Here is a 115,343-nt window from a genome sequence, read left to right as displayed (position 1 = left end):
TTGGCATTGTAACCGACGATATGTTCGGAATGGGCAAAGCTGCAGCAACAAGTATTCAACAAGCATTTGGTGAGAACGCCAAAATAGGCATGATTTTTCACGATGCAAAGTACTTTATTACCAATAATCGCGATAGCGCATTTCGTAAACAAGTTTCCACCTTAGCGGGTCATAACATTGTTGTCGAAAAAGGCTTTGTTAAAGAGCATGAAACAAGTGCAATCGCCGCGGCAATGATTTTGCAACATCCTGATCTGGATGTGATTTATGTATCTTGGGATGCCGCAGCAGAAGGTGTTATTGAGGCACTGCGTTCATTTGGTAATCGCGATATTAAAGTAGTAACACACGACCTTGGCGTTAATAATTTGCTCGATATGGCGATGCAGCGCAACATGCTCGCAACCATATCCGATAGGCCTTATGTTATTGGCGCAACGATGGCTAAGTTAGGTGCATTAGCAACATTAGACCTACCTGCACCGCACTTTACTTTGGTGCCATATGATGCTGTTACGAAAGACAATATTGCTGATATTTGGCAACAAGCATTTAAAGCGCCATTGCCTAAAATGCTTGACCTTGCACTAAAACAATAAGGAAAAATAATGAGTGCCAGTGACTTAACTACCATAGAGACAAAATCGCGCATTGCCGAATTTGTCGTTAAATACGCCTTTAAGCGCGAACTATTTATTTACTATATTTTCGTCGCCGTGTTATTGCTTTTTGCCGTTGTACTGCATGACACCGCATTTTTTAGTTTGACTAATTTTATGAATATTATTCGTCAAACAGCGCCTATTACCGTGATGGCTGTTGGCTTAACATTTGCGCTCGCTGTGGGTCATATCGATTTATCTATTGGCGCCGTGGTGGCCTTATCAGCATTGGTCGGTGCGGTTTTGTTGCAGTATACCGGGATACCATTGGCGGTACTTGGCGCAATGTGCGTAGGCTTGTTTGTCGGTTTAATAAATGGCTTTTTAATTGAGCGATTACAGGTTTCTTCGTTATTAATCACACTTGGCACAATGGGTGTTATCACAGGGCTTGCGCGTCAGTTCACTAATTTAGAATCGGTACCCATTATTAATAGTAGCTTTACCGGATTTTTTGGCGCAGGCGAATTATTTGGCATTCCATCGTTATTAGTATGGACGGTTGTTATTGCTGCGATTGGTTATGTGGCATTAACCAAACTGGCCTTTGGCAGACACCTTTTGGCGGTTGGCGGCAGCCCTGAAGCGGCGCTTGCTATGGGGATTAAGGTAACGCGCATTCGTATTTATGCCTTAGTCATTTCATCTATGGCAGCAGCGCTTGCAGGGCTTTTATATGCGGGTCGCTTACATGGCGCGCGCTATACATTAGGCGAGGCAGATTTGCTTACCGTGATTGCTGCAGTTGCCATTGGTGGCACGAGTTTATTTGGCGGGCGCGCGTGTATTATTGGCGCGGTGCTTGGTTCATGGTTAATGGGCTTAATTAATAACGGTTTGATTTTATCTGGCTTTTCGACCAATGAACAGATGATAGCTCGAGGCCTAATATTAATTGTTGCCGTAGCAATTGGTGTTAAGGAGATTAAAAATGGTTAGAACAGCATTAGATCAAGTTGCACTGGAATTAAAAGACATTAAAAAGAGCTTTGGTGCAGTAACTGCGTTAAAAAATGTCAGCTTTAAAATCAACAAAGGTGAAGTGGTGGGTTTGTTAGGTGATAACGGCGCGGGTAAATCAACATTGGTGCGCTGCATATCAGGCATTCATGCGCCCGACAGCGGCAGTATTTTGGTGAATGATAAAACCGTACACATAACCAACCCAGAGCAAGCGCGTGATGCGGGAATTGAAACGGTGTTTCAAGACCTCGCCATGGTGCCAGAGTTTAATATTGCCGATAACCTATTCTTGAACCGTGAAATAAAGCATAAAAACCCGCTATTACGTGCCTTTGGTTGGCTTGATAAAAAAGCCATGGAAAAGCGCGCTAAAAAAGCAATTAATCGCTTAAACAGCCGTATTCCAAGCTTTCAGGCGCAAATTCAATCACTTTCTGGGGGGCAACGACAAGCGGTTGCTATTGCCAGAGCGGTCAATTGGGGCGCGGACATTGTGATTATGGATGAACCGACTGCGGCCCTAGGTGTTGAGCAAAGTGCTCAGGTAAATGAATTAATAAATGTGATTAGCTCGCAAGGGGTGGCAGTGCTTCTGATCAGCCACAATATGCAGCATGTGATTGATACTTGTGATAGGGCAGTAGTGCTATATCAAGGACAATCTGTTGCCGATGTATCTGTTTGTGATGTTACGAAAGAAGACTTAGTCAGTTTAATCACGGGCGCAAAAACAGCACTCGACGTTACTACGTCCAAGGTTGCTTAACGGATTTTGGCTTTTGCGCGATTGCTAGCGCTAAGCCAAATAGCAAAAGTTTCACTTAACCAATGTTTTTACTTTTATGTTAATTCATAAAAGCGGTCTCTTGCGGCCTAAATTTGGAGAAATCATGAATAATAACAGTAAAGTAACTCAGTTAATTAGCACTATGACGTTAGCTGAAAAAGTTGGGCAGCTTTTTGTATTGGCATTTGCTGGGCCCGATATTGATTATGCGAAACAGTTGGTGAAATCACATCATGTGGGTGGTTTTTATATTACCGATGACAACGCTGCCACACCTAAAGATGCGAAAACATTAGCTGACGAACTGCAACACCAAGCCCAGTTACGTGCGTGCGATGCCCCCTTATTGCTGTGTGTTGACCAAGAAGGTTCGTGGGGTATTTTAGCCAAGCACACCGATTTAGGGCCGGGAAATTTGGCTCTAGGCAAAGCCAATAAAGCAGAGCTAACTGAGCAAATGTATCGGGTATTTGCTGAGCAAATGCATGAAATTGGTTACAACACACTGCTATCGCCTTGCTCTGACGTTAACACCAATCCAAATAACCCGATTATTGGTTTGCGTTCATTTGGAGAAACGCCTAAGCAGGTCGCAACGCATATTGCAGCAGCAGTTAGGGGTATTAAACGCGGTGGCAATTTGGCAACGGCAAAGCACTTTCCAGGTCATGGCGACACGCATAGTGATTCCCATCAATGTTTGCCAACCGTCGACAAAACGTTGAGCGAATTGCAACAGGGTGATTTGTTACCGTTTCAAGCGGCAATTGATGCCGGTGTATCGCTGATTATGACAAGTCATATTCGCTTCCCACAGCTTGACGATACTTACCCTGCAACATTGTCATCAAAAATCTTAACCAATTTGCTACAGCAACAAATGGGCTTTAATGGACTGATCATAACCGACAGTATGAATATGTGGGCAATGCGTAAAAACTACCAACCTGCTGAAGCCGCGATTTTAGCGTTAAAAGCAGGTGCGCATTTAGTGATGCTAAGCGAAGAGCACTATGAAAACAGTGCAACTGATTATAAAGCGCTGCAACTTGCTACGTTAAATGGGGTGATCCACGCAGTAGAATCAGGGCAACTTGATGAAGCAGTGATAAACGAACGGTTACACCATGTGTTGTCGTTTAAATACGACAAGCTTAATGTTGCAAAAACGCCGGATCACTTAACTGCAGACGATATTGAAGCGTTAATTGAAACGACGGTTAGTAGTAGCGTTTCGGTGTTGCGTAATGAGGTGGGGAATTGGCCACTTACTGGTCGTGAGTTTACTCTCACCTTTGCCGCGCATCCGAAAAAATATGACAGCTTAGTAAATAGTCGAGGTATTGGGCCAAACGATCCCCGATCTGCAAAAGATACAATTATTCAGGGCCTACAACAGCGCACAAGTAAAGTTAACTTATTACCTTTTGATGAGTTTTTAACGTTACTTGAAGGTTGTGATGAGACAATTTCAACACCGCTTGTAATTGTTACCGAAGATTATCCGTTACCTGGACAAAGCTTTGATGTATCGGAGCAAAAGCAATTAGTACAACGCGCGCTAAAACGCTTTGACAAGCAAGTTGTGGTGATTGCTATGCGCTCAGATTACGAACTAACGGACTATGCGGAACTGGCGACTTACATTTGTGCTTACTCAAGCCGTGTCTGTGCCGCAAAATACATTGCGTCACTTTTATAGAAATTAAACAAAAAGAATGAGAATTGCTTGACAATTAGTCAAAATGATTTAATGAATAATTAATCAAAATAATTTACTAATGCAAATAAACTAAAGTGGCAATTGCATGCGTCTGGGGAGAAGGCAGTGCTTTGACGGAGCGAGTTGACTGAGAATGCAAAGATATTTCAGTTGGTTAGCGGCAGTGAGACCACATAACATTTGAAAACTTATAAATAATAAGGACAACAAGATGAAGACTAACCAACCTGTTGCGGTAACACTAAAAGCAACACGCCTGTCATTGTGTATTGGTGCAGCGCTTTGTGCCATGACCTTTAATTTGTCAGCGCAAGAAAGCAAACAACTGGCTGAAAATGACAACATTGAGACCATTGAAGTGCGTGGTATTCGCAGAAGTTTAACCAAAGCACTCAATACAAAGCGCTTTGCCAACGCTGTTGTCGACTCAATTTCAGCTGAAGATATTGGTAAGTTTCCCGATAAAAACATCGGTGATGCACTACAACGTATTCCTGGTGTGACAGTTGTTAGAACATTTGGTGAAGTGAACGGAGTAACCATTCGTGGTACGGCGCCTGAGCACAGTATGGTGCTATTAAACGGTCAAAATGTAGCAAGCGTTGGTTGGTTTGACTTGGGCGGTATGAACCGCAGCTTTAACTTTGAAATGCTCGCGTCGGAGCAGATTGCTGGCATGGATGTGTATAAATCCGTTGAATCTAATATTAATGAAGGCGCGATGGGCGGTACGGTTAATCTTAAAACCCGTAAACCGCTCGATATGGATGCTGGGACCGTATTTGCGTCGGCTGAAGGCATGTATCACAACAATGCTGAAGACTGGTCGCCTGCGTATTCAGCGTTAGGCAGTTGGAAGAATGAAAGCGAAACGTTTGGTGTGTTACTCGCGTATTCCAATGAAGAGTCAAAGGTATACCGCGAAACCTTGTCGAATTTTGGCCCCGCTGGAAACGCCACGTTTACTGATTCTATTGGCGTAGAGCGTAGCTCTTATGGCGCTATGGCATCTATTTTATTCGATGAAGACCGCGAGCGTGCAAGCTCTCAACTGACATTGCAATACGCGCCAAGCGATAATTTATCGTTTAACTTAAATTATAATTTATTTGAATTGAAGAACGATCACGTCAATTCAGCGATGTTTGCCATTGTTGGTTTTGGCCAAATGCAAGGTGATTCGGTAGTTGAAAATGCAAACGGCATTGTTACTCAAGCAACATCGCTTGCATCAGGTGCTGGACTTGCACCACTTTTTAACAATGCGGTATTGCGAAAACCTGATATGCAAACCGATGCGCTTAACTTTACCGTTGAATATGAGGCGGATACATGGTCTGCTGATTTTGTAATTGGTAAATCGGATGCTAAAGGTGAAACGTTGCAGTCGAGTACGTGGTGGGGGGATATCACCAACACCGAAAATTCAAGTTTTAGCTTTGATGTCGCTGGTCCACTGGAACTCATCCCAACGAATCCAGCCTATCTTGATTCACACAGTAACTTTGATCTATTTCAAGAGTTTACATATATCAATTACATTCGTGAAAACGAAATTGATTACGCCCAGGCTGATTTTACTTTCTTGTTAGAGAGCGACTTAGTAACGTCAATTCAAGCGGGTTTAAAATATCAACAACAAGCGTTTTCATCACAAGGTAATTACCAAGATCTTGACCTTGCAGCGGCAATAGCTGAGGGTCTTTCGTTAGCTGATTTTAATGGCGGTTTTGTATCTGGCCTACACTCAGCAGAAGGGCGCGCGGGAAGTATGTCGTCGTTTCCAGTAGCGAGTCGCGATATTTGGCGTTATGCCGAGGCAAACAAGCCTAGTAGCATTTCTGTACGTGACGCATTTTCAATAGAAGAAGACATTACCGCGGCCTATGTTAAAGCTAATTTTTCAGGTGAAGGCTTTCGCGGTAACGTAGGCTTGCGTATCGTCGATACCGATATTCTTTCAGTTGGCGAAATTAACGGCGTAGCGGGTGAAGTTGAAAAGTCTTATACCAATTACTTGCCAAGTGTGAATGTGGCAATGGACCTATCAGATGACCTTATTTTCCGTGTTGCAGCAGGCTCGACGGTGTCGCGTCCTGACTATGACGATATGAAAGTAGCAGACATTATCTCTGAAAGTTTTCAAACAGCTAATGTGGGCAGTCCTGAATTAAACCCATACAAATCAGACCAATACGATATGGGCTTAGAGTATTATTTTAATCCGTCATCGATTGTTGGTGCGACTTTCTTTATAAAAAATATTAGTGATTACATAGAGCAAACCACAGCAAAAGAGAACTATGCTGGGTGTGGTCCTGAATGTTTAGTGACACGTTCTCGTAACGTAGGCACCGCTGATGTGCAAGGTATTGAATTACAATACCAACACGACTTTGGTAATGGTTTTGGTGCTCAGTTTAATTACACGTATACCGACAGTGCACGTACCAACTCAGCCGGCGAAGAAGTACCAATTGAAGAAGTGTCTAAAAACTCATTTAACTTATCAGGTTACTTTGAAAACGAAATGTTTAGTGTACGTTTAGCTTATAACTACCGTGATGACTGGGTCCGTCAGTACAATGGTAGTAGCTTAGACAGCCTAAATGATGCGTATGATCAATTAGATGCATCGGTTATTTGGCATGTTACAGAAAATGTAGATATGTCATTTGAAGCGGTGAACTTGCTCAACGAAGCATTGGTATTGCGTCAACCTAAGGCGGGCAATATTGTTCACAGTGTCGATGAATTCGGTACCCGTTACTTTGTTGGCGCCAGCATTCGCTTTTAAATAAAAGATTTGAGGCTAATGTGCCTCAAACCGCTATATTCTAAGTTGTTGAATGCAAAAGTATTACCAATACCACATCAGCAACGTTTATCCGTCTAACACAGATGGGCCGAATTATGTTGTTTAGATTAGTGGCTCGTGTTCCCCTAAGGCAAGCTGCCCAGTTTGCCTTATCTTTATCTCACAATTATCACCATTTCAAAATGTAAATAAAAAGTTAAATTAATAAGTAAATTATATTGACTAAATTTTAGTCAAGCGTTAGTGTGAATTATGTTAGACCATTAGATTTAGCGCAGTTCTGGTTTAACCAAGACAATGCGATTGTTTAAGCATACTTAAATTTAACTTTTGCAAAATTAGCAACTTGTAAACAATTTTAAGAAGGACACCCTAATGCGTCACGCTAAAATGACTACTTGCGCACTGGCTGTATTAATTAGCTGTAATGTTAATGCAGGTACTGGTATTCAAGACTTTTTAGATTCATTGCGAAACTTTGAATCGGGTATAAACCCAAATCTCGCCGATTTTTATCTCGAAAACCTCAACAATCCTGTTTATAACTATGCACGGGTAAGTGCACCCGGTCGTATGGTGCGTGATTGCTCAACTGGTAGCATGATCCCCGAGCCAACGACCATCAATGAGTTTTTCACTAAATTGGGGGTCGACCATTTTTACAACGCGCAAACCCCTAACGACCCAGAAATGTTTAAGAGCATGCAGTACAACTCAATGAATGCGTGGGGCTTTGTTGGTTATCAGCTAGGTGAAGCAGTATTAATTGATGCAGGGTATTACAGTCCAAAAGTGGTTACCGTAGACGGTGTTGAATACGACAGTTTTTATGTCTTTGTTGATGATTCGACGTGGATTGGTTGCGAAACTGAAGCGTTAGTCGAAATCGTCGGCTCTGGTGGCAATAAAATCTTAGCAACGGATGTTAATAACTGGCAAGGCACATTCGTTGGCAAAAACGGTGTTAACTCATTTGCTGACTTAATTAAGCCAGAAAAACAAGAATTGGTTATTCGCGATGCCATGCATTTTAATTACGGTGTGATGACGCAATTGTTAAGTGATGCCAATATGACATGGGCAGAAGCACTTACAAAAAGCTGGCCGGATGTTGATGACAATGGCAATCCAGTGCAAGTGCAAGCGACTATGTCGGGGTTGTTAGCCGCAGCACATTTACGCGGTGCGTGGGGCACAGCACGTTTATTAACAAAGGATGAAATTACGTGTGACGAATTAGGCACTTGCATCACTAAATATGTACATAAATTTGGTGGTTATAATACCATTTTCGATACGCCTTTTGACGATGTAATTGAAGGCTCAAGCTACGCAGAAACATTATCCGCTGGCTGGGGTAATGATCTTGTAATATTAGGTGGCGGAGTGGATACGCTTGCGTTACATCAAAATGACAGCGCTATCACTACAGTGCGCGGTTTCACCCTTGCAGAAGATTTTATTGTGCTAAGAGATTGGACAGCAACTGCGCCATTGGCAAATTTACAGATAGCTGATGTCGCTGCAGGTGCAGAGCTTAGCTTTGCTAATCAACGTGTGGTGATTGAAGGTGTGAGCGCCGCTGAAATTAGCGCAAATCCAAGTGCTGTGATTGCAGAATCAAAAATTTATGAAATTGCTTGGTCGGGTTCGCAAACGGTTAATAACTTTAATCCACGCTTAGATAAAATTCGGGGCACTGCAGGGATTGGTTTTAAACATTTAAAAGCGTACGAAACGGATAATGCGCTGGTGGTTGGCGTGCAAGCAGCAGATGGCGGCATTTATAGCTCGGTTGAGTTAGTGGGGTTAACCATCGCCGATTTATCGCCAGATATGTTTGATAATGTAACCGGTGGGTATGACCGTTTAGGCTTTATTGTTCCACTTAATAGCCAAAACTGGGGCTGGAACATGACCTTGTCGGTTAACAGTTTTGATGCAGCAAAAACTGTGATTAGTATGCCACTGTTTAACTACAGTTTTTCGATGCTAGTGTTAACGCAAGAGGGGGCGGATACGGTCATTACACTTGATGCAGCGGCGTCGCAAGGCGATCAAAAACGACTAGTGCTCAAAAATACCGATGTCACAACACTAAGTGCAGCAAACTTTTCATTTGTTAATGGTAGTTTTAGTGACGCGACAATCGATATTCCAGTGTATTACACGGTAACAGCGGCAGTGGTGGGTAATGGTGGCAGTATTTCACCACTACCTAATGCAAATGGCGAGCTAAGAGCAAAAAGTAACACTGACTTCACACTTAATTTTGTTGCAGACAGTGGTTATCGCGTGGCAAACATTACAGTTGATGGGGTAACGGTCAACGCAGCAAATGCTTATACCTTTAATGCTATCAGTAGTAATCACACTATTTCTGTGAGCTTTGAACAAGGGGTTTCTTGTCCAAATGCATGGCTTTCGTCAGAGGTTTACACGGGCGGTATGCAAGTCACTTATCAAGGCAAAATATTCGAGGCCAAATGGTGGTCGCAAAATAATGTGCCGACTGCGGGTGATCCGTGGAAGTTTATAAGTGACTGCCAGTAAAAACGAAATTACTTAGGCTCAGCTAGAGTTGTTGGCTCGCAAGTTGAGGTGCATGGACATTTTTAAAGCGACTAACTTAAACTCAGGTTAAATTAGTGTGATGTGATAGGGCATCACACAATTTTTACCCTCATTACTTTTACGCTATCGCTAAGTGCACATTCGGACGTGCAATAAATTAAGGTTATAGTTAAGCCAAATCGAAATAATTAACCTATTTACCTCCTCCTGTATGAATGCACCCAGAAGCATCTTTGTAAATATCAACTAATATAAAGGTTGGGTTAATAGGTTACTGTTTGAGATAACTCTATGGGCATTAAATACAAAATACTACTGATATTGCTGCTACTTGGGTTTGTTACTCACACTATAATTACGTCTGTTTATTATTTTAACTCTCAGCGGTTAGTGAAAAATCTTGCAACTTATCATTTGTTGTCTATTGCAAATATTCAGTATCAACGCATGAGTTCGTTTATTGACAGTAACTTTGAAAAACTAAATTTGGTTAAAAGTCGCACCCAGCTCCGTATTTCGTTGTCTAACTATTTAACCAATAAAGATGCGCAAGAGTTGAAACTGGTGCAACGCATTATTACGGATGCGATCGCGCAAACATCATCAATTAAAGATATTTTTATTCTAGATATCGATGGCAAAGTGTTGACTGCGAGTAACCCGGCCAAGCAATACCTAGATTTTTCTAACAAGCCCTTTTACTTACAAGGAAAACAAAGTCGTGCGGTTGACGTATTGCTCGGTGAGCGAGAAAGCGATGTGCCTGCTATTGTGTTCGCAGCTCCATTAATTTTAACAGGCGAAACAATAGGCGTTGTAGTTATGTCGGTAGACACTCACAGCTTAAATGAATTTTTACGTGATTACACAGGGCTTGGAAAAACAGGCGAGGTGATTATGGCGACGCGTTCTGCGGATAAAAATATCTTGTTTTTTACACCGCTTCGCTTCGAAAGCCATCCGCAGTTATTTGAAAAATCTAGCAGTGCAGCAATATTTATGGACCGTAAGTATAGAGATAAAAGCGATCAGCTAATAATGACAGAAGATTATCGCAACAAGCCTGTATTTGCGGTAAGTCGACAGATGGATGAATTAGATATCGCGATTATTGTAAAAATGGATCAGCAAGAAGTGCGGGGTCTCAATGATGAGCTGCAGCAATTGATTATTTATCTCATTATATTACTTGTTTTTGTTGTGTTGCTAGCATCACTTTTTTTGGCGAAAAAAATTACTCAGCCAGTGTTATCAATTACCGAGGTTGCCGTAATGATAAGTGAAGGGGATCTAGCTAAACGGATAGAGTTTTTTTCAGATGATGAGTTGGGAAAGCTAGCACAAGCTTTAAACAAAATGGCGGACAGACTCATTAACAGCAATTTAATTTTAGAGCAAAAAGTAAAAGCAAAAACCTCTGAATTACAAGATGCAAACACCCAGCTGCAAAAAATAGCGCAAACTGATGTTTTAACTGGGCTTAAAAATCGTCGATATTTTGATAACTACGTAAATACAGAATGGGTTCGAAGCGCGAGAGCAGGCATAGAGGTTTCAGTATTGTTAATCGATATAGACTTTTTTAAATCGGTTAACGATAGTCAAGGGCATAACGTGGGAGATGAGTATTTAATTAAAGTTGCACAGACATTAAATGAGCGAATAAGTCGTACTGGGGACCTTGTTGCACGATATGGTGGAGAGGAATTCGCGGCTCTGCTTATAGGAGCAAATAAAGAACAAGCAACAACAGTAGCCAACGAAATATGTAAGATGGTCGAAGCTTTAGCCCTTCCTAATGCGCTTTCTAAAGTCAGTAAATATGTTACTGTTAGTATTGGTTTATGTGCAACAAGTTCAACAAGCAAAGTAGATTATATAAGTTGTTTAAAGGCTGCTGATGAACAGCTATACAAAGCAAAACATGCGGGTAGAAATCAAGTTTGCGCTACTTCTATTGATAATACAATTGCCGATTGATTTGATTAAGATAAAAACTGACATGTGAAAAATTGAAAGTTACCGTTTTGATAACTGTGTCTAACCTGATACTAAGTAGACAATTAATAAGGTTTATTTTTTGTTGAGGATATTCCTAAAAACTTGTTAGCAAATACTTTAATAATGCGTTTAACTCTAACAATATAAAGTTAAAACGCATTAGTTTTATTTTTTATTTACGCTTGATTAAGCAAAAATGCTTCTTACCACGCTGAATTAGCCAATGATTATCAGTCAATGGTAAACCTAATTGGATATCGTCTGATGTTATTTTTGATCCATTTACACTAATCGCTTTATCTTTAATTAGCTCTTTTGCAACACGCTTTGATTTAGCTAACTTTGATTCCACCAGCAATTCGATAATGTCTTGCTGAGAGCTTTCGATACTTGGAAGGCCATCTAACTCAAGTTGTTTTAGATCACTATAACTCAGTTTGGCTATGTTACCTGTGAAGAGGGCTCTTGAAATACGCTCAGCGCTGAGTACTCCAAGGTCGCCGTGAACAAAGCGGGTCATATGTTGCGCAAGAATTTTTTGTGCCTTAGGTTTATTGTTACAGGCTTTATCCTTAACCGCTATCAGGTCGATTTCATCACAGGACAAAAAAGTATAGAACCTAAGTAAGTTGTAAACATCAGAATCGTCCACGGATAACCAGAACCGGTAAAACATGTATGGAGATGTTTTGTTCGGATCAAGCCATATTGTACCGGATTCTGTTTTTCCAAATTTAGTACCGTCAGATTTAGTTATTAACGGTAGAGTGAAACCAAACGCTTGTTTGTCATTTAGACGGCGTGTCAGGTCAATACCACTTACAATATTACCCCATTGATCATTTCCTCCAATTTGTATACTACAACCATACTTTCTATTAAGAACCGTAAAATCAAAGGACTGAAGCAACCCGTAACTAAATTCTGTAAAGGAAATACCTTGGTCAGGTCTTAGCAGTCGTTGCTTAACAGATTCGCGCTTGAGCATATTGTTGAGTGAGAAATGTTTACCTACCTCACGGAAAAATCAATGACATTAACTTCTTTCATCCAATCTTCATTATTGAGGATGAGCATGGGCTTAGTTAGATGGGGCGTAAGTACACACTCAATTTGAGTCATGAGTTCTTGGGCCCAATCACTTACTACTTCTTTCGCATTCAAACTGCGTTCTATAGTTTTGAAACTTGGGTCGCCAATCATGCCTGTTGCACCACCAACAAGAGCAATTACTCGATGTCCGGCATCTTGAAAACGTTTGAGTAAAACGAGTGGAACTAAATGCCCGATATGTAGACTACTTGCGGTGGCATCAAAACCGCAATAAACAGTTTGTGACTGGCTAAGATGCTTCTGTATTTGCGCCAAATCGCTAGCTTGAGTAATTAATCCGCGTGTTTGTAGTTCCTGTAAAAGTGTCATCTATAACGTCTTATTTTTATAAATTAGTGATGTACAGATTACGAATTCAAGCTTAAACGCGATATATCCCTAAAGGGATAATGGCTCAATTTAGTGGATAATAATGTGATTGAGAAAGATTTGGAAAAGTTCACTGAGAGATGTCACTCTAAGTTGCGCGTAGATACGTTTACGGTGGTTTTTTACCGTTCCTTCGGCAATGCCTAATTGTTTTGCTATCTCTTTAGTATCAAGCCCTTGTAAGATTAAACGGGCAATTTGCTTTTCTCTAGTTGAAAGTAAATCTTTGCCAAAAGAGTGTAGGGCTTCTCGTATAAACTCTCGTCTATTGTCTGTGTAAGACTCAGGTATAATGACTTGCTCAGCAAGCAAGAATTCAGTTTGTTTCCAATGTTGCTTACATAGAGATTGAATGATTGTAAAGTACGACTCTAACGTCTTGACGTTTAACAACGAAAATGAACTTCCTGCATGAATGCGACCTAAAAAGATAACGACCCAGCGTGTTGCTTCAACATTAATGAGAATACTTAGCTCATCTTTCCAGCCTGTTTGTAGGTAAAATTTATTGCTGTATGTTTGAAATCCCAGCTCCCATTTAACAACGTCTTTTAATGCAAAAACACCTTGTTGTTTGTTATTGCTGAACATTTTGTAGAAAGGAGTATCTTGAAAAGCGCGAGTGAGGTAATGATAGAAAAGTAACTCACGATTACTTTCAATTGAATCGTAAAGGTATATAGGGTGTTTTCCTTCACGTAGACCCAAAATTACGGCGCAGTCATAATCAATTATGGAACCGACTAGGTTCATTAGTTTAGATGCAAAACTCAGTGATTTAAGAGAGGAAATAGAGTCAGCAAGTAGATTATTAAATTCTGATTGAGGCATATCGCGTTTTATTAACAATAGGGCGTTTTAACATAGCGTATTTACCTAAATTGCTCAAAGCGGAGTAAGAATCGTTAATTATTAATAAACTTACATACTCAACTATTCTCTACTTAACCAAACCTTCATTGCTTAGCTATTTTTTGGCTCAAAATGAAGTGTTTTCGCCCAGATAAAATAAGTACTAAGAATAACACTAAAGAACTTAAATTTTTACTTGTTGTTCATTGTCACACTGTAAAAAAATATTATTTCATTAAATCTGCTATGATACTCATGTCTTGAATGCCAGCTTCTTTCATTGCTTCTTGTAATGCTCTAACTGCATCAAAACGAGCAATCTCAAGAGAGTTTAAATGGCTTTGATGGCCATCCAATGTTGCTTGTTTTACTTCTTCACTTTCATAATCTGCACTTTTGGCCTCAATTAGTGTTTGTTCTGCTACTTTGATTTGTTCAACGATGCGCTCAATTGCTTTGATCATTTGTTGAATATGTTCAGGTAATTCAGATTTTTTATCACTTTCAGGGTTATTACTTTCTTTTAATTTTTTAAATGCTTCTGTTGAGATTGATACCTGAACATCGCTATTTTCTTCGTCAGCTTGTTTGTTTTCAGCACTATCAATGTTGTTATCCGGATTTGTTTTTTGTGAGGTAGTAGTATGAATACTACTGATGCTAGAAATGCTCATTACTGTCCTTGGTTAATTAATAAAGCAAATAGATTTAGGCCATACGCGATAGATGTCGGCTGATTTTTAAATTAGTTAAGTATTTTTTATCTCCAAGGTAAACAACAGTACACTATTTTGTTTTTAATCCGTTTAATTTACAGATGATAGCATAGACGTTAGGCTGTTAAGAATCACACTCAAATAATTTGATTTTCAACTATAAAGAGCGGGTTTCATGTCAGAATTTACAATTCGTCCTATGTTGGCTGATGAGCTAAAAATCGCCATTGATTGGGCTGCAAGAGAAGGTTGGAACCCAGGTTTAAACGATGCTGAGCTGTTTTATTTGGCAGATCCCAATGGCTTTTTTGTTGGAGAGTTAAATGGTGAAATTGTCGCAGTTGGCAGTGCGGTCACTTATGATCACACGTATGCGTTTTGTGGCTTGTATATTGTTGCACCTGAGCATCGAGGTAAGGGTTATGGTTTAACTCTGACCAAACACCGCTTAACATATTGCGGCGATCGAAATGTTGGCATTGATGGTGTGCTGGAAAATGTCGAGATATACAAGCGCATCGGTTACGTGCCTTATTATCAGAATAAACGCTTTCAAAAATTAGCCAATGCGACAACTCGTTCGGCGCAGGTTGTTGATATTAAAAAAGAACATCTTCCTCATATTTTAACTTACGATAAGCCATGTTTTGGTGCTACGCGTGAGCAATTTCTAGCTGCGTGGTTATTACAACCTCAGGGTAAGTCTGTATGCTTTTTACAAAACGGTGAAATTAAAGGTTATGCAGTCAGGCGCAAGTGTCAGGAAGGTTATAAAGTAGGGCCGCTTTTTGCTGATTCGCCAGATATTGCATTATCGCTTTTTCAGGCGTTGCAGGTGGATATTCAAGGGGAACAGATTATTTTAGATGTGCCCGAAAACAACCCACAGGCAATCTCTTTAGCTGAATCGGAACGCATGGATGTAGTGTTTGCCACAATGCGCATGTATCAAAAAACAATACCCGCTACCGCACGTGATAAAATTTATGGCATTACCACCTTTGAGTTGGGTTAACATGCAAAAAACAAATAAGCCTTTTATGATGAAATGGTTGTTTGCTATTTAAATAGTATCGCTGGTCTATTTGGAAACTAATACCTTCATCCATAATCATTAGAGGGTTATCCCCAGAAAAGGTGTGTAAAGCTGTTTAAAAGTACTATTTTATCATTTAAATCATGGTGCTAGGTGAGCTAATACTTTTGTTATAAATAACTAAAAGTTACCCCTTTGTAGCAAATCGGTATATATTATTTGCGCCGCTTTAGGCTAGCGTAAACGTAAAGCGGCGCACACAGTCTATTTTAACGAAAGACTTCTACCAACGCGTGTTTCACTGCGCGCACGAATATAACGAGCATCGTTTACATCTTTGATGTGGTTAATTGCATGCCAAGTGCCTTGTTTATCTTGCACCTCAATTGCAAAGCCAGGGTAAGGCGTAAATGCATCTAGCTTGCCGTTATTAACCGCTGCTGCAACGGTTGGTACGCGATAAAATACTCCTTGCTTTTCTAACTTTGCAATTTCTTTTAAGCCAACCAACGCGGCGAAGCGCTGCCAATCAGTATCCCTTTCGGCTTGTTTTTGTGCCGTAAACACACCGCTTTGCTTATCATAGATACGCCCTTTTTCAGCGTAGCTAAGTTGCCAGTCGGCTTTGTGCCAAGCGCGTTCAGCTAGCGCCAATAAGCGCGGATAAAGCATGTATTCGGCTTGGTTATCTGAACGTAACATTTCGCTCCATAAATGGCCTTGCAAGCCTTTAAATTGAATACCTTGGTTTAGACGCGCTTGGTTATCATCAGCGCGATATGCGAGGTGCTCTTTGGTTTGCCAAATTTCTGCGTGAGCAGGTAAGTTTTCGGGCATAAAGCCAAACACTTTATAACCGTCAATGGCACGTGCCGCCCAATGATTGCCGCGCTCTTCAGGGTGGCTTTGGTAAGGGAAATCAAAGTAGGTAACTTCGGGTGTAGAAAGTACCATATCCCAGCCTAAATTGGCTTGCTGGTGTACTTCCTTGTAGCCACCCTCGGTGATCATCGACCAGCCGTTAGACTGTACCTTTGACGGCATATTCTGTGGATTAGTATCACCTAAACCATCATTCCAAGCCGCTACTTTTATCCCTTTGCTGGCGACTAATTGCGATACTTTTTCAATAAAGTAGCCGTTAAATGAGGTTAGCTCAGGTGTGCTGGCTTTAAGGGCGTTACATGCCGGGCTATTAAGCCACGCACCGGCCGTTTCGTCCGCACCAATATGATAAGTGGCAAGCTCTACACCAACTTCGTGGTGCATCGCGATAAGTTCATCAATCACTTTTTCAATAAAAGTATAAGTGCTTGGCAAACAAACATTGAGAGTGTTGTCGTTATAATGCTGAATTGATGAGTATTGGGTGGTGTCATTTGCTTCACTTAACCAGTACTGCTCGGCTTTTTGTTGCTCGCCCACTTGCATGTATTTTCTGTAACGCGCATCCATGGCTTTTACCGCAGCGCGTGAATGCCCTGGCATATCCAGCGATGGAATGACTTCAATATGGTTAAGCGCAGCAAATTTTAAAATCTCTTGGTAGTCTGCTTTGCTATAAAAGCCATTAACTGGGCTCGATTTGTCGATACCTGCGCCTAATTGTGGCAATAAACATTCGCTTTCAGTTAAGTCAAAACAGCGATATGCGCCGACCTCGGTCAGCTCTGGTAAGTCGTTAACGGCTAAGCGCCAACCTTCATCGTCGGCTAAATGGAGGTGCAATTTATTGAGTTTGTAGGCCGCCATTTGTGACAAGGTATCTAAGATAAACTGTTTACTACGGAAATTTCGTGCCACATCAATATGCAAACCTCTAAATTCAAAATGCGGTTCATCAACTATGGTAAGGCTTGGTACGCTTAAATTATCCAGGCTGACTAAGCCCGCAATCGACATTAGTGCGTAAAATGCACCGGTGTTGCTGCTCGCTGTGATGGTAATGGCATTGGGCGCTAGGGTTAACTGATAGGCCTCATTGGCGAGTGTATTATCAATGTTAAGTTGTGTTGGAATGCCTGTTTTGGAATGGCCAATACCGAACAGTTCAAGGCGTGTTAACGCCGCAGACAGCGCGTTATTGTTGGCAAGCTCAGGTGACAGGTTTAGCCCCTTGCTGAGCTTTACAAGATTATCGGCTGAATTAATGTTAAGGCGACTTGGTTTCGGGATTAAACTCACTGGCGCCGTGTTAAGGCTCGGTTTTAACTGCGTTTGATAGAGATATTGTGGCGACATCCACGGCGTTTGGTCTTGTTTGCTTACGCGTAACTGCGCAAGTGAGGTAAATGGCGCAAGGTAGGGCTGGCGCTCAAGACCGGTTTCAGGATCTATGCGAGTATGGGTGCTTTTAATCTTGCGTGCAGTTACCTTATCGCTCGCAGCTCTATCGCTAATAATGTAGTTTGGCATAAATTCGGAACGGGTAATTTGCGAATCTTTGCTGTAAAAATGGATCACCTCTGGGGTATTTTTAGTAAACCCTTTAAAGTGTTTTTTTGCGGAAATTTTGTGAACGTCGCCGTTGATATGGCTAATATCAAAGTGCGGTGATTCCACAGCATAAATTGGCATCAATTGGCTAAAAAATATGGCAAAGTTGGTGTCTTTAAGGTCACTTGGGTTGGTCAGTGTTAACTCAGATAAGTAACACTTTTTTTCATCGCCTGGGCAACTTTTGGGGCTGGCACTAATTAAGCGATAGTTAACATCAAGCTCGTTGGCAAGCGTATCGATGGTGTGTTGGTTGGCATTGACAAGCTTCGGTGTTACTACACATAAAACAGAAAGGGCTAATAACTTATTCACCTGTTGCTACCTCTTCTAAAAAAAGCTGATAAGCGCCAAACAGCGCAGTATTTGTATCTTGGGTGTAATGAATTTGCAGTGCGCTATAAACGCTTTGCGGCAGTTGCTTAAGTAATGCTTGCTGTAACGCATCAATAAACAGTGGGGCACTTTTGGCGATTGCACCGCCAAACACCACTTTTTCAGGGTTAAACGCTTGCACTACTTGTACTAGTGCGTGGCCTAAATGCTTACCTAGTTCGGCAAACACCGCCAGTGCGCGGTTATCACCTGCTTGTGCTTGCTGATAAGTGGCAGCGCCATCTAAACCTTGTTTTTTAAAGAACTGGCTTGAACAATAGTCTTCGATAATGCCGTCTAAATAGGGGAAACTACCAAACTCGCCAGCGGCAGATTGTTTGCCGGTATAAAGGCGGCCATTCAAGATTAAGCCCGCGCCAAGGCCTGTGCCTAAGGTGACACCGACTAAATTTTCATAACCCTGATAGGCTTCGCTCTTATAAATGCCATAGGTAAAACAATTGGCATCGTTATGCACTAAAACAGGCCGAGCAAAGCGCGCTTCAAGCAGCGTTTTAAGCGCCACATTTTGCCAGTGTTTAATATTGAGCACCTCAATAACAAAGCCGCTATCACTCTCGACTAAGCCTGGCACACCAATGCAAATGCCACGGCATGCCTTTGTTACAAAGGGGGCTAAATTATTAAATAAAAACGCGTTAAAGTCGTCTTTACTTAAGCTCGCATCAATTGGCAAGGTATGCGATTTAATAATCTTGCCATCTGCAATGTTTGCGATGGCAAGTTTAGTGCCGCCTAAGTCAACACAGGTAATAAACGGGGTATTGCAACTAGTCATTACTGCTCTCTTAATCTACTGCGATACGTTTTTTATTAAATTGAATGGTGTGATTTTTAATCAGCGGCTTAGCCCAAATACTAACGCTGAAAATAAAGCCCAGTGGAATAAACAACACTAACAGTGCTACACGTAAATCGTCTGAAAACTCTGCGATAAAGCCAATAATCGGCGATGCTAACGCACCACCTATAATGCCAGTACATAAAATACCAGACACTGCACTGTGACCGTTTGCAACCGAATTTAGCGCAAGTGAGAACAGTACAGACCACATAATTGATAAAAAGAAGCCTGCTGCTGGAAACGCCACAAGCGCAACTTGCTTGCTGCCAAAAATAGCGCAAGCAAGTGACGCTGCAGCACCCAGAGAAAACAGTTTTAGCACTAATTTAGCGTCGAGCACTTTTAACAGCACTAACCCTAATACACAGCCAATGGTTAAAAATAACCAAAACTGACTGACCACTTCAGTGCCTTGGGTATTGGGATCAAGTCCGTGGTAAGTCTCTAAAAAGACCGAAATCGAGTTCGCAATGCCTTGCTCTAAACCGACATAACAGGCAATTGCAATAAAAGACAGTAATACGGTTTTGTCTTTAAAAAGTGCTAACGAATCGGCAAGGTTGCTGTTCTGTTGTTGCTGAGGCTCGCGCGCGATTGGAGTAAAAAAAGTAATGGCCAACATCACTAAGCTAATAACCGCAAATAGCGCATACATAATTAGCCACGCTTTATTTGGTTCAGTGAAGGCCGCAAGTAGTTGCCCAGTTGGTGTACCATTTTCAATGTGGCTAACCAGAGTGCTGTACACTAATGGTGATAATGCCGCTGCTGCACCAAATAATAATTGAGCCGATACAGAATAAGCGGCAAAGTTTTGCTCGCCACCGGCGCGTCGAAGCAGCGGATTAATCGCTACTTGTAGTAGTGCCATCGCACTGCCAATGGTAAACAGCGCAAACATTGCCATAGCAAAATTAGGCAATAATACAAATAATATAGCGCCGAGTGCCGCCAACGCAAACGCCAGTAAAATAACAAATTTTTCCCCTTTTTTTTGTGCGATTAGTCCCGCTGGGATTGACATTAAGCCGTATGCGGCAAAAAAGGCAAAGGGGAAAAATCCAGCTAACATCAGACCAATTTGATAGCTTTCAATCAGTGCGGGAAAAATAGGGCCGAGTAGGTTTGAAACAAACGAAATCACAAAAAAGGTGATTAAGACTAAGAGCACGACGGGATAGGCTTTCATGATTATTTCCTGTTTATTATTGGCTTTATTCGTTTATTAGTATTTTTCGTTCGCCAAGAGCGTATGGGTGAGGCTGCGACAAAAATTAATTTTTGACGGGCAGACAAAAACAAGGGGATTGCCACAGCCTCGCGCTTACATGTCCTGTAAGGTGATTTCTTAGGGGGAAATACCGAGTAGACTGTAAACGTTATCTAGTGTGCCAAGATAAAGAAATAGATAGCGGTATTTTTCTATTTATTAATAATACTTTTCAATCAAGCTAACTGCAGTTTTCGATCGTTTCAGGCGTGATTTTGACTTTTGATGGAGCGTTAATTGAATGCGCCCATCACCGCTGAAATGTTGTAAGTTTTGAGAGTTTTTTGAGATAAGCGGATCTACTTATTGTAAATATCGAATCAAATTACTCCAAACAAAACAGGAGCTGAAGCCGGTATCACAGCATTTAGGTTATTTTAAACCACTTTAATAAGTAACCCGTTAATTTTATAGGTACATACTTGTTCGACTTTTAGCGAATAGTCTGAAATACAACTTAACGATAAAATTGAAAAGTATCGTTACTTGATAGAATAGTATCTTTTGTTATGCACGATTCTGTTGAAATGGTTTGTAGTAATTGAATTAAGTTAGTTATTAAATTATGCGTGCATTTTGCGAAAAGGTGATAACGCCTACCGATGCGTCATGGCGGTATCATAAATACCTGATGCCATATCTGCCGTTCAGTTGGCACTACCATCCTGAATATGAAATTTGCCTAACATTAAACAGTAAAGGTATGCGCCATATTGGCGATCATATTGAGGAATATGGTGAGCTAGATTTGGTTTTTGTCGGGCCTAATTTACCGCACACATGGCAATCTGAAGCAAACCAAGATGGCTCAGAGCAAATCGTGTATGTAGCGCAAATTCCCGTAAAATGGCTTGATAAGCTAGCGCGTGACCATAAAGAATTGCAAGGCTTACTGCCAATGTTAGCGCGTTCGCTAAAAGGCATTAAGTATTCAAAAGAATGCGCAATTGAAGCAAAAGCGTTATTTGAAGCTATGGATAATGCGGGGGCAACTCAGCGTTTGTTTTTATTACTCGATTTGCTAGATAAAATGCAGCACGACGTCGAACAAGTTACTTTATCAACCCCAATGTTCGCATTTGGTAAGCAGATGGAACAAGATAACGGCAAACTTAACCAAGTGATTGAGTTTATATACCAACACTACACAGATAATTTATACGCCGATCAACTTGCAGAACTGGCGCATATGTCAACCAACCACTTTCATCGCTATTTTAAACAGCGCACCGAATGCACGCTCACTGAGTTTATTAATCGTTTACGCATTGGTAAAGCGTGCAAGCTGTTGGTGACCAGTTCATCACCCATTTCGGTGATCAGCGACCAATGCGGTTTTAATAACGTGTCTAACTTTAATCGTCGTTTTCTAGCGTTTAAAGGATGTACGCCGCGTAAGTTTCGTCAACAACTCATTAACCACAACTTAATTAATTGAAATTGTTAGTTTTTGCAACAGCCCATGTATTTGAAAGATAAAAGGGCACGTGCGTGCCCTTTGGTTTGTTAACTTAGTGGAATAAGGCTGAATTACAGCCCATCGTTACTAAAAACCAGGGAAGGTGTGTAAATACAGGCACAGTTAAACCACTTCACCGAAATCACGAATTGTTAGCACATAAGGTGTTTAGCAATATAACTGCGCTAACTGAATTGGCATTATTTTAGACAAAAACACTGTATCAGATTGATATTTATTTTAAGTGAATTGATAATTATTCTCAATAGTGTTTATTGATCTGTAACAAATAAACTTCATCTACCGAGAAACTATTTATCGCTAACTAACAAAGCGTTATATTAAACAAAATTGTTTTTAAGACATTTCAATGATTGAATTTTGTAGTTATAAATTAGTGCCAGCTAGCTTTAACCCTTGGCGAGAAGAATTTTTAACCGTCGCAACGCATATTATGCAACGCCTTGATGATCCTCGTTTTACCTTTTTACATTTTGGCTCGTCATCATTTTATGTTGCCGGCAAGGGCATCATTGATATTTCTATTTTATATCAACCAGGTGAATTGGAATCGGCAGTCGAATACATCAAGCAGTTTGGCTTTGTTGACCAACACAGTAATAAGCCTTTTCCAGCAACACGCCCGCGTAAAGACATAGGCGTTAAATATAATGGTGAAGTGTTTAATGTGCATTTACATGTTATTGAACACAATAGCGAAGAGCATTTAAAACAAGTCGCTTACAAACAACATATGCTCGAAAATCCAGAAGATAGAGCTGCTTATGAAGCAAAAAAGAAAGCGGTACTAGCTGAAGGTAATACCGTTCAAGATGACTACGGCAAAGCAAAATCGCCTTTTGTGAAAGACGTATTGGCACGTTTAGCGTAAATCAGTCAGTTTTTATCTAACTGTTTTAAATTTTATTAGGAAGTTTCAGATAAAGAATGCCGGCAATGTAGCCTTGCCGGCATTAAGATCACTTTAATGGGAAACCAAAGTGAAAGCGTTAAACCGATAAGCGTATTTTTTTGTTTAAATATAAAATATGCGCTTATTAATGGTCGTGTTCGTGCTCTTCTTCTTCAAACGCGCCTAACCAAGTTAGGTTGCCAATACCATCTTCAAAGGTTGCAACTTCATCAACTGTTTGATGTTCTATATCAATTTGATACACGGTATTGCCGTACGCTAGGTAAACGTGATTATTTGCTTTATTTGCAATAAGCTTAGCGCTTTTTTCAGCATCTAGTTCCGTAATCGCGGCGAAACGTGCGACACTTTGCCACTGCGATTCTTGGTTATACACATTAATATAGCCAGCTTCGTCTAATACGACGATTGATTCTTCATCACCGCTAACACCGTACGCTAAGTAGCTAGTAATACCTTCAGCTTGCCATTGGAATGGGCTAATTTCATCTGTTGTTAAATCAACAGCAAATACGCCCCCGCGTGATAAGCCGATAATCGTGTTGTTTTCCTTGCTACCAATAAATTTACCAATGCGCACTCCGACTGGTAATTCTTCTGGGTTAGCGATTTTGCTAGACGTGAATAACTCACCTTCTTGTTTTACTTTTACAACGCCGTCATTACACGCAAACGCGATATAGTCTTCAGTTTGGAAACTACCGTGAAGATCAGGGCACGCGTGTTCAAATGTTTGTTCTTGGTGGAAGTGATCGTTATGTACTTCAAATAAACCAATTGTTTCAGGTAACGATGTTTCACTGTTTACATCACGAATAGTGGCAAGTACGAAGCCATCACGAATTTGTCCTGTACCGTGTTGATAGGTTTCATAATGGTGTTCAGCAACAATGCGGCTTTCAGTAATACTTTCGTCAGAAATAATTGCAAACCCGGCATCTGCAGATGCGTCTTTATCACCGTCAAAAAATACCAATGCTTGCTCACCAACAGGCACATAGTGCGTTGGTTTTACATCGAGTAATTCAAACGAGTTAGCAGATGGGGCATCTTCATGCAGATCATGATGATCGCCGTGTTCTTCTAAATAAATACCGCCATCAATAAATTCAACTAGGTTATCGTTACGCTGAATTGCTACCGCATAGCGACCATTAGGGCTGGCATAAAGTGCAGATACAGTGTTAGTAACAGAAAATGTGTTAATGACTTGATTGCTAGTTAAATCATAAATACTAACTTGATTCGAACCGGGAGAGTTGATCGCTAGGCGACCCGCAGGTAATTCAAGTTCTGGATGAGGCTCAGAAGGCTGATCTACAACCGGAGTATTGTCAATTACGGTGTGCTTGTCTGAACCGCAGGCGCTCAGTAGGGAAACCAAAATAGCACTTGCAAGCGCTTTACGTGTCATCTTTTTATCCTTGTAATGTTATATGGTAACGTTAGTTATTATGTTATACTATAACAATTAAATGCAAGTGTTATTTGGTATCAGACCTGAATAAGGAATAGTGCAACTGTCTAAATTTAATAGTAGAAGGGTATTTTAATAGTTATAGGGCGTAGTGATTACAGAGTTTAAGGCGAATTTTCTTATTACAATTTTAATGCAGAGAAAATTAAAGCCGAAATCAGTAATAATCGAGAGTAGTACTTCGTTATCCAAAACTGAATCTGTTTAATTCTTAATATGGCGAAATTGTACGTAATTTAAGGTACAAGAGAACTTGAACTAGACGATGTGCTTATGAAAAAAAGCCGGAATAACAGAGGTTTTTTAGCCTTAGAATAGTCTAGGTTTTCCTTTTAACTCGGTATTAAGTAATAGAGGTTTTGCTTAGCGGTTGCGCCCTTTGACCAAACAGTACATTAAAAAGTTAAAAAAAGGCGCTCATTTGAGCGCCAAACACGGAATCGTTAAAAGCGAAACTAGGCTTCGTTGCGCTTATAAAAAGCAATTATTGCCAGCGCAACAAAGGCTAAAATAAAGCAATAGTAAGAGCTGGTTGCAACATCCCAAGGCGTAATATGGAAAGTTGCGCCAAGTAATAGTGCTTGTGCACCGTATGGCAAACTGCCTTGCATTACACAGGCGAAAATATCGAGCAAACTTGCTGAGCGTTTAGCCGGAATATTGCCGTCTTCAGCAAGCTTTTTCGCAATTGGGCCTGCGACAATAATTGATACTGTATTGTTTGCAATACATAAATTAGAAGTAAGTACTAACGCAGCAATACCAAACTGGTCGGCTACTTTACGATTCCATTTAGCAACAACAGCAGTGCCTTTTTGAATTTTGTGAGCGATATAATCAAGGCCACCATTTACACGAATAAACTCAGACAGGCCGCCAATAAACATCGACAACAAGAAAATTTCTTGCATGCCTTTAAAGCCCTCGTAAATATCTTTAACAAATTGACCACCTTGGTAGTCACCAGTAAAGCCCATTAAACCGGCAAACACAATGCCACTAAACAGCACGACAAACACATTCAAGCCTGCGACTGCAAGCACCAAAATAAATGCATAAGGTAATACTAATAATAAGTCGTAATCCTTAACATCAATGATTTCAGGTTCAGGCGTTAAAAAGGCTAACAGTAATACAGTTAACGCAGCGGCGGGTACGGCAATTTTTAGGTTCTCGCGGAATTTATCTTTCATTTCACAGCCTTGCGTGCGCGTAGCGGCAATCGTGGTATCTGAAATAATTGATAAGTTGTCGCCAAACATTGCACCTGACACTACCGTACCGGCAACAAGCGCAGGATCAAGCCCCGTTTTGACTGAGAGTGCATAGGCAATTGGACCAATGGCGCCAATCGTACCCATTGATGTACCCATTGCCGTTGACACTACTGCTGAGATTAAAAATAAGCCTGGCAATAAAAACGCAGGAGGCACTAAATCAAGGCCTGCGTTTACTACAGCATCAACACCACCAGTCGCGCCTGCGACCGTTGAAAACGCACCAGCAAGCAGATAAATCAAACACATAGTGATGATATTGTTGTGGCCCGCCCCCTTTATAAAGGTGTCTACCGATTCGTTAATAGTTTTTTTATTGAGTAAAAATGCCAGTAAAATTGCAGGTAAAATCGCTACGGGCGCTGGCAATTGATAAAACGCATAATCAACGCCTTGCGACTGCAAATATAAACCCGCCCCTAAAAATAGGCCGACAAATGTAAGTAACGGCAGCAACGAGAGTTTTGCTGCGGTTTTGTTAATGTGCGTATCCATAAAAACCTCAAACGGAAACTTTGTAAGTTATTGCTAACAACCGGCAATAACCGAAATTTCTTCTTCTTATTCAGTTCTATTTGTTCCATGTTTTGTGCGTGAGCGCAAGTTTTAAGCGATATTGGCAAAAAAATAGAGTGAATAAAAATGGATGTGCGAATGTATAGATGTCTAGATGTTTTGTCAAATTGAACTTGTTATAATTGGCAAAGGAATAAAACTAATAGCTAAAAAATGCTAAGGTCGGCTTTCTTTAATGGGTAATATCAAACAAACTTTATCCGAGATTATGAAAGCGTCAGGTTTAACGCATTTAACCGAACAAAAGTAGAGAAAATTATGATAAACATCGCAGTGTTTGGGGCGAATGGCCGAATGGGCCGCGCACTTTGTGAAGCAAGCATCAACAATGAGTCAACAGAATTAGTATGTGCCGCTGTGCGCGCTAACAATGAATTACTTGGACAAGCCGTTAAGCATTTCATTAACCAAGGCGACAGCACAGTTACCTTTAGTGATGAAACGAGTGTAAGCGCTGACACTGACGTAATTATTGATTTCACACTACCTGAAGGCATGAAAAAACACTTAGCCTACGCGGTGGCACATAATATTCCAATGGTAATTGGCACGACCGGTTTAACCGCGGATGATATGGCGGAGCTTGAAACTGCTGCAAAATCAATCCCAATTGTTTTTTCTCGCAATTACTCAGTTGGAATCAATTTACTTGAGAACCTGGTTAAAACTGCGGCAAAAACCTTGGCAGACGATATTGATATCGAAATTTTCGAATTGCACCACAAACATAAAATTGATGCGCCGTCTGGCACGGCATTAATGATTGGCGAAGCCATTGCTGAGGCAAAAGGCTGGCAACACGATGAAGTCGCAGTTTTTGACCGCTCAAAAGATGAACAGGCGAAAAGTCAAAAAGAAATTGGCTATTCTGTGATGCGTGGCGGCGATATAGTTGGTGAACATACGGCTTATTTTGCGGCTGACGGCGAAAGACTCGAACTTACTCATAAAGCAAGCTCTCGAATGACCTTTGCTAAAGGCGCTGTAAGGGCTGCGGCTTGGTTACATAATAAACCAGTTGGACTTTATACTATGCAAGATGTGCTTGGTTTTAGGTAGATAACTGAATTTTTTGGCAGGTTAAAGTAAATTTTCTGTTAAACACGTTATTTTTAATTTTTTCTGATTTTTTATTAGACCTTTTTTCAGATTTCATCTAAAATACTTGGAATTTGCCAAAATTTTATAATCTAGCGCTTTCTCTAGGGCGTTAGGTCGATTGAACGGGTTGAATTTTACGCAAATTTTGCCCGTTTTTTACTGTTAGGAGGTCAACTTGTCTAAATCCGCTCTGTTAGTCCTTGAAGACGGCACGGTATTTCGCGGTACTGCCATTGGTGCTGAGGGTATCTCAGTTGGTGAAGTAGTTTTTAATACTTCAATGACTGGATATCAAGAAATTTTAACCGATCCATCTTACGCTGAACAAATTGTTACTTTAACTTACCCACATATCGGTAACACAGGTACCAATAGCGAAGATGAAGAAGCTTCAAAAATTTGGGCTAAAGGCCTAGTTATTCGCGACCTTCCGCTGCTTGCAAGCAACTTCCGTAATGAGCAATCGTTAGATGAGTATCTTAAATCACGCAACATCCTAGGTATTGCTGATATTGATACGCGTAAGCTAACTCGTATTTTACGTGACAAAGGCGCACAAAACGGCTGTATCATCGCAGGTGATGTTGATGAAGCAAAAGCACTTGAAGCGGCAAAAGCATTCCCAGGCCTTAAAGGTATGGACCTTGCTAAAGTAGTGTGTACAAAAGAACAGTACACTTGGAACGAAACAAGTTGGACGTTGGGCGAAGGGTTTAAAACTCTGAGCGATGAAGATGCAAAATTCCACGTTGTGGCATACGACTTCGGTGTAAAACGTAACATTTTACGTATGTTAGTTGACCGCGGTTGTAAGTTAACTGTTGTACCAGCACAAACCCCTGCTGCTGACGTACTTGCACTTAACCCTGATGGCATCTTCTTATCAAATGGCCCTGGTGACCCAGCGCCGTGTATTTATGCAATTGAAGCAATTAAAACTTTCCTTGAAACAGATACACCAATTTTTGGTATTTGTTTAGGTCATCAGTTACTTGCTCTTGCTTCAGGCGCGCAGACAGTAAAAATGAAATTTGGTCACCACGGTGGTAACCACCCGGTTAAAGACCTAGACCGCGATGTGGTAATGATCACTGCGCAAAACCACGGTTTCGCGGCAGACCAAGACACACTTCCTGAAAATTTACGTGCAACGCACGTTTCATTATTCGACGGCACATTACAAGGTATTCACCGCACTGATAAGCCAGCGTTTAGCTTCCAAGGTCACCCTGAAGCAAGCCCAGGTCCTCACGATGCAGCACCGTTATTTGACCATTTCATCGACTTAATGCAAGAACGTAAATAATTAGGACTGAGACTAAAATGCCAAAACGTAATGACATAAAAAGTATTTTAATTTTAGGTGCAGGTCCGATTGTTATCGGTCAGGCATGTGAATTCGATTATTCAGGCGCACAGGCGTGTAAAGCACTAAGAGAAGAAGGTTACCGCGTAATCTTAGTAAACTCTAACCCTGCTACTATCATGACTGACCCAGAAATGGCTGATGCAACTTACATCGAGCCAATTCACTGGGAAGTAGTTGAGCGCATCATCGAAAAAGAAAAGCCAGATGCAGTACTACCGACTATGGGTGGTCAAACTGCACTTAACTGTGCACTTGATTTAGATAAGCACGGCGTACTTGCAAAGCACGGCGTTGAGCTAATCGGTGCAACTGCAGATGCAATCGACAAAGCAGAAAACCGTGAGCGTTTTGATGCAGCGATGAAGGCGATTGGCCTTGAGTGTCCTCGCGCAGAAATCGCACACTCAATGGATGAAGCACGTGACACGCTAACGCGTATTGGCTTCCCATGTATTATTCGTCCTTCTTTCACTATGGGTGGTACCGGTGGTGGTGTTGCTTACAACATGGAAGAGTTCGAAGAGATCTGTACCCGTGGTCTTGACCTTTCACCTACAAGCGAACTTCTTATTGATGAAAGCTTACTAGGTTGGAAAGAATACGAGATGGAAGTTGTTCGTGACAAAAACGACAACTGTATCATCGTATGTTCTATCGAGAACTTCGACCCTATGGGTGTTCACACAGGTGATTCAATCACGGTAGCTCCAGCACAAACACTAACAGACAAAGAATACCAGCTAATGCGTAACGCATCGATGGCGGTTCTTCGTGAAATCGGTGTTGAAACAGGTGGTTCAAACGTACAGTTTGGTGTAAACCCAGCTGATGGCCGTATGGTTATCATCGAAATGAACCCACGTGTATCACGTTCATCTGCACTTGCATCAAAAGCAACAGGTTTCCCAATTGCAAAAATCGCTGCAAAATTAGCAGTAGGTTACACGCTAGACGAGCTTCAAAACGATATCACGGGTGGCGCAACACCTGCATCGTTCGAGCCGTCAATCGACTACGTTGTAACTAAGATCCCGCGTTTCAACTTCGAAAAATTCGCAGGTTCTAACGACCGTCTAACGACTCAGATGAAGTCTGTTGGTGAAGTTATGGCGATTGGCCGTAACCAACAAGAATCATTACACAAAGCACTTCGCGGCTTAGAAGTTGGCGCAACGGGTTTCAACCCAATCGTTGCGCTTGACGACCCGAACGCGAAAGAAAAAATCGTACGTGAATTACGTGAGCCAGGTGCAGAGCGTATTTGGTACGTTGCTGATGCAATGCGTCATGGTATGAGCGTTGAAGACGTATTCGAACTGACTAAGATTGACCGTTGGTACTTAGTACAAATCGAAGACATCATCAAAGACGAAGCAAAAATCGTTGAAGGCGGCATGGCTGGTCTTAACAAAGACTTCCTACGCAGCTTAAAGCGTAAAGGTTTTGCGGATGCGCGTATTGCTGAACTTCTTGGTGTTAGCGAAGCTGAAGTACGTAAAAAGCGTCACACGCTTGAAGTATTACCAGTTTACAAGCGCGTAGATACCTGTGCGGCAGAATTCAGCTCAGACACAGCTTACATGTATTCATCGTACGATGAAGAGTGTGAAGCGAACCCGTCTGATAAAGATAAGATCATGGTTATCGGCGGTGGCCCTAACCGTATCGGTCAAGGTATTGAATTCGATTACTGTTGTGTACACGCAGCCCTTGCAATGCGTGAAGACGGTTATGAAACGATTATGGTTAACTGTAACCCTGAAACGGTTTCTACTGACTACGACACATCAGATCGTTTATTCTTCGAGCCAATCACGCTAGAAGACGTATTAGAAATCGTACGTGTTGAAAAGCCAAAAGGCGTAATCGTGCAGTACGGTGGTCAAACACCACTTAAGCTTGCTCGTGAACTTGAAGCGAACGGTGTGCCAATCATTGGTACTTCGCCAGATGCAATCGACCGTGCAGAAGACCGTGAGCGCTTCCAACAAATGGTTGAGCGTTTAGACCTACTTCAGCCTGAAAACGCAACAGTGACTTCACTTGAAGAAGCGGTAGCTAAATCTGCTGAAATCGGCTTCCCACTAGTTGTGCGTCCTTCATATGTACTGGGTGGTCGTGCGATGGAAATCGTATACGACGAAGATGATTTACGTCGTTACATGACTGAAGCAGTACAAGCTTCAAATGAAGCGCCAGTATTACTTGACCGCTTCTTAGATGACGCAATCGAAATCGACGTAGATGCTATCTGTGACGGTGAGCAAGTGATCATCGGTGGTATCATGGAACACATCGAACAAGCAGGTGTTCACTCAGGTGACTCAGCATGTTCACTACCAGCATACTCACTAAGCCCTGAAATCCAAGACCGCATGCGTGACCAAGTAACTCGCATGGCATTAGAGCTTGGCGTTGTTGGCTTAATGAATACGCAGTTTGCTGTTAAAGATGGCGAAGTATACTTAATTGAAGTAAACCCACGTGCTGCACGTACTGTTCCTTTTGTGTCTAAAGCAACAGGTGTTGCACTTGCTAAAGTAGCGGCACGTTGTATGGCGGGTCAGTCTCTTGCAAGCCAAGGTGTAACGAAAGAAATCATTCCTCCATATTACAGCGTAAAAGAAGTTGTACTTCCGTTCGCTAAATTCCCTGGCGTTGACCCAATGCGTGGTCCTGAAATGCGTTCAACAGGTGAAGTTATGGGTGTAGGTGACACATTCGCTGACGCATTTGCTAAAGCACAGCTTGGTGCAGGTAACGTAATGCCTCGTGGTGGTCGTGCGTTACTATCCGTTCGTAACAGCGATAAAAAGCGTATTGTTGAATTAGCACGTACCATGCGTGATTTAGGCTTTGAGCTTGACGCAACTGGCGGCACAGCAAAAGCACTTGAAGATGCAGGCATTGAAGCGCGTCGTGTAAACAAAGTTTACGAAGGTCGTCCTCATATTCTTGACCGTATCAAGAATGGTGAGTACAGCTACATTGTAAACACCACTGAAGGTCGTCAAGCGATTGAAGACTCTAAAGTACTTCGTCGTGGTGCTCTGCAAGGTAAAGTAAACTACACAACAACGCTTAATGCCGCATTTGCTAACTGTAAAGCACATGCTGCTGATGACCGTTCAACGGTATCGTCGGTACAAGAGCTACACAAGCGTGTAAATTAATTGCCCCGTCTATATTTTTTGATATAGACTAAGACAATTAAAGTAGAAATGATAAAAAGCCCGGTTAATCCGGGCTTTTATTGTGAAAGAGTTCTAGGAAGAATAATGCAACAAACACCAATGACAGTACGTGGTGAACAATTACTGCGTGACGAGTTAAATGAATTAAAAACGGTACGCCGTCCTAAAATTGTCGCTGATATTGCAGAAGCGCGTGAACACGGTGACCTAAAAGAAAATGCTGAATACCACGCAGCGCGTGAAGAGCAAGGTTTTTGTGAAGGCCGTATTCAAGAGATTGAAGCAAAACTATCAACGGTTCAAATTATTGACGTTACTAAAATGCAAAATAACGGCAAAGTGATTTTCGGTGCAACCGTTACTATCGTTAACGTTGATACTGACGAAGAAACGACTTATCGCATCGTTGGTGATGATGAAGCAGACATTAAAAATAATCTGATTTCATTTAACTCACCAATTGCCCGTGGATTAATCGGTAAAGAAATCGATGATGCAGTAACAATCAAAACCCCAAATGGTGCGGTTGAGTACGAAATCACAGAAGTAGAATACATCTAACTTATAAAAGCTCGGTTATTACCGAGCTTTTTTGTTTTAGCGTTATGAAAATACATTTCCTGTTTTGCTTGCTACTTTTAACGCCATTTACGGCTGTTAAAGCCCAGTACACGCCCCAGTTTGATAATGAATGCACCCGCGCGTTTAACGATGCGGATTATATAAACGCGCGCTATAAATGTGCCGAATTAGCAGAAGATGATAACGCAGAAGCAAATTTTATCTTGGCAACCTTGTTCGCTAAAGGACAAGGGGTCGTTAAAAATAAACAAAAAGCATTCGAATATTTAACTCTTGCCGATGAACAGGGTCACGCGGAGGCAACGTTTAATCTCGCCCTTACGTATGAACTTGGAAAAGTTGTTGGCGTTGATGTTGAAAAGCGTAAACGCCTGGCGTTTGATTATTATTTAAAAGCAGCGCGTAATGGCTCGGTAAACGCGCAGCGTAAATTGGCGAGTCGCTATAGCAATGAGACGAGTGTTGTTTATCAACCGGAGAAAGCAGCCCAGTGGTTAACTGCGGCTGTTGAACAGGGTGATAATAAAGCCAAATTAGAATTAGGCGCGCTTTATATGAAAGGCGAGGGCGTTCCTAAAGATCAGGCTCGGGGTTTGGCACTTATCAAAGGATCTGCTGATGCAGGATATGATAAAGCGCAATTTATTTATGCCACACTGATTTTTAAAACTGAGCCACAAGCAAGCATTGGTTATTACCAAAGTGCCGCCAATCAAGGCAATGGTTTTGCAGCGCATAACTTGGCGTCGTTACACTTTAATGGCGAATACCTAGCGCAAGATAAAAACAAAGCCCATGAATACGCGCTAATGGCCCTTAAGCAAGGTGTACCTCAAGCGGAAATGTTCCTTATTAACGAGCACAGCAATCAATCTGCCGCAGCACATCAAGCCAGCACTCGTTCGCACGATGCATTAACCTTTGAGCCACCACAACCAAGTCAAAATTTAAGTGGGTTTGTTTTACAGTTTGGAAAATATGCAGAACGTGAAAATGCATTAAGAGTGGCGCAACAGCTTGATTGTAAGGTTGTTGAAATGGCAGGTTTTTATTACGCTATTAACTTTGATTTTGCGACATATGCTGCGGCTAAAAAACGCGCTCAGCAGTTAGTGCAAACGTATAATATTGCGATGCCTTATATACGTGTTGCAAGTGACTTTAATTTTGCAGCAAAATTCTAGGGTCTGTTGATCTTTCAAGTTCGTTTTTGCAGCAGTTTGATTGGGTTTTATACAAGGCAGAGGCTGCGTGGCATAGTTATTCTATGTGAGCCAGCCGATAACACAGTAGAAAAGCCAATCAAGCGCTGCCGAACGGTTCTTTTGAGCGCACTTTTCTCATTGTTGCTCGATATTCGCTTAGATTACTAGGCCACACATCGAGCGCCGCGATAAAAGCACGCTCAAACAGAACAAAAATAGAACAGCAAAGATCAACAGACCCTAGTTAAACAACGCGCACATATACCGTTTACTGTATCAACGCTCGAAGGAATTAATATGAGCCAACGAGATAACTTTCTTTATCTAACCATTGCGTTAACTTTGCTACTGTTTGGTACAGCCCTGTGTCACCAATTTTTCAGCAGTAAAATGCAACATATGATGCAATCGTGCACTATGTTTACCTTGGTGATTTCGGTGTGGGGCGTAGATTCAAGCAATCAGTTGTTTAAATATAAGATGTTGTTTCCGTTTGTGATTATCGCATTTTCTTGGCTGACTTTGTTTATTGATAGTGTGATGGGCGATAATGTCACATTGGGCTTAATGCTTGTTTTCTTTACATTTACCGCAATTAAAACGGCAAAGCAGGTACTGTTTTCAGGTGTTGTAGACGGCAACAAAATCCTTGGCGCAATTTGCCTCTATTTTATGATGGGTATTATTTGGGCGATTATTTATAGCCTTATCCATATTAACTTTATGCCAGCGTTTAATAACGTACCTTCGACCATCAAGTGGTTCGCGTTATTTCCAGAGTTTATTTATTTCTCTTTTGTTACGTTAACCACGCTGGGTTTTGGTGATATTGCCCCTAATATTCCAATTTCTAGGGTGTTTGTGTATTTTGAAGCAGTGGTAGGGCAGCTATACCTCACAATATTAGTTGCCAGTTTAGTTGGCTCAAGACTAAATATATTGCACCAAAATCACCTTTCGATGACAAAAAAACACGATAATGACGCTTAGTGTGCGTCGCTTACGCCCTGACATTGTATTACTTTGAGTGAACCTGCTTTTTCAGCGGCTAGTTCGGGGTGTAACTCTATTAGCTTTTGGTAAATCTCCGGTAAGGTCAGCTTAATGCGGTACATTTCGTCTAGGTGGCGCGCTTTTAGTTTTGCACCGTTGTTAATAAGCGCATCGACAACACTAATCCATTGATCTGATGCACGGTTTTCTTTTAAAAAATGTAACATTTTCAGTAGCGGATCCGGATGGCGCTCGCTGTGTTGCTGCACATAACCACGATTTACTAATTCGACGGTTAGGCTTGGATTGATAAACATCAAGTTATACACCACACTTTCGCCACGTTGATTTGGCTTATCGATATTGCCCATGCGATCAAGCATACGCAGTGCATCTTCGCTGTTAAGGCGCTGAATTACTGCAACGGCATTGGCATCTTTCGGGTAAAGCCCTTGCGTGACTAGCGCATCAATGATTGCGACACGTTGACTATGCATCGGCCTTGAATAAATTAATAAATACGCAAGTTCACGTTCGAACTCAGGCTTTTTAGCAAGGTATTCATGGATCAAAGTAAGATCTGCTCGTTTTACCTGCTCTGCATTATTTAGATTACTAAGGTCGATACCCGCCGCTAAAAACTGAGCTGATAATTCAGAAAATAACGCCAACATGCCAATCTCTTTAGCTTGTTCTGACAGCAAACGGTCGCAGCTCGGGTGGTCGTAATCAAGGGTCGATGCATCCACATACGTAACATTTATTTGGCTGTCGATTTCGGCCACATCGTAAAGCTGACAAACATTTTGTTCACTAAGACTCAGTTTTTCTTTTTCGATAATATTTGCGATACGGGTTTTTAATTCATCACTTTCAACAACTGGTTTTGCGCTAACTGTCGCACCTTTGATTATCTCGGCGAATTGCTTGTTGATACCGCCAATGCGCGCTAGCACAATAGACTTTGTTTCTTCGCTGTCTAATTGTTCAATCAGTAATAAACGAGATAGCACTTTATTGGCAACATCGGGCGCTAATCCGCTTAGCAAATAAGATAGTTGGTGTGACGTAATCAATTTATTTGGAACAGGGTTAAGTGAGTAGTAACTATCGTAAAGTAGCAGCAATTGATCAAAATCGGGCTTTGAGTTATCAATATTGATTGCTTGTAAAAATGCTTGTTGCAGTATATCGGCTGCGATATCAGGGTAACGCTCTGCTTGTTCGCGATAGCTTTCTATAAAGTTGTTTTTAATCGCGTGCTGACGCCATTTTAAAAAGTGTAAACGGTGTTTATTTTTCGCGTAATCATTAAAAGTTAATTCATTGAGGTATTGTTGGCTTTTACTCAGATTACTTTCGTTAAACGATGACACCAGTTTTAAATCGCGCTTAAAACGCTGTGCGGCGTCTTTTGATACTGTCGTTTCAAGTGCATTAATTATGGTTTGTGGGTTTTGCCCTTGTAGTTTCCAAGCGACAGCAAGCGTACTTAAATAACCTTTTTTGTCACGCTCAAATTTGGCGATGTAACGTGTTTGGTCTTTGCAATAACTATTTTTAGTTGAATCTTCCGCTATTGCGGTTTTTGTTTGTGTCTGTGCTTTTTCAGGGGCGCTTTTTACCTGTTCCAGTATTATTTCATCGGTAATCTGTGTGTTAGGTAAAGCGTGATCAATTTCTGGTGTAGGCAGTGAATAAAAGTTAGCAAACCATATAAGTGCGCCAAGTAGCACAACTATTAAGGTTATTACGCTGTACTTTTTTACCACATTCTCTTCCATAAATCGTTTATTTGAAGTCTGACTGGCGCTGTGCTTCTAAGTACAACTGTTAGTAGCACTTAGATGACTGCAGCTTTACCGACAGTATAAGGAATATTTTTATTATTTAAACTGTTATACCAATTCACTTAAGTAGCTAATCATCCTAGCGGGCTAAATATCATGCTAACTACGTTAGAATTTATCAATGTAGAACAACTACATAAGAAAAATTCCGCCTTGTTACCATTTCATTTATCCAGCGCTATCCCTGATCACATACTTAACAGAATTGGTATTATGAGCTGTTGAATGATCAAAATACGTTTAACAAAATTAGTATTTAGTAAATAAAAAGCCCACAACAGGTATGGGCTTTGGTTGGTTAGACAAGTAATCAGATTTTTACAGTAGCGTCGTCATCAATGTCTGATTGAGAAATTTCCTTTTTCTCTTTGTCTCGTCTAAAAAGACCTTTTATATCTTCAAGTGCAACGTATTGGCATGGGATCAGTACTAGGGTGATGACCGTAGCAAATAGCACACCAAATGCGAGCGATACCGCCATTGGCACTACAAGTTGTGCTTGTAAACTGGTTTCACTCAAAATTGGAATAAGACCAATAAATGTTGTTGCTGAAGTAAGTAAGATAGCGCGGAATCGTTTACAACCAGCGTCAACTACCGCATCTTTAATGGCAACACCTTGCTTACGAGCATTGTTAACAAAGTCCACCATAACCAGCGAGTCATTTACTACCACACCTGCTGCGGCAATAATACCGAACATCGACAGGGCACTCATGGTCATGCCAAGAACCATATGGCCGAACATTGCGCCAATGATGCCAAATGGAATAACTGACATAATTAACAGCGGCTGCGAGTAAGAGCGCAGTGGAATTGCCAGTAAGCTGTAAATCACCATTAATGAAATAATGAAGTTCTTAATTTGCTCCATCATTGAGTCCATTTCTTCTTGCACGCGACCCGTTAAATTGGTGCTAATACCTGGGAACTTCTCAAGTAATGTTGGGATGTACTCTTCACGAATATCTTCTGCGACTTTAAATGGTTCAACCTGCTCTGCATCAATGCTGGCCCATACATTAATTGTACGGCGCGCATTTTCACGGCGAATGCGGCTTACACCTTCAACCAATTTTACTTCAGCTACTTCTGATAGCAGTACCTCAGCACCTTGTGGCGTGATAATGCGTACATCGTGAATACGGCTGATTGCGTTACGTTCTTGCTCTGGGTAGCGGATCATTACGCGTACCTCTTCGCCGTCACGTAAAATACGTTGTGCTTCTAAGCCGTAAAAACTAAAGCTTACTTGAGACGCAACATCCGCTAAGGTTAAGCCTAAGCTGTAGGCAACTGGTTTCAGTTCAAACTGCACTTCATCGGTCGCTGTTTGCATTGAATCATTTACATCGCCCACGCCTTTAATGGTATTTAGATGTGTTTTTAACTCTGCAGCAGCTAAGCGCAGCTCTTCCATATCTTTGCCTTCAAGGCGGAAACTAATATCGCCGTCGTCACGTTGGTTACCACCAATGCTGTCGCGAATATTTAAGTTTTTAACCGCGGCAAAATCGGGCATTTTACTACGCCAGCGATCGGCAAGTTCAAAGGTATCCATCGGACGTAGTTCAGGATCAACTAGTTTTGCCATAATCTCAGCATTGGTACGGCCTTCTAAGCGTACTGAGATTGCTTCAATCATTTTTTGACCGTGCTCTTGTTCAATCAGCTTGTCTTCGTTCAGAATCAATTGCTCAATTTTCAACGCCGTATCAAGCGTTGTGCGCTCGGCAGTTGCTTGTTCCATCTCAATGTTGATATTAGCGAAATCGTGCGGCACTTTAGGGTTGGCAACAAATTTAACAAAGCCACCTGCAAATAGGCCTCCACTAATAATCATTAAACCAACGAAAGCGAAAATAACCGGGTAGCGGAACTCAATAAATTTAACAATCATTGGGCGGTAGCTATTATCAATAAAGCGTTTTAAACCACTATCTAACCCTTCACGCATACGGTGTAGTGGGTTTTTAGGGTTATGTGGCTTTAATTTCATTTTTGCTAAGTGGGCAGGCAAAATCAGCTTTGATTCAATCAGTGAAAAGATTAAGCATAAAATGATTACGCCACCAATGGACTTTGATACCGCAGCTTCTGGGCCGCTATCTAGCATCATTGGTAAGAATGCCGCAATGGTGGTGAGGACACCAAAGGTTGCAGGCACTGCCACACGTTTTACGCCACGAATAACGTTATCGGTTGAGTGGCCGTGTTTTTCAATTTCACTGTGTGCTGATTCCCCGATGACAATGGCGTCATCCACCACGATGCCGAGTACCAGAATAAAGGCAAATAGCGACATAATATTAATGGTGATATCAAGGCCGCCAAGTGGCATAACTAACAATGCACCTAAGAACGACACAGGTAATCCCATCATTACCCAAAACGCCAGTTTAATGCGAAGGAATAATGCTAAGCTCAGAATAACCAACAAGCCACCCCATGCCATATTTTCAATCATCATGTTTAAACGACCTTCAAGGTAATAGGTCATATCAACAAATGATTCTAACGTTACGCCTTCAGGCAGCTCTTTTGCTTTCTTTTCTAAGTAAGTGTTAATTGTTGCAGCAACTTTAGTGATGTCTTGATCTTCTGACGCACCAATAAAGAAGGTACGTGAGTTGTCGCCATTAAATTTAGAAAATTGAATGCCTTCTTGAAAGCCATCGTTAACTGTTGCAACGTCACCAAGTAAAATCTGGCTGCCATCGGCTAAGCTAACCAGCGGGAGTTTTTCAAACTCTTTGCCGCGATAGGCTTGGTTTTCAACACGCATTGAAATGTAGCCGTTTTCAGCACGAATTTGACCTGCCGACATATTAGCTGACGATGCACGCACAGCATTGGCAACATCTCTAAACGTTAGGCCGTATTCACGTAGTTTATCAGGGCTAATTTCTATGCCAATTTCATAGTTTAAGCCACTGTAGTACTCGGCGATATTAATGCCAGGTAATGCTAATAGTTCATCATGAATTTTGTAGCCTAAATCTTTTAGTTCGCGTTGCGAAAGCGGGCCATGTAGTGATAAAAACATCACTTCTTGACGGTACTTTTCTTTTGCAACGATAGGGCGTTCCATACCATCTGGGAAGGTTGAGATGGAGTCGATTTGCATCTTAACTTCATCGAGTACTTCTTTGGCATCGTAACTTTCGTCAATTCGGATCCACGATTGCGAGAAGCCGCGATTAGAGTAGGTGATAAGGCGCTCTATGCCTTGCATACCCTCTAATGCTTCTTCAATTTTCATGGTTATGCCTTCTTCTACCTCTTGGGCGGCAGCGCCAGGGTAGGCAACTTGAACTGACATCCAGTTAATTTCAAATTGCGGGAACATTTGTTTGCGAATGGTCATAGCGGTAAATAAACCACCGACCAAAATAATGATCATTAGCAGGTTTGCAGCAACAGGGTTGCGAGTAAACCATGCAATGATACCTTTATTTGTATCAATCATGGTTTAGTCCTCGTTTTTCATCGCTAATTCTGCAACAGGCTTTACAGGCTTGATATCGCTTGCAAGTGCTGCGTTGGCAAGTTTCATCCCTACTTTAGGGCGCTTAATATTAGACGCGATAATTTGCTCATTATCGCCTAAGTCGCCTTTAACAATTAAATCACGGCCTTCTTCACGTAGTACTTCAACACTGCGATATGCCAGCACGCCGTCTTCTAACACGGCAACTTTACCATCTTTAACGAGGTGTGACTTAACACGGCTTACGCCTTCCATAGATAAGCCTGAAATTGCCGCATTTACATAAGAACCATAACGCAGAGGTGTATTGTTAGAATCTAAACCATATGGGTCTTTAATTTCTGCGACTAAATAAGACATGCGGCTTTTATTATCCACTTGGCCTTCGCTACGTACAATTTTTGCTTGCCAATGGTGCAGTTTGCCTTGGTAATTTGTAACAAGATCAACTTCAGCGTTTAAACCGCCTTGCATTAAGAATTGTAGTTCTTTATCCGCTACGGGCAGGCGCACTTCGGCAAAATCGGTGCTACTTAATTCGCCGATTGGACTTCCTGAATTTACTACTGAGCCGAGGGCCACTGAGCGCGCGGTAATTATCGCATCGTAAGGCGCTTTGATGTAAGTACGCTCAAGGTTGCGTTTTGCACGTTTAACACCGGCTTCTGCCGCGCGGTAGCGCGCTACTTTTTCAGCGAGTTGTGGTTTACGTAAATAAAGTTCGGTTGGCACAAATTCGTTTTTGGCACTTTCTTTGATACGTTCCCATTCGGATTCGGCAACGCGTTTTTGTGCGCGTTCTAATTCAAGCGCTGCGCGCGCTTGTGCGAGACTTGCTTCTGCTTCTGTCAGCGCTGCTTCGTAATCGTTTGGATCGATACGGGCAATTACTTCGCCTTGCTTAACAAAACCACCTTTGACAAAGGCATCTGAAATTTCAGTTACTTGGCCAGTTACTTGTGCAGTAAGTGAGGTTTGATACTTAGGGTTAACTAATCCGTAAGAATTAACGTTTAGTGTGATGGTTTCAACACTGTTATCTTCAACGACAACAACTGGAATTGAATCTTTTTCTTCTTTTTTTTCCGGTGGCTTTTTCATTGCACCTAAACCTGCTGCAACGCCAACTGACCCTAGCAAAACAGCTAGGGTGATCCCGGTGAGTTTTAATTTACTCGCCATTGTAAATCCCTACATTTTTCTATTGATGACGAGGTTACTATAGAGAAGAGAATGTTTACGAAGATGAGCTAGATGTAACAAACTATGTGTGATTTTTGATAATGATTTTTAATACGCTTATAAGTGTATGAAATACCAAGTTTCTAAATGTTATCTAAAGGTAACCTAAAAACATATTTTGTTACACTTAAACAAGCAAATGTCCCTTGAAGTGATACTATCGCAAGGCTTGCGGGAATGTTTTATAATGTGAGCTGAGAAACAAAAGGGGTTTTAAACGTGGAGTGTCGATTAGGGTGTGGTGCGTGCTGCATTGCGCCAAGTATTTCATCATCAATACCGGGGATGCCAATGGGTAAACCTGCGGGTGTGCGTTGTGTGCAACTGGACGAAAATAACTTATGTCGATTATTTGGAGATAAAACCCGCCCTAAAGTTTGTTTAGACTTTAAGCCGACACATGATGTGTGTGGTGATACCAATGACGATGCAATGAAAATTATCAGTTATCTTGAAGGGGCAACTTAATCTCGCTTTCACCAATTGGACATGCCCTTAATAACAAAAAAGCCATCATTGATGGCTTTTTTGTGTCCGCTTACCCTACATTAATTCAGGTGGGAAGTTTGATAGAATTTCGGCGATCAGCTCGTTAGCTGCTTTTGTACGTTGTTCTGGCGATTGATTTTTAGTTAACTTACCGCCTTTTGCACCGCGCCAAACAAGGGCTTTTTCGTTGCGATCAATAACATCTAATACCAGCGTTCCTACTTCATATTCGCGAGTTGATGTATGGGTTTCCATTCCTACACCCCAGTAACCCCAGCGTGCGCTGTACGGGTAACCCATACCGGTATTGTATGAAATGGTGTCGGTACTAATTTTCTTTTCAACTGATGCGTGATAGTTAATCAGTACGTCAGCTGAGTCGGTTGATGTTTGGGTGAAGCCTTTCGCTTTTAATTCTCGTGCAACTGCTGCACGCACACGTTGTTCCATTAGCGGGCTAATTTGGTAATTAGTGGTGTTTTTAGCAAGATCGGCGTTATCAACAAAGGCAAATGTTTTATAGTTTGCAAAATTTGCTGTGCGGTCATAGTCCCAATCAGGGGTTTTTGCACAGGCAGCTAACAGTAACACGCCACATGCGATTAGTAGGTTTTTCATAATCAAGCTCCTTGGCCAGCTAACGAAGTTGTGTTTTGTTTAAGAAAGATAACATAGATTTTAGGAACTGTAATCTCTATGCTAATGGTAAGACTACAGTTTTTATCTTAATAGACAATGAATAGGGATAAAATGAATAACAATTGGACAAAACAGGCATTTGCTAAAATTGCCGCCGATTATACCCGCTCTGCGGATACCCATTTAATTCCATTTAATTTAACAGCATTTCCTCATATTGAGTTTTATTTAAAAGATGAAAGCACGCACCCAACAGGCTCACTAAAGCATCGTTTAGCACGCTCATTGTTTTTATATGCGCTTAGCAATGGTTGGATCAATGAAAATACACCGATTATTGAATCTTCAAGTGGTTCAACGGCGGTGTCTGAGGCATATTTCGCAAAATTACTCGGTTTACCCTTTATTGCAGTTATGGCAAAAACTACTGCGAAAGAGAAAATAAAGCAAATTGAGTTTTATGGTGGAAAATGCCATTTAGTTGAAAATACCACACAGATTTATGCCGAATCACAACGTTTAGCTGATGAGCTTGGTGGCCATTATATGGATCAATTTACTTATGCGGAGCGGGCAACCGATTGGCGTGGTAACAACAATATTGCTGAGAGTATTTTTTCGCAAATGGCTAAAGAGCCAAACCCTATTCCACGCTGGATAGTGATGAGTCCAGGTACCGGCGGTACATCGGCAACAATTGGTCGTTACGTGCGCTATCAAGGTGTTGATACACAATTGTTGGTAGTAGACCCAGATAACTCGGTATTTTATGACTTTTATAAACATGGTGATAACACGCTGACAAATCAAACGGGTAGTCGTATTGAAGGCATTGGTCGCCCGCGAGTAGAGCCCTCATTTGTTCCCGGTGTGATTGACGATATGTTAAAAGTGCCTGATGGACAAAGTATTGCGGCGATGATGTGGCTAACCAAGTTACTCGGTCGAAAAGTTGGCCCTTCAACAGGCACTAATCTTGTTGGCATGTTACACCTAGCAAAACAAATGCATCAAGCAGGGCAGTCGGGCTCTATCGTAAGTTTGATTTGTGATAGTGGCGAGCGTTATTTAAACACCTATTACGATAACGATTGGCAACAAGCGCACATTCCGATAGATGCTAACTATCAAAATTGGCTCAGTACCTTGGTTTAGTGCATTTTTTTGCAATTATGTTTTTAACTGTTCAAAATAAGCCGCTTATTGCGTGCTGAGAATAATAATGAACGATTCAATTTATACCATTATCCCGCCAATTGTGGCGATATTAGTTGCCATTTGGCGCAAAAGTGCAATTCAAGCCCTAGTGGTCGGGTTAGTACTTACATACTTTATGTCATCAAATTTTGCGCCATTAACAAGTGTCAGCGCGATGACTACAGGCGTGATTGATGTCGCAACATCCACCTATAACCAACGCATTATTATATTTAGTTTATTGATTGGTGCGGTGCTTGCGCTGGTAAATGCCAGTGGTGGTGTGGCTGGCTTTATTAATGCGCTGAATAAAAAGCATTGGGTTGATAACGATAGAAAAGCCGCGATGGTTCCGACTTTGATCGGGTCGTCCATCTTTACCGATACTAATTTAAGTATGTTTACCGCGGGTCTTGCGTCACAAAGTATTTTTGATAAATACAAATTATCGCGTGCGCGTCTTGCTTTTATTCTCGATTCTACCTGTTCGCCAATTAGTATTTTATTGTTGATTAATGGCTGGGGCGCATACATTTTAGGCTTGCTTGATGGATATAATTTATCGGATGAAGTGGGCGTTTTGATCAGCACCATAGGTTATAACTTTTATCCGATTATCGTTATTTGTGTGGTGTATTACACGGCGTTAAGCGGACGCGTGTTTGGCCCTTTAAAAGCGGCCAGCAGCAAGGTCGAATCAAAATTTGAACAAAATGATACGATTGGCAAAGCGCGATACCTTGTTATTCCGATGCTTGGCATTATTTTTATTACCTTGGGTTTACTCTATTACACAGGTGACGGAGACTTACGCCGCGGCAGTGGTTCGTTCTCGGTGCTTTGGGCTGTGGTGACGAGTTACCTTTTACTTGTGTTTATGTTGTTACTTGATAAGGTGTTTTCAATTAAACATCTGTTATCGCACAGCCTGAAAGGTATTAAAAACTTAGTGCCAGCGGTTGCGGTGTTAGTGTTGTCGTTTGCCTTTGGCGATGCGGTAAAAGCCTTTGGCACAGGCACTTATGTTAGCGGCCTTATGAGCTCTGAAGTATCAATGCTTTGGATTGCACCGTTACTGTTTATTACTGCAGGTATTATGGCATTTGCTACGGGCACTTCGTGGGGAACCTTTGCCATTTTATTCCCAATTGCCTTACCTATTGCATTACAAACAGGCATTGAACCGGCGTTTTTATTAGCAGCCGTTTTGGGCGGCGGGGTATTTGGCGATCACGCTTCACCAATTTCAGATTCGACTATAGTGGCGTCTATCGCCAGTGGGTGCGATCATATTGAGCACGTTAAAACCCAGTTACCGTATTGTTTGGTGATTGCTGCAATCAGTTTATTACTGTACGTTGTGGTAGGCAGTTTTATAATTTGATCTGGACTTGGTACAACAAATTATCAAGCGAGAAGGTTTAAACCAAAAAATCTATCTATGACAAATTGGTAGTTAACGTATTAAGCCAAGTTCAGGTTATTTAGTATTTTTAGCGAAGACACGGAGGCCGTATGCAACACGAAAAAATAAATTATCTTGAGTTTCCAGCCAGCGACTTATCACAGGTAAAAGCGTTTTTTAATGTGGTTTTTGCCTTTGAATTTACCGACTACGGGCCAGAATATACCGCGTTTAATAATGCCGGTATTGATGGTGGCTTTTATTTAAGTGACAACGCTATGACGGTAGCTAAAGGCTCAGCATTAGTGGTGTTTTACAGTGCAAATTTGGCTGAAACCCAAGACAAAATTACCGCAGCTGGCGGCAAAATTGTAATGGAAACATTTGAGTTTCCAGGTGGAAAACGTTTTCACTTTAGCGATCCTTGTGGCAACGAATTTGCTGTGTGGAGCGACAAATAACACACTAACTCCATAAATAACGAGGCATACTTAAATCAAATAAAGTGTGCCTCGTTTTTGTATCTTATTTATGGATGCGCCGCAGCGCCACCAAACTCGCTTGCTAGATGGTTGATAATAGCTACTGGATCGGTGATGTTACGCTTGTTTTCTAGAATAAGTACTGGCAACCACTGATTTTCTTCGCCAAGTAATTCAACCACTTGCTGTCTTGGTTTAGGAAAATCAATTCGGCGAATATCTAGGTGTTGTAGCCAATGCGGATTAAACTGCAGTGCACCTTCTATCATCGCACAATGAGAGCATACCCACATTTTTCCAGGTCCATCTTCAAATGGCATAGTTAAAATAAATAAAATTGGTTTCAATGTTTACTCCATTAAATCTGAACGTTTATAACCATTCAAGGTTATCGTAAGGGCGTAGTTTGAGTGCTTGCAGTCGCGTTTTTAACGAGCCAACATGCACTTCTAATTGGTGACCATCGGGGTCTAAAAAGTAAAGCGAGTCGCCTTCACTTTTATTATTCTTCCAAAGAGGAATATTGTGCTCTGCTATTCGCGCTTTAAAGTTATCAAAGTCCGCTTTAGCAATATCAAATGCAATGTGCGAATAGTCAGTTCGGGTTGAAGGGGTATCAACACTTAGGCAAAACCATAAATCGCCTACAGATAAGTATGCGCCGTGTTGCCATTTCACATGCCCTTTGAAACCGAGTACATCGATGTAAAATTCAAGGGAGCGAGCTAAATCGCTCACCGCAATAGTGATATGATTTAAGCCTAAAATCATTGTTGGGCAACCTATAACTGTTTTTGTATCAGCGATTTACTATAACAAAATGATTATTGGCTGGCGCTAGTTTTTTCATCAACAAAGCTTGCATTAGATGTTAAATCTTCACCTAAGTAGCCAGCTAACAAATTCATCATAGTTTTTGGGTTATCCCCTTTGGCAATATGCATCACTCCATCGCGCACTAAACACATATGATGCTTTATCTCTTCTGCGCGCTCGCCCAGTTTATTAGCGAAAGGCCCTGTGATGCCATTGGCAATCAGTGCGCCATAAAGGGTCGTTAATAACGCGACTGACATTTGCGGCCCGATGGTTTTTGGGTCGTCCATTGCAATTAGCATCGCAACTAAGCCAATTAATGTCCCTATCATGCCCATAGCAGGGGCAAGTTCGGTAAAACTGTTCATTACTTTAATGGCATCGTTGTTATTTTGGCGAGTATGCAAAATATCGCGATTCATTGTAAATTCAATGGCTTCAGGGTTATGACCATCGACCAGTAAGTTAATTGCTTTCGCCATAAACGGGTCGTTTATCGGTTTTTCTTCTAACCCTAAAAAGCCACTTTTACGGGCAACTTCGGCTAATTCAACGAGTTCATCCATGGTGTTAAAGAGATCGGGCGTGGTTTTAGAAAATACCCATTTAATGTGTTTTATCGCTGCAATAAATTTAGATAAGCGATAACTTAGCATTACCGCACCTAAGGTGCCGCCAAGTACAATGCAAATAGACGATAGATTTGCGTATGCCTCTGGTGCTGCGCCGCTGGCATAAATGCCAAAAATCAGTGCTAAAATGATGATTGAAAGGCCAAAGCCACTTGCTGAATCCATGGGTTTTCCTAAAAAGACTGAGAAGGTTGAAGTTCGACCGCGTTTCCTTGCGAAATTGCAATTTCAACGCGGCGATTTTTAGCTCTATTTTGTTGCGATGTGTTGGGCAGCAAAGGCTTGGTATCGGCGTAAGCCGCTATATGCAAGCGGTTACTGTTAAGATGACTTGAGCCAAGTAAGGTTTGCAGCACGGCATTCGCCCGCTTTGATGATAACTCCCAGTTATTGGCATGCAGTTCATTACTTACGTGCAAGTCATCACTGTGGCCAGACACGGAAATTTGCCCCGGAATACGCGCGAGTTGCTCAGCTATCGTCGTTAAAACGGGTTTGAATCGCGGTTGCAAAAAGCTTGAACCAGACGGAAAACTGCCGCGCTCGTTTAATCGAATAATCAGTTGCTGCCCGAGCATTTCAAGTTCAATTAGTTCGTTGTCAATTTCGCTTTTAAGTAAGTGCTCTAAGGTTTCTTTTAACTTTAGATTGATTTTAGCTACATCACTTTCAGCTTTTTGCGTTTGTAAGTCACGTTGTTCATTTTCAGTTGTAAGCTGTTGCACAGATTTTATTGGTGTGGGTTCTGGTTTTCCAGGCGAAAACTCGGTAGCGATAACCGACGTGCCTTTAGGTATATCCTGTAACATCACTTCTGATTGCACACCAAAGGCTTTTTTCATTGAGCCCGCAATGTGTTTAAACTTTTCGACATCCATCACTGAATAAGATAACAGCAATACAAAAAAGCACATCAGAAGCGACATTAAATCAGCAAACGTCGTCATCCAATTAGGCGCACCTTTGGCTTTTTCATCTACAAATTCGTGGTTTTCCATGACGATACTTCTTGCGTTATTTAACTGTTGGATTGCCAGACTTTGTTGTGTTCGACGTGTAAGCGTTTCGCAATAAAATAACAGCTTGGCAGCACTAAATAGAACACATTGAGCAACATACAAGCCAGTACAGGGCCGGTTTTCGTTGCCGCGTAATCGTGATTGCTAAGTAAATACATACCGTACAAGTAGGGCACACACACCATTAATAATGACGCTATGCAAAGTAGTCGTATTGATGCGGTTTTACTTAAATAACGAATAGCAAAGAGGGATGCTGTCGCCATCATCACAGCCGGAACATCAATAAACAGTTTTATAAACGACCAAATGCCATCATCGACACTTTTCATCACATATTCAGGTGTGCCTGACCAAAATGCCCCTTCGAGCAAGGCGAGGTGGATATTGCCATTTAACAGTGAGTGCCAAAAACCGTCACTAAAGCCGTCAACGTTATCCATGCTACTTAACCACATTACCAAGAGGGCAATAATTGTAAAAATGCTAAGTCCGATACTAAAAATAACGCCTTTAATAACATTCGCGTTAGTAACTAGGCGATGAAACGCCGTTTGACCTGAAAGATAGGTTTGATGCCAAAACCAGCAATTTGCAACCGATGGGTTTTGCGTTTGCAGTAGAAAATACTCTTCGTACAAGTCGCCTAATAGGGTATTTTGATGGTGTTTTGGTGTAAAGCGCGCAATTAGCCAAGCAGCGAACTTAGGTGGATTTACATTGTTTTTAGCCATGGTGTTCACCGTTTATACTTCAAAGGGCTGATTTGGCACGTGCTGCCAAAGGGTATCCATAGCATCTTTTGCCCGCTGTAACGCTTTTAATCCATCATTCGTTACTTTAAAAAAGCGCTTCGGGCGACCGCCGCGCTCAGGTGTTGCTTCTCCTAGTTTTGATGACACTAGGCCCTTTTTCTCTAGCCGTTCAAGGGTGGCGTAAAGTGCACCCAGAGCAACAGTGCGTTTAATTTGTTGGTCTAAAAGTTGACGAATAGCCGCGCCATAAGCGTTTTCTTTTAGTTGTAATAAGGCAAGCAAAACCATTTGTTCAAACTCACCTAGAAATTTATCACTTTTACCCACAAACCACCTATAGACACTATCAAGGCTTAATTTACTACAAAATAGTTTTTTAAACTAAAAGATGCAAATGGTTTTTACTATTTTGTAGTAAAAAATGGCAGGCAAGCTAAAAGCGTGGTTTTAAAAATAACGTCAAGTTTGGGTGAGTGCTTGAAAAAGTACTGTTAATTATCAAACGCTCAGCATAAAAAAACAGGTGCAATGCACCTGTTGAAGGGGAGGGTGTTTTAACCTCACACTAAAACGTAAGGGTTACGTTTTAATTAACCAAGCTGCGCCATAATGGTAGATAATTTGTCAGCGAATTCACTGTTGGTAATTTGACCTTTCTCTACATCAAAGTTATCGAAAAAGCTTGGTAGTGAAAAACTGCCTTTAACGTCCATCGCAAAGAAACCTGCAGAGCCTGTTGCGGCGCCTAACACACTTTGTGCGCCGCCAGGGCCTGGCGATGATGCCATTAATACAACTGGCTTATCTTGGTACACTTTCATATTAATGCGTGATGTCCAATCGAATAGGTTTTTATACGCTGCTGTGTAAGAGCCGTTATGCTCAGCAAATGAAATTACAACGGCATCTGCTTCACCAATTTTTTTGTAAAAGGTTTGTGCTTGCTCTGGAATGCCACCTTGTTGTTCACGATCTTGGCTGTAAATTGGCATTTCAAAGTCGTTTAAATCTAAAATCTCAACGTCTGCATCTACTAATGATGATGCGTATTGTACTAGTTGCTTGTTAATTGATTGGCTATTGTTTGTTGCTGCGAATGCTAATAATTTCATAATGCTCTCCGACACGAATTCTAATTAAGTAGTTACCTTGACTTGTTGAATATAAGGTTATATTAATTCCTTTACGATATTAATACTTATAAAATTAAAATACTGTTTCCATATGGCTAATAATATATTTGATGGTATTCCCATCTTTGTGCAAGTGGTAAAACTGGGTGGTTTTGGTGCAGCTGCTGAGGCGATGAATCATTCAAACTCTCATGTTAGTAAAGTAATCAGTAAGTTAGAAGAGCGTGTAGGCGTGCGCCTATTAAATCGAACCACACGCTCTATTTCACTCACGCCTGAGGGGCAAGTGTTTTTTAATCACTGCGAGCAGCTGGTGAATGATACTGAGCAGGCGCTGCAATCGATCTCACCAAGTGATGAAAAACCTAAAGGCAGTTTAAAAGTGAGCTGTCCGCTTGGCTTGAGTAAAGGGCTGTTACAGCCTGCATTGTCTGAATACTTATCGCTTTATCCCAATGTCAGTTTAGAGTGGAATATTAGCGATGAAAAAGTTGATTTAATTAATGAAGGCTACGACTTAGCTATTCGTGCAACGCCTGCACTGGATGATTCCACGTTAATTTGTAAACGACTGACTAGTGTTCCAACGTATACCGTTATCAGTAAAAAATATATTGAGCGTTATGGTAAACCTCATCACCCACGTGAGTTGTCTAATCATCACTGCATTTGTTATAGCAATTTAAAAAAGGCCGATAAATGGGACTTTATCGATAAAAATGGCAGTGAGTTTACCGTACCTGTGAAAGAACGTATTCGCAGTAATAACGGCCATATGGAATTGGCAATGGCGTTAGACGGTCATGGAATTGTGCGCCTGCCCGAATTTTTTTTAGCAGAGGCGTTGCAGAATGACGATATTGAAGTACTGTTTGCCGATTTTCCAACGACGGAAGTCCATGTGTATGCGGTATATCCGAGCCGTAAGCATTTATCGCCGAAAGTTAGAAAGTTTGTTGAGCTATTACAAAAAAAATTAACTTGAGAGACCGACAGTCGCTAATTTTTGATCTCAAATAATAATCGCTTAAACAATTTGTTCCCTTTTTGAATGAGATGCGGTTTACTGGTTTTAGTGAGTGCGAATTGATAAAGCGAGTTCACAAACTTAAGTAAAGGAGAGTACGTTATGAAATGGCATTGGATGATAGCAGGCGCTGTTGGGCTTACATTAACTGGCTGCTTTTCAGAAAAACTAACACAAAGTGAGGCAGTGTCAAAACCGCTTGTAGTAACAGCAGCCGATAGAATTTACTTTGGTGGTGACATATTAACTATGGAAGGTGATACGCCTCAATACGCAGAAGCAATCGCAACCCTTGGTGAAAAAATCATTTTTGTCGGTGATAAAAAAAGCGCTATGGCGCATAAGTTTGGTAAAACTGCACTGATTGATTTAAAAGGTAAGGCACTGTTACCGGGGTTTGTTGACCCGCATAGCCATGTTTATGGTGTAGGGCTTCAAGCCGTGGTGGCCAATGTTTTACCGCCGCCTGATGGAAAAGCAAATACAGTAGACAGCATTATTGAGATATTAAAAGCGGCTGACCAAGAGCAAACGCAACGCTTATTTATCGAGAAAACAGGTTGGATTTTAGGCTTTGGCTATGACGATGCAGAACTTGACCGCTATCCTACTAAAGAGGACCTGGACAAGGTAAGTACCGACAAGCCGGTGTTGATTGTGCATACTTCGGGCCATTTAAGTGTGGCAAATAGTAAGGCGCTCGAACTAAGCGGAATAAACGCAGAGTCACCTAACCCAGAGGGCGGTGTTATTCGCCGTATTGAAGGTAGCAAAGAGCCAAATGGTGTGCTTGAAGAAAACGCACACTTTGCAGTGTTATTTAGCCTCAATAAACTCATCGATCAAAGCTTGCAAGATACTATGTTAGAAGCGGCGCAAAAGATGTATGCGAAATTTGGCTACACCACCGCGCAAGAGGGCCGTGCAACCACTGATGGTTATCAAGCGCTTAAACGCGCATCAACTAAAGGGCAACTGCTAATAGATGTTGTTGCATATGCCGATATGCCCACAAGCAGTGACTTTATGACTTCGCCTTATAATGCACCAACGTACACAAATCATTTTCGCATAGGTGGTGTTAAGTTAAATTTTGATGGTTCACCACAAGGCAAAACAGCGTGGTTAACGCAGCCCTATTTTCACCCACCTCATGGGCAAAATAATGAGTATGTTGGCTACCCAACATTTAAAGATGATACAGCCTATAACTATGTCGAAACCGCGTTTAAGAATGATTGGCAGGTATTAACCCATGCCAATGGTGATGCGGCAATTGAACAATTTATTACTGCTGTAGAAAAAGCTAACAATAAACTTGGCAAAAAAGACCGTCGCCCGGTGCTAATTCATGGCCAAACAATACGACAAGATCAAGTAGCACGATTAAAAGATGCAGGTATTTTCCCAGCGCTTTTCCCAATGCATACCTTTTATTGGGGCGATTGGCATCGCGACTCGGTGTTAGGTCTTCCGCGAGCTGATTTTATTTCGCCAACCAAAGCAATACTTGATGCAGGAATGGTTTTTAGTAGCCACCATGATGCGCCTGTCGCATTGCCAAGCTCTTTTAGAGTATTGGATGCCACAGTAAATCGCACTACGCGAACCAATAAAGTACTTGGACCCGATCAGCGTGTAGATGCCTACACAGGTTTAAAATCAATGACGATTTGGCCTGCCTATCAGCACTTTGAAGAAAACAGTAAAGGTAGTTTAAAAGAGGGCAAACAGGCCGATTTAATTATTTTGAACAAGAACCCGCTTAAAGTTGCACCTGAAACGTTAAAAGATTTACAGGTGATTGAAACCATTAGTCGTGGTGACACCGTTTATCGTCGTAGCGAGTAAAACTCGCTTTTTATAGGTAATATAATATGGTTGAATCTAAAATTATTCGTTCAATAGTCAACCGTACTTACAATGTTTAAGGCGGATTATGAGTACGATGACTCACTTATGGCATAGTGAAATAAGACTAATTGAAGTTGAAAGATAAAATACGGTAACACACTATTTTAAAAAAAATTAATCAATGTAAGGAAACATTCCAATGACAAAAATATTAACAGTGCTGGCCTTTTCTGCTGCTTTTGCATCGTTTACTATAAGTGCAGACGCAAAAAAGCAAGATGAAAATACACAGTTTTGCTACGACGATAAACAACATAAATACTCGCAAGGTGCGGTGCTTAAAAGTGAAAGTGAGAAAGTATTACGCTGCGTGTATACCTACGATAAGCCGTCAGACACTAAAAAATTAGCGTGGGTGGAAATTGTAAAAGCAGACTCAAAATACTCATTGGCAATTAAGCAAGCCGATAAATAAATGCGTGTAAACACGTTAACAATCGAATCTAAGTTAATCTAGGCACAATAAAAAAGCACTTTGCGCCAAGCTAAGTGCTTTTTTAATTTAGAGAGTTTAGTGCCATATATAACCCCTTATGTGTTTAAGCTATGTGTTAAATTATTTAAACACGAGGTAGCTTGCGCCAATTAATGTTCCTGTTACCAGTGCTAATGTCATGCCCGCAGTAATCAGGCTTGCAACAACAAATGTAGTTAAACCTGCCGTAAATAATAAATCAAACGCATTTGAAGTGTTCATATCGCTATTCCTATTGTGTGTTAAGTAAAGCATTTATCGCTTTGGTTATTTAATAAGTCGTAGCAGGGCTTAAAAAGGTTTAAAAAGTTTTAGAAAAGAAATGGGCGTTAACTTAAGTAAGCGATTTTTTTATTGATTTTACTGAACCAAAACGGGGCGTAATGCGTTGATAACTTTTTATAATTTGAAAGGTTGAGATTTAAACTCAAAATTATTAAAAAAATTTTACCCCTTTTTGTATGGCGCTGCGTTTTATAGGTAACTCAATTAAAAAAGGGAAAGCCTATGTTATTGCAACTTGATACTTTCGAGCCACAAACTCCGATACTAAAACTAGCACTTTGCTTTATTGCTGCGTTGGCTGTGACATTTAGTTTGTTCGCGTTTATGCAGTTTTTAATTAAATCGCCAAATCGCATTGTTGATGCGCCCAAGCCAATTATTGATATTGCTTTATACCAAGCGCGCGAAATTTCAGAGGTTAAGCAGAAAACTAAAATTCAACCACCACCCAAATTAACGCAGCCTCCAAAACATGTTATGGAAGCGCCAGCAAATGTGTCGAGCAATGTTCCGTTAACATTTGCACCCAACTTAAATGTGTCTATTGGCAGTATGCCAAGCAGTGCGCCTAGCCTTATGTCGCAAAGTGGGCAGGCAAGCCCAATTGTGCGTGTGCCACCTAAGTATCCTGTAGGTGCAGCTCGCGATGGCATTGAGGGCTGGGTAAAGTTGACGTTTAGTATTGATAAAACCGGCCGTGTTATCGATGCGCAAGTAACTGCTGCTGAACCTAAACGTGTTTTTAATACAGCTGCACTAAAAGCGTTGAAACGCTGGAAGTATAAACCATCTATTGATAACGGGGTGGCATATATTCAGACAAACCAGTCAGTGTTGCTTGAATTTAAATTAGCGCAAGAATAAAGTGCTGTTATGTTTAGGGGTTGTTTTTGCGAATGTAAAAGACTTATTGTGTTGTTTTAAAAACCTTACGAGCGTATTTTTCATAAATACGCTTAACCCCTAACACAGCGTCTACGCAAAAGTTGGATCAACGAGCAAAAGGAGTCGTTATAGATGTTGTTAACTTTGACTACTTGGCTTAGTGCAGACCTCAGCGCAGAGGAAATCATGATGCGGTACCGTGATTCAGGGAAAAAGCGGTATTTAAATCAATTGGTAGATGCTTATTATGACGATTTATATCACTTTCTGGTAAGTCAGTCAGATCAAGTACTTGCGCAAGATATTAGTCAAAAAACATGGCTTAAAGTGATTGAAAAAAAAGCGTTATTTAAAACATCAGTTTCGTTTAAATCTTGGTTGTTTATGATTGCAAGGCGTTTACTGATTGATGAATTTCGCAGCCAAAATAAACTCACTCAGCTAGATGATGTGCAGCTAGTATGCGGCCAATCACAAGACGTGAGCGGCGATGACATGTTGGCGGTACTTGATAGTGCGCTTAACGCACTCAACTTTTACCAACGAGAAGCGTTTATTCTGCAAAAAGAAGGGTTTTCGGTTGATGAAATTGCACATATTACAGGGTGCGAGTTTGAGACAATAAAATCACGACTACGCTACGCAAAACAAAATTTACGCAATATGCTGAAAGGGCACGCAGATGAGTAATAAAGCAGACGAACTAATTGATTCGCTCTATAAAAAGCGCAAACAACAACTGCACTCAAGCGTAAAGCAGAGGCGTGAATTTAGTGATAACATTATTGCTAAGTCGATAAAAAAACCAAAATCTAAACTTTTTTACCGTCTTCAATTTGCTATGAGCATTGCTGCGTTAACGATGTTCGGATTTGTTGTGTTCAACCAAGTGCAGCGTGAGGCTACGCCTCAATATAGCCAGATTAATGAAGCGAATTACTATCAAGTGGCTGTAGTAGAACGTCAATCAGAAACACTAAGTTGGTTTATTACGACTCAAAAAAATGCGTTAGAAAATGACCGTAATGCGCAAATAGCGAACTTAAATCGACACTTTAACAACGCATCAGATAATACAAATATAATGACCGTTAAGGTGCTTAATACGCAATTAGATTGGCATTTAGAGAGCTGTGATGGTTCGACTTTAATAAAAATAAAACGTGAGGTTGTTGCTGAATTAATGGCGTCTTCGAATTTATTTGATAGTACGCACACGGGTCAGTGGTTAGCGTTGGTATTAGATGAGCAGGGTAGTCCTTATGCGCTGCGTAAAACAGGTAAAGCCAGTGTGTGTAGTTAAGGCGAAAATATGCGTTTTATTTATGTAATGGACCCAATGTGTGCCTGGTGTTACGGGTTTAAACCTGAGCTGGAAGCGTTTTTTGAAATGCATTCACATATCCATGTTGAATGGGTTATGGGCGGACTTGCCCCTGATAATAATCAACCCATGAGCGAGCAAATGCGCACGACAATTGCCGCCTATTGGCAGCAAATTGAAGCGAAAACACAGGTCACATTTAATCATGATTATTGGCACTGCAATACGCCGTATCGCTCAACCTATTTAGCGTGTCGCGCGGTGATTGTGGCGAATGATTTACTGGAGAATGGGGCTGAAAAAATGGTCAATGCAATTCAAACAGCGTATTACCAAAAGGCGCAAAACCCATCGTTAGAAAACACGTTAATTGAGTGTGCCGCAACAATTGGATTAAATAAAGATGAGTTTGTTCATAGCCTTAAGTCTGAGCAAACGCAAAAAACGCTTACACAACACCTTTATATTACAAAGCAGTTAAACGTAACCGGTTTTCCTGCCTTGTTTTACCTTGATGGACATAATCACGTTTACCCTTTGGCCCTTGGCTTTTGCACATTTAACGAATTAGCACAGCGATTTAACCGTATTTCACAATAATTGGCAGTATTTATGCGGCGTGTTTGGTGGCCGGATTTTAGAAAAGTGCTAAACGCATAGTTTTGTATTCAATAAGCTAAATAATACGGGCTCTCAATAACGAGTTACCCGTATTTATGAGCAAACCCCAATGGGTGCTGCTTGCTCAAAGCTAAGGTTTAATTATTAGAACTAAGCAGGGTTAACGCACCGCCTTCAATTACAAAAAGCTCATCAAACTGATCTTCATTAATGGTGACATCGTGATCGGTTAATAACTTTACAAGTTGTGGTGTGGTGTTGCTGTGCCCAACAATTACGGTATTGCCTTTTAATGTTTTTAGCTGTTTAACCAAGGCGGTTAACTGACGCGGGTTATAATGGGTTACCACAATGCCCAATTTTTGACTAAGCGGTTTTACGGTTTCTAAGGTGCGGTTGTAATTAGTGCTAAAAATGTGCTTAATTTTTTTGTCTTTTAACATGCTAACGAGGTGCTCTGCACGAGCTTTACCCGCCTCAGACAAGTTTGGATTAATACCATCACGCTTTTCAGCGTGGCGTAGTAAAAAGAGGGTATCAGGTGTTGCAAACACCGCTTGAGATAAAAATAATCCTACAATAAAAGCCAATAAACGCATGATAACTAAGCCCTTTACAACATACGTGAAACAATTTCTCTCACTTTAACTGAGCTTTGTACAAAAGCAAAGGGCGATTTAGTTAAAAATCGCCTCATTGGCAGGACTGTACTTTTGTAAAAAATCATCGTGGCTGGGCTGCGCTTCAGCGCATTTTTCAAGGGCATTTCTGCCAGCCGCTAGGCTTTTTGCAAGCATTTCGCTGTTAAGCGCATCTAAGGTAGGGTTGTATCCATTAGGCACTACTCCCATACCATCAAACACCGCATACCAGCTGGTGGGTTGGAATAGCTCTTCAACACCTGGGATCAATCCACCGCTTTGTTTAAAAAATTCGATGCGTGTGGCTAAACTTGCCGGAATTTGTTTTTGTTGCCAATCGCGCCAAAACGCTGAGTCGTCACGTTTAGTGGTGCAGTAGTGCAGCACTAAAAAGTCGCGAATTTCTTGATAATCACCACTAATGCGGCGGTTAAATTCATTTTGTAATACCGCATTTGGGGTTTTAGTCGGAAACATGCGCACAAACAGTGCCAGTGATTTAGAGACTAAATGAATTGCAGTGGATTCGAGCGGCTCTAAAAACCCCTGTGCAAGGCCAAGTGATAGGCAGTTTTTATTCCACACTTTATCGCGCACACCGGTAACAAATGGGATAACTCTTGGCTCGGTTAGCGGCTCGCCGTCAACATTATCAAGTAAGGTTTGAATCGCTTCTTCATCGGAGATGTACTTATCACAATATACATAACCATTACCTGTGCGGTGTTGCAGCGGAATATGCCAGCTCCAACCGGCTTTTTGCCCGCGCGAAACGGTATAGGGTTTGGTATTTCCTGTGAGTTTGGTTTGCACAGCAACTGCGCGGTTGCAGGGTAAATGCTCGGACCAATCTTGGTATTCGGTATTGAGTGCATTACCAATGAGTAAGCCCTTAAAGCCCGTACAATCAATAAAAAAATCACCCTTAATTGTCTCGCCTGATTTTAATGTGACAGACGCAATATTACCGTCGATGCTCTTACTAATTGACTCAACATGGCCAACGGTGCGCTTTACACCAATATTTTCAGAGAATTTGCGTAAGTATTGGCCTGCCAGCACAGCATCAAGGTGCAGTGCAAAGCGGGCGCCTGCAAGCGGTGTATTCATCGCTTGATGCGGTACAAAAAAACGATTCTTTTCTGATAATACCGCTTCTGGCGAATAGGCCATTAGTGGTGTGGTGTCGCCTTCTGCTTTTTGTTTAAGCCAACATTGGTAAAACTCGTGACCATCAATCTTTTGGCCAACCTCCCCAAAGGGATGAAAATAGCTATGTGATTCTTGATACCAGTTTTCAAACTGTATACCCCATTTAAAACTAGCTTGGGTGGCTTTTATAAATTCAACTAAATCAATGCCGAGGCTTTCTAGGGTATCAATAAGCGGCGGAATCGTGGCTTCGCCAACACCAATAATATTCACTTCGTCTGATTCAATCAGCTCAACTTGGGTGTTGCTGTCTTTAAAAATATTGCCAAGCGTTGCTGCAGCAAGCCAACCTGCGGTGCCGCCACCGACAATAACAAACTTTTCAATGGGATTGTGTGTTAACTGCATACCGCTTCCTGTTGCTTGATTGGTTGATAGCCACAGTGCTTTTCTAAAAATTCGCTGTGGGTAGGCGCATTGTTTACTTGGCTTGAAACCATTTCGCGCATTTTAGTTAAATGTTCGTTTAAGTAATTGAGCGGCATATTATCTGCGCTTGCTTGGTAGTTTTCGGGTAAAAAATTTAAACCGTGGTAAATAGCCAGCCAACTGTCGGGGCCAAACATTTCCCAAGGCAGGCGTTTCAACTCGCCGGTTTTAGCAAAGGTTAGCATTTTCTCTTCGAGTGATGCCGGAATTGCCATATCGCGGTAATACTGCCACATAGGGCTGTCGCTGCGGCCGTTTAACTTATAGTGCAAAATTATAAAGTCGCGCACGCGCTCATATTCTTGTGCATTCACATCATTAAATTTAGCGACATCGTGTGCTGAGTAGTGATTGCTCGTGAAAGTAAGTAAGAGTTTTTCGATTGCTGTTTCAACCAGTGCAATGCTGGTGCTCTCTAATGGTTCTAAAAAGCCAGAGCTTAAACCAATGGCGACACAGTTGTTATGCCATGCAGATTTTCGCCGCCCTGGGGTAAAACTAAATTTACGTGGTGGCTGTAAAATTTCGCCATCGATTGATGCAAGCAAACTTTGCTCTGCTTCGTCATGGGAAAGGTATTTGCTGCTGTAAACGTAGCCATTGCCAACGCGATGCTGAAGCGGTATACGCCATTGCCAGCCGCCTTTTTTCGCGATAGCGAGGGTACGGGTAATGGGTTCAGTCGTTGCGCTTGTTTGCACTGCGATAGCGCTGTCATTTAATAGCCAATGGCTCCAATTTTCATATTCAACAGCTTGGTTTTCACCAATTAACAGCGCCTTAAAGCCAGAACAATCAATAAATAAATCGGCGACGATGCTAGAGCCATCTTCAAATTGTAATTGGCTAATACTGCCATCAGGGTGATTTTCAATATTACTGATGGTGTTATCGATATGCTTAACGCCTTTATTGGTTGAATAATCAAACATCAGTTTTGCAAACAGGCTTGCGTCAAAATGCAGTGCCCAATCAAAAATTTCTAACTGGTTTTGAGGCTTTATTTTTGGCGGCACAAATTTGTTGTGCTTTGCCATTTGCACGCCAAGAGAATAGTCAGTTAAATCGCTGTGAGCACCTGCTTGTTCGGCGCGCAGCCAATAATGATGAAATGGGGTACTTGGTGTGCTTTGTCCGTAAATACCAAATGGGTGAATAAAGCGCGAGTTTTCACCTGCCCAACCTTGAAATTCAATACCAAGTTTGCAACTGCCTTTGGTGGCGTTTAGTACGTCAATATCACTAAGACCTAAGTTTTGATAAAAGCGGCGTAAAGTTGGAATAGTGGCTTCACCGACACCTATGGTGCCAAGTTTACTTGATTCGATTAGGGTTATTTTACAGTGTTTTAGCGGGGCGTGATTAGCAAGGGCTGCAGCTGTCATCCAGCCAGATGTACCGCCGCCAACGATGACGATGGAATTTATTGTTTTTGTATCTTCTGTCATGGTTCACACTCGTGCTTATACTTCAATACCAATTTGATTAAGTAACTTGATTAAGTAAATAGGCAATTAGTTAATCAAATGGGTATTTGCATTGTATCGTGATGAAACCAAAAGAAAAGACTGCCGCCAAATGACGGCAGTCTTGGGCAGAAAGTGTTAATTCAACCTAAATCCTAATAATTCTAAGGATTAAAATGTTGCCCTAACACCAAGGGTCCAACGCGATTCATACTCGTTACGGAACGCTTTTTGTGAAGAGAATTCAAGGTAAGTTTGTTGAACTTCTTCAGTTATGTTCGAACCGTGTAAGTAAATATCTAGATAATCAGTTGCGTGGTAGGTTGCACTGAAATCAAGTTGTGAATAGGTATCTTGGTACAGTGATTGTCCGCCAACTGCACTTGAGCCTTGTGTGATTAAGCGCGGGCTACGTGAGTTCCATGCTAAACGCGTTGAGAACTCTTCTTGCTCATACCAAAGCACAAAGTTGTATGTGTCTTTTGACATACCAACGAATGGTAAATCGTCGCCATTTACGTCTTTGTTTTGTTGCGAGCTATCACTGTATGTGTAGTTAGCATCGATACCGAAGTTATTAAGAATTGCGATATCTGTGTAGTCGCTCATTGCAGCACGAATACCCACTTCTAGACCGCTTACATCACCACCTTTACCTTGTACTTGCGTACTGAAAGGCCATGGACCACGGCTGATACCATCATCATCTGGCTCATCAATCCAAACAGTACCGCTTTCTGTGAAGCTTTCAATTTCGATGCGGTAAAGTGATAAGAACATCATTGACGCTTCGCCATTATACCACTCAGCTGATAGTGAGTAGTTATCTGAACGCCATGGGTTAAGTGCCGGGTTACCTGTTAGGTTACCATTTACTACGCGTAAACAGTCACATTCACCGTTAATTGCTTTACCAACCGTTTTACCACCGCCCCAACTTGCAAGGTCAAGTGCTTGCATGTTTTTAGCGTATGCACCACGTACAATAACGTCTTCTGTTACATCAGCTGACACGTTTAATGATGGTAGGTAATCCGTATAGCTGCGCTCTGTTACTACGTCGCCAATATCTGGACCTAGACCTGAGTGAGGTAAGTTCGAACCCGCAAGGTTTTGCTTCACGTATAGGTCAGTTTCAACCACTTTAACACCAAAGTTACCGCGGATCATTTCCCACTCAAAGTTGGCTTGTGCAAAATAGCTGAATTCGTTCAATTTAACATCGAAAGAAGCACCTGCGTTTTCAGTGCGCTGTACATTACCAAATGTGTCTAGGTGGAACTGACGTGGATCGCGGAAGTTACTCGGATCAATCGCCCACATTGTTGGAATGCCTTTTACACTACCGAAGTTAGAAATCTGGCTAACAGTGGTATGTGTATCAAGACGAGTAGGGTTAAGTAATGTGTAAGGCACCCAAGTACCCGCAGTTAAATCACCCACATCTTCTGTTAGGTATTCACCTGCTGCTGGGTTGCCTTCACAGGTATCAACAGTGTGATATTGGTCAACCGCTTTCCACTGTGCGATATCACAGCCATCACCAAATTCAGATGTGTATGTAAATTGGTCATGGTCCACTTTACGTTCCATAAAGCGCACACCAAAATCAACACTCGTGATGAATTCCATGTCGTCAAATTGATAGTTCCATTTCGTGCTGAATGTGTTGATTTCACCTTCGTCGTCTGTATTACCTTCAGACGAGAATGCACCAATGTGGTATGAATCTAAGCTGCCCATGTAATCAGCAACGCTCATTAAGCCTTGGCCGCCATTTACCAGTTGATCAAAACCACTAAATACTGGCGATTCACCACGTGCATCATAACGTAGTAGGAATGAATCATCTTCAATACCGCCTGGTGAGAATTGCGCGTAACAACCACCTTGGTCGCCCACAATGGTATCACCATCGCCACAGTATTCAGCCGGTGTAAACTGACCAGGACCAGTTACACGAGTCCCTTGATCAATACTCAGTAAATCACCTTCACCATAGCCGTGGCGCATGCTTGCATCCGCTTTAGCACGTGTAACACGAACTTGACCTGAAAGCGGGCCACCGTTATTAAAGTTAAGCTCTAAGTTTAAGTTAGTTGAGGTTTCGTAGTTATTGTTAACCTGAGTGAAGGTTTGTAAACGCCATGGTTGTAGGTAAAAATCATTTACCGCACCCCATGCATTGCCATCTTCATCAGTAAACGTGTCGCCTGTCCATCCTGATTCAGTGGGGAATGCATAGTCGTTAAATGAATACCAACGGTTGTTTTGTGATAAACCTTGGCGTTCGTTAAAACGCTCTTGATCGGTGTAGAATGCTTCGAACACAAGTTCAAAGCCTTCACTTAAATCCGCTTGAAAAGCAAACTGGAAACCTTGACGCTCACGTTTTTCTTGTTTGTTAAATGCAGCAAAACCTTGCGGTACAACGTGACGAATGTCGTTACCTTGAGGGTTTTGACCCCATGTGAAATTGTTATTTGCTGCTCCGATACCACCATTTTCAGAGGTATCGAAATAACCGTTGTAGTCTGTAGCTAGGGTTGCTTCTTGTGTTACCGCAGAGAATAAAACACCCCATTTATCAGCATTATAGCTGATTAGGCCGTTTAGATTTGGATCTGTTTCATCACTAATAGAGCCCTGTGTTACATCTGCGCTTACGTTTGTTGTCCAACCTTCGCTCATATCGAATGGACGGCGTGTTTTAAGGTCAATCGAACCTGAGATACCTGCAGCAGAACGCTTAGATTCACTTGTTTTATAAACATCAACACCCGAGAAAAGCTGTGCTGGTAAATCACCAAAATCAGCGCCTGATGAATCTATGGTCGTTGCACTTAAAAATACTTCGCCATTAAGTGTACTATCGACTTGAGGTAGACCACGGATTTGCACCGGACCACCTTCACCTGCAGTACGCTCAACCTGTACACCAGTGATTCGCTGTAGCGAGTCTGAAATTGTTACGTCGGGTAGTTTACCGATATCTTCTGATGCAATGCCATCAACCTGTGAAGGTGCAAAACGCTTTACGTTAATCGCTTTAACTGTACTGGCGCGAATACCTTTAACCTGAATAACTTCCATTTCGGCATCAGCTGATGATTTTTCTTCAGCGATAACGTTTTGTGCGAAACCGGCAGAGAGTGCTACCGCTATGGTTGAAGACAGCACGCTTCGTTTAAATGTTCTGTTGGACACAGTTTTCCCCTATTAGTGTTTAGTTCTATCAGAAAATAATTCCGAGAAACCTTATTGTTGTGATTACTTGTATAATTTGCTGACAGCGTTGTCATTGCTTGTCAAAAAAATAATAAAAGGGTCGTAACTTCGACAGTAATTAATGCGTTTTACAGCTCAATTCACGCAGCGCTAAACTCTTATCAACAGCCCAGTTTAGCTGATACTTGAAAGTTGACTCACCTAGTTCAGATGTAAATGTCTGTTCCTTTGTAATGTTAAAAAGTAACACATAAATATCTTGAACTTGTTACTTTTTAACATTAACATAATTAAAAAAGCAACACTTTGATAACAAATTTGTTTGAAATGCATCTAGATTGAATAGAATTGTATTAGTTGGGTGTTTCGCTGTTAGCAATTTGGTAACAAGTTTTATGAATGAAGTAATTAAAGGTGCGGGAAATCCACAATCTCTTGCACACGGTGGCTGGCATATATTGCGTGAAGAGGTGAGTTTTCCGGTTGCAGTATTATCACAATCGGCCATTAATAATAATGCAAAGTGGATGGGCGACTTTTGTCAAAAGGCTAAAGTGAACTTAGCCCCTCATGGCAAAACCACTATGGCGCCAGCGCTTTTTAAAATGCAGCTTGAGCACGGTGCCTGGGGTATTACCCTTGCAACGGTCGCGCAAGTACTTAACGCAGTAAATCACGGTGTTAAACGAATTATTTTGGCAAATCAATTGGTAGGAAAATACCACTTTGAACAAATAGCTAATTTACTTGAAAGCACCGATGTGGAATTTTACTGTTTTGTCGATTCGGTAGAAAACGCCAAGCAAATAGGCCGCTTTTTTGATGCGCGAAAAGTATCAATTAACATTCTTTTAGAAATTGGTGCACAAGGTGGCCGCTGTGGTTGGCGTGATGTGAATAATACCGATGCATTTCTAGCTGCATGTAAACAGCACCCAAGTTTAAAGCTCGCAGGAATTGGTTTTTATGAAGGGGTGATTGGCGGTAGTAATGCCCTTGAAAAAGTCACTATATTTGTTGATGAAATTTATCAACTCGCAAGCACACTTCGACAACAAAATGCGTTTGATTTAGATAAGCCCATTATTACTGGCGCAGGATCTGCTTGGTATGACATCGTAGCCAATACACTCGGCAAGCATAATCACCAAAAGAACTTTAATTTAGTGATTCGCCCAGGCTGTTACCTTATTCATGACACTGGCATTTATCAAGATGCACAAAATGCAGTAATGGCACGTAGTCAATTGGCTTGTGATGTGACAGGTGATTTAGCATCAAGCTTAACGGTGTGGGCGTATGTTGTATCGCGTCCCGAAGCAGGGCTTGCCATTGTCGGCTTAGGTAAACGTGATGTAGCATTTGACGCAGGTTTACCAAAGGCAGAATTAATCTATCATGTTGATAACCAAACGTTGCAAGCGGCTGATGCCTTAATTCAAACCGTTAAAATCATGGACCAACATGCCATGCTAACCTTGCCTGACAACTGCAATCTGAAAGTGGGTGACATGGTCTGTTTTTCGACGTCTCATCCGTGTTTAACGTTTGATAAATGGCGCCAGGTAGCAATCGCCGATGACGATTGGGTAATTCGCAAAACTATTTCAACCTTTTTTTAATTAGGAAGCAGTAACATATGGATATTATCAACAAAATAAAAGAAGGGTTAGGGCACTTTAGCCCAGCGGAAGATAAAGTTGCTCATCTAATTTTGAGTGATCTTGAATTTGCAGCGACTGCTTCAATTAATGAGCTGGCAGACAAAGCCAGTGTGAGTCACGCGAGTATTACGCGCCTTGCTAAAAGTTTAGGCTGTGAAAATGTGCGCGATCTAAAGTTTCAGATCACTCAGTCAGCAGCGATCGGTGAGCGCTTCACTAGTTCTGAACCGATTGAAAAGAAAGATATCTTTCATGTTTACTCATCTATTCAAGAAATTTTAGCAGTTAATGTCGGATTAATTAGCGAAGAAGCTGTCATGACCGCTGCAGAAGCTATTTGTGACACACGCCATTGCTTGATTTTTGGCGTGGGTGGCGGTAGCAGTATGCTGGCGATGGAATGTCAAAACCGCCTATTTCGGTTAGATGTGTTATGTAACGCCCACTCTGATCCTATGATGATGCGTATGACCGCATCAACCATCAACAAAAATGATGTGGTGCTGTGTTTATCGCTAAGTGGCGTATCGCCAGATGTGATTGCTGCTGCGCGTATCGCAAAAGAGTACGGTGCAAATATTATTGCCATTTGCCCGCTAGGTGAACTTGCTGATATTGCAGATGTGCATTTGCCGATTAAAACGCAAGAAAGTGATTATATTTTTAAACCAAGTGCTGCGCGTTATGCAATGATGGCCGCGATCGATATTTTATCAAGTGAAGTGGCAACTAAAAATCAGCGCCGCTCAAAAGAAAAATTACGCCGATTAAAAATTCAATTAGATCAGCATCGTAATCAAAATAGCGACGCGTCACCGGCGGACACTCGCTTTCCGCTAGGCGATTAAATATGAGTGATAATAACCACCCTACCACCGAGATTCGTAACGCGACTGTTTACACGGGCGAGCTAAATGAATGCTTTGTTGGCGATGTTGCCATAAGTGACGAGCGCATTATTGCGCTCGGTGATTGTTCTCACTTGTACTCAGAGCAAGTTATTGATGCAACAGGGTTAACATTAGCCCCAGGTTTTATCGATGTGCATACCCATGACGATTTAGAAGTGCTGCGTAATCCGCATATGCTGTGCAAAGTCAGTCAAGGTGTAACTACGGTGATTGCAGGCAACTGTGGTATTAGTAGTGTGCCCTATGCTGCAGATATTGAGCCAGTAGACCCGATTAATTTATTGGGCCAGAAAGCAGATTTTAAATATCCCAATTTAGCTGATTTTAGAATTGCTTTCGACGACATAAAGCCAAGCGTTAATCTTGCCCAATTAATTGGCCATACTAGCCTGCGTGCGCAAGTAATGAATGATTTATCAAAAGCTGCCTCAGAACAAGAAATTACCCAAATGCAGTCGTTACTGCGTACTCAGCTAGAAGAGGGGGCATTAGGGCTAAGTACTGGGCTTGCTTATCCGAATGCTAAAGCATCAAGTCGTGAAGAAGTGAATCGTCTTGCCAAATGTGTAACGCCGTTTGAAGGTGTGTATACCACGCATTTACGCACTGAATTTCAAGGCATTATTGATGCTATGGATGAAGCATTTGCAACCGCTAAACAAGCAAAGCTTCCGCTGATTATTTCCCACTTAAAATGCGCCGGCATTGATAATTGGGGACGTGCACAGGAAGTATTAGCGCATCTAGAAGATAAACGACAATCACAACTCGCTTGCTGCGATTGTTATCCGTATGCCGCGAGCTCAAGCACGCTTGATTTAAATCAGGTCACTGACAGTACCGAGATTTACATTACGTGGTCTGAAACCCATCCTGAAATGGCTGAAAAAAGTTTGCGTGATATAGCAAATAACTGGCAATTATCATTAATGGACGCTGCTAAAAAATTAATGCCTGCCGGTGCGGTTTATCACTGCATGTTTGAAGACGATGTAAAACAGTTTTTAAGCTATGAAAACAGTATGATTGGCTCGGATGGTTTGCCGTGCGATCCACACCCGCATCCGCGTTTATGGGGCACGTTCCCAAGAGTATTAGGGCATTACGCAAGAGAGCAGCAAACGCTGTCGCTGGCATTGGCTATTCATAAAATGACAGCGCTGCCATCATCGCAATTTAAGCTCAACAATCGCGGCAAAATTGCTAAAGGTTACTTTGCGGATTTAGTGTTATTTGATGCAAACACGATTATCGATAACGCCAGCTATCAAAACCCTCAAGCACAAGCTGACGGCATTAAGTGTGTATGGGTCAACGGCAAAGTAAGCTTTGTTGAGGGTCTTGATGATCTAAGCGTTACGCAATTTGGGCGAGCCGGGCGATTTTTATCACGCACTTAATATGAGCCCCAACTAAATAAGAATTTTGAAATGTTGAGAAAAGGTTCTCAATGCAGCATTTAAAAGAGGAAATTATGACAATTAGACGTATTGGCGCAGAAGGCGGCACAGGTACAGGTGGCCAACATTTACCTTTTTCACGCGCAGTAGAAGCGGGTGGTTGGTTAAAAGTATCGGGGCAAACCCCCATGCGCGATGGCGAAGTTGTTGAAGGCGGCATTATTGAGCAATCGCGTCTTGCCATACAAAACTGTATCGACATTATGACTGAGGCAGGATATGGCCTTGAAACAGTAACCCATGTATCGGTGGTATTAACGGACTCTCGTTATTTTCAGTCATTTAATAAAGTATTTGCAGAAGTATTTGGTGAGCACCCGCCTGCGCGCATTTGCATGGTGGCAGACCTGGTTGTTGACTGTAAAGTAGAAGTTGATGTGACCTGCTACAAAGATCAATAAGCGCTGACCTGACGCGCCATTAGAATAATAAAAAATAGGGGCACTTATGACATCACAACAAATGACGTTTCTGGCTGCATTTTTTGCCTATTTGCTTGCCATGATTGCAATTAGTTGGTTTGTTTCTCGCTGGCAAAAATCCGGTAGCGACTTTTTGTTAGCTGGGCGAAAAGTGCCTTTATTACTGACACTCGGCACCACGGTTGCAACTATGGTCGGCACCGGCTCTTCGATGGGGGCTGTGGGTTTTGCTTATCAAAATGCGTGGGCGGGGGCGCTCTACGGCATAGGTGGTGCGGTGGGAATACTGTTATTGGCATGGGTATTCGCACCTGTTCGCAAACAACAATTTGCCACCATGAGTGAAGAGCTTGCGAGCTATGTGGGCAATAACGCACTTGTAAAAAAAGTCCTCGCTGTGATTATTTATGCCGCGAGTATTGGCTGGTTAGGTGCGCATTTAATAGGTGGTGGTATGTATTTAGCATGGCTTGCGGGCATAGATGATACCACTGCAAAGCTAATTATCGGCATTGGCCTTGCCATTTATGTCACCCTAGGGGGCTATTCTGCAGTGGTGTGGACCGATGCCATTCAAGCGGTGATTTTATTTGTAGGCTTTTTATTAATGGCCTATTTTGCGATTGATTCTGTCGGTGGTTGGCAAGCGGTACAAAACAACCAACTGGTTAACGGTAGTGGTTTTTTGTCTTATCAGAATATCGGCCTTATTCCAGCAATCTCTATGTCATTTGCAGTATTGGTTGGGGTAATGGCAACCCCTTCATTTCGCCAGCGCATCTATTCAGGTGACAGTGTCAGCAGTATTCGCAAATCGTTTTTGATGTCGGGCGTACTTTATTTAGGGTTTTCATTAGTACCTGCAATTATCGGTATTTGCGCTTATTTGATTAAGGGGGATTTAGATAATCCTGAGTATGCTTTTCCGTATATTGCACTTAATACTCTACCACTTTTACTGGGCGGGCTTATTTTATTAGCGGGTGTATCGGCAACTCTTTCAAGCGCAAGTTCCGATGCTATCGCAGGGGTTAGCGTATTCGTCAGTGATATTTATGCTTGGCTTTTCAAAAAATCACTGAGTAAGCAACCTCTAACAGATAAACAACAACTTGTATTATCACGTATTGCCATGATTTTAACCGTGACGATCGCGCTTTCATTTGCCCTTTTATCTAATAATATCATCACCTATATCACTAAAATGATCTCGCTCGCACTGTGTGGCTTGTTTGTGATGGGGTTACTTGGTCGTTTTTGGCGAAAGTTAACATGGCAAGGCAGTATTGCCATTTTAGTGGCGAGTACTTTAACAGCAGCGCTAATAGGTTATAACCCCAAGTGGCTCGCATTTTTTGGTAACCCTTCAATACCGGCGGTATTAAGTGGCGCGTTTTTTGGCGTTGTTGTGAGCCTAGTTACACAAATAAAAACGCCATCAAAAATAGTGCAGAAACATAAAGTGGAGCTAATGTGATGCTGCAACCATTCAATTCCATTGTGTTTTTAGGCGAGTGTTTGATTGAGCATCGCGCTGATGGCGATGTGTTTTTTGGTGGCGATAGCTTTAATACCGCCTATTACCTGAGTCAGCTCATAGCTTCGCAGGGCGAAAAACCTATTCAAATTTATTACGCAACGGCAATTGGTACTGATAGCCAAAGTGAAATGCTAAAAGCGTTAATGACACAATCTGGAATTAAGCTTGATTTTATTGAGCGCCACCCAACAAAAACATTAGGGCAATACTGGGTTGATGTTTGTGATAGCGGCGAGCGCTCTTTTCGTTTTGATAGGCAAAATAGTGCGGCTAGGGATTATTTTTCTTTGTCTCGCAAACTACTTACTGCACTTGAAACAAAACAAGTGGATGCCATTTATCTGTCGGGTATAAGCCTCGCCATTTTAGATGAAAAGCAACGAGCTGTGCTTATAAATGCACTACACCAATTTAAAGCGAAGGGCGGCATCATTTATTTTGATAATAACTATCGCCCAGCGCTTTGGCAGTCGATATCGCCCATTCATGATTACTTTTCGTTAATGGCACTTGCCGACATCGCATTTTTAACCAATGAAGATGAATATGCCGTTTATGGCACGCAGTCGGTGAGCGATATAATTGACTTACACTTCAAAGGGAAAAGTTCTAGGCAAACCCTTGTTATTCGACAAGGTGCAGGGCCCTGTGTGATTCAAGAAGTTGGCAAAGACGCATTGCTTTATGTGGCAGCAGAGCAGCTAACCCAAAAGCAAGTTGTCGATACCTGCGCCGCGGGCGATTCGTTTGCCGCAGGTTTTTTAGCGGCAATGTTATTTGGGCGTGGTACACAAAGTGCCGCACATTTTGCGCATAAGGTAGCTGCTTCGGTAATTAAGCAGCATGGTGCGCTTATCCCAACTCATTTTCTTCCCAAACTTTCGAACCAGGAGTGTTTAGGTGTCGATACATTTTATTAATAAAGCATGTGTATTTTTAAAGCTGTGTAGTTTATTGCTGTTTAGCTCATTACTTTTTGCCGAAACCAGCTTAATGCCACAACCACAATCATTTGAGAGGCAAATGGGTGAAGTGCGCTTATCTAGTCAAATTGAATTCTCATTTGAAGGGTTTAGTGACAAGCGAAAAGAATTTCAAGCCAAGCGTTTAGAATTGCACTTAACACGTATAGCAAAGCATAAAATCACCTTAATAGAATTAGCAAATAACAAAAAGCGAAACCCAGATAACGCAACCCTGAAAGTCATTGTGCGCGACAAGGAAAGCGATTTGCTGGTGCCACAGCTCAATAACGACGAAAGTTACCAATTAGTGATTAACCAAGAAGGCATCACACTAAACGCTAATACCGTGTTTGGCGCGCAGCATGGTTTAACAACGCTAACACAAATTGCGGCAAACCATTTTGACAATCAACTGATACTACCTCATGCAATAATTACTGATTCGCCACGTTTTGCTTGGCGTGGGTTATTAATTGATAGTGCGAGACATTTCTTATCAACTGAGACAATTAAACGTCAGCTAAACACCATGGCTTCAGCCAAATTAAATGTGTTGCACTGGCATTTAACAGACGATCAAGGCTGGCGCATTGAAAGTAAACGCTTTGCAAAGCTTACGCAAAAGGCATCAGATGGCCTCTATTACAGCCAAAGTGAGGTAAAGGAAGTTATTGAGTATGCCGCTCTTTTAGGTATTCGAGTGGTGCCTGAATTTGGTATGCCGGGTCATGCTAGTGCCATTGCCGTTGCATACCCTGAGCTTATGGCAGAGGTAAAGCCCTATGAAATGGAGCGTCATTGGGGCGTATTTAAGCCGTTACTTGATATTTCAAAACCTGAGGTATATCAGTTTGTAGATAGTTTAATCGAAGAAATGACAGCTATTTTCCCTGATCAGTATTTACATATTGGCGGTGATGAAGTCGAACCCGAGCAGTGGTTAAATAATAAGCATGTTCAAGCGCTAATGGCCAAGCACTCCCTTAAAAATGGCCATGATTTGCAGAATTATTTTAATACCCAAATTCAACCTATTATTGCTAAACACCAGCGAATAATGATGGGTTGGGATGAGATTTTTCATCAAGATTTACCAAAAGATATTGTGGTGCAATCATGGCGCGGTCATGACTCATTAAATGAAGTCGCTAATAGCGGCCATTTAGGTATTTTATCGACAGGGTTTTATATTGATCAGCCGCAATACAGCGACTATCACTATCGCAATGATCCACTACGCAAATTGCCACTAGTTGATTTATCAAAACCGCAGGTATTGGCAAAGTCGTTTGTGATTGACCGCTTAAAAGGCAGCGATGTTAAAGGTGAGCTGGTTGTTTTAGGTGAGCAAGTTTTAATTAAACTTAATAATAACCACCATCAGTTGGCATTAGTTAATAAAACACCTAATCAAACAACAAATGCATTTATAGCCAAAATGGACAGTTGGATGGGGCCACTGACCTTTGAATTTGATTTAAATGGGGAGAATAGCGCTGTGATGATTGGTAATAGCCGTTACCCCGTTAAATTATCAACGCTTAACACGCCATCTCCCGTATCGCTATCTCAAGCATTAAAAAGCGCAAATGCAGCGAATATTTTAGGTGCTGAAGCGACTATTTGGAGCGAAATGGTGACCGATGACAATATTGATTTGCGCATTTGGCCGCGTTTGTATGTTATAAGTGAACGCTTGTGGTCAAATAAAGAATATACAGATGAAAACAGCATGTATTTGCGCTTGGCTTTTATCAATACATTTGCTGCAAATGTGATTGGTGCAGCGCATTTATCGCAGCAACAAAGTGGCTTTGAAAGCCAACTTTCTAAGTCGCTTAGTAAACAAGAAAAAGCTTCTACCTTAGCGCTTCTTAATACGATGGCAGCACTGCTTGAACCAGCTCATTACTATACGCGCCACCATATTAAATATTTAAACGATGAATATCATCAAGAGGCGTCACTTCATTTATTTGTTGATTATTTATATGTTGAAAGTGAGCAAGTACGCCAAATTAAACGCTGGGTGCTAGCCTATACCTCAGGCGATGTTAATTCGATAACGCAATTAGATAAGCAATTAATAAAGTGGCAAAAAGGCCTTGAAATGGGGCTTGAAACCCTCTCATCAAGTAAAAAATTAAGCGAGCTAAAACCAACGCTTATATCACTAACGCAATTTATTGGGCTTTCACAACAGGTGATAAGCAGTTGTAAAGGTGAAATAAAAGGAACCGGGTTAGATGAGCAGTTGCTTGATTTACAAAAACTCACAGACGAACTTGTGATTGCAGGTATTTATCCAATGCGAGATCTCTATCTTGCTTGCACCGAACAATAAGGAATAACAATGAAATTAAACATAGCAAGTGCACTAATTCTGGCATTATTTGCCGCCCATGCAAGCAGTGACACGTTATTCGAGACAAGTGACTGGGTGAAAGATAATGCGTTTACCAATGGCGTAGAGGGCCCTGCAGTTGACTCGCAAGGTGTGTTATACGCGGTGAATTACAAACACCAAGGCACTATCGGTAAAGTGCTTGGTAAAGATAAAGTCGAGACGCTCGTTACGCTTAAAAATGGCTCTATCGGTAATGGCATTCGCTTTGATAAAAAAGGCAACATGTATATTGCTGACTACGTTAATCACAATGTACTAACAATAGCTGCGAAAGACTTAGCGCAAGGCGGCGAACTCGCAGACAAAGTTAAGGTGTTTGCCCATAATGCAAAAATGAATCAACCAAATGATCTCGCCATTATGGATAACGGTATTTTATTTGCGAGCGACCCAAACTGGCAAACCAGCGCAGGTAATTTATGGCGTATAAACAAACAAGGTGAAACAAGCCTATTAGAGGCGAATATGGGCACCACCAATGGTGTTGAAGTTAGCCCAGATAATAACATCTTGTATGTAAACGAAAGTGTGCAGCGTAAAGTATGGCGTTATGATCTTGACGGACAAGGCAATGTTTCTAATAAACAACTGCTGATTGAATTTGACGATTTTGGCCTTGATGGAATGCGTACAGATAAGGCAGGTAACTTATATATTGCACGCTATGGTGCAGGTGTTATTGCGGTGGTTTCTCCAAAAGGTAAATTACTAAGAGAAATAAAACTAAAAGGGCAATTTCCAACTAATGTGGCGTTTGGTGGTAAAGACGGTAAAACCGTGTTTGTAACCATGCAAAAACGCGGCGCCATTGAAACCTTTAATGTGGATATTGCTGGTAGAGCCTTTAACTTGTAACTCGTGATGAATACGTGAAAATTATTGCAACTTTTTAGCGCATTCAAGCTCTACTGATAAGAATACAATCATTAGAGATAAAGATGTCGTTTAAAAAAGTTTGGCCTGCAATAGTGTGTTTTAGTTTCTCATTAATCGCGTATTTTGCTTATCAATTTACCGGAGTTACGGTTGATGAAAATGGGTTTCTAAGAGAGGCATTTTTTCTTATTCCCATTTCATTGAGCTTGTTTATGTTAGGCAGTGTATTGCTGGTGGTTTTTATTGCCTTAAAAATAAAAGCTGGTAGACGTTCACAACTTAGCTGATTGCTAACCACCTCCTTGTTGTTAAAATCGTTAAGCTATCGCCCAGCAAATACTGGGCGATTGTTGATCTAAATTTCGCTGTGATTGACTAGCGAATCAACCAATTGACTGAAAGTCTTGGCGCTTTTTGCTTGATTAAGTGAATAGCCAGTGATTTTTGCAATATCAATTAAATCAAAGTAACCGCGCAATTCGTTTTGATTAGCACCGGTTACCAATAAATATTCGTAACTGGCTTTTTCCATGGTTTTTAACACGTCGCCCACTTTGGTATTGGCGAGTGTTGTTTCCGATACAGTATCAATTTCTTCTAATCTCACCATAATGTCACCAATCGTAAGTTGTGCACGTGTTAAGCCTTTTTTACTTGCTATTTTAAGTACATAACTGCTTGCTAAGCGCGCCTTTGAAATCACGCCTTTAAGTTGGTTTTGTCCATCAACTACAAAGCTGGTACGCATATGGGTTTTTTCCAAAATGCGGTTTGCATCATCTAAATTAGTATCGATATCAATATACTGCAAAGGCTCAAGGTGGAAGCCATGCATTACAAATGAAGCAGGGCTTGAAAGTGACACACTAGTGTCTAGATGAACTTGTGCAAATACGCTGGCGCCTTCAAGAAGCGGTTTTGTTGAAAATGAAGTGAATTGGTTCATAACGACCACCTTATTTGTTAACTGTTAGAATTAAGATAAATATAAAAAGCTAACAGGTTGTAGGCGGTGCTCTTATTAGTTTAATCGCGATGCGTGATTGAATCGCAGGTTGTGTTCTTTGGTTGGGTTGGTAAAAATTTAACGCTTTTGCGTTTTTTGAGCTGACGTCTAACGCGACATCGTCAAAATCAAGTTGGTTTGGGTTTAAGTCTTCAGCGTTATCAACGCAAATAATGGTTGCTTGGCTATCGCTTGCAATCGCTGTCGTGGTGCTTAAGCTAAGCGCCAAAACAACTACTGTAACGACAAACAACCAACGAAGCATAATTTACTACTTAAAAATTACTGTTACTTTAATAGTGGGTCTGTTCGATTAATAATTCAATATTTATTTTATGTAAAGTTTAATTTATTTTTACATTGAATTTTAACTTTATGAATTTAGTCGGTATTTATGATTTCAGTTTTGCCGAATATATTTATATTCGGCAAAACACTGATTACGAAGTAACGTATTCATTTTTTTGTTGCGTTCGACGTTTTGGCTTTCTGCGTTTAAGCCACAAATAGCATCCGGTAATCGCAAATATAAGCGGTGTTAAGCCGATTAAACACCAAATTATACGACTCGGTAACCCTGCAAAATAGCCAAAATGTAGTTTGCGAAAGCTATCTACCGCAACTAAAAAGAACGGTGCTTCACGAATATCGTAATTGGGAAGCTGTTTACCAGTCTCTTTATCAAAGCTCACCGTTGACGCGTATTCACTCGTTACAAAACTGGTATTTGCAACGTCGCCAAAAAACGTTATCGGTAAATCGGGCTCAAAAGGAAACATTAAATAAGTTGCCCTAAAGCCGCCCATTTGTGTTTTTGCGGTTACCATTAAGTTATCGAGTGAAAGCTGGTGGTTGTATAGTGGGCCTTTAACTAAATGTGGTGGCTCATCAGCATGCTCAAATTCATGATGAATAATTTCAGAAATATTCCAGTATACACCTGTAAAACCTAAAACAAGTAGCACTGGCGCAGACCAAATTCCGACTAGTTTATGTAGATCGCTAAAAAAAGCGATGCGTTTAACCTTTAAGCGCAAGGTGAAAAATTTCTTCCAAAACTGGCGGTAAATAATGAGGCCTGAAATGCCCATAAACATTAAAATAAGCGAAATAGTGCCTGTAAACCAAAGACCAGTTTCGCCAATCAAAAATTTGTAATGTAAGTCTAATAGCCAATCGGTGAGGTAATGGTCGACCGCTTGTGGCGTTGATCGAACAATACCTTGGTATTGATCTAAATAGACTTTAAACCACTCATCTGTCCCATGCTTGAGTACGTATACCCGATCAGCGGTTTGCCCATCATCAAATATTTCCCAGCTGCCAATTTCATAGTTAGGCAAATTGTGTTTAATGGTTGAGTGCAAGTTATCGTAGCTAAGCCGTGTTCCAGGTGAAGCATTCACACTTGCCAGTTCGGGCATAATTAAGTGATCAATTTCTTCTTTAAAAACTAAAATACTGCCCGTAAGCGAAATTATAATAAGCGGCAGGACAATGACTAACCCGCAGTAGCGGTGCCAAAGATGGAGTTTCTTTTTCATAATTCGGTGACGTCCGTTTATAAAAACAACAAAAGGCCGCATAGCGCGACCTTTACATTTTGAATTTTGTTATAGTGACCAGTTAAGTGACAGTGCGTAGTTACGCGGTGCACCATAAAAACCTTGTGCCCAGTAAAGTGAATTAACATACTTTTTATCAAATACGTTGTTTACGTTAGCTGTAATACTTACTTGCGAATTAATTTCGTAGCTTGCCATCATATTCACAAGTGCGTAGGCGTTTTGTTTTGTAACAATAAGTGGAGTATCGTTTTGTACACGGCTAATATCGTCTTGCCAACGCATATTCATACCAAATGATAAGCCATCAACAAAAGTCGCATCGTATTTAGCAGCTAGTTTAAAAACTTGTTTTGGCGTATAGTCTTTTACTAATTGCGCGTCTTTATTGCCTGAATTAAAGGTATCCGAAACGTCAATATCAGTGTAGGTGTAGCCTAAGTTTGCACTCACACCAAAGCCAACTTCACCACTTAATTCAAGTTCAAAACCTTGCGATTGAATACCAGGTGCAGCTCTATACACTGTATTATCAGGAGTTGAATTAATAGTATCAGCAACAGCTATGTTTTCTTGCTCAGCATCAAAAATCGCCACATTTAACATCATTAAATCGTTAAATAACTCGGTTTTAATACCAATTTCTTTTGTATCGCCGTTAATAGGGTCAAGCGTTTGGCCGTTAATATCTTGTTCAGCTTGCGGAGCAAAGGTTTCGCTGTACGATGCGTAAACATTAATATCGTCGTTGATTTGATACACCGTACCTAAGTGAGATGTCGTGTCGCTCACATCACGAGATTTGTTTTTACCGTATGATAAACCGTTAGTTTCCCAAGCGGTGTGACGAATACCTGCAAGTAGTTTTAAATCATCTGTAATCGAGAAACGCGCAGATACATATTCTGAAACTTGTTCACTCTCTACACGAGAACCATTTAAGCCGTCTTTTAATACTGGTACTGGTGCTACGCCATCCCATTCATTTAGATTTGGCATCGCTGGAAAGCCATTTCCGGTAGTGTAATCGTATAGCGAGCTATCTTGATACGCCATATCAGCAACACTTGCACCAGCCGCAATTAAATGCTCTTGTCCGAATAATTCAAAGCTTCCTTTGGCATACACATCAAATAGGTTAAGGCGGTCGGTAAGTTGATAATCGCTGGCATAACCAGTTAAACCTAAACCCGTTTGCGCATCTGGCGTACCATAAACATAAAATAGATTTGAATCTTGCTCGGTTTGAGTATGCGCATAACGTGCGATCACACTCCAGTTATCACCTACAAGTTGTTCTAATTCTACAAATGCTTGTTTTGACGTGTTATTCCAATACGCCCAGTCAGCTGCGGTAGAAGTAGAGGTATCGTAATCTGTAGGGTTCCCCTCGGAATCAAATAATGCAAGCGCACCCCAAAGTGGACTATCAGCATCATTTTGCTGGTAGGTAAGGCTTGTTGTTAATGTGGTGCTATCAGTTAGGTTTAATTCGGCAATACCATAAAATACGTCACGTTCAACGCTGTAGCGGTCAAGGTATGAATCACGTTTTTGTTTAACAACTACAGCACGTCCTGCTGCGTATTCATTTAAGCGGCCTGACACATCTGCATCCAAACGCATATTTGACCAAGAACCCGCAGTAATTGACACATTGGCGCGCAGATCATCGGTTGGACGTTTGCGAATAAAGTTAACCGTAGCTGATGGGTTGCCGGCACCTGTCATCATGCCGTTTGCACCCATAACCACTTCAATTCGTTGATAAATGGCTGTATCGAGAGTGCCTTGCAATGCGCCACTTTCTTGCGGTAAGCCTAACCCATCTACTTGAAAGTTAGTGATATCAAAACCGCGTGCCTTGTAGTAAGTACGATCGGTTTCAATTTTTTCTACCGAAACGCCCGGAGTTGTTTCAAGTACTTGATTCACATCATCAAGTGAAAAGTCGTTCATAAGGGCACGAGTAATTACGCGTACCGATTGTGGCGTTTCCTTAATCGAAATACCAAGCTTTGAAGCGGTTTCTGCTTCTACGGCAAGGTAGTTTGAGTGGTTCTTTCCTAACACCTCAATTTTTTCGATGCTTTTATCCGTTTGATCGTTAGCAAAAAGTGGGGTAGCGAATACTGAAGATGTGGCGACAAATAAAGTACTTAGTTTAAAAGCACGCGATTTCATAACAGGGACCTAAATTCACAAGTGACTAAAAATTGTTGCGTATCGTAATTCAAATGATAATCGATCTCAATATTATTATTGTGTTATTTTCAATTAAGCTGTTAATTGCATTAGATTCTAAAAACTGAATGGAGTTTATGGTTCGGTTTGAGTATCGCTTTACTAATTTAACGATAATGAGAAAACATAATAAAACGTATAAATTAAATGTGACCTAGTTAAATCAAAGTTTGTTTGATCACTATAAGTACAGGGCAGGCATATTATTTTTAAAGGTTATTTCATTAACGAGTGAAATGGATAACTATTTTTTGATACCTTAATGTATCAAAAAGATACCTTAAGGTTACAAAATGATTGATTTGGTGATACCTAGGGGTTACACTTTTGGCGGATAGAATTTAAATATCAAAGTTAAAGAAAGTATTTGAGCTGAGTACAAAGTTACATAAAGGACATCTTTCATTGGTTGATAAATTGAAAGTATTTAGAAAAGGCTAATTTGTCTTAGCCATTTTGTCATCTTATTGAAGCGATGTTTAATCGGCCATTATCAATTTAATGTTAATTTTGACAGCTTAATACAAACATAAATACATCAAAGACATATTCCAAAAGATCGATATAGTGGCTTTGGTAAAGTGATATTAGTTTATGAGAGTGCCGTCAGTGGGTGGTTTGTAAAGACCAAATATTTGCAGTGCAATACTAAGGAATGATAATTATGACTGCTATTTTAAAACAAGAACGAAATTTACTAATTACGGCGAAAATACTTTTTGCTGTTGGGTTATTTTTTACAGTCGACGCTATTTATACCAGCTTTGGATTCACCTTTAGTGCATTTTGGGGAACTTTGGGTGCCATATTATTCTTATTGATATTGTATTGGAGTGCTAAGAGCCTTAAACACATGACGGAAAGATATGATGATGAATATTTAAAACATGTTTATCAAACATCATATCGTTATGCTGCAACAGGCGCCGTAATCGCTTTATTTGTTTTTATGCTTTTTGATGATTGGCTTGCGCATTACTTTACCCTTAAATATGCGGCAAAACTGTGTATTGGATGTATGTTTGGTGCACAAGGAGGCTACATTTTATGGCGAAATTTCAAAGATAATCAAGATATTGAAAATTCACACGAATATGGCGAAAGTTAGTGATGAGTGAGGTTAAAAATCGTATTGCTGTGTTACGTGCTGAACATAAAATATCACAGCAAGCATTAGCTGATGCTATTAGTGTGTCTAGAAAAACGATTAGTACGATTGAAACCGGCCGATTTACACCTTCGGTAACAATTGCTTTGAAGCTGGCGGTCTTTTTTAATGTCACTGTAGAAGAGATATTTAGTTTGAATTAACTGAGAACCTTTAATTCTAATTGATGATTCATCCTGTTTTTGTGGTTCACAAAAATGCTAGACTTTACAGAGTACTTCTAGACAACTAGATGCTAAATTGTGTAAGAAACTCAATTATGATTCCAGATTCGATAATTATGTTTTTTATTATTTTTAAAGAAAAATAGAACTCCGACTTTTTAACGTGTTTTGAATCCATGATAGCAAGAACATAAAAAAGCCAGCTGATGCTGGCTTTCTGTTATTTGTTTGCTTTAAATTTCACATTGTTTGGCTTTCGTTTCGGGCGTTTAGCTTGTCCGTTGTTATCACTTCTGCCTTTGCTATTTTGCTTAGGTTTTTCGCCATTTTTAGGCTTAGCATTGTGTGAACTGCTTTTCTTTTTTGGCTTACTTGCTGCTTTTGCTTCAGCTTTTACTTTGTCGTTGGTACTCGCGTTTTCTTTTGGCTTTTTCGGTTTCTTCGGCTTTTTAGGCTTAATTGGACGCGTATCTAGCTTTGAATCTGGCACTGGGCTTTGTGGTTCAAATCCTGCTTCAATTTTACGCGGAATAACTTCTTGGATAAGTCGTTCAATACCAAATAAATCGGCAGCTACGTCTTGGGTTACAAATGAAATTGCTTCGCCTGATGCACCTGCACGGCCAGTACGACCAATACGATGAACATAATCTTCATATACATTTGGTAGATCAAAGTTAACCACATAAGGTAGCTCTTGAATATCGAGGCCACGCGCAACAATATCGGTAGCAACCAGTACATTTACATCACCTAATTTAAAGCCGTTAAGTGCGTTCATACGCGCACTTTGGCTTTTATTACCGTGAATTGCAGCGGCATTAATCTTGGCTTTTTCAAGATCACGAACTAAACGGTTTGCACCATGCTTAGTACGCGTAAATACCAATACTTGTTGCCAGTTATTGGTTTTAATTAGGTGTTTAAGCAAGCCAGTGCGTTTGCTTTTATCAACCGGGTACGCCCATTGGGTTACTGTTTTAGCTGTTGTATTGGCAGGAGCAACTGAGATTTCGATTGGGTCGTTAATTAGGCCTTTAGCAAGTGCGCGAATATCGTCAGAAAAAGTTGCTGAAAACAGCAAGTTTTGGCGCTTTGAAGGCAGCGCTTTAATAACGCGTTTAATATCATGAATAAAACCCATGTCGAGCATGCGGTCGGCTTCATCGAGCACAAAGAGTTCAAGCTGGTCAAATTTTACGGCATTTTGCTGAAAGAGATCGAGTAATCGCCCTGGTGTGGCAACTAAAATGTCGCAGCCTTTTCGCAGTTTCAGCATTTGAGGGTTAATTTTAACACCACCGTAAACAACTTGGCATGAAAGAGGGAGGTGTTTGCTGTAAGTTGCAACACTTTGCCAAACTTGCGCTGCCAATTCTCGCGTTGGTGTGAGTACTAATGCACGCACTTGATTGCTGCGAACTTTTTCTCCTTTGCTTAGCATTTCTAGCATTGGCAGAGTAAAACCTGCGGTTTTACCTGTACCTGTTTGCGCCGCAGCCATTACGTCACGCCCTGCTAATATTGCTGGAATTGACTTTTCTTGAATTGGCGTAGGGCTTTCATAACCTTGCTCTTCAATTGCTTGGTTTATTTCAGGGCACAGGTTTAAGTCTGAGAAATGCATTTTTAGTAACTCTTATAACGGCGGCCGAGCAGGGTACAGCATCCCCGCTCGGAACGCAATTTTCACGTGATTTCAGTAATGACAGCTTTTTTCTTGATAACAAATACAGAACGGCTTTATTGAACAAAATTAATTGCTTATCACTATTCTAAAATTGAAATATTAGCTATTGTTTAATTATTGGAAATTTTGCAGGTAAACAGATGTTAATTTTTGTAAGAGGGATGCTGATAGTTTCCCTGTTTATTATGAGCCACGCTTTTGCACAAAAGCGCGTTTTTAATATCTACCATGACTCTGACTATTCAAATCATGCCGAATCCGCCAATGCGATGAAAATGGGCTTTTTAACTGCGCTGTCGCAATACGAAAACGAGTTTAACAACATAGAATTTAACTTTATTGAAAAAGATCATCGCGGCAACAGTAATCGCAGTTTACTGCATATGAAGCAGTTTTTGGCAGACCCAAATGCTCTGTTTATGTTGGGCGGCTTACATTCGCCACCTTATATTAAGTACAAACAGTTTATTAGTAAAAATGAAGTGTTGCTGTTAGTACCATGGGCCGCAGGTGGGCCAATTACTCGCCATGCAGAGCCTACAAATTGGGTTTTTCGTGTGTCGGTTGATGACACTAAAGCTGGGTATCGCATCGTAAGCTTTGCGCGTGACCAATTAGGATGTGAGCAGCCACACATGCTGCTTGAGCAAACGCCTTGGGGCAAGTCTAACCACACTACCATGCGAAAGGCGCTAGGCAGCGAAAATGATAGTGCTGTAACCTGGTTTAGTTGGAATACAAAACTTAATCAAGCGAAAATAATGCTGCGAGATATTAGCTCGACGCGCGCAGAGTGTATTTTGTTTGTTGGTAATGCAGTAGAGGGCAAACAATTTGTTGATGCCATGGCGGCGCTACCGGCTGACCAACGCGTGCCAATAGTGAGCCATTGGGGGATCACTGGCGGCGACTTTTTTAGCTATGTAAAACAACATCTAGCCACTGACGTTAAACTAAACTTTATTCAAACGTGTTTCGCTATCGAACCACAAGACCAATCACCACTTGCAAAACAGGCCGCTGTTACAGCCACTAAGTTGTTTTCAAATACATTTACTGGGTTAGAAAACTTATCGGCGCCAGCTGGATTTATTCATAGCTTTGATTTAGCAAAAATATTTTTAACTGCGTTTGCTAATGTTAAACCTGAGGGCGATATTAGCGATATTCGTTTATCTCTGCGCGATGAATTGGAGCGTATCAAAACTCCTGTTGTAGGCTTGGTCAAAACATATCAACCACCGTTTTCCCAATGGAGTTCTACTCAGCCTGATGCCCATGAAGCGTTAGGACTTGAAAACTTATGTATGGCTGAATACAAAGCGAATGGTGGTATTCGTGTGTTTAATAATATAGAGCGCTAAATGGCGAATAATAAATTAACTACAAAGCTATCAGCTAATAGTGCGTTTTTATCTTTTGTGGTGCTAAGCCTGTTACTGTCGGTATTAGTGAGCGCAGTATTTGTCGGTTTCACCACTGATAAAAATATGCGGCAATATGAGATTAATAACGCCAAGACCGAAGCTAAATTAAGCGCAAGTTACATTCAACAGTTTGCAGAAACACGATTACAGCTACTGCGTGACTTGGCTAAGCAACCGATATTAGTGAATGGTGTTATGGGCTCAGATGTGTCTGCTGCATCTTTGTCAGATTATTTAGATGATTATCATTTAGTCGGTAAAAAGCATCCAATTTGGCTTGTGAATATCGCCAGTGAACTTGTTTATAGTAATAGCGAAGTAGAGCCACCAGATTTAAACGCCCCTTGGCTTGCACAACTGTTGAGTGAAAACGTTGCACACGTAGTGACTTTAAATACGTTGCAAGGTGGTGATCATTTCTTAATTGCGGTACCTATAAAGTATAACGGTTTTACCGAAGGGGTAATGATTGTTGAATTCCGCTATTCCCTCGCTGAACTTTTTCAAGATGTAATAAACAGTGAGAATTATGGCGTTACGCTTAATGGTAAATGGTTAGACTTCTCAAGTTTAAAGAATAATACCGAATACTTATCGGTTGCTACGCTGGCACTTGGAAACACCGGACTTACGCTCAATTATCATTTAAATATGCAACTTATTGAGCAACGTGTGATGGCGGTGATTATTAAAATTGCATCGTCAATTTTGCTAAGCCTTTTAGTGGCTTGGATAGTACTTTATCTTGTTGGCCATAAATTATTGCTCGATCCTTATCGGCGTTTAGCCGCTTCTGAGCGCGCAATTAAACTCAGTGAAGAACGTTATAAAGTGGCCGTTGCGGGAAGTAACGATGGTTTGTGGGACTGGGATATAAAAGCCGGAACGGTTTATTATGCGCCGCGCTATAAAGAGCTATTAGGCTACTCGGCAGACGATGAAGCGTTTCCCAATACCTTTGCGAGTTTTGAAAATGCCCTGCACCCCGATGATAAAGAACGCGTTAATACAGCAATCGAACAACATTTAAAAGACAGGCAGCTTTACGATATTGAATACCGTTTGCGTACAAAAAGTGGGGAGTACCGGTTTTATCGTGCAAGAGGTACCGCAATTTGGGATGAAAATGGCAATGCCACGCGTATGGCGGGGTCGCTTACCGACGTAACAGAACGCATTGAAATAAATAAAGCGCTGGAATTAGCAAAACACCAAGCAGAAAATGCCAATAAAGCGAAAAGTGAATTTTTGGCGTCAATGAGTCACGAAATCCGAACACCAATGAATGGGGTGTTGGGTATGCTTAATTTACTGCTAACAAGTGAGCTATCAAAAGAGCAATTGCACCGAGTAAACGTGGCAATTAGCAGTGCAAATGCATTATTAAATTTGCTAAATGATATTTTGGATTTTTCAAAAATTGATGCAGGTAAACTCGAACTTGAGTCAATTGAGTTTGATTTACGTACTTTGCTTGGCGAATTTGCAGAGGCCGCAGCGATTCAAGCCCATCAAAAAAGCCTTGAATTGATACTTGATATTACTAAGGTCAATGCACAAACCGTAATGGGCGACCCGAACCGCCTTCGTCAAATATTATACAATTTAGTAGGTAATGCGATTAAGTTTACCGCACACGGTGAAGTCGTGATAAAAGCGGCGTTAGAACTAACGGGCTCTGATAAATATATTTTAAATTGTGAGGTTAATGACACTGGCATAGGTATTTCTGCGCAGCAGCAATCCAAACTTTTTAAAACATTCTCTCAGGTAGATGCCTCTACAACACGTAAATACGGTGGCACCGGGTTAGGTTTGGCAATCGTTAAGCAGTTGTGTGAACTGATGGGTGGCAGTATTGAGGTGAATAGTCTCGAGGGCAAGGGAAGCAGCTTCAAATTTAGTTTAGTGCTTGGTTGTAGCAGTGGGACTAAAGCCAGTATTCCATCGATTGATATTAGTAAATTACATATTTTGATTGTTGACGACAATAAAACAAATTTAGATGTTTTACGTAGCCAGTTTGAGTTTTGGGGAGCACGTGTAACAGAAGCACTTTCAGCAGATGAAGCGATGTTGGCGTGTAAATCCTACTTTGAAACTCACCAATGTTGCTTTGATATTGCGTTTTTGGATATGCAAATGCCGAATGTTGATGGTGCGCAATTAGGTAAAGCGATTAAACAGCATCCAGATTTTCATGCAACAAAATTGGTGATGATGACCTCAATGAACCATCAAGGCGATGCATCTTATTTCGCAGAGCTTGGTTTTGCGGGCTATTTTCCGAAACCCGCGACCACCTCAGACTTACTCGATGCGTTATCAATAGTGGTTGAAGGTGGCGATGCACTTGAACAAGCAACACCTTTAGTAACCCGCCATTATATTCAAACGCTACAAACTCACGCGACAAATGAGCAGGTTAAATGGGCGAAAAATATTAAACTATTGCTTGCCGAAGATAACCAAGTAAATCAAATTGTTGCCAAAAGCACCTTGGCTAAATTAGGTTTAACGGACATAAAAATTGCCTCAAATGGGCAAGAAGCATTAACTATATTAAACGAAAGCGAAGACAGCTTTACTGCAATTTTGATGGATTGCCAAATGCCAGAACTCGACGGCTATGATGCCACCAAGGCGATTCGAAATGGTAAGGCAGGAAAACACAACACACGCATTCCAATTATCGCAATGACAGCAAATGCAATGGTTGGCGATCGCGAAAAGTGTATTGCAGCCGGCATGGATGATTACATTACTAAACCAATTGTTGAAGCCAATCTTAAAACTAAACTGCGCGCGTGGCTGCCAGAGGAAAAACAAAGCTGAATCTTGAACGCCTAACAGATTCAAGCTAGATAGTTGATATGGCTTTACTTGAATAGCTAAGTGATTTGAGGCATTTTCATTAACCAAGTTGTACGCTAATCATGAATTATTTAGAAAAAGGTTTCTATGAATAAAGGAAATACGCCATATAAAGTACTAGTGGTATGCATGGGTAATATTTGTCGCTCGCCCACTGGGGAGGCTGTGTTAAAGGCAAAAGCGACTTTACATGGTGTTGATATTGAAATCGATTCTGCAGGGACCATTGCTTATCATGCTGGAGAGCGCTCGGATCCGCGTTCACGTGCTGCCGGTGAAGCAAGAGGTTATGATTTTTCATCAATTCGCGCGAGACAAGTGACGGCTAATGATTTTGAATACTTCGATGAAATTTTGTGTGCCGACAAACAGAATTTATCCGACTTGAAGGCTGTTTGCCCGCCTCAATATCACGGCAAGTTAAAGCTATTTTTAAGTTATGGCGATATGGGAGTTAATGAAATACCCGACCCTTACTATGGTGGTGAGCAAGGGTTCGAACGGGTATTAGATCTAATAGAAAATGCCAGTGAACATTTCGTTTTGCAGCATTAACAACTTGGTTTTGTTGCAGGTTACGATAAGATAAATCGTGCGTCATGCCGCTTTGATTCATCGACACGTATGTGTTCATCATGACGAGCAACAATACTGTGTGGCGCTGCTAAGCCTAAGCCCACACCACCAAAATCGCGTTTTCTACTAAAGTCTAAGCGGGCAAAAGGTGGGAAAATGCGTGTAATATCGTCATTTAAGAACACTGAATGGGCATCTTCAGTTGAAAGTTTCCATATCGCTTTTGCTTTGCTCGATGTGATGGATAAGTTGCTCGTGTAGCTTCGCTAAGTAACATATTCCGAGCATTGTCCAGCCAATGAGCAACGTGCGCTGGTGCTCAATCACAGAGAATATAACCTGTATTTCTAACGGTTTTTATTAGCTGCTCATCAGGTGCCACGACGGCGAGTTTTTTTCTTATTCGGCTTATTCTTAGGTCAATTGAACGGTCGATACCGTCATATTCGATACGGAATATTTTACGGTGCAAATCCTCACGCGAAATTACTTTCCCTCTATGATTTGCCAAAATCTCAAGTAAATCAAACTCTGCAGTGGTGAGCTCCACCGTTGTGCCATTAATAAACACGATCCGTTTACGTATATCTATCACAAAGCCTGTACTACTGACGGTCGTGTCTTTGCGGATTGTTGCTTTTCGTAATTGTGCTCGAATATGTGCGAGTAATAAGCGCGGCTGTACCGGTTTACACAGGTAATCGTCTGCGCCTAACTCAAGCCCTGTCACTTCGTCTATATCGTCACCGAGCGCTGTTAGCATCATTATAACACCGTGAAATGTAGGTCGAATTTGGCGACATAACGTAAGTCCATCTATTTCAGGCATCATTAAATCAAGAATGATAAGGTCAGGTTTAAATGCATCAATTGCGTGTTGTGTATGTAATGCATTATTTAGCACATTAACATCGTAGCCATTACGCGTTAAAAATTGACTTATTAAACTTGCCAGTGAGGCGTCGTCATCAATCAATAGAATTTTTTGCAAAGACAAACTCCCAATTGACGTAAAATGAGTTATACAATTTTGCGTTCGTTAACGTATCGTGCAAAGCTAATGTTAGCTCAATCAGTGTACCCATGCTGCGACTTTCACCGGATATGCAATAACTCACTAATGATGGCGAATATTGAGCTCAAAGTAATCAGCTGAGATATCCCAACTTGTTACTTTGATAATGACTGCGTTGTTGCTGGCATGAAAGCAATGCAGTGGTTTCATAATCGCCAATGAAGATTTAAAGGCGAAGAACCAATATTTAATACTTATTATAAAAAAGAGAAGCAACCAGCTTCTCTTTTAAACAACAAGGAAGATTAACGAACAACTACCGCTAATTCTACGTCTTTAAATGTTTCGTACGCGTGCAATTTCAATGTCCAAACCCCTGACTCTGGGAACTGTATGAGAATATGTTCATCATTCCCTTCCATTGCAGAGTAGAATTTCTCACCTTGTTTATCTTCACCATGAAGTACTAAATCTACGTCGCCTTCACCACCGCGAGTGTCGATCCAAAGTAGTTTAGCATCTTCTGGTACTTCAATCTCAAAGGCAACAAACTGGTCTGACTCAGCATTCAAATCAGTAAGTAATTGGCCTACTGATTCGCCCGGGCTTTCAGGCTCTCCTGGCTCTTGCTCGCCTTCACCAATACCTGTGTGGTTGTCTGGGTTGGTTATAACATCATCAAACCATGCATTAAAACTAGTTACACGAGCGTAGACACCGTATTTATTTGGTAATGCACAACCGTCGCCCCAGCTTACAACACCCACTTGCAATGGGCCGTTACTACCTGCGATTACAAGTGGACCACCACTATCGCCTTGGCACGAATCTTTTCCACCGGTTGCAAAACCAGCGCAAATTTCTGTCGCTGCGATTTTACCGTTATATGCAGCTTCACTATTACACACTTCGTTGCTGACAAGCGGTACTTTTACTTTAAGTAGTTGAGTTGATACATCACCTCCGCTTGCAGTTGCCCCCCAGCCAGACACGATCGCTTCTGTGCCTGATTGAATTTGGTCTGCGTCAGCATCTGTTGCAAGTGTTAAATATTCTATATCGGTAACAGGTGATGCAAGTTTGATCAGGGCAACGTCTGTCGATTTACCGGCAAGGTATTCTGGGTGAATGTAAATATTCTCAATATTCACGCTTAGCCCTTGGTCGCTTACTTGGTCAATAAAGTTATAGCGAATTGACATATTACCAAGTTCAGACTTTTTGACTGATTCTACACAGTGAGCTGCGGTAAGCACCCAGTCCTTGTTGATAATCGATGCGCCACAAAAGTGTTGCTGATTAAATTGCATTGATGCCATCCAAGGGCGCTCTCCGAGAGGTGTCGGCTCGCCACCGACAATGCGAACGGAATCCATTGTTTGTTTTAGTTTAAACGGAAGTTCCTGAGCAACAAGAACATTTGTCATGCCAGTTAAGGCGATTACTGAAAGTAGTGTTTTCATTTTCTTAACTCCTGTTAATGGGTTGTTATTAATTTACTGCCCTTGTACCTAAATGTTTATTGCTTTTACGTGTCGATTTGTAGTGTTATGTATTGAAGTGTTTGATAGTCGTATTTGTAATGTTAATTAGATAACTTAGATGAGTGTTGATGATAGGTTGGCGCGGGTTTTGTGCTTGTTGAATATTAAAAAAATGTGCTTGCTCGTATATCGAATTTTTTGATAATTCAAATAAAATCAAGGTGGGTAGTAATATCTTGAATTACTGAGTTAATTTTATTGTTCAATTGGCTTGTAATCTACTTAACTATGGTGCACTCAACATCCCTGTTAAAACACCCAAGCGTACTACCAATCATGTTTAAATATGTGAGTTTATTAGTTATATTTTGTCGGCGATATTGTTTTGCTGATCATGTATGTTTTTGCATCAATAGTGTGTGGTTTAATAACAATTTAATTATTTTACTTATGGTTGAATCCAAATAATGGGTTGGACATTTAACCAAATTAAAGGGTAATTACACAATTTCGACCTGCGTTTTTTGCACGATAAACCGCGACATCAGCCTTTTTAATCGTATCTTCAATAGAATGTTCTAACGCCATTTCTGCAACACCAAAACTAGCGGTAAGTTTTATAATGCGTTGTTCGTGCTGAATTACCATATTTTCAATAGTTACTCTCAGCCTTTCAGCGAGTTGGCTTGCTTGTTGCTCGCCAGTGTAGGGCAAAATAATAATAAATTCCTCCCCGCCGTATCGACATAAACAATCTTCCAAACGCAATTGCTTTTGACACGTTCGAGCAAATTGTGAAAGTACGATGTCGCCGGCTTTGTGGCCAAATTCGTCGTTAATATGCTTAAAATGATCTAGGTCGATCATGATAAGTGAAAGCGGCGTTTGCATGCGGTATTGCGAGTTTTTAGCACTTTGCACGCGTTCATTAAAATAGCGTCTGTTTTTGAGGCCTGTTAGCGCATCAACAAACACCAGTTCGCTTAGTTTGTTTTGTAATTTTAGTGTTTCAAGCGCCATAAGTCGCCGACTGCAGCTATCAGCCAGTGATTCGGCATATACAATATCTTCGTTACTCCAGCAGTGAGGGCTTTTTGTTTTACAGCTGATCACCCCTTGCGCTTTACCATTGTGAAAAATAACCGTGTCTAATATTGTGTTAGCCACGTTATCAGACTGATCATTATGGGTACTTTGCAGCTGGTGGTTTGCCATAATGGTTTCACCTTTGAACATGCGTTCAAAGTAGTCTGGGTGTTGTGCGATATCTAAATTGGGTATTGTTTGCACATCAATTTCGCAACTGCTTGCAACGCAATGTAAATATTCTGCCGAATCAATGTCATTGATTAGCCAAACAGTTATTTGATCGACACATAAAAAGTGACAGCCTTCAGATAGTAAATCGGTTAATAAACTATTTAAATTTGATGCTTCATTAATCGTTAATGAGCTAACGCGACGCAGTCGCTGTCTTGCTTGTTGGGGGGTAAGCATATACATCCGCCTCTTTAAACCTGTACCTCCCTGCACCTTAGTGTTTTCCTTTACTACTATAGTAGTGGTTTTACCTGTGATGCTTTTGATATAGCGCAATAATTTTTAGGGTCTGTTGATCTTTGATGTTCTATTTTTGTTCTCTTTGAACGTGCTTTTATCGCGGCGCTCGATGTGTGGCCTAGCAATCTAAGCGAATATCGAGCAAAGCTTCCGCGTCCTGCTCACGCCCCTTACCTACATCCATGTAGGCAACAATGAGAAAAGTGCGCTCAAAAGAACCGTTCGGCAGCGCTTGATTGGCTTTTCTACTGTGTTATCGGCTGACTCACATAGAATAACTATGTCACGCAGCCTCTGCCTTGTATAAAACCCAATCAAACTGCTGCAAAAACGAACTTGAAAGGTCAACAGACCCTAGATTTTCGGTACGCAAAATTCAACAGATTTCATGTTATTGGGTAATAACTCACGATAGTATTCTGCTGCGACTTACCCTAATATACGCTTAGTTTTTATTTATGGAGAAAATTAAGGTTATGTCACAGCACAAAGATACGCTGAGAGACTATGCAATGACCTTTTTAAAAGGTGCTGGAATGGGCGCGGCTGATGTGGTTCCCGGTGTTTCAGGGGGAACTATCGCATTTATTACCGGCATATACGAACGCTTGTTAAGCGCAATACGTAGCGTTAACTTAACTGCGTTTAAGGTGTTAAAGGAAAATGGAATAAAAGCATTATGGCAACATATTGATGGTAATTTTTTGGTTGCTGTTTTTGGTGGTTTAGCATTAAGTGCACTTTCTTTGGCGAAAGTAATCACCTATTTATTAGCTAATCATCAAACGTTTGTTTGGTCTTTCTTTTTCGGATTAATTATCGCGTCTTTCCTACATATCGCAAAACAGCTTGAGAATTGGGATATAAAAACCGTTATTGCATGCATTATCGGAACCTTAATTGCCTTTACGATTACTTCGCTGGCGCCAGCAGAGGCCAATGCAAGCTGGTGGTATTATTTTGTCGCAGGGGCAATTGCCATTTGCGCGATGATCTTACCTGGTATTTCTGGCAGTTTTATTTTGTTGTTGTTAGGTATGTACGGCCATGTATTAAGCGCGGTTACTTCCTTTGATTTACCGCTAATCGGTTTATTTTTAGCGGGTTGTGTTGTTGGCTTAATGACATTTTCGCACTTTTTAGGCTGGTTGTTAGCACGTTTTAGAGATGTAACCTTTGCGTTATTGGCTGGTTTTTTATTTGGCTCACTAAATTTATTGTGGCCTTGGAAACAAGTGGTAACGACTTATACCAATTCAAAAGGTATTGAAAAGCCACTTAGCCAAACGAACATCGGGCCGGAAACATACCACACACTGACGGGGCAAGATCCGCAAACTTTAATTTGTTTTGCGTTGGCAATGGCTGGGTTGGGCTTAATTTTAGCGATTGAGAAGTTAACAGCAGATAAGCCAAAAGGCTAGATTAATTAACTGATTTTAATATTAAAACCCGAGATGCATTCTCGGGTTTTTTATTGCGTAAAATTTGCTTTGAATAAAATGTGTGCGAATTTGATTTTTTATGGTACAAAGTGATTGTACATAAAATAACCGTAAGTGAAGTGTTATGTGTCGTAGAAATAAATTAATTATGCGCGTGGTATTAAGTGAGTTGATGACATCTCACCCAAAGCCAATTAAGCGCCATGAATTAGTTCTGTCTGGAGTGGCAGATAGCGATGTTGATACGGTAATCGAATATTTAACGCAAGAAAATTACATTCATTATGATGACCAAGGTCAGCTAATATTAAACGATGATTTTGAGTCTATTACGTAACTTGAACTTAGGTTACTTAATTTAATTATGTAAAACAAAAAGCCCGAAATAATTTTCGGGCTTTTTAGTTTTTTAAGTACGTAAATTAGAATGTATAACGTGCTTCAAAACGCAGGTAACGAGCACCTAAACGTGATGATGTCATACCCCAGTTAGGATTCACTTCTTGCCCGTTTTCACCGTCACGCGCATGCTCTTGTACAACAGCTGTTTGCGTATCAAAGTTAAACACGTTAAATGCTGTTGCTTTTAACTCAAGTGGGTTACCGGCAACTGAAATATTGTAAGCTAGGCTTAAATCAAACTCTTTTAGCCAATCTGTTTCGCCAAATGTGCCACGTGGAGCAGGGTTACCATCAGCATCATAGAATGATACATGGTCATAGCCACGGCTATTACATTCACTCCACACTGAGCTAGCTGCGCAGCTATCAATGCCTTCTGGGTGACGTGAGAATCGGCTAATTGGTACACCTGACGTAACACGTGCGTTAAAGCCAAGCACAAGATTTTCAGTAATGTTGTAATAACCATTTACTTTAAATGAATGACGACGGTCATTTGGCAAGTTACCGCTTGAATGGTCCATTAAATCAGCGTAGTCATAAGAGGTAGTCCAACCTGGATCCGCTTGACCGTTATCGGTACGTACAAGGCCTTCGGTGTTACCCCAGCTGTGTGACCAAGTGTATGATGCGTTGTAATGGAAATCGTTGCCAATATTGCCTTTTAAGGTATTTTCAATTGCGCCATATTTACGTTTAGGGTCCGGTAGTGCTATGTACTCTGCTGGAATAACAATGCGCTCGGCCACACCGTCGCCATTTGTATCGTAGAAAATATCAAGGTCAGTACCCGGGTTATTCAAGATATAAGCGTAACCAGGATCGCTGTCGATACCGTTTTCTGCAAACCATTTGCGCATTACAGGGCCGTAGTTGGTGTCTTCAATTGATTTCTTTAAGTCGCGATAAATACCGCGTACACCATAAACTAAATCACCGTCTAAAAACTCACCCTGATAACCAATTGTAATTTCATCAGAATACATGGCTTCTAGGTCTTGGCTCACAATCATACCTGTGTTGATCTCACCAGTTTGTACAACATCTTCACCTAAAAATGCACCTGTACTTGGTGAGCCATCAGCGAGTAGTATTGGTTCGCCGTTTGCATCTAAATCACCGAGTTCATAGTAGTAATGAATATCACGGCGTTGGCCACCTTGCGTGATGTTCATGTTTGCCGATACTGGCTGGTAGTAGCGTCCAAATGTGGCATAAACTTTTGACGTGCCTTCACCTAAATCATAAATCGCTTGCAGGCGAGGGGCGATTTGGTCGTCAACATCTACGTACTTTTCACCCGTAGAAACCGTGTTATAAACGCTTGAGTAACGTAGGCCTAAGTTTAAGGTTAGTTGATCGGTAACCATCCACGTATCTTGGATGTAGAATGCGGTTGAGTTGACCTCTGAATTAGTGAAGTCGGTTCTTACACGTTGATCAATAAATGCTTCGCCCGCAGGGTGCCCAACTGGGTTACCTTCCCACGCGTAAAGTACTTCCCACCAACCAGCGCGATCACCAACACCATTTGGGCTGTTTTCGTAATCAACATCAATATTTACGTAATCAAAACCAATCTTGATATCATGGTCGTCGAGTGTCCAGCTAAAGTCAGCGCGGAACTGATCGCGAATAAACTCACTTTCAGTAATTGATGATGCTGACTCTTGTGAGATTTTGTTCCAGCTACCTGAGAGTTGGGACCACACGAGTGGATCTGAGCTGGTTGCTGAGTTATACGTTTTATCTACAGTGCGACCAGCAACCAATTCAATCGACATATCGTCATTGAGAATACCTGAATATGTTAAGCCATAAATATCGCCACCTGTACGGGACTTATAATCACTTAGGAACTCGCCAATGGTTTCTGTTTGCCAATCGTTTGCGTAAGTTTTACCTTTGCCTTTGTTAGTAAAGCCAATGGCTGTCGCAGTAATTGAGTGATCGTCGGTAATAAACCAGTCAACAGTAGCAAGGTAACGATCTGATGTATTTTCACCGATATCTATAGTGTTGTTTTTGCCGTTTTCGTAATCATTCTTTTGCGGCGCATAAACACCATAAAAGAATAAGGTATCTTCAATTAAAGCGCCGCCTGCCGAGATTGAGTAGCGGGTAAACGTGCTTTCGTCTTGCGCTGTATTTGAGAAGTAATTGCCTTCTCTATCGATTAAATTGTCGTGATGTGAACGCGTAAAGTCTGGGTCGATACGAGCGTATGCTTCGAATTCCCACTCATTACTACCTGATTTTGATACGGCATTTACAATACCACCTAAAGCGCCACCAAATTTAGGGTCAATGCCGCCTGTCATAACTTCGGTTTGCGCAACACCTTCCCACGGTAAACCAATAGAGCCAATACCGGTTTTGATATTGGTAATATTAATACCATTTAAATAATAGGCATTTTCAGCAGACGAACTTCCGCCAATGCTTGATGCACCAAATTCACCGTTACTTACAACACCTGGTGTCAGTAAAGCGATTGCCTCAAACCCTGTTTCCACAGGTAAACGTTCTAGTTCAGCTTTTGTTACAACGATACCACCGGTAGAAGATTCCATATTAACGCGAGCAATGCTGCTACCGGTAATTTCTATGGTTTCCATATCAGTGCCGACAGAATACATTGTATTGTTAAATACAACTGATCCACCTACAGTCACCAGAAGATCTTGCTCGATGATCTGTTCATAACCATTTTTTTCAATGGTCATAGTGTATTCACCAACAGGTAGTTTGCGTAGGGTATAACTGCCGTCTTCGTTGGTTGTGATAGTACGTGTTACACCTTTTGTTTTATGTTTTAGTGTAACCGTAGCGTTTTCTAGTACTTGCTGCTGCGCATTTGACACAACACCTTTCACAGTGCCGTTGAAGGTATCATTTGCAAACGTTGGTGCGCTTATTGCGATTGCGCCGGAAACGGCAAGGGCGCATGCCGAACGTTTAAGTAAGTTGCTTGTTTTTATCATTGTTGCATATCCTGAATTGTTGTGAAGGTATAATGTATACATTATGTAAATAGATGTAACACGGATATGCTTAGCCTGTAAAGATTGTATACATTATATTTTGTTTTGATTTACATTTACGCACGAAATGAAACTCTGTTGAATAATTTAAAATTCAAAAAATACAAAAGGTTATGTATTTTTAATGATGTGCTTGCGGGTGAAATTTAAACAATAATAATTTATCTAATTAGCGGCACTACAAGATTGTCGATGTAAAAAATGTGTTTAAGAATGCCAACATTAGTCAATTGGATATGTTAAGTATTGAGAATAAATTTAGGCAATGTACATAAAAACAGAGCTTTTCTTTTTAGCAAAAAACAGACTATTTTGATTTTGTTTTATGGCATACATGGCTGGTGTTTTATCAAGACATCGCGCCTTACACGTATGTCTATCTGCAAGGCATTGCTAATTTTACTTTGTTAACGCGTAAAACGTTTATGTTCTGATAAATGCATACAGTAACAGTGTTGTATTATATCGAAATACAAACAACATATAAAAATGCGAAGCATAAAATTAACACCAAACACCAAGTTAAATTCGTCTTATATTTTTGGTGTTTGAATGGTGAGGCTTATTTTGAGGTTGAACGTTAATTTGTATGGAAAGGGAATATTAAAGGCTTGATTACAGTACTACTTAAGGCATTTAGCGCAATGTGATTTCAGGAAAATTGGTATCTTGGTAATTTAAAAGTTCGAAAGAGCTTGTAGTAAATAGCCTGATTAGTCTTTATGTAACTCAAACAGTTGGTCGAGAGAATAAATCGCTAATGGTGACGTTTGATTAAGTGACACGTCGAGCATTTTTGTTGCTACTTGTGATGCTGTTATCGGTTTAAAACGCTTTAGAAAAGCAAACTTACATAGTGTAGGTAATATTAAACTTGCCATATATTCGCCAAGGCGAAATGTATCTCGATTCCCCAAAAGCAATGACGGTTGTAAAATACTAATATGGTTAAAAGGTAGCGCCTTTATTTTTGTTTCTAGTTCGCCCTTCATTTTGAGATATGCGCTCACACTTTTACTATTAGCACCACTAGAAGACACTAAAATATAGCGACCAACGCCATTTTCCGCTGCAATTTTTGCTACTGTATATTGATAATCAACATCGACAATACGTTGTGCGTTAATTGAACCTGCTTGTCGCTTTGTTGTTCCCAAACAAGAAAATAACATATCACCGTTTATCAATGTGTGATGTTGCACTAGCTCGTCAAAATTTATTCTATGACAGGTTATTTTGGCATGATGGAACTCAACATTTCGCCTTACCAGTATATTTATGTGCTTAATTTGATCACATTCAATTAATTGCTTTACTAGTTTGCTACCAACAAGGCCTGTTGCACCAATCACTGTTACGTTATACGCCATATATCTTTCTCAATTTTTATCTTATTAATTTAATTGCGGTCGGTCTTTGTTTTAACTTAGTCGATCAACAATCTAACCCGGCCATTAACCTCTTTTTAATTTAAAAACGTTTTGGCTTGAAACTTAATACACGCCAGCTGCTAAATATTGGTTACTACAACGCGTATTGCTAACAGAATAAACGCAATAGCAAGCATATTGTTAATGGTTTTGCCGTATCGTAATAATTCAAATTTTTGATTTGCATGACTAGTGATAAGGCTGACCAAGCAATACCACAGTGTGTCGATCACTAAAACAGTGATGCACATAATAGCGGCTGAACTAATCGTTATGCTATCTGGGTCAATAAATTGTGAAAATAGCGCCAAAAAGAAAATGGCGAGTTTTGGGTTTAAAAATGCAATGGCAAAGCCATCTTGCGCTGCAGCTAAATTCCCTGTATTTGCATTATTAGCGATCTCAAAATGATTTGTTTTTTGTCGCAGAATATTAACTGCGAGATAAACTAAATAAGCGGCGCCAGAAAATAAAATTACCTTATACGCAATAGGAAATTCATGGATAAAACCCGCTAATCCAACAACCGCAAGTGTTGCGTAAATGCCAACTCCAACGCCATGGGCGACGCTTGCAATCAGACCTTGTTTTAAGCCGCGTGTCATGGAATGGGATAACACCACCGCTAAACTAGGTCCTGGGGACATAGCACCGATTGCACAAACACCAACAAGACTCATCCAAAGTGCAAAATCCATAATTGTTCCTTTTCTTCGCCGTTATGTTTACTGGTGTTGCAAATTCAACATACGTGTTTGTTTAGACCGTGCAAAAGTTAAATTCGACGATTTAATCACAATCGGCTTCATACAATAACGTAACCCATTCAGGGTGGTCGATAAAGGGATTGCGATTTGCCTGAAAAGTATAAATTATCGTATTTCTGTTTATTTCAAAACTATCAACTGGGTCAGCAAAATGCCATTGCAATAACGTGCATAAATCGCCTATCTGGCCAACGCCGTCTTCGATTTTGCTGCGTGCAGTATCGTGATGGGTTACAACTTGTAAATCTGGCATATCATGGTGCGAACCATTTTCATACATCACATCCATGTAAAAAATCATGCGCGCAATATCGCCTTTAACCCCGTTATGTGGCTCAAAAGACTGTGATTTATACTTTTTATTCCAGGGGGCTTCTTTAATAGGCATGCCCCCATTAAAAAAATCATTATCACTGCGCTGAGTATTGAGTGACACATCGGCGGGTTTTATGTGATGAACATCTGTATAGCCTTGTTGCGAGCGCTTGGGGAAGCCATGACTTTTTGGCCAAATATGTTCTCGGTTCCAATAATCTTGATTACGACTAAATTTACCGGTGCCATTATGTTGTTTTGAAATCGAGGTGTTTTTATAAATTAACCGAATATTTTCGCGATTATTTGGCTCTTCATCGCTGTAGGTAAGTACCGACCATACTTCTTTATATTTAAGGGGGTGAAATTCGCGATTGATGTCTTTGTGAATAGCGTGCTTGAGCCGGTGTGGCTCTGCGCTAAGCGCTCGGTAACTGTCGCGGTAATATATATTTGCGTCAAATAAACTCGCGTCTTTAACGGTCTCGACAATAGGGCAATGAGTACACGGAGCATTCGATTTGGCGACTACGGAGTTAACACTCAAATATAAAACAAGCAAAAACAAACAAGGTTTTAACATTACGCGCATTTATTATTATTTTTTTAGGCCGCTAAATTGTACCTAGTTTATTGATAATTATGCAATCAAAAGCTCTGTGCTTAGTCAAATCACCAGATTTACGCTAGTTTATCTGTTTAAAAACCGCACTAAATATAAGTGTATGACTTAATTGATATTGTTGCTCAATTTTTGGTACCTTAGAGTGTGAGAAACACGCAAAGTAAGATATACTTAAGCTATATACACGCTATTGTTTCATGCCCGTACACACTAGTGTGGCGATTAATTATGTCGCGCAGGTAAATAATTCCAAGCAAACTGACATTAGGTGACCAATGACGGCTGAATTAAAGAAGCGAATCGCTATTTTAGAAAGGATGTTAGATAACGTGGGTGCTTGTATTTTTAGTAAAGATTTAGATGGACGATATACCTATGTTAATCAAGCCGTATTAAATGTGTTTGATTTAAATGAAGAAGATGTGCTCGGAAAAGACGATAGTCACTTTTTCAACTTAGCGAAGTCTCAAGAGGTCATTGAAAATGACCGCGCCGTAATGCAAACAGGCAAAGTGCTGGAAAAAGAAGAAACGAATTTTGTAAAGCCTTTTAATAAAGAAGTAACCTACCACATTGTAAAAAAGCCAATTTATGATGAAGATTCAAATATTATCGGCTTATTTGGCATTGCCAATGATGTGAGTGAACAGCGTGAATTAGAAAGCAAAGTACATGAACAAAACCAACTGCTTGATATTGTATTAGATAATGTAGCAGCACATATTTATATGAAAGACGATGCCCGTGAGTTTATGTATGTTAACGCTAAAGTAGCGTCGTTGTTCGGCTTGCCGGTGTCGCAAATTATCGGTGCGAAAGAACAAGATATTTTGCCCGAAGAAATGGCTGCACATTTCCATCAAAGTGATTCAGAGTTATTTGCCAGCGGCAAAAAACAAACAATTGAAGAAACCGTTACGGATGAAAGTGGTAATACGCGCCACTATTTAAGTGTAAAAGTACCCTTTGAACAACAAGGGCGCCGTTCACTAATCGGCTTTTCAACCGAAGTGACAGAACTTTATGAGCTCAAAGAGCAATTTCGTAAACAAGCAAATACCGATTATTTGACTGGGCTGTATAACCGCCGTTATTTTGTTGAAGTTGCCGAGCGGGAATTTAAGCAAGCAGTGCGTAGTGGCGAGCCACTTGCGTTAATGTCACTTGATATCGACCATTTTAAGCGCATAAATGATAAGTTTGGTCATCCAGCAGGTGATGAAGTGCTAAAAACACTGGCAAAAAACCTGATTGGAAATTTACGTGAAGAAGATGTTTTGGCGCGTATCGGCGGTGAGGAGTTCGCGATTATTTTGCCACATACGAGTTTTGAACAAGCCAGTAAGGTAGCCGAGCGCATTCGTGATTATCAGTCATGTCATGCCATTGCTACGGAGCAAGACGACGTGTTGGCAAAAGTGAGTATCGGCTTAGTGATGCGAGAACACGACGATGATACTTTCGATAGTATGTTTAAACGTGTTGATAAGGCACTTTATCAAGCTAAAGAGCAAGGACGAAACCGAGTAGTCGCGCACGTAAGTTAAGCTACTGCACGTTACTCATTTTAAAACAGAGTATTTTACAGCCCGTTGTTAGTTAAAAGCCGCGAAATAGCGGCTTTTTTATTTCTGTTCGCGTTAGTTCGAATAGTACATCGAGAATAGATGAAGTCACTAACCGGTTATTGGTTGCGCGTTTGTTCTAGTCGCGTCAGTACATCAATGGCATTTAGATAAACTTCATTCGCTCCACTGTTTTGCCCGCCAAATGATGTGCTTAGCTTGTAGGTGTGCTTCATATCATTGAGCAAATCATGTTTTTGATTTGGTAATTCATTCATTGAAGTGGGGGCACCAATCGCCATCATTTCACCGCGGCCAATAAATCCACCTTCAAATAACTCTTTAGATAGGCTGCGAATTTCATCGCCATAGATACTGTGTAAATCGTACTGAGAGGCAATGGTTTGCCAGTTTTCATTCATTTTATGGGCTTGTTCACTGATTGACACCGAATCACTGACACTTTTGTTCACTGTATCTTGAGGCGTCTGATCTGCGTGCGTCACCCGCAACGATTGAGGTTTGTTAACCGCACTGAGGTTACTTGCGCTGTATACATTCATGATTGAGTTCCTTTCATACGTATTGTGTGGAACAAAATATGAGCAAGTTAAGTGCCAACCCTTAATATTTTAGTGAATGAACAGCACACAGTAAGCGCAATTTTGTTGCGTTTTCACCCTTAAATCAGAGCACTATTTAACCTGATACATCTCTTGGGTACTTAGCCATCGCCTTTGGAAATTGATGCTTGATAAGGGCTAAATCGACTTCTATATCACCGCTTAGTGTAACTGGTGGCATTACGATAAATTCTTTAGTGCGAAAATCGAGTGCCATGGGCACAACAGGAACATTAGCAGCATAGGCTATGTGTAAAAAGCCCGTCTTCCATTCATCGGTGTGTTTTCGAGTGCCTTCTGGTGCAATGCCCAGAATAAGTTTGTCTTGTTGATGAAATACATCGGCAACCTGTGCAACTAAGCCGTGTTTAGAAGAGCGCTCAACGGCAATGCCACCCCACTTTTTAAGTAAAACACCCAGCGGCCAGAAAAATATGGTGTGTTTACCAAGAAACTTAATCTCGATACCTAACGAAAGCTTAACGGCAATCGCGATTATAAAGTCCCAATTTGATGTGTGTGGTGCCACAGCCGCAACAAACTTTGCTTGGTCCGGGAATGCCCCAGAGACACGCCAACCAAATAACTTAAGAAAGTTGCGTCCGATAAAACGACCAAGTTGGCTGTTTGTGCGAGGAATTGAATTAGGAACTTCAGTTTGCATAAGCATTTATTATTTTTACTACCATCTATCACCATCACAGATTTAGAGCATAAAGTCTAGTTGTTTAGTAATGGTTGCTATTTTGCTAATACTACCGTGAGTGGGTTTGTTGTTATGGATGAGCGCATCAAGTAGCAAAGTGTTTTTGACACTATACTTTGTCTCCATACAGGGCTATAACCTCAGGTTATGCACTCCATTTATTCTGTCACTGTTGCTGGTGTGTTTTCCGTGTTAGCGTGTTGCTTCTATAACCAAAAAACAAACTTAAAAAAATGATTTTACGAATAGCGTTTACAGTCTGTTTACTCTTGCCGCTTGTGAGCAAAGCAGAGAGCTTAATGATGTTGTCGGGCAAGGTTGTTACAGATAGCAATAAACCAATTGCCAATGCACATATAAAAATTGGCGACACATCCGTTGTTACTTCAAGTGAAGGTGACTTTTCATTAGAGCTGTCAAAACATGCCATATATGCGCTCGATATTAGTGCTTCTAATTTTTATAGTATGCGCTTTAGCTATTCACACTTCGAACTCGAAAACAGGCACACAGGCAATGTTGATTTAGGCAAAATCACCTTAGTTGCTAAGAAAAAAGAGCGTGTTCTGTTAGCGTTTGGCGGCGACGTAATGATGGGCAGACGTTATGCCAAACCCTATTTTGATAATCCTACTCTCATTCACGATGAAACGATTGCCGCTGATACCAAAGCAATTGTTCAGTATATGGCGCCTTACATTAAAAAAGCCGACTTTGCAGCAGTTAATTTAGAAAGCCAAATAGCGGATAAAACACCAACGCAACGTGCGCCTAAATCGGTGACGTTTTTCTCACCACCAGAGACGATTAGCGCACTTAAAGATGCGGGTGTTGATTACGTCACTCTTGGAAATAACCATACTTACGATTACTTAGATTCAGGTCTAAAATCCACCCTAGAAGCGCTGAATAATTACCAAATGCCGTATTCAGGCGCAGGCGTTAATGAAGCCGAAGCGCTCAAAGCGTATCGTACATCTATTCAAGGTAATCAGTACGCAATGCTTGGTTATGTTGGATGGGAAGGCAGTGCACAGCCTAGTCAAACAGCAACAAAGGTAAAGGGCGGGGCAGCCCATGGCTCTTATGACAATATTGTTGCTACAGTGAAACGCGAAGTGGCAGATAATCGTGTAACGGTTGCGCAATATCATGGCAGTCTGGAATACCAAGATGAACCGTCAATGATGACCGAGACACGCTTAAAAGCAGCAATTGACGCCGGCGCAGATCTGGCAATTGCACACCATCCGCATGTTGCGCAGGGTTTTGAAGTGTATAACGGAAAGCTGATTGCGTATTCAATGGGCAACTTTATTTTTGATCAGTTTTTTTACGCTACAAATCACTCATTTATGTTGTACGTTTGGATGGATGGCGAGCGCTTCTATCGTGCTGAAGTTGTGCCGGTTTATCTACAGGGCTATGTGCCAACACCGGCAACAGGCAGTCATCGTACGCGTATTTTGACACGTCTTGATGAGCTAACCAGTAAACGCAATACCCATTTTGCACGAAATGCTGGCCATGGCGTTATATTACCAAACACAAAAGTAGCGAAAGAATTTGAAATTACACTTTCAGCACAAAATAAACGTGTTTTACCCTTGCCTTATCGTGCAAGCGAAGGACATGTTACGGCCGTTAAAACGAGTGAAATAAACCGCTATCGATTAGGAGTAAATTTGATAAACAACGCGAATTTAGAAACCCACATGGCATATTATTCTCATGATCGTGGGTTTAATTTGGATCAAAGTTCGTTTCAGATCAGTGATAAACAGGCTTTCAGTGGCGATTATGCGCTAAAAAGCCAAGGTGACAATGGGCAGTCGCAACTGGCAATGACTAACTTTACGCGTGTTTACCGAGCAGGAAACCCAGCAACCGTCAGTGCAATGGTGAAAGGTAAAGGTAGGGTTAATGTTTATTGGCAGGGGCGTAAAACGCGAGGTAAATTACTCGACTCACTAAAAAATGGTAAAAAACATCGAATAGATAGCATTGAGCTTAATGGAAATTGGCAAGAAATAGCCAGTGAATTTAATACGCCAAGAGTAGGGTATCGCAGTATTCGCGTGTTGTTTGAGTTTGAGCACAGTGGAGAGGTGTTTATAGACGATATAGCCTTTATCGAGTGGCGAACCCCTTTTCTGCCAAAACAACAGCAAGCACATTTTCATAATGGGGCGGGCCATGCAACCTATATTGGCTTTGAACAGCCATTGAAAAAAGCTGCAGGGCTTGTGATAAAACAACGCTAAAAAAAGAGGCAAATGCCTCTTTTTTACGATTAGAATGTGTAGCTGTATTGCACTGCAGCTAAACTGGCGTCGCCGTGCGATTCAAAACCCCAAGTTTGGCCTAAATCATCACGTTCTTCAAAACTAACCGACTCACCGTCAATGAAAGTGACTGCAAAATCAATTTTATGCTGTTTGTTAGGCGAATAGCTTAAGCCGGTGCTATACCAGATTCGGTCGCTATCTGGAATTGAAATTGACTTGTGCGCCGAGTTAGTTGGTGTCGCGTCGTTAGCGATACCTGCACGGATCATTACTGTCGGTGTAAGCTGATAACTCGCACCGAGCGACACACGATATGCATCGCTGAAATCTTCAGTTTTGGAAAATACTGCGTCTTCTTTGCCTTCAACATAAGCGGCTAACTCTTGGAAATCACTCCAGTCGGTCCATTGCACGCTGTAATGAATAGCCAATGCCGGAGTTAATGCGTGATAACCCGAAAACTCAGCAATATCAGGTAAGGTAATGGCAAGTTGGCCTGGTAATACCTTTCCTTGTAAGCCACCGAGCATGGTCGGTAGTTGATTAGAGTAATCACCTTCTAGATCGAGCTCTACTTGAGAGCGGTAGCTTAGGCCAAAACGGTGGTCGTGGTTTAATTCGTAAAGTGCACCGATATTCCAACCAACCGCAATATCATCACCTTCTAAGTTTGCTGCTTCTAACTCATTTGGTAGGTTAAATGCTGTTTCACCAAAGTGTCGAACTAAGTTTGCGTCGGCATAGACTAAATTTAAACCTGCGCCTACGCTCAGTTGCTCTGTTACCTTGTATGCAGCACTTAGATTAAAATTGACCGTGGTAAGTGATGTTTCGCCGGCAAGTTGGCCCGCGTTGTAATCGTCATTTAGCTCGGTGCTTAAACCATAGTTTGAAAACGCACCACCACCAAGCGTTAAACGCTCGTCGATTGGTAACACAAAATATCCTGCTGGTATGACAGCTGAAGGCGCGATGCTGTTGTCATTTAAGCTTGTGATATCACTGCCGTTTGAGGCACTTAATCCAGATACCGACACATCGGGCGCAATGTATGACACAACACCACTGATTTGTGCATCTTTAATTTTGCTCATACCTGCAGGGTTACGTGCAACAATACTGGCATCATCGGCAATTGCAGCGTCACCTGCGAAGGCGCGGCCTAAACCTGATGCACTGTGTTCATTGAGTTGGAAAGCGCCAGCGGTGGCATTTGCACACACCATCATTAGCGATGATGCGATAAGTGTTTTTCTAATAAGCACGGACGTTACTCTTTATAGTAAGATTTCGCGCTAGTGTAGAGTAATGAAAAGTGTAAGCCTGTAGTTATTGGTGATTGTTGTAATTATGTGGTTACAAATGTAAAAAAAGGGAAGCGAGCTTCCCTTTTTAATTACTATTATTCAATTATTTCTGGCGATGCAGGGGCATCTTCATCCTGTTTGAACGCTAACATATCGCGAATATTCTTTTGTACTGTGATGGCTGAAAACAGTGATAAGGTATACGCCATGGCAAAAAAGCCCTTTTCACTGAGTAACATATCGGCGTTAAACAGGCCGATCGCAAGTAATGCGATAGCAATTGCCAGTGATACCCAGCAAATCATTGTGTACGGCTTTGATATAGGTAAACCTTGTTGTTTATCACGTACCACTTTTTGTAACGACACTGCTGCAAATAAACTGTAAAGCAAAATAATTAGGTAATAACCTTTTTCGTTCAACAGTAATGTTGCATTGTATAAGCCAATTAAATACGCGCCCATGCCAATCACTAAACTTGCGATAGCGCTTAATTTAAATGCGCTGGTTGGTTTTAAATTATCCATATTATTTTTCCATGCTTGTCAATTAAGTTACACACAAGTATCGGGATAATTACGTATAAGTAAACTTTATATTTTAAAGTTGCTTATTTTACGCTTTTTGGTATTAATTTATGCTACCAAATCAACTTTTTACGCGTCTAAACTGTTCAAATAACGATGGTTCCCATGGGCGCATCGCAAACAATATGCCCATGTGTTTGCGTTTATCAAGGGCAAGATCGGCATCTTCAATATTGAGTTGTGCGGCTTCTTTAGTCAGCTGCTCTAGTTTCTTCTTAATGTAATCGATGGAAGTTTGTGAATAACGGCCACGTAAATAAAAGCGAGATGCATCAATGTTATCGAATTTGTTAGCCATAAACTTAGTCATGACTTCGTTTTCCATAAAGCGCTCTAATGGTCCATTTTTTTGCCAACGAAAATCTTGTGCGATAAGCGATTTATAATGATTATTGGGCAATAGCTGAATAATTTTGAGTTTGTCTAACTTAGCCATCAAACGGATCGCTTCGAATTGATCTATATCGTATTGGTCAATAATTTCATCAAATTGCCAGCCATCGCGAATACATACCGCAACAAGTAACAGTTTAGGGTCATCAACCAGCTGTTGTTCTTGCTCTAAGTTTAATTGTGATAATTGGCTTTGTTGTTTCTCAGTTAATGAAAACAAATCAGTAAGGCTAATATTGAGCAGTTGGCAAATTTGTTCAAGCCGCGTTAGCGAAAAGTTATTACTAGCAAAAACACGCTTTACATTTGCTTCACTTAAATCTAGATGCGCTGCAACATCGCGGTAGGTAAGTTTATGTTGTTTTAGCAATTGTTTAAGCGTTAAGGTGACGCTTTTAATTTGGCTCATAATCATCCTTGGTATTATTTTTTGATACTTTAAGTCTTTAAATTTCATACTTCAACCATTTTGGTTTACATAGATAATTCTTTCTCCTAATTTAAAAAACGTAAACGGAACCACCCAAGAGGAATTAACATGAAGTTTATTAAATCAATTGTAATCAGTTCAGTACTTTTCGCAGCAATGCCGTATCACGCAAATGCAGCATCAGATAATTTTAGTGAGGCGAGCAAGCATTCATCGCTAGCAACGGTCCATTCAGCAAAAGGCTCAGCACAAGTTGCTAGCGGTGTAGTCGCGGTACCTTTAATTGCCGCTGGCAGTGTTGGCATGGTGAGTATGGCTGCGGGCGATAAAGCAATACGCACTGCAAAATCACTTAGCAAAAAACCGGATGCACCGCTTGAAATTACCGAGGTGACTATCACAGTAGACCGTTCACCTGCACATGCAATGAAGAAAAAGTGCAAGCAGTAATTAAGTAATAATCTTAATTCGGGATAACAAATGAGTTTCTAGCAGCTCCTGTTACTTATTTCCGGGTTAAATAGCATTAAGGGAGAAACATTATGAAATGGACATATGCATTAATTAGTTGCTTGTTGTTATCGAAGGCTGCCATTGCAGGCAGCCAGCAACAACAAAAGCAAACGTTTCCGGTTGAGGATGTAACCGCGTTTGCTAAACAAGTTGAGCACTATGCAGCTAAAAAAGGTGCGCGTGCATTTATTATTGCGCGCATAGGGCAAGCGAAAAAAGATTTACCAAAAGGAGTTAATTTTACCCATTCGGCATTAGCGATTTATTCTGAAATTGCCCTTGATAACGGCGACACAGCAAAAGGGTATGCTATTTATAACTTGTATCAAGAGCCAAAAGATAAAGACAAAAGCAGTTTAGTGACAGATTATCCTGTGGATTTTTTTTGGGGTGTGCCAGAGCTTACTGCGGGTATTATTATTCCTGACAGCGACCTACAATCTCGACTAATTGAAGCCGTTGTTAACGGTAATAATATTACTCTGCACAATAGCAATTACTCACTTATATCAAACCCTTACTCAACAAAATATCAAAATTGCAACGAGCATTTATTAGATCTAATTAACTCAGCGATTTATCAAACTACAGATACACAGCAATTAAAAGCGAACACCAAAGCGTATTTTAAGCCGCAGCGTATTAGAGTAAACCGTGCAAAATTGGCAATGGGAAACTTATTTATGGATGGCGTGTCGACCGATGATCATGGTACGAAAATTTATACCACCACGTTTACGAGTATAGCGAAATACCTGTCATCGTATGATTTGGCATCAAATGTCATAACGCTTAGTTACAATCAACCCGCTCGTCAGTTACTTGCGTCTAACTAGCGCATATAATGAGTCAGCGTAGGAAAACACTGATTGGTGCGGTAACTCGCACCTAAAAAATCTCGCCAACCTTGCCACTCATCATAGACCTCGTTAGGTAAAATCGGCAGGTTGTCTGCAATGAAATGGCGCTTGGTAACATAGTCATTAATACTGCGAAATTGCTGTTCGCGCACCATAGTTTTAAGTGTTGAAAACGAAGGTAGTGTGTGTTGGCTACAATCGCATAATCCTAAGAAATCACCCCAACTAATCCAGTCTTCTTTGTACTTTTCACGCGGTTTACAGGGTAGGCGAATGTCACAACGTTTCGCGCGTTTTTGATAATCACTGGCTGAGGTAAACTTAAATTGTTTCGCAACCGATTTGGCGGTGTTGTATTCGTTGTAAAGCTTATTGTCTTCACGTTTAGTGCCTAAAAAGTCATACCAAGATACCCAGTCATTCAAATAATGTTTAATTGGGTTAGGAGGCAGCTTTTCGTCATGTTCTTTACGCGTTGCAAAATAAGCAAGCGAACTCGAAATACCGAGCGCTTTTGCAGCTTGCTGGGCTTCTTTGTAGTCTTGGTAATAGGTCTTTCTTTTAATGCCGAGAAAGTGCGACCAACCTTGCCATTGCTCTGCGTAAAACTGTTCGGGCACTTTGGGCAGGCGTTCGTCAACTGTTTTACAAAATAGCTTATATGCACGGGCATTTTTAAAATTTGCGTTTGCAGCAACGCGTTTTGCACTGGAGTAATCTTTGTAAAGTCTTTCTGTGGCAGGGGCTGTGTTTAAAAAATCATGCCAGCCTTGCCACTCATTTTTGTAATAGGACTGCGGATTAGAATGTAAACGACTATCACATTGGCAACGCCGATAGCGATAGTCGATAGCACTGGTAAAGTTAAAAGTGTGTGCTGCGTGCTTGGCTTGGGCAAATGTCGTATAAAAGTCACGCTTGCTCATACTAAAGTCCCGTTATTTTGCTTGAGTGTGCTTTTGCTTCCCCCCAAATAAAGGGGGTGGGTTGAGACATTTGTGTACCATGAAACTCAAAGCCACATGCAATATCGCTGCTAAGGAGCAAAGGCCCGTCTAAATCAACAAAATCAGCGTGCTGCGCAATTAGAAAGGCGGGTGCCATCGCTAACGAACTCGCTACCATGCAGCCGGTCATAATAATAAAACCGTGTTGTTTTGCTTCGTTTAATAAAGCTAGTGCCTCGGTTAGACCGCCAGTTTTATCAAGCTTAATATTGATTGCCTGATAGCGGTTTTTAAGCTCTGCTAATTGGTGTCGTGTATGGCATGATTCGTCGGCACAGATTGGAACGCACGGCGTTAACTGAGTGAGCGCCTGATCATTACCGGCTGGCAGGGGTTGTTCTATCAATGCAACATTGTACTGTTTCAGCGTAGGCAGTACAGCTTTTAATAAATCGAAATTCCATGCTTCATTCGCATCAACAATAAATTTGCTGTGTGGCGCTGCTACGTGAATTGCTTTCATTTTATCTAGCACCGAATCGGCATCAAGTTTGACCTTAATGAGCGGTGCATTGGCTAATGCTTTTGCCGCAATAGCCATATTTTGTGTACTGTCTAAACTAATTGTTTGAGCTGTCGTTAAGGGGTGTAATGGTATTTTCAGCATTTTGCTAACACTTTGCGATTGTGACTTCGCGTTAAAGTCCCAAAGTGCGCAATCAAGCGCGTTACGAGCGGCGCCTGCTTTTAACTCACTGATTGCGTGCTGAAGCGCAGCGTCTGATGAAAATTCACAGCCCAGCGCTTCGATTTGTGCAGCTACTGATGCACAGGTTTCACCATAGCGGGCATAGGGCACTGCTTCGCCAAAGCCTTGAAATTCGCCGTCTGAAATAGTCACAACAATCGTTTGTGCATGGCTTTTAACCCCGCGTGAAATACGAAACGGCTGTGCTAAGGGCCAAGATTGTTGATGTAATGATATCGAAATTGCCATTATAGATTGTCCACAATTGATTGTACGCCATGACGTAATGGATCAACCACGGGAAGTCCCAGCTCTTGACTTAAATTACGGCAGATTTCATTGGCTTGTTGTTCACTTACCGAGGATGTATTAATTGTAATACCAGCAACTTTAACCGCTGGATTAGTGATACTGGCCGCCGCAAGATTAAGTTCGATTGTGTGCTTTAAGGTAGGTAAAGGGCGATCTGTTAGCCCGCGCATTGAACTGCGTCCAAGCGCATGACAAATAACCAGGGCATCCGGTTGTGAACCGTGCAATAATCCAAGGCTGACACCTGCAAAGGCGGGATGCGATAACGAACCTTGGCCTTCGATTATATCCCAGTGATCAGCAGTATTATTGGGTGATAATGTTTCCGCTGCACCGCTAATAAAATCTGCCACTACACAGTCAATTGCAAGGCCTTTGCCCTCAATTAGTACGCCGCATTGACCTGTTGCGCGAAAATCCACATTTATGCCGTTTTCACGCATTGCACTCTCAAGGGCTAACGAAGTATACATTTTGCCAACCGAACAGTCAGTACCAACGGTCAATAGGCGTTTACCGCCGCGTTTATAGCCAGTACCGGTGGCGAACTTTTCAGTTGGGTGGCGAATGTCGATTAATTTGCAGTGATGTTGGGAACTTAGCGCTACAAGCTCCTGAAAATCAGTGAGCTTATCGTGAAGGCCGCTGACGATATCCATGCCATTTTTAATTGCTTCTTTTATATAGGGCAGCCAGCTTTCATCAATTTTACCGCCAGAATTGGCAAACCCTAGTACAAAGGTTTTCGCTCCTTTTTCAGCAGCTTCGGCAATGCTCATATCGGGTAAGTTAGCACTTTCAGAACAGCCATCTAAACGATATTGACCAACGCATAACTCTGGCTTCCATGTGGCTACGCCTTTGGCCATTTTGATGGAAAGTGGATCGGTGGCATCGCCAAGGAAAACTAAATAAGGGGCTTGTAGCATAGTGGGTCTCGTTGTTCTTAATGTTGATACCTCTACACTAAGTGAATGTACAAATCTTGCCTATTTCCAAGCCTTTTTAGGCCTATAACTAAAGGTTATAGGTGTTATTTTTGAATGTGTTAACTAAACCTGTTTCATTAAAATATCGATAAATGCCTGGCAGTTAACCGATAAAGGTTTATCACTTAAATGAAGCGCTTGTACATCAAATTCCAGCTTAGGTTTGAATCCTGCGTAGTCGGTATCATTTGTTAAATTACCTCGCGCAGTAAATTCATCTACCACACATACGCCAATATTTTGCGCCACTAAACGCGACGCAATGAAATAGGTTTGTACTTGAATCGAACTTGACACACTGACTTCATTTTCGGATAAGCGATTCCATAATAAGTCACCGAGCGGGCCGCTATCCCAAATGCCGATTAGTTCATGCTTTGCCAGCTCACTGGTTTCGATATCAGTTTGCTGCGACGGTAAAATTGGCTTGGGTGCAACCATTACCATCTCGCTTTTACAAAGTGGAATTGCGCTGATGTTAGCTATCGGTGGAGGAGAAAACATAATTGCTAAATCGAGTTTATGTTCCATCAAAGCTTGTTGTACATCTTCGTTATGCAATGTTTGCAAGTTTATATGTACTCCTGGGTAGCGCTTTTTAAATTCGCTAATTACAAGAGGAATAAGATCAAAACCAAGCGCTGGAGTAAAGCCAATATTAATGTGCCCAGAGCTGCTTTTCTTGATATTTTCTGCGGTATTTCTAACCCCGCGGATCTGCTTGTATACCTTGTCAACTTCGCTAAACAAGGCTTCTGCTTGCGAAGTGGGGATCAGGCGTCCTTTTACCCGTTCAAATAGTGCAAAACCCAATTGTTGTTCGGCATGAGCCAACACCTTACTCACTGATGGTTGAGAAACATGAAGAAACTGCGCCGCATTGGTGATTGAACCAGTTGTGTATATGGCGTGAAATACTTCAATGTGTCTTAATCGCATAGTGCTCTCGTTCTTGTAATGCTGAATTTAATGCTTAGCAAGTCGCTAAATTGGACTCGTTGTAAACCAAAAGTCTGCTCAACTTATCGATTTATTATATTTGTATATTATTTTATGCAATAAAACGAGTTTCTGTGAGAAAGATGTAACGTCATATTAACAAAGGTGAAATCCTCCCTGGTAGTGACGAAATAATCGCTATGCATAACTTTAGGTTATGGGGTGGTAAAAAACTATAAGTTGTTATTTTGAAGCCCATCTGTAACTTTTGTTATTCAGAAATGAACAGCTAACCCTGTTTGGTAGCGTCACTATAACAATAAATGGTAATTCATTATGAACAACACGGGCAAAACCAGATTTCAGCTAAGTGCAATGGCACTGGCTGTGATAACCAGCATAACAGCAAACGCAAATGAGCAAACGACAAAAGACACTGAAATAGAACGTGTCGAAGTACTTGGGTCAAATATCAAACGTGCTCAAGTGGCAGATACCCTACCGATTACAGTAATGAGCAGTGACGATATCGCAGCAACAGGGGCGGCAACCGGTGAAGAGTTGTTACGTTCAATTCCACAAATCGGTGAAATGGCGTTTAATAACGAACGTGCTATTGGTGGTGTAAACGATGCACGTGGCGATGTATCGTCAATTAACTTACGTGGCTTAGGTACTGGTAATACACTTACCTTATTAAATGGTCGTCGTTTAGTGTTACACCCAGGCACGCAAACTGAAAACTTTGTTCCAGTGTCAACGGTTAATGCAAACACTTTACCGGTAAGTGGTTTAAAGCGTGTTGAAGTTTTACGTGATGGTGCTGCGGCAATTTATGGCTCAGATGCCGTAGCGGGTGTTGTGAACTATGTATTAAAAGATGATTATGAAGGCTCACGTATCAGTGTAAACCACGGTACGTCACAAGGTACAGAGCTTAGTCAAACAAGTATCTCTGGTGCAACAGGGTTATCGTTTAATGATGACAAAACCCACCTAACAATGAGCTTAAGCCTATATGACAGAAAAGGCATGCCCGCGTCAGACAGAGATTATGCGGCTTCGCAAGACCGCAGAGAATACGCAGGGTTACCTGAAGAATATATTGGCGATACGCAACTTGATAATCGTTCAACCTCATCACCTTGGGGTGAATTTTCAACAGATACGCTAAAAACATTTCATATTCAACCAAATACAATGTCAGGCTGTGTTGTTGAGTTAGGCGACGGTTTATGTGCTGATAAGGGCAGTTTGTCGCGCGACATGCGTTATGATCGTGCACTCGAGCAAAGCATGACCTCTGACGTGCAACGTGCAAACTTTTACGGCTATTTAAATCACGACTTGGATAACGACATCACATTATTTGGCGAAGCCATTTATTACCATGCAGAAACTCAGCGCTGGCGTGAACAAGCTGGCAATTTAACCGCGCAACGCTTTACTATCAGTCCTGATGCGTATTACAACCCGTTCGGTGAAACAGTGACAATGCGCCGTTACCGTCCAGTTGATACAGGATTGCGAGACATTCAGGTTAAAGATACAAGCTTTCGGGTGTTAACAGGTTTGTCTGGTTATTATCAGGATTGGGATTGGGAAAGTGCGGTACTGTACAGCGAAGCGAAAACCCATGATAAAACTTACAACCGTATTGATGCGAATGCCTTTTTTGATGCGGTAAATAGTACAGATGCAGCGACAGCATATAACATTTTTAATGGTGCAGACCCAGCAAACTTAAACTCAGGTGATGCAACACCTAATTCACAAGCTGTGATTGATCAGTTTTTAGTAAATATCGACCGAGAAAGTAAAACATCTCTGGCACTTATGGACTTTAAAGTTTCAAACGCTGCGCTATTTGAATTAGGCGATGGCGAAGTGGGAATGGCCAGTGGTGTAGAATTCCGCCGTGAAACCTATTCAGATGATCGTGACCCCTTGTTAGATGGTAGTAAAGCGTTTTTTGATAAAAATAGCGGCGAAATGTTGTCTGAAAGTGGTGTGTTAGGCTCTAGCAATACCCCAGACTCAAATGGTTCACGCAATGTGTTTTCAGCCTATGTTGAATTTGTCGCACCATTATTAATGGATAGAGCGTTTGCCAAAAATTTAGAGCTTCAACTTGCTGCGCGTTATGAAAACTTTTCTGATGTGGGATCAGTGACCAAACCTAAAGTGGCATTGAGTTGGATGCCAAGCGATTGGTTACAGGTACGTGCCGCCTATGCCGAAGGGTTTAGAGCGCCAAACTTACCACAGGTTGTTGAGCAAGGAATTTCACGTTCAAATACGCGCTACGACCCGATTACCGACAGTTCTTATGGCATAACAGAAATTCGCGGTGGTAACAAAAACTTAAAACCTGAAGACGATACTAATACATCGTTTGGTTTAGTACTTATGCCATTTGATAACATCACTGTGACTGCCGACTGGTGGAATATCGAACAAGATGGTGTGGTGGGTATTTTAAACAGTCAAACGCATTTACTGTATGATTCATTATTGCGCTCGCAAGGTGGCAGTAACCCAAATGTTATTCGCGGCGATGACAATGAAGTGATCCATGTTAATAATCAATATGACAACTTAAGCCCAAGAGAAATTGAAGGCGTTGATTTTAGTGTTTTTTATTATTTAAAAACCGACTTCGGTAATTTTGATTTTAAGGTGAACGCAGCGCGCTTAATTCGTTTTGAGCAACAACCTGATGACATAACAGCGCAAGTGCTAGCGGCGCAGCAAGCTGGCGATCCAGCCGTACCAGAATCTATTGTGATTACGGGCGCTGGCGATTTAATCCAGCAAAATGGCCGACCTGAGTGGCGCGCGTATGCGTCAATGCGTTTTAAGCGCGACCAGTGGTCAGTCGGTACCACTGCAAACTACGTAAGTGATTTTTACGATACTAGCATTACCACATCAGATGGTGAGCCTCTGCCAATAGATAGTTTTACGACCATAAACTTATACGGCGACTATCGTTTTAAAGACGCAGGGTGGTTATCGAAAACGCGTATACGTGTTGGCGTTCGCAATATTGCTGACGAGAAGCCACCGATTGCGGATGAAAGCTTTGGTTACTTTTCAAGTGTGCATTCTAACCGAGGCCGTTATTTCTATTTTGATATCAGCAAATCGTTTTAATTCTGAAACGTGATGTAAGCAACCAGCGGCATGAACAAATGCCGCTATTTCTCGTATTCTTAAGGCACATTATGTTATTTCATAAACATCTCTTATCTGCATCGCTTTTATTCATTTGCTGCACGTTACACGCAAGCGTTAATTTTGATGGTAAAGCAAGCTGTCAAAGTGAGTCACTGTTGTTAACGACTGATTTTGAAAGTGCACGAGTGAATGATTGCAAAATCAATGGCAACCATGTCTCAATTAGCATTAAACCGGAAAATAAACCGATTAATGACAGCCCTTGGTACGCGTTTAAGTTACAGGCAAAAACCGCAAGTGAAGTGACCGTTAGGGTTAAGTACTATGGTGGTAAACATCGTTATCATCCCAAGGCTAGTGTTGATGGTGTAAGTTGGACCGCGCTACCGTACCGTATTAAAAACGGTGATTTAGTGTTCCAAGTGACACTTGGCGACACGCCATTATTGGTTGCAGGACAAGAAATT

General features: G+C 41.2%; 94 protein-coding genes and 1 pseudogene (2 of these 95 running past the window's edge). 49 read left to right on the top strand and 46 right to left on the bottom strand.

Translation table 11 applies throughout. The annotated features are described in order from the left end of the window. The 7 genes from PSPO_RS19615 to PSPO_RS19585 form a co-directional block, all read left to right on the top strand. A protein-coding gene (locus PSPO_RS19615; RefSeq protein ID WP_010558829.1) for a substrate-binding domain-containing protein crosses the window boundary here: on the top strand, positions 1–599 show its 3' portion. Its footprint begins 496 nt before the window's first position; 599 of the gene's 1,095 nt are visible here — the last part of the coding sequence; its start codon lies off the left edge, out of view; the stop codon is at positions 597–599. A gap of 9 nt (positions 600–608) precedes the next feature. Next, entirely contained in the window at positions 609–1,601 is a 993-nt protein-coding gene (locus PSPO_RS19610) for an ABC transporter permease (RefSeq protein ID WP_010558830.1), read from the top strand. Next, on the top strand, positions 1,594–2,391 hold the full coding sequence (locus PSPO_RS19605; RefSeq protein WP_010558831.1) for an ATP-binding cassette domain-containing protein: 798 nt from the start codon (positions 1,594–1,596) through the stop codon (positions 2,389–2,391). Before PSPO_RS19610 ends, PSPO_RS19605 begins: the two co-directional genes overlap by 8 nt. Positions 2,392–2,515: 124 nt before the next feature. Then, positions 2,516–4,114 carry a glycoside hydrolase family 3 protein gene (locus PSPO_RS19600; RefSeq protein WP_010558832.1) on the top strand — a complete coding sequence of 533 codons (1,599 nt, stop codon included), beginning with the start codon at positions 2,516–2,518 and terminating at the stop codon, positions 4,112–4,114. A gap of 232 nt (positions 4,115–4,346) precedes the next feature. Next, a complete protein-coding gene (locus tag PSPO_RS19595) occupies positions 4,347–6,932 on the top strand; it encodes a TonB-dependent receptor (RefSeq protein ID WP_021032980.1) in 2,586 nt (861 codons plus the stop codon). 396 nt (positions 6,933–7,328) lie between these two features. Beyond that, a complete protein-coding gene (locus PSPO_RS19590) occupies positions 7,329–9,506 on the top strand; it encodes a carbohydrate-binding protein (RefSeq protein WP_010558834.1) in 2,178 nt (725 codons plus the stop codon). A 312-nt stretch (positions 9,507–9,818) separates the two neighbouring features. Then, positions 9,819–11,507 carry a diguanylate cyclase gene (locus PSPO_RS19585; RefSeq protein ID WP_010558835.1) on the top strand — a complete coding sequence of 563 codons (1,689 nt, stop codon included), beginning with the start codon at positions 9,819–9,821 and terminating at the stop codon, positions 11,505–11,507. A 193-nt stretch (positions 11,508–11,700) separates the two neighbouring features. Here PSPO_RS19585 and tyrS read toward each other — a convergent pair. From tyrS to PSPO_RS19570, 3 genes and pseudogenes are all read right to left on the bottom strand, one after another. Continuing rightward, positions 11,701–12,950 (bottom strand): annotated as a pseudogene (gene tyrS / locus PSPO_RS19580) (tyrosine--tRNA ligase). 90 nt (positions 12,951–13,040) lie between these two features. Further along, positions 13,041–13,841 (bottom strand): helix-turn-helix transcriptional regulator, encoded by an 801-nt coding sequence (locus PSPO_RS19575; protein ID WP_010558836.1) that lies wholly within the window; start codon positions 13,839–13,841, stop codon positions 13,041–13,043. Between the two features lie 248 nt (positions 13,842–14,089). Then, positions 14,090–14,536, bottom strand: coding sequence for a hypothetical protein (locus tag PSPO_RS19570; RefSeq protein ID WP_010558837.1), 447 nt, complete (start codon positions 14,534–14,536; stop codon positions 14,090–14,092). A 217-nt stretch (positions 14,537–14,753) separates the two neighbouring features. On the opposite strand from PSPO_RS19570, the gene PSPO_RS19565 reads away from it, so the two are divergent. Beyond that, on the top strand, positions 14,754–15,593 hold the full coding sequence (locus tag PSPO_RS19565; RefSeq protein ID WP_010558838.1) for a GNAT family N-acetyltransferase: 840 nt from the start codon (positions 14,754–14,756) through the stop codon (positions 15,591–15,593). Between the two features lie 285 nt (positions 15,594–15,878). On the opposite strand, the gene PSPO_RS19560 is transcribed toward PSPO_RS19565, so the two are convergent. The 3 genes from PSPO_RS19560 to PSPO_RS19550 are packed head-to-tail and all read right to left on the bottom strand — an operon-like array spanning position 15,879 to position 20,539. After that, on the bottom strand, positions 15,879–18,425 hold the full coding sequence (locus PSPO_RS19560; protein WP_010558839.1) for a family 20 glycosylhydrolase: 2,547 nt from the start codon (positions 18,423–18,425) through the stop codon (positions 15,879–15,881). Then, positions 18,418–19,284 (bottom strand): ROK family protein, encoded by an 867-nt coding sequence (locus PSPO_RS19555; protein ID WP_010558840.1) that lies wholly within the window; start codon positions 19,282–19,284, stop codon positions 18,418–18,420. The genes PSPO_RS19560 and PSPO_RS19555 overlap by 8 nt, the downstream gene beginning before the upstream one ends. A 10-nt stretch (positions 19,285–19,294) precedes the next feature. Continuing rightward, complete coding sequence (locus PSPO_RS19550; RefSeq protein ID WP_010558841.1) at positions 19,295–20,539, bottom strand: MFS transporter; 1,245 nt, start codon at positions 20,537–20,539, stop codon at positions 19,295–19,297. Positions 20,540–21,185: 646 nt separating this feature from the next. Between PSPO_RS19550 and PSPO_RS19545 the strand changes: the two genes are divergently transcribed. Beyond that, positions 21,186–22,058, top strand: a complete 873-nt coding sequence (locus PSPO_RS19545; RefSeq protein ID WP_010558842.1) for an AraC family transcriptional regulator — start codon at positions 21,186–21,188, stop codon at positions 22,056–22,058. A gap of 391 nt (positions 22,059–22,449) precedes the next feature. Continuing rightward, positions 22,450–22,971 (top strand): GrpB family protein, encoded by a 522-nt coding sequence (locus tag PSPO_RS19540; protein ID WP_010558843.1) that lies wholly within the window; start codon positions 22,450–22,452, stop codon positions 22,969–22,971. A gap of 166 nt (positions 22,972–23,137) precedes the next feature. Here the strand turns inward: PSPO_RS19540 and PSPO_RS19535 are convergent, their stop codons facing one another. Together PSPO_RS19535 and PSPO_RS19530 are read right to left on the bottom strand one after the other, a co-directional pair. Then, complete coding sequence (locus PSPO_RS19535) at positions 23,138–24,427, bottom strand: beta-propeller fold lactonase family protein (RefSeq protein ID WP_010558844.1); 1,290 nt, start codon at positions 24,425–24,427, stop codon at positions 23,138–23,140. 518 nt (positions 24,428–24,945) lie between these two features. Then, positions 24,946–26,262 carry a Na+/H+ antiporter NhaC family protein gene (locus PSPO_RS19530; protein WP_010558845.1) on the bottom strand — a complete coding sequence of 439 codons (1,317 nt, stop codon included), beginning with the start codon at positions 26,260–26,262 and terminating at the stop codon, positions 24,946–24,948. A 339-nt stretch (positions 26,263–26,601) separates the two neighbouring features. On the opposite strand from PSPO_RS19530, the gene dapB reads away from it, so the two are divergent. The 6 genes from dapB to PSPO_RS19500 all read left to right on the top strand — a co-directional run bounded on the left by dapB (position 26,602) and on the right by PSPO_RS19500 (position 34,784). Then, on the top strand, positions 26,602–27,402 hold the full coding sequence (dapB, locus tag PSPO_RS19525; protein ID WP_010558846.1) for a 4-hydroxy-tetrahydrodipicolinate reductase: 801 nt from the start codon (positions 26,602–26,604) through the stop codon (positions 27,400–27,402). A gap of 217 nt (positions 27,403–27,619) precedes the next feature. Then, on the top strand, positions 27,620–28,750 hold the full coding sequence (gene carA / locus PSPO_RS19520; protein ID WP_010558847.1) for a glutamine-hydrolyzing carbamoyl-phosphate synthase small subunit: 1,131 nt from the start codon (positions 27,620–27,622) through the stop codon (positions 28,748–28,750). A 17-nt stretch (positions 28,751–28,767) separates the two neighbouring features. Further along, positions 28,768–31,986 (top strand): carbamoyl-phosphate synthase large subunit, encoded by a 3,219-nt coding sequence (gene carB / locus PSPO_RS19515; RefSeq protein ID WP_010558848.1) that lies wholly within the window; start codon positions 28,768–28,770, stop codon positions 31,984–31,986. 105 nt (positions 31,987–32,091) lie between these two features. Then, positions 32,092–32,568: a transcription elongation factor GreA gene (gene greA, locus PSPO_RS19510; RefSeq protein ID WP_010558849.1), complete on the top strand. Its 477-nt coding sequence runs from the start codon at positions 32,092–32,094 to the stop codon at positions 32,566–32,568. A 44-nt stretch (positions 32,569–32,612) separates the two neighbouring features. Continuing rightward, a complete protein-coding gene (locus tag PSPO_RS19505) occupies positions 32,613–33,773 on the top strand; it encodes a tetratricopeptide repeat protein (protein WP_021032979.1) in 1,161 nt (386 codons plus the stop codon). 318 nt (positions 33,774–34,091) lie between these two features. Next, a complete protein-coding gene (locus PSPO_RS19500) occupies positions 34,092–34,784 on the top strand; it encodes a potassium channel family protein (protein WP_010558851.1) in 693 nt (230 codons plus the stop codon). On the opposite strand, the gene PSPO_RS19495 is transcribed toward PSPO_RS19500, so the two are convergent. From PSPO_RS19495 to PSPO_RS19485, 3 genes are all read right to left on the bottom strand, one after another. Then, positions 34,781–36,571, bottom strand: a complete 1,791-nt coding sequence (locus PSPO_RS19495; RefSeq protein ID WP_010558852.1) for a hypothetical protein — start codon at positions 36,569–36,571, stop codon at positions 34,781–34,783. The two genes, PSPO_RS19500 and PSPO_RS19495, sit on opposite strands and share 4 nt — an antisense overlap. Before the next feature lie 376 nt (positions 36,572–36,947). After that, a complete protein-coding gene (locus PSPO_RS19490) occupies positions 36,948–40,106 on the bottom strand; it encodes an efflux RND transporter permease subunit (RefSeq protein WP_010558853.1) in 3,159 nt (1,052 codons plus the stop codon). A 3-nt stretch (positions 40,107–40,109) separates the two neighbouring features. Continuing rightward, the gene (locus PSPO_RS19485; protein WP_010558854.1) at positions 40,110–41,309 is read right to left on the bottom strand and encodes an efflux RND transporter periplasmic adaptor subunit; all 1,200 of its coding nucleotides are present in this window, start codon (positions 41,307–41,309) and stop codon (positions 40,110–40,112) included. Positions 41,310–41,588: 279 nt separating this feature from the next. Between PSPO_RS19485 and PSPO_RS19480 the strand changes: the two genes are divergently transcribed. After that, complete coding sequence (locus tag PSPO_RS19480; RefSeq protein WP_040642593.1) at positions 41,589–41,837, top strand: YkgJ family cysteine cluster protein; 249 nt, start codon at positions 41,589–41,591, stop codon at positions 41,835–41,837. A 75-nt stretch (positions 41,838–41,912) separates the two neighbouring features. Here PSPO_RS19480 and PSPO_RS19475 read toward each other — a convergent pair whose 3' ends face one another. Then, positions 41,913–42,476: a DUF4136 domain-containing protein gene (locus tag PSPO_RS19475; RefSeq protein ID WP_010558856.1), complete on the bottom strand. Its 564-nt coding sequence runs from the start codon at positions 42,474–42,476 to the stop codon at positions 41,913–41,915. Between the two features lie 132 nt (positions 42,477–42,608). On the opposite strand from PSPO_RS19475, the gene PSPO_RS19470 reads away from it, so the two are divergent. From PSPO_RS19470 to PSPO_RS19460, 3 genes are all read left to right on the top strand, one after another. Continuing rightward, the gene (locus tag PSPO_RS19470; protein WP_010558857.1) at positions 42,609–43,652 is read left to right on the top strand and encodes a PLP-dependent cysteine synthase family protein; all 1,044 of its coding nucleotides are present in this window, start codon (positions 42,609–42,611) and stop codon (positions 43,650–43,652) included. A 67-nt stretch (positions 43,653–43,719) separates the two neighbouring features. Then, complete coding sequence (locus PSPO_RS19465; protein ID WP_010558858.1) at positions 43,720–45,078, top strand: Na+/H+ antiporter NhaC family protein; 1,359 nt, start codon at positions 43,720–43,722, stop codon at positions 45,076–45,078. A 131-nt stretch (positions 45,079–45,209) separates the two neighbouring features. Next, positions 45,210–45,560 (top strand): VOC family protein, encoded by a 351-nt coding sequence (locus PSPO_RS19460; protein WP_010558859.1) that lies wholly within the window; start codon positions 45,210–45,212, stop codon positions 45,558–45,560. Between the two features lie 68 nt (positions 45,561–45,628). Here PSPO_RS19460 and PSPO_RS19455 read toward each other — a convergent pair whose 3' ends face one another. The 7 genes from PSPO_RS19455 to PSPO_RS19425 all read right to left on the bottom strand — a co-directional run bounded on the left by PSPO_RS19455 (position 45,629) and on the right by PSPO_RS19425 (position 49,915). Beyond that, positions 45,629–45,928 carry a DUF3088 family protein gene (locus PSPO_RS19455; protein ID WP_010558860.1) on the bottom strand — a complete coding sequence of 100 codons (300 nt, stop codon included), beginning with the start codon at positions 45,926–45,928 and terminating at the stop codon, positions 45,629–45,631. A gap of 25 nt (positions 45,929–45,953) precedes the next feature. Next, positions 45,954–46,352, bottom strand: a complete 399-nt coding sequence (fos, locus tag PSPO_RS19450) for a fosfomycin resistance glutathione transferase (RefSeq protein ID WP_010558861.1) — start codon at positions 46,350–46,352, stop codon at positions 45,954–45,956. A 53-nt stretch (positions 46,353–46,405) separates the two neighbouring features. Further along, the gene (locus tag PSPO_RS19445) at positions 46,406–47,194 is read right to left on the bottom strand and encodes a motility protein A (protein ID WP_010558862.1); all 789 of its coding nucleotides are present in this window, start codon (positions 47,192–47,194) and stop codon (positions 46,406–46,408) included. An 8-nt stretch (positions 47,195–47,202) separates the two neighbouring features. Next, entirely contained in the window at positions 47,203–48,027 is an 825-nt protein-coding gene (locus PSPO_RS19440) for a flagellar motor protein MotB (protein ID WP_010558863.1), read from the bottom strand. A gap of 20 nt (positions 48,028–48,047) precedes the next feature. After that, positions 48,048–48,782, bottom strand: a complete 735-nt coding sequence (locus PSPO_RS19435; protein WP_010558864.1) for a hypothetical protein — start codon at positions 48,780–48,782, stop codon at positions 48,048–48,050. Positions 48,783–48,794: 12 nt separating this feature from the next. Next, the gene (locus PSPO_RS19430; protein WP_010558865.1) at positions 48,795–49,130 is read right to left on the bottom strand and encodes a PadR family transcriptional regulator; all 336 of its coding nucleotides are present in this window, start codon (positions 49,128–49,130) and stop codon (positions 48,795–48,797) included. 263 nt (positions 49,131–49,393) lie between these two features. Next, positions 49,394–49,915 (bottom strand): NADPH-dependent FMN reductase, encoded by a 522-nt coding sequence (locus PSPO_RS19425; protein ID WP_010558866.1) that lies wholly within the window; start codon positions 49,913–49,915, stop codon positions 49,394–49,396. Positions 49,916–50,027: 112 nt separating this feature from the next. On the opposite strand from PSPO_RS19425, the gene PSPO_RS19420 reads away from it, so the two are divergent. From PSPO_RS19420 to PSPO_RS19410, 3 genes are all read left to right on the top strand, one after another. Then, positions 50,028–50,921 carry a LysR family transcriptional regulator gene (locus PSPO_RS19420; RefSeq protein ID WP_010558867.1) on the top strand — a complete coding sequence of 298 codons (894 nt, stop codon included), beginning with the start codon at positions 50,028–50,030 and terminating at the stop codon, positions 50,919–50,921. A 144-nt stretch (positions 50,922–51,065) separates the two neighbouring features. Continuing rightward, positions 51,066–52,814, top strand: a complete 1,749-nt coding sequence (locus tag PSPO_RS19415; protein WP_010558868.1) for an amidohydrolase — start codon at positions 51,066–51,068, stop codon at positions 52,812–52,814. Positions 52,815–53,016: 202 nt separating this feature from the next. After that, positions 53,017–53,292, top strand: coding sequence for a DUF1496 domain-containing protein (locus PSPO_RS19410; protein WP_010558869.1), 276 nt, complete (start codon positions 53,017–53,019; stop codon positions 53,290–53,292). A 141-nt stretch (positions 53,293–53,433) separates the two neighbouring features. On the opposite strand, the gene PSPO_RS21730 is transcribed toward PSPO_RS19410, so the two are convergent. After that, positions 53,434–53,574 (bottom strand): hypothetical protein, encoded by a 141-nt coding sequence (locus PSPO_RS21730; RefSeq protein ID WP_158523471.1) that lies wholly within the window; start codon positions 53,572–53,574, stop codon positions 53,434–53,436. A 285-nt stretch (positions 53,575–53,859) separates the two neighbouring features. Here PSPO_RS21730 and PSPO_RS19405 point away from each other — a divergent pair, with 285 nt between their 5' ends. The 4 genes from PSPO_RS19405 to PSPO_RS19390 all read left to right on the top strand — a co-directional run bounded on the left by PSPO_RS19405 (position 53,860) and on the right by PSPO_RS19390 (position 56,446). Next, positions 53,860–54,501, top strand: coding sequence for an energy transducer TonB (locus tag PSPO_RS19405; RefSeq protein WP_010558870.1), 642 nt, complete (start codon positions 53,860–53,862; stop codon positions 54,499–54,501). 153 nt (positions 54,502–54,654) lie between these two features. Then, a complete protein-coding gene (locus PSPO_RS19400) occupies positions 54,655–55,212 on the top strand; it encodes a sigma-70 family RNA polymerase sigma factor (protein WP_010558871.1) in 558 nt (185 codons plus the stop codon). Further along, on the top strand, positions 55,205–55,825 hold the full coding sequence (locus PSPO_RS19395; RefSeq protein ID WP_010558872.1) for a hypothetical protein: 621 nt from the start codon (positions 55,205–55,207) through the stop codon (positions 55,823–55,825). Before PSPO_RS19400 ends, PSPO_RS19395 begins: the two co-directional genes overlap by 8 nt. Positions 55,826–55,834: 9 nt before the next feature. Continuing rightward, a complete protein-coding gene (locus PSPO_RS19390) occupies positions 55,835–56,446 on the top strand; it encodes a DsbA family protein (RefSeq protein WP_010558873.1) in 612 nt (203 codons plus the stop codon). 158 nt (positions 56,447–56,604) lie between these two features. Here the strand turns inward: PSPO_RS19390 and PSPO_RS19385 are convergent, their stop codons facing one another. From PSPO_RS19385 to PSPO_RS19370, 4 genes are all read right to left on the bottom strand, one after another. Next, complete coding sequence (locus PSPO_RS19385) at positions 56,605–57,066, bottom strand: SixA phosphatase family protein (protein ID WP_010558874.1); 462 nt, start codon at positions 57,064–57,066, stop codon at positions 56,605–56,607. A 78-nt stretch (positions 57,067–57,144) separates the two neighbouring features. After that, positions 57,145–58,668 carry a tryptophan halogenase family protein gene (locus PSPO_RS19380; RefSeq protein WP_010558875.1) on the bottom strand — a complete coding sequence of 508 codons (1,524 nt, stop codon included), beginning with the start codon at positions 58,666–58,668 and terminating at the stop codon, positions 57,145–57,147. Continuing rightward, positions 58,659–60,197 (bottom strand): tryptophan halogenase family protein, encoded by a 1,539-nt coding sequence (locus tag PSPO_RS19375; protein WP_010558876.1) that lies wholly within the window; start codon positions 60,195–60,197, stop codon positions 58,659–58,661. Before PSPO_RS19375 ends, PSPO_RS19380 begins: the two co-directional genes overlap by 10 nt. A 189-nt stretch (positions 60,198–60,386) precedes the next feature. Further along, entirely contained in the window at positions 60,387–63,422 is a 3,036-nt protein-coding gene (locus tag PSPO_RS19370; RefSeq protein ID WP_010558877.1) for a TonB-dependent receptor, read from the bottom strand. Positions 63,423–63,838: 416 nt separating this feature from the next. On the opposite strand from PSPO_RS19370, the gene PSPO_RS19365 reads away from it, so the two are divergent. The 9 genes from PSPO_RS19365 to PSPO_RS19325 all read left to right on the top strand — a co-directional run bounded on the left by PSPO_RS19365 (position 63,839) and on the right by PSPO_RS19325 (position 73,975). Then, positions 63,839–65,065: an amino acid deaminase gene (locus tag PSPO_RS19365; protein ID WP_010558878.1), complete on the top strand. Its 1,227-nt coding sequence runs from the start codon at positions 63,839–63,841 to the stop codon at positions 65,063–65,065. Positions 65,066–65,082: 17 nt separating this feature from the next. Next, positions 65,083–65,955 (top strand): MurR/RpiR family transcriptional regulator, encoded by an 873-nt coding sequence (locus tag PSPO_RS19360; RefSeq protein ID WP_010558879.1) that lies wholly within the window; start codon positions 65,083–65,085, stop codon positions 65,953–65,955. A gap of 2 nt (positions 65,956–65,957) precedes the next feature. Beyond that, entirely contained in the window at positions 65,958–67,418 is a 1,461-nt protein-coding gene (locus PSPO_RS19355; RefSeq protein WP_010558880.1) for an N-acyl-D-amino-acid deacylase family protein, read from the top strand. A 74-nt stretch (positions 67,419–67,492) separates the two neighbouring features. Further along, positions 67,493–67,879 (top strand): RidA family protein, encoded by a 387-nt coding sequence (locus PSPO_RS19350; RefSeq protein WP_010558881.1) that lies wholly within the window; start codon positions 67,493–67,495, stop codon positions 67,877–67,879. Between the two features lie 46 nt (positions 67,880–67,925). After that, a complete protein-coding gene (locus PSPO_RS19345; RefSeq protein WP_010558882.1) occupies positions 67,926–69,377 on the top strand; it encodes a sodium:solute symporter family protein in 1,452 nt (483 codons plus the stop codon). Then, complete coding sequence (locus tag PSPO_RS19340) at positions 69,377–70,360, top strand: sugar kinase (protein WP_010558883.1); 984 nt, start codon at positions 69,377–69,379, stop codon at positions 70,358–70,360. The genes PSPO_RS19345 and PSPO_RS19340 overlap by 1 nt, the downstream gene beginning before the upstream one ends. Further along, positions 70,341–72,749, top strand: a complete 2,409-nt coding sequence (locus tag PSPO_RS19335) for a beta-N-acetylhexosaminidase (protein ID WP_010558884.1) — start codon at positions 70,341–70,343, stop codon at positions 72,747–72,749. Before PSPO_RS19340 ends, PSPO_RS19335 begins: the two co-directional genes overlap by 20 nt. 9 nt (positions 72,750–72,758) lie before the next feature. Beyond that, on the top strand, positions 72,759–73,667 hold the full coding sequence (locus tag PSPO_RS19330; RefSeq protein ID WP_010558885.1) for an SMP-30/gluconolactonase/LRE family protein: 909 nt from the start codon (positions 72,759–72,761) through the stop codon (positions 73,665–73,667). A gap of 83 nt (positions 73,668–73,750) precedes the next feature. Beyond that, entirely contained in the window at positions 73,751–73,975 is a 225-nt protein-coding gene (locus tag PSPO_RS19325; RefSeq protein ID WP_010558886.1) for a DUF3955 domain-containing protein, read from the top strand. Between the two features lie 68 nt (positions 73,976–74,043). Here the strand turns inward: PSPO_RS19325 and PSPO_RS19320 are convergent, their stop codons facing one another. The 4 genes from PSPO_RS19320 to PSPO_RS19305 form a co-directional block, all read right to left on the bottom strand. Beyond that, complete coding sequence (locus PSPO_RS19320; protein ID WP_010558887.1) at positions 74,044–74,634, bottom strand: CBS domain-containing protein; 591 nt, start codon at positions 74,632–74,634, stop codon at positions 74,044–74,046. A gap of 49 nt (positions 74,635–74,683) precedes the next feature. Next, the gene (locus PSPO_RS19315; RefSeq protein ID WP_010558888.1) at positions 74,684–74,959 is read right to left on the bottom strand and encodes a hypothetical protein; all 276 of its coding nucleotides are present in this window, start codon (positions 74,957–74,959) and stop codon (positions 74,684–74,686) included. Between the two features lie 175 nt (positions 74,960–75,134). Beyond that, positions 75,135–76,238, bottom strand: a complete 1,104-nt coding sequence (locus PSPO_RS19310) for a PepSY-associated TM helix domain-containing protein (protein WP_010558889.1) — start codon at positions 76,236–76,238, stop codon at positions 75,135–75,137. Between the two features lie 69 nt (positions 76,239–76,307). Continuing rightward, positions 76,308–78,443 carry a TonB-dependent siderophore receptor gene (locus tag PSPO_RS19305; protein ID WP_010558890.1) on the bottom strand — a complete coding sequence of 712 codons (2,136 nt, stop codon included), beginning with the start codon at positions 78,441–78,443 and terminating at the stop codon, positions 76,308–76,310. A 724-nt stretch (positions 78,444–79,167) separates the two neighbouring features. On the opposite strand from PSPO_RS19305, the gene PSPO_RS19300 reads away from it, so the two are divergent. Both PSPO_RS19300 and PSPO_RS19295 read left to right on the top strand, forming a co-directional pair. After that, positions 79,168–79,611 carry a hypothetical protein gene (locus PSPO_RS19300; protein ID WP_010558891.1) on the top strand — a complete coding sequence of 148 codons (444 nt, stop codon included), beginning with the start codon at positions 79,168–79,170 and terminating at the stop codon, positions 79,609–79,611. 2 nt (positions 79,612–79,613) lie between these two features. Then, positions 79,614–79,814, top strand: coding sequence for a helix-turn-helix transcriptional regulator (locus PSPO_RS19295; RefSeq protein WP_010558892.1), 201 nt, complete (start codon positions 79,614–79,616; stop codon positions 79,812–79,814). A gap of 241 nt (positions 79,815–80,055) precedes the next feature. On the opposite strand, the gene PSPO_RS19290 is transcribed toward PSPO_RS19295, so the two are convergent. Then, positions 80,056–81,462, bottom strand: coding sequence for a DEAD/DEAH box helicase (locus PSPO_RS19290; protein ID WP_010558893.1), 1,407 nt, complete (start codon positions 81,460–81,462; stop codon positions 80,056–80,058). Between the two features lie 203 nt (positions 81,463–81,665). On the opposite strand from PSPO_RS19290, the gene PSPO_RS19285 reads away from it, so the two are divergent. From PSPO_RS19285 to PSPO_RS19275, 3 genes are all read left to right on the top strand, one after another. Further along, entirely contained in the window at positions 81,666–82,889 is a 1,224-nt protein-coding gene (locus tag PSPO_RS19285; RefSeq protein ID WP_010558894.1) for an ABC transporter substrate-binding protein, read from the top strand. Continuing rightward, a complete protein-coding gene (locus PSPO_RS19280) occupies positions 82,890–85,787 on the top strand; it encodes a PAS domain-containing hybrid sensor histidine kinase/response regulator (protein WP_010558895.1) in 2,898 nt (965 codons plus the stop codon). A gap of 126 nt (positions 85,788–85,913) precedes the next feature. Further along, entirely contained in the window at positions 85,914–86,381 is a 468-nt protein-coding gene (locus tag PSPO_RS19275) for a low molecular weight protein-tyrosine-phosphatase (protein ID WP_010558896.1), read from the top strand. A gap of 20 nt (positions 86,382–86,401) precedes the next feature. Here PSPO_RS19275 and PSPO_RS19270 read toward each other — a convergent pair whose 3' ends face one another. The 4 genes from PSPO_RS19270 to PSPO_RS19255 all read right to left on the bottom strand — a co-directional run bounded on the left by PSPO_RS19270 (position 86,402) and on the right by PSPO_RS19255 (position 90,398). Beyond that, the gene (locus tag PSPO_RS19270) at positions 86,402–86,620 is read right to left on the bottom strand and encodes an ATP-binding protein (protein WP_338050367.1); all 219 of its coding nucleotides are present in this window, start codon (positions 86,618–86,620) and stop codon (positions 86,402–86,404) included. Between the two features lie 101 nt (positions 86,621–86,721). Beyond that, the gene (locus PSPO_RS19265) at positions 86,722–87,393 is read right to left on the bottom strand and encodes a response regulator transcription factor (RefSeq protein WP_010558898.1); all 672 of its coding nucleotides are present in this window, start codon (positions 87,391–87,393) and stop codon (positions 86,722–86,724) included. A gap of 329 nt (positions 87,394–87,722) precedes the next feature. Continuing rightward, positions 87,723–88,880 (bottom strand): trypsin-like serine protease, encoded by a 1,158-nt coding sequence (locus tag PSPO_RS19260; protein ID WP_010558899.1) that lies wholly within the window; start codon positions 88,878–88,880, stop codon positions 87,723–87,725. A 510-nt stretch (positions 88,881–89,390) separates the two neighbouring features. After that, on the bottom strand, positions 89,391–90,398 hold the full coding sequence (locus PSPO_RS19255; protein ID WP_021033083.1) for a sensor domain-containing diguanylate cyclase: 1,008 nt from the start codon (positions 90,396–90,398) through the stop codon (positions 89,391–89,393). A 539-nt stretch (positions 90,399–90,937) separates the two neighbouring features. On the opposite strand from PSPO_RS19255, the gene PSPO_RS19250 reads away from it, so the two are divergent. After that, positions 90,938–91,885 (top strand): polyprenyl-phosphate transporter, encoded by a 948-nt coding sequence (locus PSPO_RS19250; protein ID WP_010558901.1) that lies wholly within the window; start codon positions 90,938–90,940, stop codon positions 91,883–91,885. Between the two features lie 145 nt (positions 91,886–92,030). Further along, positions 92,031–92,243 (top strand): hypothetical protein, encoded by a 213-nt coding sequence (locus PSPO_RS19245; protein WP_010558902.1) that lies wholly within the window; start codon positions 92,031–92,033, stop codon positions 92,241–92,243. Positions 92,244–92,328: 85 nt separating this feature from the next. Here the strand turns inward: PSPO_RS19245 and PSPO_RS19240 are convergent, their stop codons facing one another. The 4 genes from PSPO_RS19240 to PSPO_RS19225 form a co-directional block, all read right to left on the bottom strand. After that, entirely contained in the window at positions 92,329–95,292 is a 2,964-nt protein-coding gene (locus PSPO_RS19240; protein WP_010558903.1) for a TonB-dependent receptor, read from the bottom strand. Positions 95,293–96,065: 773 nt separating this feature from the next. Continuing rightward, positions 96,066–96,722, bottom strand: a complete 657-nt coding sequence (locus tag PSPO_RS19235; RefSeq protein ID WP_010558904.1) for an NAD(P)H-binding protein — start codon at positions 96,720–96,722, stop codon at positions 96,066–96,068. A 140-nt stretch (positions 96,723–96,862) separates the two neighbouring features. Beyond that, the gene (locus PSPO_RS19230; protein WP_010558905.1) at positions 96,863–97,480 is read right to left on the bottom strand and encodes a LysE family translocator; all 618 of its coding nucleotides are present in this window, start codon (positions 97,478–97,480) and stop codon (positions 96,863–96,865) included. A gap of 91 nt (positions 97,481–97,571) precedes the next feature. Next, positions 97,572–98,447, bottom strand: a complete 876-nt coding sequence (locus PSPO_RS19225; RefSeq protein WP_158523470.1) for an endonuclease I family protein — start codon at positions 98,445–98,447, stop codon at positions 97,572–97,574. A gap of 317 nt (positions 98,448–98,764) precedes the next feature. Between PSPO_RS19225 and PSPO_RS19220 the strand changes: the two genes are divergently transcribed. Then, on the top strand, positions 98,765–100,036 hold the full coding sequence (locus PSPO_RS19220; protein WP_010558907.1) for a sensor domain-containing diguanylate cyclase: 1,272 nt from the start codon (positions 98,765–98,767) through the stop codon (positions 100,034–100,036). Between the two features lie 137 nt (positions 100,037–100,173). Here the strand turns inward: PSPO_RS19220 and PSPO_RS19215 are convergent, their stop codons facing one another. Both PSPO_RS19215 and PSPO_RS19210 read right to left on the bottom strand, forming a co-directional pair. Further along, complete coding sequence (locus tag PSPO_RS19215; RefSeq protein ID WP_010558908.1) at positions 100,174–100,617, bottom strand: hypothetical protein; 444 nt, start codon at positions 100,615–100,617, stop codon at positions 100,174–100,176. Positions 100,618–100,753: 136 nt separating this feature from the next. Next, on the bottom strand, positions 100,754–101,341 hold the full coding sequence (locus tag PSPO_RS19210) for a lysophospholipid acyltransferase family protein (RefSeq protein ID WP_148665298.1): 588 nt from the start codon (positions 101,339–101,341) through the stop codon (positions 100,754–100,756). Between the two features lie 275 nt (positions 101,342–101,616). Here PSPO_RS19210 and PSPO_RS19205 point away from each other — a divergent pair, with 275 nt between their 5' ends. Next, the gene (locus PSPO_RS19205) at positions 101,617–103,647 is read left to right on the top strand and encodes a CapA family protein (RefSeq protein WP_084616603.1); all 2,031 of its coding nucleotides are present in this window, start codon (positions 101,617–101,619) and stop codon (positions 103,645–103,647) included. Between the two features lie 29 nt (positions 103,648–103,676). Here PSPO_RS19205 and PSPO_RS19200 read toward each other — a convergent pair whose 3' ends face one another. The 3 genes from PSPO_RS19200 to PSPO_RS19190 form a co-directional block, all read right to left on the bottom strand. Next, positions 103,677–104,936 (bottom strand): outer membrane protein transport protein, encoded by a 1,260-nt coding sequence (locus PSPO_RS19200; RefSeq protein WP_010558911.1) that lies wholly within the window; start codon positions 104,934–104,936, stop codon positions 103,677–103,679. Positions 104,937–105,073: 137 nt separating this feature from the next. Further along, the gene (gene yiaA, locus PSPO_RS19195; protein ID WP_010558912.1) at positions 105,074–105,505 is read right to left on the bottom strand and encodes an inner membrane protein YiaA; all 432 of its coding nucleotides are present in this window, start codon (positions 105,503–105,505) and stop codon (positions 105,074–105,076) included. Positions 105,506–105,626: 121 nt separating this feature from the next. After that, positions 105,627–106,367, bottom strand: a complete 741-nt coding sequence (locus PSPO_RS19190; RefSeq protein ID WP_010558913.1) for a helix-turn-helix domain-containing protein — start codon at positions 106,365–106,367, stop codon at positions 105,627–105,629. 129 nt (positions 106,368–106,496) lie between these two features. Between PSPO_RS19190 and PSPO_RS19185 the strand changes: the two genes are divergently transcribed. After that, on the top strand, positions 106,497–106,838 hold the full coding sequence (locus PSPO_RS19185) for a hypothetical protein (RefSeq protein WP_010558914.1): 342 nt from the start codon (positions 106,497–106,499) through the stop codon (positions 106,836–106,838). A gap of 92 nt (positions 106,839–106,930) precedes the next feature. Then, positions 106,931–107,737: a DUF2145 domain-containing protein gene (locus PSPO_RS19180; protein ID WP_010558915.1), complete on the top strand. Its 807-nt coding sequence runs from the start codon at positions 106,931–106,933 to the stop codon at positions 107,735–107,737. On the opposite strand, the gene PSPO_RS19175 is transcribed toward PSPO_RS19180, so the two are convergent. The 4 genes from PSPO_RS19175 to PSPO_RS19160 form a co-directional block, all read right to left on the bottom strand. Continuing rightward, the gene (locus PSPO_RS19175) at positions 107,734–108,687 is read right to left on the bottom strand and encodes an integrase repeat-containing protein (protein ID WP_010558916.1); all 954 of its coding nucleotides are present in this window, start codon (positions 108,685–108,687) and stop codon (positions 107,734–107,736) included. The genes PSPO_RS19180 and PSPO_RS19175 overlap by 4 nt on opposite strands. Position 108,688: 1 nt before the next feature. After that, entirely contained in the window at positions 108,689–109,705 is a 1,017-nt protein-coding gene (gene dgcA, locus PSPO_RS19170; protein WP_010558917.1) for an N-acetyl-D-Glu racemase DgcA, read from the bottom strand. Then, positions 109,705–110,697: an N-acetyltransferase DgcN gene (dgcN, locus tag PSPO_RS19165; RefSeq protein WP_010558918.1), complete on the bottom strand. Its 993-nt coding sequence runs from the start codon at positions 110,695–110,697 to the stop codon at positions 109,705–109,707. Before dgcN ends, dgcA begins: the two co-directional genes overlap by 1 nt. A 123-nt stretch (positions 110,698–110,820) precedes the next feature. Next, positions 110,821–111,696, bottom strand: a complete 876-nt coding sequence (locus PSPO_RS19160; protein ID WP_010558919.1) for a LysR family transcriptional regulator — start codon at positions 111,694–111,696, stop codon at positions 110,821–110,823. A 336-nt stretch (positions 111,697–112,032) separates the two neighbouring features. Here PSPO_RS19160 and PSPO_RS19155 point away from each other — a divergent pair, with 336 nt between their 5' ends. Both PSPO_RS19155 and PSPO_RS19150 read left to right on the top strand, forming a co-directional pair. After that, positions 112,033–114,852 carry a TonB-dependent receptor domain-containing protein gene (locus PSPO_RS19155; protein WP_010558920.1) on the top strand — a complete coding sequence of 940 codons (2,820 nt, stop codon included), beginning with the start codon at positions 112,033–112,035 and terminating at the stop codon, positions 114,850–114,852. Between the two features lie 71 nt (positions 114,853–114,923). Beyond that, positions 114,924–115,343, top strand: the 5' end (the start) of a protein-coding gene (locus PSPO_RS19150; protein WP_010558921.1) for a M14 family metallopeptidase. Its footprint extends 732 nt past the window's final position; 420 of the gene's 1,152 nt are visible here — the first part of the coding sequence; it begins with the start codon at positions 114,924–114,926; its stop codon lies off the right edge, out of view.

It is taken from the genome of Pseudoalteromonas spongiae UST010723-006 (genome assembly GCF_000238255.3).
Lineage (GTDB): Bacteria > Pseudomonadota > Gammaproteobacteria > Enterobacterales > Alteromonadaceae > Pseudoalteromonas > Pseudoalteromonas spongiae.
The sequence above is the reverse complement of the archived record's forward strand: the minus strand, read 5'-3'. Positions and strand labels throughout refer to the sequence as shown.

Bases quoted from the DNA above. Each gene is read 5' to 3' on its own strand.
- PSPO_RS19610 (WP_010558830.1), top strand. From the start codon at position 609: ATGAGTGCCAGTGACTTAACTACCATAGAGACAAAATCGCGCATTGCC.
- PSPO_RS19605 (WP_010558831.1), top strand. From the start codon at position 1,594: ATGGTTAGAACAGCATTAGATCAAGTTGCACTGGAATTAAAAGACATT.
- PSPO_RS19600 (WP_010558832.1), top strand. From the start codon at position 2,516: ATGAATAATAACAGTAAAGTAACTCAGTTAATTAGCACTATGACGTTA.
- PSPO_RS19595 (WP_021032980.1), top strand. From the start codon at position 4,347: ATGAAGACTAACCAACCTGTTGCGGTAACACTAAAAGCAACACGCCTG.
- PSPO_RS19590 (WP_010558834.1), top strand. From the start codon at position 7,329: ATGCGTCACGCTAAAATGACTACTTGCGCACTGGCTGTATTAATTAGC.
- PSPO_RS19585 (WP_010558835.1), top strand. From the start codon at position 9,819: ATGGGCATTAAATACAAAATACTACTGATATTGCTGCTACTTGGGTTT.
- PSPO_RS19575 (WP_010558836.1), bottom strand. From the start codon at position 13,841: ATGCCTCAATCAGAATTTAATAATCTACTTGCTGACTCTATTTCCTCT.
- PSPO_RS19570 (WP_010558837.1), bottom strand. From the start codon at position 14,536: ATGAGCATTTCTAGCATCAGTAGTATTCATACTACTACCTCACAAAAA.
- PSPO_RS19565 (WP_010558838.1), top strand. From the start codon at position 14,754: ATGTCAGAATTTACAATTCGTCCTATGTTGGCTGATGAGCTAAAAATC.
- PSPO_RS19555 (WP_010558840.1), bottom strand. From the start codon at position 19,284: ATGACTAGTTGCAATACCCCGTTTATTACCTGTGTTGACTTAGGCGGC.
- PSPO_RS19550 (WP_010558841.1), bottom strand. From the start codon at position 20,539: ATGAAAGCCTATCCCGTCGTGCTCTTAGTCTTAATCACCTTTTTTGTG.
- PSPO_RS19545 (WP_010558842.1), top strand. From the start codon at position 21,186: ATGCGTGCATTTTGCGAAAAGGTGATAACGCCTACCGATGCGTCATGG.
- PSPO_RS19540 (WP_010558843.1), top strand. From the start codon at position 22,450: ATGATTGAATTTTGTAGTTATAAATTAGTGCCAGCTAGCTTTAACCCT.
- PSPO_RS19535 (WP_010558844.1), bottom strand. From the start codon at position 24,427: ATGACACGTAAAGCGCTTGCAAGTGCTATTTTGGTTTCCCTACTGAGC.
- PSPO_RS19530 (WP_010558845.1), bottom strand. From the start codon at position 26,262: ATGGATACGCACATTAACAAAACCGCAGCAAAACTCTCGTTGCTGCCG.
- dapB (WP_010558846.1), top strand. From the start codon at position 26,602: ATGATAAACATCGCAGTGTTTGGGGCGAATGGCCGAATGGGCCGCGCA.
- carB (WP_010558848.1), top strand. From the start codon at position 28,768: ATGCCAAAACGTAATGACATAAAAAGTATTTTAATTTTAGGTGCAGGT.
- greA (WP_010558849.1), top strand. From the start codon at position 32,092: ATGCAACAAACACCAATGACAGTACGTGGTGAACAATTACTGCGTGAC.
- PSPO_RS19505 (WP_021032979.1), top strand. From the start codon at position 32,613: ATGAAAATACATTTCCTGTTTTGCTTGCTACTTTTAACGCCATTTACG.
- PSPO_RS19500 (WP_010558851.1), top strand. From the start codon at position 34,092: ATGAGCCAACGAGATAACTTTCTTTATCTAACCATTGCGTTAACTTTG.
- PSPO_RS19495 (WP_010558852.1), bottom strand. From the start codon at position 36,571: ATGGAAGAGAATGTGGTAAAAAAGTACAGCGTAATAACCTTAATAGTT.
- PSPO_RS19490 (WP_010558853.1), bottom strand. From the start codon at position 40,106: ATGATTGATACAAATAAAGGTATCATTGCATGGTTTACTCGCAACCCT.
- PSPO_RS19485 (WP_010558854.1), bottom strand. From the start codon at position 41,309: ATGGCGAGTAAATTAAAACTCACCGGGATCACCCTAGCTGTTTTGCTA.
- PSPO_RS19475 (WP_010558856.1), bottom strand. From the start codon at position 42,476: ATGAAAAACCTACTAATCGCATGTGGCGTGTTACTGTTAGCTGCCTGT.
- PSPO_RS19470 (WP_010558857.1), top strand. From the start codon at position 42,609: ATGAATAACAATTGGACAAAACAGGCATTTGCTAAAATTGCCGCCGAT.
- PSPO_RS19465 (WP_010558858.1), top strand. From the start codon at position 43,720: ATGAACGATTCAATTTATACCATTATCCCGCCAATTGTGGCGATATTA.
- PSPO_RS19460 (WP_010558859.1), top strand. From the start codon at position 45,210: ATGCAACACGAAAAAATAAATTATCTTGAGTTTCCAGCCAGCGACTTA.
- fos (WP_010558861.1), bottom strand. From the start codon at position 46,352: ATGATTTTAGGCTTAAATCATATCACTATTGCGGTGAGCGATTTAGCT.
- PSPO_RS19445 (WP_010558862.1), bottom strand. From the start codon at position 47,194: ATGGATTCAGCAAGTGGCTTTGGCCTTTCAATCATCATTTTAGCACTG.
- PSPO_RS19440 (WP_010558863.1), bottom strand. From the start codon at position 48,027: ATGGAAAACCACGAATTTGTAGATGAAAAAGCCAAAGGTGCGCCTAAT.
- PSPO_RS19435 (WP_010558864.1), bottom strand. From the start codon at position 48,782: ATGGCTAAAAACAATGTAAATCCACCTAAGTTCGCTGCTTGGCTAATT.
- PSPO_RS19425 (WP_010558866.1), bottom strand. From the start codon at position 49,915: ATGAAATTATTAGCATTCGCAGCAACAAACAATAGCCAATCAATTAAC.
- PSPO_RS19420 (WP_010558867.1), top strand. From the start codon at position 50,028: ATGGCTAATAATATATTTGATGGTATTCCCATCTTTGTGCAAGTGGTA.
- PSPO_RS19415 (WP_010558868.1), top strand. From the start codon at position 51,066: ATGAAATGGCATTGGATGATAGCAGGCGCTGTTGGGCTTACATTAACT.
- PSPO_RS19410 (WP_010558869.1), top strand. From the start codon at position 53,017: ATGACAAAAATATTAACAGTGCTGGCCTTTTCTGCTGCTTTTGCATCG.
- PSPO_RS21730 (WP_158523471.1), bottom strand. From the start codon at position 53,574: ATGAACACTTCAAATGCGTTTGATTTATTATTTACGGCAGGTTTAACT.
- PSPO_RS19405 (WP_010558870.1), top strand. From the start codon at position 53,860: ATGTTATTGCAACTTGATACTTTCGAGCCACAAACTCCGATACTAAAA.
- PSPO_RS19400 (WP_010558871.1), top strand. From the start codon at position 54,655: ATGTTGTTAACTTTGACTACTTGGCTTAGTGCAGACCTCAGCGCAGAG.
- PSPO_RS19395 (WP_010558872.1), top strand. From the start codon at position 55,205: ATGAGTAATAAAGCAGACGAACTAATTGATTCGCTCTATAAAAAGCGC.
- PSPO_RS19390 (WP_010558873.1), top strand. From the start codon at position 55,835: ATGCGTTTTATTTATGTAATGGACCCAATGTGTGCCTGGTGTTACGGG.
- PSPO_RS19385 (WP_010558874.1), bottom strand. From the start codon at position 57,066: ATGCGTTTATTGGCTTTTATTGTAGGATTATTTTTATCTCAAGCGGTG.
- PSPO_RS19380 (WP_010558875.1), bottom strand. From the start codon at position 58,668: ATGCAGTTAACACACAATCCCATTGAAAAGTTTGTTATTGTCGGTGGC.
- PSPO_RS19375 (WP_010558876.1), bottom strand. From the start codon at position 60,197: ATGACAGAAGATACAAAAACAATAAATTCCATCGTCATCGTTGGCGGC.
- PSPO_RS19365 (WP_010558878.1), top strand. From the start codon at position 63,839: ATGAATGAAGTAATTAAAGGTGCGGGAAATCCACAATCTCTTGCACAC.
- PSPO_RS19360 (WP_010558879.1), top strand. From the start codon at position 65,083: ATGGATATTATCAACAAAATAAAAGAAGGGTTAGGGCACTTTAGCCCA.
- PSPO_RS19355 (WP_010558880.1), top strand. From the start codon at position 65,958: ATGAGTGATAATAACCACCCTACCACCGAGATTCGTAACGCGACTGTT.
- PSPO_RS19350 (WP_010558881.1), top strand. From the start codon at position 67,493: ATGACAATTAGACGTATTGGCGCAGAAGGCGGCACAGGTACAGGTGGC.
- PSPO_RS19345 (WP_010558882.1), top strand. From the start codon at position 67,926: ATGACATCACAACAAATGACGTTTCTGGCTGCATTTTTTGCCTATTTG.
- PSPO_RS19340 (WP_010558883.1), top strand. From the start codon at position 69,377: ATGCTGCAACCATTCAATTCCATTGTGTTTTTAGGCGAGTGTTTGATT.
- PSPO_RS19330 (WP_010558885.1), top strand. From the start codon at position 72,759: ATGAAATTAAACATAGCAAGTGCACTAATTCTGGCATTATTTGCCGCC.
- PSPO_RS19325 (WP_010558886.1), top strand. From the start codon at position 73,751: ATGTCGTTTAAAAAAGTTTGGCCTGCAATAGTGTGTTTTAGTTTCTCA.
- PSPO_RS19320 (WP_010558887.1), bottom strand. From the start codon at position 74,634: ATGAACCAATTCACTTCATTTTCAACAAAACCGCTTCTTGAAGGCGCC.
- PSPO_RS19315 (WP_010558888.1), bottom strand. From the start codon at position 74,959: ATGCTTCGTTGGTTGTTTGTCGTTACAGTAGTTGTTTTGGCGCTTAGC.
- PSPO_RS19310 (WP_010558889.1), bottom strand. From the start codon at position 76,238: ATGAAAAAGAAACTCCATCTTTGGCACCGCTACTGCGGGTTAGTCATT.
- PSPO_RS19305 (WP_010558890.1), bottom strand. From the start codon at position 78,443: ATGAAATCGCGTGCTTTTAAACTAAGTACTTTATTTGTCGCCACATCT.
- PSPO_RS19300 (WP_010558891.1), top strand. From the start codon at position 79,168: ATGACTGCTATTTTAAAACAAGAACGAAATTTACTAATTACGGCGAAA.
- PSPO_RS19295 (WP_010558892.1), top strand. From the start codon at position 79,614: ATGAGTGAGGTTAAAAATCGTATTGCTGTGTTACGTGCTGAACATAAA.
- PSPO_RS19290 (WP_010558893.1), bottom strand. From the start codon at position 81,462: ATGCATTTCTCAGACTTAAACCTGTGCCCTGAAATAAACCAAGCAATT.
- PSPO_RS19285 (WP_010558894.1), top strand. From the start codon at position 81,666: ATGTTAATTTTTGTAAGAGGGATGCTGATAGTTTCCCTGTTTATTATG.
- PSPO_RS19280 (WP_010558895.1), top strand. From the start codon at position 82,890: ATGGCGAATAATAAATTAACTACAAAGCTATCAGCTAATAGTGCGTTT.
- PSPO_RS19275 (WP_010558896.1), top strand. From the start codon at position 85,914: ATGAATAAAGGAAATACGCCATATAAAGTACTAGTGGTATGCATGGGT.
- PSPO_RS19260 (WP_010558899.1), bottom strand. From the start codon at position 88,880: ATGAAAACACTACTTTCAGTAATCGCCTTAACTGGCATGACAAATGTT.
- PSPO_RS19255 (WP_021033083.1), bottom strand. From the start codon at position 90,398: ATGCTTACCCCCCAACAAGCAAGACAGCGACTGCGTCGCGTTAGCTCA.
- PSPO_RS19250 (WP_010558901.1), top strand. From the start codon at position 90,938: ATGTCACAGCACAAAGATACGCTGAGAGACTATGCAATGACCTTTTTA.
- PSPO_RS19245 (WP_010558902.1), top strand. From the start codon at position 92,031: ATGTGTCGTAGAAATAAATTAATTATGCGCGTGGTATTAAGTGAGTTG.
- PSPO_RS19240 (WP_010558903.1), bottom strand. From the start codon at position 95,292: ATGATAAAAACAAGCAACTTACTTAAACGTTCGGCATGCGCCCTTGCC.
- PSPO_RS19235 (WP_010558904.1), bottom strand. From the start codon at position 96,722: ATGGCGTATAACGTAACAGTGATTGGTGCAACAGGCCTTGTTGGTAGC.
- PSPO_RS19230 (WP_010558905.1), bottom strand. From the start codon at position 97,480: ATGGATTTTGCACTTTGGATGAGTCTTGTTGGTGTTTGTGCAATCGGT.
- PSPO_RS19225 (WP_158523470.1), bottom strand. From the start codon at position 98,447: ATGTTAAAACCTTGTTTGTTTTTGCTTGTTTTATATTTGAGTGTTAAC.
- PSPO_RS19220 (WP_010558907.1), top strand. From the start codon at position 98,765: ATGACGGCTGAATTAAAGAAGCGAATCGCTATTTTAGAAAGGATGTTA.
- PSPO_RS19215 (WP_010558908.1), bottom strand. From the start codon at position 100,617: ATGAATGTATACAGCGCAAGTAACCTCAGTGCGGTTAACAAACCTCAA.
- PSPO_RS19210 (WP_148665298.1), bottom strand. From the start codon at position 101,341: ATGCAAACTGAAGTTCCTAATTCAATTCCTCGCACAAACAGCCAACTT.
- PSPO_RS19205 (WP_084616603.1), top strand. From the start codon at position 101,617: ATGATTTTACGAATAGCGTTTACAGTCTGTTTACTCTTGCCGCTTGTG.
- yiaA (WP_010558912.1), bottom strand. From the start codon at position 105,505: ATGGATAATTTAAAACCAACCAGCGCATTTAAATTAAGCGCTATCGCA.
- PSPO_RS19190 (WP_010558913.1), bottom strand. From the start codon at position 106,367: ATGAGCCAAATTAAAAGCGTCACCTTAACGCTTAAACAATTGCTAAAA.
- PSPO_RS19185 (WP_010558914.1), top strand. From the start codon at position 106,497: ATGAAGTTTATTAAATCAATTGTAATCAGTTCAGTACTTTTCGCAGCA.
- PSPO_RS19180 (WP_010558915.1), top strand. From the start codon at position 106,931: ATGAAATGGACATATGCATTAATTAGTTGCTTGTTGTTATCGAAGGCT.
- PSPO_RS19175 (WP_010558916.1), bottom strand. From the start codon at position 108,687: ATGAGCAAGCGTGACTTTTATACGACATTTGCCCAAGCCAAGCACGCA.
- dgcA (WP_010558917.1), bottom strand. From the start codon at position 109,705: ATGGCAATTTCGATATCATTACATCAACAATCTTGGCCCTTAGCACAG.
- dgcN (WP_010558918.1), bottom strand. From the start codon at position 110,697: ATGCTACAAGCCCCTTATTTAGTTTTCCTTGGCGATGCCACCGATCCA.
- PSPO_RS19160 (WP_010558919.1), bottom strand. From the start codon at position 111,696: ATGCGATTAAGACACATTGAAGTATTTCACGCCATATACACAACTGGT.
- PSPO_RS19155 (WP_010558920.1), top strand. From the start codon at position 112,033: ATGAACAACACGGGCAAAACCAGATTTCAGCTAAGTGCAATGGCACTG.